This window comes from Streptococcus sanguinis (genome assembly GCF_050220005.1).
GTDB classification, from domain to species: Bacteria; Bacillota; Bacilli; order Lactobacillales; family Streptococcaceae; genus Streptococcus; species Streptococcus sanguinis_Z.
In genome coordinates this window covers 863,060-978,402 of sequence record NZ_CP071413.1, presented here as the reverse complement: position 1 = coordinate 978,402, position 115,343 = coordinate 863,060, and the positions used below count along the sequence as shown (strand labels likewise).

Genomic DNA, 115,343 nt, shown 5'->3' with positions numbered 1-115,343 from the left:
AGGAATGCCATATCGCTGACAGAGTTCTAAACCTTCTCGCCAAGCGCAAATCATCTTTCGAATTGCTTTTTTATCTTTCAAGAGTGCATCAAAAGTCCCCGCTTCTGCAACTGCACCTGCCATTACCGCCTCCTGAAGGCAGTGAACCTTCATCCAAGAAGCCAAGTTAGGCATAGCATCAATGCCTATCCCACTAGCTATGAAAATAGGAGACAACTCTGATGTATAAGAATCATCATCAAGTAACGTAGCTTCTTTGAAAATGATAGCTTGGATCCAACCATCACTCTTTCGCCCTCCTCCAACAGAAGAAGGAAAAGCTAACGACACCTGCTTTCTGTTCAAATAAGAAGGAATCTTGGAGTTGATATTCCAGTTATTCTGTAAAATAAGTAAATGAGCTTTTTCCTTTATAGCCGCTAAATGATTCAATGCCTGCTCTAGTTGCAAACTATTTACCGTTAAGAGAATCAGGTCATAGTCTTGATCAATACTCGTCACCAATGGCGGCTGGAAATGATGTTCTTTATAGACCTGTTCGTCTTTCCTTAAATCTTTAATAGAAAGTGTGAAGCCTTGCTCTAAAGTCGACAGCTTATGTTCTCTAACTAAGACAGTAACTTGATGCTGATTAGACAGTAACCAAGCGTATGTCAAACCAATTGTGCCAGCACCATAAACCAAAATGTTCATATTAGGCCTCTCCCACTATTTTACAGAACGCTTTTTCGTTTCCTTCAATAGCAGTTTAACTTCAAAGACCGTACCTTTTGGTTTGTTGTCCTTGACATAAATAGAGCCCTTGAAAGCATCGACAATCTGCTTGGCCAGAGAAAGCCCCAGACCAAAGCCACCTTTCTGACGAGTCCGAGCCTTGTCCACCCGATAAAAGCGATCAAAAATCTTCTTCTTATCTTCATCGCTGATACCAGGGCCATTGTCCGCCACTCGGAAAATAAGGTAACGATCTGTCGAAGTAGCCATGACACTGATTACACCATCATCATCTGTATACTTGATAGCATTATCAAATAGAATAGTCATCAGTTGTTTGAGAAAAATTTGATCGGTCACAATAGGGTGCTTGATCATATTTTCTGAATGAAAGGCTTTTTTATTCTCCCTTGCGATAATACAGTAATTAGCAAAGGTCGTATCAAAAAATTCTGGTTCAACTTCACCATATTGTGGCTTGATGCCATCATCGCGGCGGGCCAGGTTGAGCAGATTGGTCGTCAGCAAGCGCATATTCCGTACTTCATCCAAGCTAGAAGCAATATTTTCACTGCTCTGCATAATTGTAGCTTCAGGCTTACGAAAGAGCGTCTCTAAGCGGCTCTGCAATACTGCCAGAGGAGTCCGTAGCTCGTGACTGGCATTTTCCACGAAAGCCTTCTGCTTCTGGATACTTTCCAGCAGAGGCTTGACACTCATCCGAGCCAGATAAATACTGGCAATCAGAGAAATTCCCCAAAAGCTGACCATGACCATGGCAATCAACTGCTCATGCTTGCTGCTGGTCTGCTCCAGCTGGCTGATGCTAGTCATGACCACAGCATACTTGATATCAGGATACTCATTTTTAGGATCAATATCAAAGAGATAAGCCCGATAGCTTTCTGTCTGGCCAAAGCTATTACCAATCACGATTTCCTTGATTTGATTCAGATAGGACTTGTTAAATTCCAGCGAGTTAAAGTCCAGAAAACCATCGCTCTTACTGGTGGAAATATTTTTATAATCATCATCCAAAAGCAGGGCAAAAGTATTAGAGCTGACATTTGGCGTAGTTAGATTGTTAGGCTTAGGCTCTTCATCTGAATCACCATCTGGCTCTTTACTGCTTTTAGGACTTTTAGAATTGACCTTATTGCTTGGATCAGACTGCTGGCCTGTCGTCCGATAGGCCAAATCAGCTACTGAACTAGGATCATTACTCAGGTTTTTCAGATTTTCATCAACTGACGTATAAAGGCTGGAGCGCATAACCTGAATAATAATCAAGGTCATGGCTGAGAAGATTAATGTAAACAACCCAAAATAGCGAATGAAATAAGAGAAATCATCCGCATAAAAGGTCTTCTTGATTTTATTCAGCATCTTTTAAAATGTAGCCGACACTACGAAGAGTATGTAGGTTTTTCGCAAATGCCGTTCCTTTCAGTTTTTTACGAATCTTTGAAACGTACACTTCAACAACGGAAACAGTGGTATCACTGTCAAAGCCCCACAGACGGTCAAAAATTTGGGTCTTAGGCAAGATTACATTTTGATTTTGCAGGAAATAAACCAAGAGGTCGAACTCTTTACCAAGCAACTCAACGTCTTTACCGGCTTTCAATGTTGAATTTGTGGATAGATTGACTGTCACATCACCATAAGAAAGAGTATTCTCGTTGAATTTACCAGCGCGTTTCAAGAGCGCCTGGATCCGCATTTTCAGTTCTTCCAAATAGAAAGGTTTTGTCAGATAGTCATCAGCCCCGAGCTCAAAGCCATGTCCTTTGTCATCCAAGCTTTCCTTAGCCGTCATGATGAGAACAGGGGTTGTGACTCCTTTTGCTCGGAGATCTTTCAGCACTTGGAAACCATCCTTTTCAGGCAGCATGAGATCCAGCAAGATGAGGTCATAAACACCACTCTCTGCTTCATATAGACCTTCTTCGCCATCAAAAACCTGCATTACATCTGCAAAATCATCCAAAAAATCAAAAACTGAGTTTGACAGTCCAAGGTCATCTTCTACCAATAGAATTTTAATCATCTTTCTTTCCTCCAATAAAACTTACCAAGATTATGTCTTTTGGTTTTTGTTTTATTTGCTATTCTTATTATATCATGACTTGGGTCAAAATCAGTATGTTTTTTCTACGACTGCGACGTTTTATTTTCTTTTGTCGACTTATTATTGTTCTTGTCCGATTGTTCGTTTGTGTTCGTTGAAGACTTTTTCTTGTTTTTCTTCCCGTTGTCATTTTGCTGAGCAGAAGAATTCTTGCTCTTGTCATTGTCAGACTGCTGGCCGTCTTGAGGCGGCATTCCTTGTTCTTGACCGTTCTGTCCTGGTCCACCATCCTGCGGCGGCATTCCATTACCTGGTCCACCATTTTGACCATTCTGACCTGGTTGTGGTAGCATTCCATTTCCTGCATTCTGCCCCTGCTCCGGTGCTCCAGGCATAGTAGCTGTCTGTTGAATAGCTGATTGCTGATTGTTTGTACCGTGAATAGCTGTCGCAAGGCCATAGCCACCCATAAGTCCGACTGCTAGAGCACCACCCGTCGCAACTGTCAGCCACCATTTGGTGCTTTTTTCTACAACCATCATTTTTTCCATATCCATTTAATACGATTCCTTCTTTCTTTTGTAAATTTTTCAATCTGTTTCTATCAAACAAGAAGCTAATGCAGCTTACAAGTCATCCCATACACATCCTTTCACTTGAATAGCATTATCATATAGATTTTTACTTAAACAGGACTGAATTTTTTCTTAAAAAAGGCTGAAAGATAGGGAAAATGGATTATGCAAAGTGCTTTTTCAATATACGGCTATATTTATCTAATAAAAGAAAATCAGCTAATCTTGAAGACAGAAGATTGAGTTTAGCAAACAAAGATGCCCCTCGCCCCATTAGGATGACTCTTCGATGAGACTTAATACCTTTTAGCAAAGCTAGGCAAACTTCGTCTGTAGTTGAAATCTTAATTCCCATTTCTTTCCAAACAGGATGGTAAGGCTTTTCTGAGGGTGTGTCCGCAGCATTGGGACAAAAATAGGTTAAATACACCTTTTTCTGCTCCTGCTTTAATTCGCGATTCATTGATTCAATAAAAGAAAAAATCCCTGCGCGACTAGCCACATCTACGCTATAGTAAGGGAAAGCGAGCCGCCCATCTGCAAAACCGCCAGAATGCACAATTGTAGCACCTTTTTCATTTGCTAATAAGGGCAGAAAAATCTTGCTAATCAGAATGGCGCCAGATAAATTGATCAATAGTGTCTGCTCTATGTCCTCAAGGGAATGCGCTGACAAAGACTTTCTTACATCAAAACCAGTTGCATTGATAACAATATCTATACATTCCGACCACTCTTGTATCTCTGATACTACATTTTTTAGAGACTCTTCACTTGTAATATCCACTGAGCTTATTGGAATAAAAGACGAAAATTCTTGCACAAACATCGTTAACTTCTCTATATCTCTTCCTAAGAGAAATAACCTAGCACCTGCTTGATGAAAAGCTCGTGTATAGACTCTTCCCAAACTACCACTTGCACCAATAATCACAACCTTTTTATTTTTAAAATAATTATCAAACATATAATTCTCCATTCTCTAGTAAGTCTTTTGTGATAAATTCAATAAAACAAGTCCGACAATAACTAGACTTATCCCTAAAAGGCTTACAGCTGTTACTTTTTCGTGCCAAAGCAGAATAGATAATATCGTTGTCCCTACTAGACCTATTCCAGACCAAATGGCGTAAGCTAGATTTAACTGAACGCCTTTTAAAGATAGAGATAAAAAGAAAAAGCACAAGCCATAAAATATCAAAGCAAGGCAACCGAAAAATAACTTCGAAAAACCTTGAGATAGTTTTAAAAGACTTGTTGCGGCAATTTCAAATAGAATTGCGAGAGATAAATAAAAATAGTAAAACATTGTTTTCCTCCTAATATTCTAAATAACTAAAAAGTTAGCAGGAAAATCAATAGAACTATTCGAGAGATGAAACAAAGCAAGTCCAAAGTGTACAGGCATGTGTCAAAATCATTGATTTTATGCTCGAATCTTTGGAGATAGATAAAGCTTTTCGACCGCATAACTCATCTAATGAAATCTGGTAAAAATCGGCTAGACGAATAAGACTTGCACTATCTAGAATCGTCTTATCATTTTCCCAGTTCGAGATGGTCTGCCGAGTCGTTCCTAATGATTCTGCAATCTGAGCTTGGCTATAGCCTCTTTGCTCCCGTATAAACTTCAATTGTTTTCCTAACATTATCTTTTCCTCCTCATCATACTTATTTTTTAGTTGTTTGGCTAGATGAAATTCTTTAACATTAGTGATTATTGTAGGTAAAAATTCTTTGACATGGCTATTATAACACGATTTACGTTCATCTTAAAATACTTGCCTATCTAAAACACTTGATACATCTATCAAACATTTGCCCCAAAAATCCGCAGCAAAAAAGACTGAGACAATTTTGTCCCAGTCTAAATTTATCATGTTCAAAAGCTCTGGATGCAGGAGCTGTTTATCTTTTTATGACTTTTTCTTAGAAAGACGGAAGCCGGCTGAAGCTAGCAAGGCCGCAAAACCAAGATAAGTGAGAAGTGCACTCGAACTGCTTCCAGTTTTAGGCAATTGACCTTGTGTGGTTTGGTAGCTGACTGATAGCTGCAAGTTGCTTGGTTGCTTGCTTTCAGATCTTGGATGCTGCCAAGTCTGGTTTGACAGAGGCTCAAATTTCTGTGCTGTTTGAATAGTAATTTCTGCAGGAGGTGTTGAAACACTAACCTGATTGGACTCTATCCGGTATTGATTATTAATCAGCAAGCTGAAATGATTGGTATAAGTTCTGCCTGGATACAAGAGTCGACCGACTGCTGCTGGAGCTAGGGTCTCGGTCGCAGAATTCAAGTAAGCATTGTAGCGTTCAAGCAGACCTGGTGCAGCAACAAAAGTCAAGACTCTGGTGCTTGGGTCATAAGAAACCTCGTAACCAGGACTTTTCGCTCTGGTTGCTTCTAGATCCAATTCAAAACCTTCTGGCAGGCGATCTTCCAATACGAAAGAATGAATTGGCAGGCGATAAGCAGGCAAAGCATCCGTTACCAGATTAAGGACAGCAAAACTTCCCTGGCTAACCTCTTGTTGATGAATATTCTTCTTGGACTCATTCTCCACCTCTTCTCTGACTTTTAACTGGATAAAGAGCTGGTTAAAGTGATAAGTTTGAGTCGGCGCTTGCGGACGGCTTGGCAAAGCTTGATAGCTAGGCTCAGCCGGCTTTTGAGGAAGCTCCTTATAGTTTGGTTTGTCAGGCTCCTCTATCAGAGGCAGGTCACTTTCTCTGACAGGTGCCTGAGGCTCAGGCTGAAGAACTGGTTCTTGTGGGAGCTGGAGTTCCTGTAGATAGCGTGGCTCCTGAGGCAGGTCCTCTAAAGCAATTTCTTCTTCATAAGCAGGCGATTTCGGACCTTCTCCCGTGCTTGCTTCAGGATCTTTTTGAGGTTTTCCTGGTTCTTTCAAATAAGATGGTCGTTGTGGTTCCTGTGGCAGTGGTTTTTCAACCGATTCTTGCGGAAGGCTCAGCAAGGGCTGCTCCTTCTCATAGGTTGGCTCTTCAACTGCAGTCGGCTCTGTCAATAGAGAAGGGGAGCTAGGTTCTTCTGGCACTTCCTGATAAACTGGCTTTTGAGGTTGAAGCGGCTCAGGCAGATAAGTTGGCTCTTGTGGCAGAAGTTCCAAATCTCTTTCCGGTAAAACTACTGGCTCCTCAGGCCGATTGGGAAGGGGAAGAGGTTGAGTTTCTGTCGGCTGTTTAGGAACTTCTTGATAGGTCGGCTGATCTGGCTCTTCTGGCAAAGGTTGATAGACTGGCTGACTCGGAAGAGGCTGCAAGGCCTTGACTTCCTCATAAGCCGGTTCCTTAGGTTGAGCAACTTCTGTCGGAGCAACAGGCTTCATTGGAACACCTTTGGCTTTAATATCAGAGTTAAATACAAACCAAGCAGAACCCCGATTTCGCGAACCGATATCAAAAGAAATGACATCTCCCTGTGCCTTACCGACGATAGCGCCATACCAGTTATAGGGACTGTTCGGCGAGTCCCATTTGTTATACTCAAAGCGAGAGCCTTCCCGCTCAAAGTTAATTGAAATATCAGCGTGAACACTAGTATCTGGGTGAACATTAATGGCAGAGCCTGTAATAGGAATATATTCACCATTAAAATTCTTAATGTACTCAATTGCAACTTTGTTCGTATTTAAAGATGAGAAGCTGACAAGCGAGCCTGTCATATCAAGCCTTTCTCCAGCCTCATCGAAAAACTCCGCTTGGACATTGACCCGAGAATGGCCATAAAAATCCAAGGTCCAGACAGTCAAGGTCGGATCCTTAACTAAGAAAACTGGAAGCTTATCCTGACTCTTCGTTGATTCTTTCAGAGTATAAGTGTAGACAACTTTAGCGATTTTCTTTCCTTGAATACTGGAATTTTTGATATTGGTATAAGTAGCTACCAGAGGCACATCTTTTTGTAAAATGACTTTAGTCTGATGCTCTTTCCCTTTTAAAACACTGGTCAAAGCAGTTATTCCTTGTTGATCCATTCCCCAAGAACGAACCTCATCACTCAGCTCATCATTGGTATAGGTTCTAATAGACGGGTCAAGTGTCAAGACAGCCTGGGGCTCAGATTTGAACACAAATGGCTGGCTTTCAACCTTACTGAGATAGCCTTCTTCATTTTTCTTAGCCTCAGCTTCCTGCATCTCTCTCTCATAAGTCACAAGAGCTGCATCATACTTAGTTTTGGCAGTATCATAGGCAGCTTTTGCCTTCTTATATTCTTCTAAGAGCTTATCATAGTCAGCTTTCAGGCGGGCATTTTTTTCCTTAATGCTTGCATTTTCCTGCTCAATCACTGCGTTCTGCGCTGAAATAGAAGCAAGGTTTGCCCCATAGTCTTCTTTTAGTCTTTGATTTTCTGCTTCAATCCTTGCAAGATTTGCTTGGTAGGTCGCTAAGTCCGCCTGATAAGCAGCTAGTTTATTCTTGTTTTCTGTCTCAATCCGAGCAATCGCCTCCTGATAGGCAAGCAAGGCTTTCTCATATGCTTCTCGACTTTTCTGATTGCTTTCGGTGATTCGAGCCACATCCTGCTCATATTGAGCTAATTGATTTTTATAAAGCTCTTGTTTTTCCTGATTTTGCTGACGAATCTGGGCGTTTTCAGCTTGAATGGCAGCATTACGGGCTGTTACTTCTGCTTTTTCTGTCTCATAGGCAGTTTGCCGCTTCTTATTTTCAGCTTGGACACGCTCAAGTTCAGATTGATAGGTAGTCAAAGCTGCTTGATGATCTCTCGCTTTGGCATCATTGACCGCCTCGATTTCAGAGCGATTCTTTTGATAAGCAGCTAATTTGCTCTCATAGTCTTTCTCTGCTGCTTGATTTTTTTGACGAATCTCAGCCAATCGCTCTTGATAAGCAGCTAAATCAGCCTGATACTGCTCCTTTAAGGCCGCATTTTTCTTCTGAACAGCTAGATTTTGGGCCTCAATCTCTTTGTTCTGCTCCTGAATTTTGGCTAACGCTGTCTCATAAGATTGTTTTGCAGCTTGATTGTCTCTTTGAATGCGTTCTACTTCCTGCTGGTAAGCCGTCAATTCTGACTGATATTGCTGCTCTAGCTCAGCATTTTCTTTCTGAACCCTAGCAAACTCTTTCTCATAGTCAGCCATGGCTGCTTGATAAACAGCTTCTTTTTCTGCCTTAACCTGAGCCAATCTGGAAACCTCAGTTTCATACCGTTTGACTGCTTCCTGATAGGCCTTGTCAGCAGCCTGATTTCGTTCTGCCATGGCTGCATTTTCAGCTTGGGTAGCTTTGTTATGAGCTGAGACCTGAGCAAGCTTTGCTTCATAGCGACGCTTTGCTTCTGCATTCTTCTCCCGAGTAGCTTTCAACTCTGTAGCATAGCTCTCTATAGCAGTTTGGTAGGCTGTTTTCGCTTGAGCATTTTCCTGTAAAATCCGTGAACGCTCCTCTTGATAGGCGGCTAAAGCTGCTTGATAGGCGGCTTCTTTCTCTTGATTGATTTTTACTATACGGTTCAATTCTGCTTGATAAGCAGCCCGTTTCTGTTCATAGTCTGCATGAAGTTGAGTATTTTCAGCCTGAATGCGACTGGACTCTTGTTCATAGGAAGCCAGAGCCTTGTCATATTGGTCTTTCAAGGCTTGATTGGCAGACTCTTTCTGACTGAGTTCTTTCTCATAAGTCTTCAGTTGCTCTTGATAAGCTGCTGTGTTTTGGCGTATTTCCTTGACTTGAGTCGCATAATCCGCTAGGGCTGTCTCCCGTTTACTAGCAGCTTCTTCTGGATTTCTAGCTGTTCCTAAATCAACAGTCGGCTCCTGCTTTAGCTGAACTCCCGCTTTCTCGGCCTCTGCCACAGCTTGGTCCAAGTCCGCATGGGAAACCTCCAAGGGAAGCTTGTCTTGATTAACTGGATCTGACTGAGCAGGCGCAACAGTTGGCTGGGACGCTTCGGTTGTCGAAAGAGTAGCTTCAGAAAGGGCAGACTGTTCTGTTGCTGAAGATACCTTCTCCTCTGCTTGAACTGATCCGGCTGCTACCATCAAAGCCGCCCCCAAAACAGCTCCGCACAAGCCCTTAGAAAGGCAGCTCTTGCGGAAGCCATAGACTATTTTCTTTTCCATAATAAACTCCATTTCTCCTTTAAACAGTTTCCTGTTTATTTCACATACTATTCTATTTTATCAAAGCAAAGGCATATTAGCAATGTTTAAATACTCAAAATGATAAAGAAAAAGCCTGAGATAAGATAATATCTCAGACTTTCTAGTCATTTTAATCAAATCTATCAGATTGCAGTTCGAATTGCTTTTTCCACTGCTTCTTTCTCGCGATTCACCAGTTCAACACGAGCAGCGATTTCCTTGATTCCCATGCTGATGTTTCGGCTAATCGCCATATCGTCCAACTGAGGCTCAAAGAAGGCTTTGTACTCTGCCAATCTCTCTTCTGTCTTGAAGACCACTGCCGGGCTAATGACAAAGCTATCAAAGCTCATATCACCACCTAACGCTGCCTTGATCCAATCCCAATTCTCACGCGCCCAAGTCCATACTGCTTCTTGAGTAAAATCCCGGCTGAGGAAACGAGCATACCAAGCTGACAAATCCTGCGGTTTCACAGTAAATTTATCCTTCCAAGTCGCTAACAGTTCATCCAAGGTTTCCTTGTTCTTCGTATAAGAAAGGGCTGTAGAAAGGGCATTTTTGAAGCTTCCATCATTTGAAGCGACATAGAGTTCCAGATAAAGCTTAGTCACCTCCTTGCTTTCATGATGCTTGATTTGGTTGATCAATACCTGCAGGCGAATAGCAGCAGGGAGCTTTTCCAAATTATCACGATAGCGGTCAAAAATCTGACTAGCTTGAGCTTTAGCCGTTTCATCGTCAGCCTTAATCATATTGCCCACAATCAGCTGACGAACCATCTCATCCTCATCACTTTCGCCTTCCTGTTTTTCAAAACCAAGACGGTCGAAATTGCTTTGACTGAGAACTTTCAGCAAGGCTTTGTAATCTTCTTCTGTCTGACTGCCTTCATCCACAAAACAATTCAACCCTTCCAGTACTTGGGAAACAGCTGAAACTACCATATAAGAAGTTTCGTTCGCCAGCTTGCTGATAACTGGCAGCAGGTCCGCATAAGAAATCTTACCTGACTCTGCCAGAAGTCGGCGCTCCTGCACGATTTGCAGTTTACTGATATTGTCCAAAGAGCTGAGATTATTCAGAAGAGCATCCAGCAACTCACCCTGATAATCTGTAATATAGTGAGCAGTGTTTTCTGTATTGAGACGCAGGGCTCCTTCATTTTGCGCTGCTAAGGCTACATAATTAGGAATTTCCAGTCTTTCTGTCGTCAGAGTATCAGGAAGTCCTTGCCAGTTACTGTTAAGAGGCACTGGCCATAGACGACCTTTGTCTTCGTGCTCTCCAATGAAGAACTGCTTCTGGGTCAAAATCAAGCAGTCATTTTCGACCTTAGCAGTGACAACTGGATACCCCGGCTGCTCCAGCCAAGCATCCATAAAGGCTGCTACATCACGGCCAGAAGCTTGAGAAAGAGCGTCCCAAAGATCACGACCGATAGTATTGCCATATTGGTGCTTCTCAAAGTAGGCGCCTAGCCCCTTACGAAAAGCATCATCTCCCAGCCAACGACGCAGCATGTGCATGAGACGGCTACCCTTAGCATAAACAATCGCTCCATCAAAAAGAGTATTGATTTCATCTGGGTGCTTGACCTCTACATGGACCGACTGAACGCCATCAGTCGCGTCACGCTTGAGGGCATAAGGAGCTCCACTGGTCTGGAAATCTTCAAAAATCTTCCAGCTAGGCTCAATTGCATCAACTGAAACATACTCCATCATATTGGCAAAGCTTTCATTGAGCCAGAGGTCGTCCCACCACTTCATGGTCACTAGATTTCCAAACCATTGGTGGGCTAGTTCGTGCGCAACAACCAAAGCAACTGTCTGACGGCTCAGAGCTGTTGAATTTTCATCCACCAGCAGATAGATTTCCCGATAGGTTACCAAGCCCCAGTTTTCCATAGCCCCAGCAGAAAAGTCTGGCAGGGCCACATGGAGTGACTGAGGAATAGGGTACTTGACTCCGTAGTATTCTTCGTAAAATTCAATACAGCGAACCGCAATGTCCAAAGCAAACTCTAGATTGCTGGCTGGGTGGGCCTTGGTCGCATAGACTCCTACCAAGGTTCCATTCTTGGTTTTAGCAGTAATTCCTTGCATATCACCTGCAGCAAAAGCCAAGAGATAGGAAGACATACGTGGAGTCGTTTCAAACTTCCAAACGCCAGTCGCTTTGCGGTTTTCAACATCAATTTCTGGCATATTAGACAGAGCCAACTCACCCTCTGCTTGGTCAAATTTCAAAGCTAAATCAAAAGTTGCCTTAGCCTCTGGCTCATCTACACTCGGAAAGGCTTCGCGGGCAAAATGGCTCTCAAACTGCGTAGAAATAATCTCTTTTTTCACACCATCTACCGTGTAGTAAGATGGGTAAATCCCCGTCATATTGTCCGTAATTTGACCAGTATAAGTTATTGTCACAACTACAGGACCAGCTGCTTCCAGCTCAATATAAAGAGCTTCATTGTCCTTATCCAGAGCGAAAGGACGAGCTTGGCCAGCCACCTCTACAGCTTCAACTGTCAAATCTTTTTGATGTAGGGAAATCTTACTCGTCTTAGCTTCTCCAGTAATGGTCACCTTGCCTGAAAAAGACTTGTCGGCACGATTCAGATCCAAAAAGAGATCATAGTGCTCAGGAACAAAAGTTTCAATAAAATGTTTAACTGCTTGCATCAGCTTCTCCTCATCTAGCGAACAAAATGGCAAGATTACTCTGCTGCCCTTGTCCGTTTATAATCTGTTATTATTGTATCATATTTAAAAGATTTCGTTGCAGAATAAATGCAAACAAAAAGACAGGGGAATAACCTGTCCGTTTGGTTTATGATAATAGAAGAAAGGTTCCCATTCAAATAGCTAGGAAAACTATCACATTCCCCAGTTAGTGCCACATCATCCTTCCTCTTTACTTAGCTTAACATTGTAAATGATTTCAGCTTCTGGGGTTACTTTTCCATCCTTAACAACATCCTTTAACTGACCATCTTCTACTAATAATTCAATATTCAAATCAGTTCCCTTAGCCCTTGTAAGCTTTGCTTCGTCTGGCAAATGTTTTTCATTTGAAACATCAATCTCATTACCGTGTGAGTCCATTAATTCTATAACATCATTTCCTGCACCATCAAAATCAAGAAATATATGAGTAACTAAACCATAGCTATTAGGTGTGTAGTTCTCTATTGTTGTTCCTAATGTTGCTTTATTCCCATATTTATCATAAATCGTCGGACGTACATAGGCATTTAGCATAGAACCACCATTATCCCCTTCAATATAAATCGGAGAAAATTCAATCTTCTCAATACCTTTATAGTGTTCTTTGAAATAGGTTCCATATTGCTCTTCTAAGAGTCGAAAACCTCGCTGATAGAGCTTGGTTGTTTTGGGACCTAAGTTAGGTTTGATTACTTTGTTGTATATATAGATTCCGCCTGAAATTACAATGAATAGAATTGTTAAAACAATAATAAACTTCTTTTTCACTAATATACCTTCGTTATAACGCGTTTTTATAGTTCTTTTCTAATAAAATAGTATAATACCTTGGTATTGTCATATAAAATATTTTTCATTATTTTCGGCAAACTTCTATCCTCAACTACCTAAGAAAATAGTTGTCTTTGTCGCTTAGTTCACGCCACATCATCCTTCCTCTTTACTTAGCTTAACATTGTAAATGATTTCAGCTTCTGGGCTTCCTTTTTCATCCTTAACAACATCTTTTAGTTGACCGTCTTCTACTAACATTTGAATATTTATATCTATACTTTTTGCATCTCTTAGTTTTGCTTCTTTAGGTAGTTTCTTTGCATTCGAAACATCAATTCTCTCGTCATCTGAATCAAATAATTCAATTACCTCGTTACCATCCCAGTCAAAATCAACGATTAAGTCAGTAACAATACCAAAACTATTTGGGACATATTTTTTTATTTGTGTACCCAAAGTAGCTTGATTCCCATATTTATCATAAGTTGTCGGACGTACATAGGCGTTCAACATAGAAGAATCCTCATCTCCAGTCACATAAATTGGAGAAAATTCAATTTTTTCAATACCTGAATATTTTTCCTTAATATAAGTGCCAATTTGATCTTCTAAGAGTCGAAAACCTCGCTGATAGAGCTTAGTTGTTTTGGGACCTAAGTTAGGTTTGGTTACTTTGTTGTATATATAGATTCCGCCTGATACCAAAACAAGAATAAGAGCAAGTGTCGTAAAAATTTTTTTCTTCATCATTTTCTCCTAAATTATTCATTATGAAAATACATTACATTTTTTATATTCTTATAGTGTAACATAGTCGGACTCAAGTTCCAATGAAAAACAGGATACTTCAGTATAGTCATGATTATACAAAAAAGACACGACACAAATCGTATCTTTTATCATCACAACTCAATAATTTTACCTGTTTCAAAGTAAACAACCCATTCACAGATATTCTTGGCATAGTCGCCGATTCGTTCCAAGTAAGAGATAACTTGGAAATAATCACGGCCAGTCACAATCAGCTCTGGATTTTGTTTGATTTCCTCAGTAGCAAGATCGCGAATATCATCAAAGTATTGATTGATTTTCTCATCTAGAGCTGCTACTGCATAGGCTTGGTCTACATTTCCATTGAGGTAGACATTCAGTGTTTCTTCGACGAAATTCTTAACATCGCGCCCCATCTTGCTGATGGCATCTTCTACAGACTCGATGCGGACTTCTCCCTTCATCCGAACAGTAGCTTTGGCGATAGATACAGCGTGGTCGCCCATCCGTTCCAAATCACTGCTGGCTTTCAGCACGGTGATAACGGTTCGCAAATCCTGAGACACAGGTTGCTGCAGGGCGATGATTTCCAGAGATTTTTTCTCCAGTTTCACCTCGTATTCATTGACTTCAGCGTCGTCTTCAATGACCTGACGAGCCAGTTCACGGTCATGCGTGACAAAGGCACGAACCGTCCGGTTAATCTGCGATAGGACTTCGTTTCCCATCGCGTAGAATTGATTATGAAGTTTTTCTAAATCTTCTTCAAATTGTACTCTAAGCATAAAATTCCTTTCTCTTATCCGAATTTACCAGTAATGTAATCTTCGGTCTCTTTATGGGCTGGATTGAGGAACATCTTCTTGGTTTCATTAAATTCAATCAAGTCTCCACCAAGGAAGAAGCCTGTTTTTTCAGAAATCCGAGACGCCTGCTGCATGGAGCGAGTGACCAAAAGCATGGTATATTTGTCTTTTAGACTGTAGAGGGTTTCCTCGATTTTCCCAGCTGAGATTGGATCCAAGGCTGATGTCGGCTCGTCCAAGAGAATGATCTTAGGACTAGTAGCTAGCACGCGTGCCACACAAACCCGTTGCTGCTGACCACCGGAAAGACCGATAGCGGAATCATGCAGACGGTCCTTGACCTCGTCCCAGATAGAAGCACCAATAAGGGAGCGCTCTACTGCTTCGTCTAAAACTGCCTTGTCCTTAACACCATTAATCCGAAGTCCATAGACTACATTTTCATAAATAGTCATAGGGAAAGGATTGGGCTGCTGGAAGACCATTCCGATCTCCTTGCGAAGCTCTACCGTATCTGTCCTCGGACCATAGATATTGTGACTGTTATAAATGACCGTTCCTGTAGTTGTTACTTCTGGATTCAGGTCGCCCATTCGGTTGATGGCCTTAAGCAAGGTTGACTTACCTGAGCCTGACGGTCCAATCAAAGCCGTAATCTCATTTGGCATGAAATCAAGTGAAACACTATTAAGGGCTTTCTTTTTATTATAATAAACCGACAAGTCCTTGACTTGCAAAATAGGTTCTGTCATACGTTTTTCCTTCATTTTATTTTACATTCAACCAAAGACTAAGCTTGTTGAATCGTGATGAATACGGATAGCTGCTTAACCAAAGTGGCCTGAAACATAGTCATTAGTGGACTGAAGTTTGGCATTTTGGAAAATATTAGCCGTCTTATCGTACTCAATCAAGTCGCCCAGATAGAAGAATCCAGTGTAGTCACTAGCACGGGCAGCCTGCTGCATATTGTGGGTCACAATGATAATGGTATAGTTATTCTTAAGTTCGAACATGGTTTCTTCCAGCTGCATTGTCGCAATCGGATCCAAGGCTGACGCTGGCTCATCCATGAGCAGAATGTTTGGTTTGACTGAGATAGCACGGGCAATACAGAGCCGCTGCTGCTGACCCCCAGAGAGAGTCAGGGCAGACTTGTGCAAGTCATCTTTGACCTGATCCCAAAGAGCTGCTTGCTTAAGCGAGGTCTCCACAATCTCATCCAAAACCTTTCTATCTCTGACACCAGCCCGTTCATGAGCAAAGGTAATATTTCGATAGATGGACTTGGCAAAAGGATTTGGCCGTTGGAAAACCATGCCAATATGCTTACGCATTTCATAAACATTGATTTCAGAGCGGTTGACATCAATCCCCTCATAGAGGATCTCTCCAGTCACATTGGCAATATCAATGGTATCGTTCATGCGGTTGAGGCTGCGAAGATAGGTTGATTTACCAGAGCCTGACGGGCCAATCAAAGCAGTGATTTTATTTTTTTCAAACTGCATATCAATACCCTTGATGGATTCCTTTTTACCGTAGTAAACATGCAAATCCTTGGTCGACAGGGCTACCTTTTCTTCAGGAAAAGTAATGATATGTTTTTCATTCCAATTATATTCTGTCATTTCTTCTCCTTTAAGCAGAGGTTAATTTCTTATGCAGATAGCTGCCCAGTTTGCGGGCTCCCAGATTGAAAATCAAAATGAAGATCAGGAGAACTGCTGCTGAACCAGCAGAAACAGCTGTGCCATCAGGAATAGTTCCTTCACTGTTGACCTTCCAGATATGGACAGCCAAGGTTTCAGCCTGACGGAAGATAGAGATAGGACTAGTGACGCTGAAAATATTCCAGTTGGACCAGTCAAGAGCCGGAGCTGACTGACCTGCTGTATAAATCAAGGCCGCCGCTTCACCAAAGATACGACCAGAAGCCAGTACAATACCTGTCACAATACTAGGCAAAGCTTCTGGAATGACCACATGCAGGACCGTTTCCCAGCGAGAAATTCCCAGGGCCAAACCAGCTTCACGCTGGGTATGATGGACATGACGCAGGCTGTCTTCGACGTTCCGCGTCATCTGAGGCAGATTAAAGACAGTCAGGGCCAAGGCACCAGAAATGATTGAGAAACCATACTCAAACTGAACAACAAAAATCAAATAACCAAAGAGCCCAACTACTACCGAAGGCAAGGAAGACAGAATTTCAATACAGGTACGGACAAAGTTGGTCACTGGTCCTTTCTTAGCATACTCTGAAAGGTAAACCCCAGCCCCCATAGAAAGAGGAACAGAGATAATCAGAGTAATCACCAGCAGGAAGAAGGAATTATATAGCTGAATCCCAATACCACCGCCAGCTTGGTAAGAAGAGGATTTCCCTGTCAAGAAAGACCAGGAAACATGCGGCAAGCCTCTAACTAATATATAGAGGATAAGAGAGGCAAGGATGGCAACAATGATACTCGCTATTGTATAGAGAACACCAGTCGCCAATTTATCTAATTTCTTAGCGTGCATAGTTTTTCTTACCTCTTTCTTTTGTAATTAGTTTAATCACACTGTTAAAGGCTAAGCTCATCATCAAGAGCACCAGAGCCAGAGACCAGAGAACGTTATTATCCACTGTTCCCATAACGGTATTTCCGATTCCCATAGTCAGGACAGAGGTCAGTGTAGCTGCTGGTGTTGTCAGAGAAGTTGGAATCACCGCAGAGTTACCCACGACCATCTGGATAGCTAGAGCTTCACCAAAGGCACGCGCCATTCCAAAGACCACAGCTGTAAAAATACCTGAGCGAGCAGCCTTGAGTGTTACCCGCCAAATGGTCTGCCAGCGCGTAGCGCCCATAGCCAGACTAGCTTCACGGTAGTGACGTGGCACAGCACGCAGACTGTCCGTCGTCATAAAGGTTACTGTTGGCAAAATCATGACAAAGAGCACAAAAATACCAGACAAAATCCCAAAACCCGTACCGCCAAAGACTGTACGGACAAAAGGTACTACGATTTGCAGACCGATAAATCCATAAACAACAGACGGAATACCAACTAAAAGCTCAATCGCAGGTTGCAGTATCTTTGCTCCTTTTGGAGAAACCTCTGTCATAAAGACAGCTGCACCAATCGCAAAGGGAGTTGCTATCAGGGCTGACAGAATGGTAACGATAAAAGATCCTAAAATCATTGGCAGGGCACCGAATTCCTTACCAGAAGGATTCCAGACGCCACCAAAAAGAAAATCAAAAACATTAACGCCGTTGACAAAGAAAGTAGATAGACCTTTCTGAGCAACGAAGATTAGAATCATGGCCACAATCACCACAATCAGTGACAGACAGGCAAAAGTCAGATAGCGGCCAAACTTCTCCAAGCGAGAATTTTTAGAAGGCGATAACAACTTTTTGGTTAATTCCTCATTTTTCATTTTGAATCTCCTTCTATTGCTGTGACATTCCCATCAGCGTCCTTGCTGACTTTCATATCGTTGATTGAGATATAGCCCATGCTGGTAACAACGCCTTTTTGAACATCATCTGACAGCATGTATTCAAGAAACTCAGCTGCAAGACCAGTCGGCTTGCCCAGTGTATACATATGCTCATAAGACCAGAGCGACCAGTTATTGGTAGCAACATTTTCTGCTGTTGGTTCATAGTTATTGAGTTTCAAGGTTTTTACAGACTCGTCAACATAGGCAAAGGCCAGGTAAGAAATCGCACCAGGAGTTTGTGAAACGATATTTTTTACCATACCGTTGGAATCCTGCTCTTGACTCTGCACAGCTGATTTCCCATCCATGATGACACTGTCAAAGGTTGCACGGGACCCAGAGCTAGCCGCACGATTGATAATTGAAATCTCCAAGTCTTTACCGCCCAGCTCTTTCCAGTTGGTGATTTCACCAGTGAAAATTTTCTGCAGCTGCTCGGACGTTAGATTATCCACATCAACTTCTTTATTGACAATCACAGCAATACCGGCCACAGCGACCTTATGGTCCACCAAGTCAGACGCTTTGATCCCTTCCTTTTCTTCAGCGAAAACATCCGAGTTCCCGATTTCAACAGCTCCTGACTGCACTTGAGATAGACCTGTACCAGATCCCCCCCCTTGTACATTGACTGTTTTACCGATGTTGTTAGAGCCAAAGTCATCAGCTGCCGCTTCAACTAAAGGCTGCAAAGCAGTTGACCCTACTGCTGTCATAGATTCACCACGGTCAATCCATGATGAACAAGCTGATAAGGTGAGTCCTAAGCCCAGAGCTGTCAGCGCTAAAGCAAATTTTTTCAATTTGTTCAAAAGATTTCTCCTTTAATAAAATCAAGAGGATGGGAAGTATCTTTAGTATTTCTTACTTAGCAGAAAGAAGCTTTTTTCAATACATTCACATCTTCAACTATATCATATAATACCAGCTTTTCCTAATATTTTATCTAAATCTCAGGCCTTTTGGAAAATAATTTTTCAGGGTTTTTCCAGTGACTTTTGCAAAGCCCAGGCCGTTCCCGCCAAGGACTAGTTGGTACCAGCCGTTTGGCTGCGCTTCTGCCAGTTCAATCGTCTCGCCAGCCGCATATTTCTTGAAGTCCTGATTACTGATTTCAACTCGATTCAGAACTTCGCTGGGCTTCATAGCCAAGCCTAGGGCAAAGCTAGGCTCAAAGCGATTCTTCTTAAACGTTCCTAGATGCAAACCGTTACGGGCAATCTTTAGCTTGGACAGGTCTGGCAGGCCAGGAGGCAACAAATAAAGATTGTCCCCAAAGGTCTGCAGCTCTCCAGTCAAAACTATTTTTAAATGCTTGCTCTCAAAGTCCTGCCATAGCTTTCTTTGCTCGCTCGACAAACGATTCTTACCTGATTTAATCTTCTTGCTACAATTCTCACCAGTAAAGCGAAAGTGAGCTGCAAACTGACCTTCACCTTTGAAGCGATGCGGATACATCCGAGCTGTCTCAGGAAAGCCAATCCCTTCAGTCATCCCGTTTATCTTAGGAATATCAATCAGTTCAAGTGGAAATTCTTCCAGTAACCAAGCAACGACGTCTTCGTTTTCTTCAGGAGCCCAAGTACAGGTCGAATAAACCAGACGACCGTCCTTGGCAAGCATGCTCATAGCAGCTGTTAAAATCTCCCGCTGGAGCTGGGCGCACTGGGTTGGATAATCCAGAGTCCAATACTGGGTAGCATCCGGCTGCTTACGAAACATGCCCTCGCCTGAGCAAGGTGCATCTAAAACAATCAAATCGAAATAACCTTCAAAGACCTGAGCCAACCGCTCAGCTGATTCATTGGTAACAAGCACATTTCTAGCACCATAGCGCTCAATGTTCTCCACTAAGATTTTAGAGCGTTTACTGTTGATTTCATTGGAGACCAGCAGGCCCGTATTATCTAAAAAAGATAAAAGATGAGTTGACTTGCCACCTGGTGCAGCAGCTAGATCCAGGACCTTCATTCTCTTAGATGGCGCTGCTATCTGAGCCACCATCTGAGCTGCTGGCTCCTGCGAATAAACCAGACCAGTCACATGCTCAGCAGACTTGCCAGACACCTTGCCATAAAAGCCCCAGTCTGTCTGAGGAATGGCATCTGAGAAATTCTGCTGGCCTTCTTTCAGAGGATTGCTGCGAAAGGCCGAAATCGACTCCTCGTCAAAAGTCGCAAAAAAGTCCGCCGCTTCTGCGCCTAAAATCTGCTCATATTTTTCTTTAAAACCTTTAGGAAAGTCCATCTACTGCTTCCCCTTTTTTAAATAAGGCTTCAGAGCCGATAGTTTGCACTTAGGCGCCATCATGACAGGCTGCCGAGTCTGGAAATTTAGCCGACTGCCATCCAAGGTCTGGACGATAAAGCCTAGTTTCTTCGCCATAATCGAAGCCGCCGCATAATCCCAAGGCCAGTTGTAGGAGAAATAAGCTAGGAGACCGCCAGACAGCACCTTGCTAAAGCTAATCCCAGCACTGCCATAAACACGAACCCCTAAACACTCTCGAGCCAAGTCTGCCAACCCCCAATCATTGGCTTGCAGCATACCGGCATTGGAAGCCATGAGAAAATCTTGAAAAGGCCGGTCCTCAAAAGCAGGAAGTTTCCAGTCGTTACAATAGACATCAAAGTCTCCGCCACCATGATAGAGCAGGTCTCTGGTCACATCATAGATCAGCCCAAAACAACCAATACCCTCTTCAAAATAGGCAATCATAACGGCAAAATCAGCCTTCTGAGTGATAAAGTTGGTAGTCCCGTCGATTGGATCAATCACCCAGACATTGCCATCAGCAATATTATGTCGGAGTCCATTTTCCTCCGCTAAAATAGCATCTTGTGGATAGCGGGCTAGAATCTTAGCCACCAAATCATCCTGAACCTTCCGGTCCATCTGGGTGACCAAGTCAGTGGCACTGGTCTTTTGACTCACATCCAAATCATCATAGAGATGTTCCCTCAAAAAAGCACCAGCTTGGTAGATGATTTCTTTAGCAAAATGAAATTTATTTTCCAAGAGAAATGCTTCCTTTACCTTTACTTTTTGCCTCTTGAACAGCACGATAAAGCGAATAACCGCTGACGTTTTCGAACTCTCGTCCGATTCGCTTCTCTTGACCCTTGCTCGGAACAACTTGCTTGAAAGCCGCATAGGACTTCAAGAGCTTTTCCGCTCGGACTTTCTGTTCATAAGCTGCTTCTACATCATTAAAAAAAGAGAGCACCGAAGCAAGCTCTTCAGTGCTCCACGATAAATCTAGTGGGTAACTATAATTTTTGTTCATCTTTACTGAATATCTGCCCGCATGGTCGCAGATCTTAACTCTTCCTTACGATAACTACGAGGCAGGAAAGCACGAATTTCATCCTCGTTAAAGCCGATTTGCATCCGTTTGCCGTCTAAAATAATTGGGCGTCGCAAAAGACTGGGATTTTCCTCAATCAACTGAATCAAGGTTGAAATGGACAAATCCTCCACATCCAAATCTAATTTCTGAAAAATTTTTGAGCGAGTTGAAATAATGTCGTCTGTACCGTTCTCTGTCAGAGAAAGAATATGTTGCAATTCGGGAGCTGACAGAGGGCTCGTCATGATATTATGTTCCTGAAAGGGCACTTCATGATTTAGCAGCCAAGCACGTGCCTTACGGCAAGAAGTACAACTCGGCGATAAAAATAATGTAATCATGCGTTTCTCTTCTAATTCTGTATAATAACTACCTCTATTATACTAAATTTTATTTGGCTTGACTATATTTTTTTGAAAATTACTGCCGAATGTCATGAAAATATAAATTTTTCAACTATTTCGATAACGAGTCCAACTTCTAGCGATCCGTTCATCACTCTGCAGCTGAGCAATCAAGCTGTCAATACCATCAAACTTAACCATCTCGCGAATCTTATCCAGCCAGTAAATCCGAATGGTATCGCCATAGATATCCTGAGAAAAATCAAAGATATTGACCTCAAAACGGAGTTCATCACCGTCAAAAGTTACATTTTTCCCAACACTAGCCATACCACGATAGCGCTGACCATTGTGCTCAACATCCGCGACATAAACGCCATCTCCTGGAAGCAGGACTCGATCCAAGGGAGCTAGATTGGCTGTTGGATAACCAATCGTCCGTCCTCTGGCATTTCCATGAACCACAATACCGCGAGTAGACAGAGGATAGCCCAGCAGCTCTTGGGTTTTCAGCATATCACCGACAGCAATCGTCTCCCGAATCCGTGTGGAAGAAATCTTCCGATTATCCAGATTAACCGAAGGAACGATAACAATCTTACCGTTAAAATAATCTCTCAGCTCATGTGACTCTTTGCGGTCTGAGCCAAAATGATAGTCAAAGCCAGCTACCACGGCTTTGGCACGCAGACGAGATACATACTTCTCAAAAAAGTCCCGAGCTGTATTGCCCGCAAAATGGCTAGTAAAATCAATCAGGTAAAGATAGTCAACACCTAAACTTTCCAGCTGCGCCATCCGGTCTTCAGGACTAGCCAGATGCAGCATGAGTTCAGGCTGATAGCGGACAAAGGCCAGCTTAGGAGACTCTGGGAAGGTTAGTACTGCAATCTTGAGACCTTGCTCCGTTGCAATCTCTCTCGCTTTCTCAAAGAGTGCCTGATGCCCCTTATGCAGTCCATCGAAATAGCCTAGAACAAGGACCGTATCTTCTGTATGATCAATCCCTTTTTCATCTATAATTCTCTTGGTTATCATCATTCCTCTATTTTACTACGCATTTGCTATTTTTACAATATCCGTTCCGTGCTAAACTGCAAAATATTCAAAAAGATTTGACTGCTCTAGTCAGCGCGTTTGTCAAAATCGAAAAAAAGCAAAACAAAAGGACAGCAGTTGTGCAGTTGCTGTCCTTTTGTGAGGTTTAATGAAATTATTATAACATGCAAGCGCACATTTCATATTACAAAAGAGTAACAATCTTTTGACAATTCTACTGCGGATATTAAAGGAAGACCTTGCGGGGCTTGTAGGCTGCTTCCCGCTTTTCCAAAATGGCTACTAACTTCTCCTTATAAAAGCCAGCTAGCTCCGCTTCTTCTGACATCAAGCTGATAAAACGGCCGTTCCTCACATCCTCAACCTGCTCGTCTGAGAGCTCAACTTTCAGTAGATCTCCGATTCCTAACTCGAGTGGTTGGAGGAAGGAAAAATCATCTACTGCTACTCGCTCTGCTATTTCATCCAGAGTCAAGGCATCATCTAAACTCATACCTGCTGAGGAAGTCCGTGTCAGCTGGGACATGTGACTGGCAAAGCCAAGCTTAGCTCCCAAATCAACAGACAGGGTTCGGACATAGGTCCCCTTGCTGCACTTGACTCGAAAACGAAAGCGGGCTTGCTCATCTTCATAGGAAATCGGACTGGTGCGTTCAAAGCTATAAATAGTCACCTGCCGCTCTGGCCTCTCCACTTCTTGACCCGCTCTTGCATACTCATAAAGCTTGCGCCCATTGACCTTGACTGCAGAGTACATGGGCGGAATCTGGCGAATCTCACCAGTCATGGACTCCATCGCTTCATCAATGAGAGCTTCTTCTAAAAGCTCTGTCACCGGTGTCCGCTCTAGGAGGTCTCCACTGGCATCCTCTGTCGTTGTTGAGCAGCCCAGGGTAATCTCCCCTTCATAGACCTTGCCTTCCTCCTGCATAAACTCGACCAAACGTGTCGACTTGCCCACAGCAATCGGAAGCACCCCGACCACATCTGGATCCAAGGTTCCCCCATGACCGATTTTCTTGGTTTTTAAAATTTTGCGCAGCTTAAATACCGCATCGTGCGAGGTCATGCCCGCTTCTTTTCTTAGGTTGATAATTCCGTTCATTAATTAACTTTCTAAAAATATTAAAACTCTCTTTTGGAAATCCTTGTCTGCTCTTGCATCATATTCTTGACAGGTCTGAGTCTGAATTAACAGTCACTTTTTGTTCTTGATTTTCTCCAAAAATTTCATCAGTTTATATGGATGTTAATGATTGACTTCAAAAACTTAACGAAACCGTCACACTTCTATCCGACTTTCAAAAATCTGATAAAGCTGTTCAAGGCGGTAGTCCTCAGTAGTCACCATTTCTTCCTCCGATAGGAGAACATTTTCCAATATTGGAAAAAAACCTTGAGCAAGTTCCCGACTGTTCAGCCAATCTGTCATCTGCTGGTTAAAGGCAGGATTGTCCGAAAAAATATAGTCAAAGTGGGCATAATCCTTGGTGTAATAGTAGTAAATCTCCTCCAGAGCAAGTAGTGCCTTGATGGGATCAGCTTCCTCCAGCCAAAGACTCCTATCTAGCAGATGGCTGGTTTCAAGGCCAGCCAGATCAAACATAACCAGATAGACCGCCACACCATCAGCTTGACTGGGGCTAAAGTTAATTGTATCAAGGATAAACTGACGTGAGAAGCGCCGCATAAAATCTAACTCCTGTGGCTTCCAACTGTCACTTTCAAAGTGACACAGATCCAGATTAAGAGAATCATCGACTCTGATTTCAATGTAGTGAGCAATCATCTCTAAAATCCGAGGAAGAAAATGCCTGATTTGGTAGTCGTCATCACTCTTATTAACCACCGCGTTGAGGTATTCATAGATTAACACCTCACTCAGTTCCCTGACAGGAATGGTTTGCAAAGCTCTGAGATTCTCCTCGGAGATGCAGACGGGGCAGGTACAAAGGGTCAGAGGAAAGTGTAAATCGCAATTAAACAGGGTGTAGGCCTCTTCTAAAAGGGCTTGCATAGCAGGGCTGAGGTCGGGCTCCTTCGGTATTTCTGGTCTAGTCTTAGCTTTTTTCTTTCCCATGCTCATCCTCCTCTACATTAGCTAAGCTAGTCTTGCGAAAGCCTTGGTTTTGGTAAAAAGCATGCGCAGCCAACCTTTCATCAGTAACGACGTTGTTTAAGGCTAAAGCTTTGGCGCCGTCTTGACTAGCTATCTTCTTGGCCTTGTCCATCAGAGCTGTCGCAATTCCTTGCCGCCTGGCATTTCGACTGACTGCCAGAGCTAAATTTCGATAGTAGAAACCTGTAGCCTCGAAAAAGTAAAGTTTAGCATAGCCGATAAAGCCAAGAATCTGAGATTCTTTCTCAGCAACTAAAAAACCGTAAGCTGGATTAACAAGAATATCCCTGAGTCTGCTTTGCAATTCATCTTTTTCTGCTGAATAGCCCAATACTTTATACAGGGGTGGCAGAACTTCTGCGTCTTCTTTCTCATATTCTTGAACAGTCAATTGAGCTATCATTTTTCTATTTTTCTTTCAAAATACTGTTTATAAATAGCTACTGCTATCTGACGTCTTTTCTTAATAACTAAGTCAGTCACCTCTTCATCGTCCATAAATCCAATCACTGAAAAAACTAACAAACCTAGTCCAAGATAAGGTAAATTTTTAACAGATAAGGGCATCCCTTGAAAAAAGACTAAATAGCAAAGTAGTAAAAAATAAACTACATTAGCTAACAGTACTTGTTTGCCACGTTCAATCCAAATTTCTTTACGTAATTCCGAAGAAGCAGCCTGCCATTGCTGATAAAAAGTTTCCTTCCCTTCTTGTGGCAGTCTTTCTATAATTCGATCAATCTCAGCAAATTTGGTTGATTGTATCCAACGGGTTGTTAAGTCCATTTTTCTCATTCCTTCAAAGCTTCAAACTTAGCTTTCATGGTAGGATTTTTGCGTGTCAGTTTTTTGACAGAGACATCGTCCAGTTTGTTATTAGCCAAGCGCAGCTGGTTTTCAGAGGTTGTCAGGAACTTCTTGATTTCTTCCATCCGGCGGATGGCCTTATCAATCTCTTCGATGGCCTTGCCAAAGTTGGTCGAAGCAGACTGATAGTTCTTGGCGAAAGCTACTTTAAAGGCATCCAAATCTTCCTCAAAATGCGTAATATCAATATTCTGCTCCCGCACCAAGGCCAGTTCCTGCTTATACTGGAGTGAGTTAAGCGCAGCATTGCGCAAAAGGGTAATCATAGGCAAGAAGAACTGAGGGCGGATAACATACATCTTCTCATAGGCATAGGACACATCGACAATACCTGAATTGTAGAGTTCGCTATCAGCTTCAAGAAGTGTCACCAGAATAGCATACTCACAGCCTTTCTCCCGCCGATCCTTATCCAACTCTTTGAAGAAATGCTCGTTTTTCTTCTTGGTCGCAGTCTCATCACCTTCATTTTTCATCTCAAACATGATGGAGAGGATTTCTACACCATTTTCATCCACCTCACGGTAAATGTAGTCACCCTTGCTGCCGGTTCTGGCATCATTGTCCTTGCCAAACTCCGCTCGTGGGAACATCCCCATACGGTTCTTGTTAAACTCGTACTCGCAGTGCTGTTCCAAACTCTCACCAATCATCTTAGTGGACTGCTTGGCTTTAAAATCCTTGTAGAACTCTATTGTCTCATCTTTCTGCCGCAGCTCTACCTCATAGCGCTCTTTAAGCGAGGTCTGAGCCAGCGCTGCTTCCTTTTCTTGCAAAACTAGCTGATTCTTAACCTCGTCTCGCTCTTTTTCCAGCGCAGATAAGGTCTTTTGCAGTTGATTTTCATGCTCCAAGCGCAGAGTAGTCAACTGACTTTCCAATTGCTGAACTTCTTTTTCCTTCTCCTGCAATTGAAGACTAGCTGCTTGCTCTGCCTCTTTCTTAGCCAACTCCTGCTGGGTCTCAAACTGAGCAATTTGACTTTGAAGATTGTTAATTTCCTGCTCTTTCTGCGATAGCAGAGCTTGTTGGGCATTCTGGGATTTTTGATCTGCTAAAGCCAGTTCCTGCTCAATCCGAGCATGAATTTCCTTGTCAAACTCTGCAGTCCGAACCTGCGACAAAAGCTCACTGTACTGGCTCTCATTAACAGTAAAAACCTCACCGCAGTTGGGGCATTTGATTTCGTTCATGGGTTACCTCTTAATCTAAAATTAAAATCTTTATTCCTTTTCTTTTCCAAGTTGATAGATTATATCGCTATCATTTATTATTTGTAACTCTCTTTTTCATCATTCTCCCAAATTCACTAATCTACTTCTCACGACTATCAACTATTATACCATTCCTGCCAATAAATGAAAAACAGCAAGCCAATGGCTTGCTCGATTTTCACGGAATTAAAATGCTATGTCCATGATCCTCTGGGAGGTAATAAGATATGTCCCCTGCGCTGCTTCCTAGTCTACTCTTACTAAAAATGGAATATAGCTTTGAATCATTCTCAGAATCAATGACAAAACGTCCATTGTCAAAACTTATAGATGCAGACGCTGAAGAATCTTGGAAGATAGATTGTTCACTCTGAGAACGAACCACTCCTTTTATGGTTGCAACTTCTTCAGGATATTTTTCAAAGGATATATCGAAACTAAGTTCTCTTGAAGAAGATGGAAAATAGGACTGATGTTCACTCAGACGAATACTTTGAATCTTTCCCAATGATTGTTCGAGTTCTGGAAGTTCCCTATATAGTTCTGACTGAATCGCTGATTTGAAATTTTCCTGATGTACTTGCAGCCATTCATTAAAGAAACGGGTCGCCCTTTCTTTTTGAACTCGATACACGATATTCTCTCCTGAGTCAGCAAGAGCATTCAAAAAATTATACAAGGCTTCCTTTGCCTCATCCTGCTCTCGCTTCCAATCCCAAGAAGAGTCTTCCGATATTTCAATCTCGCCCATATACCAGGTACTCATATCCTGACTTTTGTCTTTATAAGGGTTAGGATGGATAAAAGTAAAGGGTGCAATGCCAGCATCTGGAAAAGATAATTCAGCTCTTAATGATTGTTCTTTATTATCATTGACATAGGCTGAAAAATAGATATGATAATTCCCACTCACGTCACCGCCATTGTCATACTCTCCGCTAGCAGAACCTGGCAAAAGTGTCACAGATTTTATGTGTTTCTTTTCGAAATCCAAGTTTTCAATTATCTCTTTTTTAATAGAATCTTGATGTTCAAGAATAAACTTACCATCGTTACTATATTGAGGCTTAGTCAAAAATGGTAGATTTATAATAAGAATCGGAAGGGCAATAACAATGAAAAGAATAAAAATCCACTTTTTCGATTTAAACATAGGTCCCCCTCTTATTTTGATTAGCAAAGATAGTTTTATTATACCATTCTTTTCTCAGATGAAAAACAGCAAGCCAAGTGACTTGCTGTTTCAGGTTATCACTCCCCCATCTCAATCCGCCAGCTGGCGGCTGTTTTTCTTTCTTGGATAAATTTACTGTAAATGCCTTGTTTAGCTAGTAAGTCTTGGTGTTTGCCTTGTTCGGCAATGCGGCCTTGATCCAGCACCAAAATCTGATCTGCATGCTCAACTGTCTTGAGTCGGTGGGCAATCATGATAATGGTCTTATCGCTAGTCAGAGCCTGAATAGCCTGCATGAGAGCTTCTTCGTTTTCTGGATCAACATTGGCTGTTGCTTCATCCAGAATGATAATAGGCGCATCCTTGATAATAGCCCGTGCAATGGAAATACGCTGGCGCTCACCTCCAGAAAGACTGGCACCTCCTTCACCGATCTTGGTATCATAGCCATCAGGCAGTGAGAGGATAAAGTCATGACAGGCAGCTTTCTTGGCAGCTTCTATCACTTCTTCCTGACTGGCCTCCGGCTTGCCAAAACGAATGTTATTGGCAATGGTATCCTCAAAGAGATAGACGCTTTGGAAGACAAAGCTGAAATTACGAATCAGACTGTCATAGCTGTAATCCCTGACATCATGCCCGTCCAAACTGATACTTCCTTGGTCCACATCCCAGAAGCGGGCGATGAGGTTGCAGAGAGTTGTTTTGCCAGAGCCAGAAGGTCCGACCAGAGCAGTTGTTGTTTTTTCGGGAATGGTGAGGGAAACCCGGTCAATAATTTTCTTATTTCCATAAGAGAAGCTAACGTCTCTCAGCTCAATCCGGCTGCTTTTTGGTTCAATATCCTGACCACTGATGTCCATCGGCTGGATAGCTAAGACTTGATTGACCATATCAACCGACAGATCAACAATGCGCAGGAGAGAAGAGAAAGAGCCAACGCCGTCTAGATTTTCATAAATCATAAAACCACTGACAATCATCATAATGGTTACCAGCAGCTCCATACTGCCATTGAGATAAAAGTAGATAGAGAAAAGCCCCATAAAGAGACCGGTCAGCTTGGTCACCATGCCCTGGAGGGCAATGTAAGGTGAGGTCACAAGTGTCATTTTGGTATCTAGCTGACTCTTGCCTTCAATAGCCTTGGACAGCTTCTTGGCAGAACGGTTGACCAGATTGTAGTTCTTAACTTCAGCAATCCCTTGGCTGTACTCCAAAACAACGGCTACTAGGTCCATATCCGCCTGATACTTGTCATCAGAAATCTTGCCAACTTGCCAACGCATGAGGGTATTGGGCAGGAGAAAGAGGACGAGACCCACCAAGAGAACCAGACCAACCCGCCAATCATAGAGAAAAACCAAAATAGTGATGAGACCAGTCGTCAGAAATCCCTGAACTGTCATCATAACCACTCGCGTAGCTACATCAGACAACCCTTCCAGCGTATTGGTCGTAACACTGGTAATCTTGCCCAAGCTATTTTGATTAAAGTAACCCATAGGCAGATAGCGCATGTGCTCAGCAATTTCAATCCGCTTCTGAGCACAGGTATGATAGCCCGCTTCCGTCTGAAGCATGGTGATTTTCAGGGTAATCCAGACGTTTAGCACAGTGGATACCAGCATGATGCCCAGAGCCAGCCAGAAGGTCTGCATAGAGAGATTCTTCTCAATCAGTCCCATAACGACTAGGCCGATTGCTGGAATACGCAGAGCGATGATAAAGGACTTGATGATGCCCAGATAAATGGATTGATAAAATTTCCTACGGTCCTCTGGCGTACAGAAATCAAAGAATTTCTTCAGTATATTAAGCATGAGTCAGCCCTCCTTCCATCTCATCACTATCCCTAGTAGCTATATGGGCTTGCCACATGGAAGCATAAAGCGGACTTGCTGTCAGCAACTCTTCATGCCGGCCTCTAGCTTCAATCCGACCGTCATTGACCAAGACTATCTGGTCTGCACTCATAATCGTAGACAGCCTGTGGGCAATGACAATCAAGGTCCGTCCCTCAATCAGACGAGCTAGACTGGACTGAATCCGCGCTTCATTTTCCGGATCTGTATAAGCAGTCGCTTCATCCAAGATAAGAATCGGCGCATCCTTAAGCATGGCACGGGCGATGGCAATCCGCTGGCGCTCACCACCAGATAGATGCCCGCCGCCAGATCCGACCTGCGTCTCAAAGCCGTTTTCTAAGTTCATGATAAAGTCATAACAGCCACAGCGACGGGCAATTTCGATGACCTCTTCATCAGAAGCTGCTGGATTTCCCATCCGGATATTTTCCATAATAGTCTCATCAAAGAGATAGTTATCCTGGGTCACGCAAGCAATCTGCTGACTGTAATAGTCTAGCGGAAGCTGACAAATGTCCAAGCCACCATAGGTAATCTGACCAGAAGTGACATCCCAGAAAGAAGCTAGAAGCTTGGCAATTGTAGATTTACCCGAGCCTGATGGCCCAACTAAAGCGTTGATACTGCCAGCCTTAATATCTAGCGAAATACAGTGCAGTACTTCCTCTTCATCTGTATAGCCAAAGCTGACATCCGTCATGACCAGATCCCTTCCTTTTGGAAGTTCTCGCAGCTCCTGAGGCCTTTTCAAATCAGGCCTTTCCAAAATATCAATGACTTGGCCAAAAATAGTCCCGATTTTCCGTAAATCGTCCATGTAACTAGCCACTAAAATCAGAGGAGTCAGAAGACTGAGCGAAAGAATAATCATCAGAATAAAATTGCCAGCAGTCAAACTACCTTGCAGATAAAAATAACAGCCAGCCGGCAGCAGAAAAAGCAAGCCTGATGGCAGAAAAGCAGTCACAATGCCCATCTCCAGATTGAATTTGCGCATCCACTCAATAAAGCAGTCTGCTCCTTCTCTAGCAGCCGTGACAAACTTATCGTAAGAAAATTTTTCCTTGCCAAAAACCTTGATAACCTCAATCCCATTGATGTATTCCACCGCTGTATCATTGAGCTTTTTGGTCTTGAGCAGAGTATTTTGATAGTCTGCTTCGCTATTGGCAACCATCCGCATATAGGCCAGCGCCACGATGGGAATAGTCAGGAGAGACAGCAAGGTTAGCCGCCAATCAATAACCAGCATAGCAATGAGAACAATAATCGGACCAAAAATCCCAGCGGTAAACTCTGGAATCAGGTGAGCCAAGGTCGTTTCGGTCGCATCTACCCGCTCAACGATAATGTTTTTATAACTCCCTGATGACTGACTAAGCACTGTGCCTAGAGGCAGCCTAGCTAGCTTGTCTGTCAGGCGACGCCGCATTTCCGCTAGAATCTTAAAAGTAGCCGTATGCGACAGCATGGTGGAAATACCGTGAAATCCCCAGTAGCCAATCCAGGCCAGACCTGCCCACGCTGACTGCTGCAGGTAAAAATCCCAGTTTTTATTGCCAGCCAAGAGCTGATTAATCATTCCACCAATAAAGAAATAAGGCAGAAATCCTGAAATCACAGAGGCAAAGGCAAAGATCAGACTGAGCACAAAATATATCTCAAAATATATCTTATGAAGGGAAACAAAGTCCCAGATCCAAGCAAGGACAGATTTTTTCTTCATAGAATTTCCTTCTTTCTATCAAAAACCTAGCAAACCTCCCCAGTCAAACAAGTCCATGATGGAATGGCAAAATTCCAGCGCCTGCTCTTGGGGCCAGTCTTGAGCCAAGGGCTCAAATACAGCAGTGTAATAAGCTGTCATGCACGATCGCAGAAACTCGTGTTTGACCAAATGATTGATCTTACCCTCTTTGTATGCCAGCTCCAAATAGCGATAAGTCTCATCTGCAGCCAAATGAGGCAGACGCATCCTGAAGTCCGCTTGCGAAGAACCATGAGATTTAAAGAGCAAGAGCTGCATAATATCCTTATGCTCATAGAGAATCCGCATCAGGGACTGGAGATCCTCTAAGCGATGGGCCCACATGTCAGACAGGTGTCCCTCTTCTAGGAAAGCATAGTCACGTCGCTTCTGCTCTTGTCCATACTGGTCTAAGGCTGTCAGAGTAGGCTCAAGCAGGGCAGCAAAGAGACTGTTCTTACCCTCATAGCGCTTATAAAGAGCCCCAGTCGTCAAGCCAGCAGCGCGACAAATTCTCCGCAGTGAAGCATCCTGATAGCCATAAGCCAAAAACTCACTCCTCGCGCTTTCCAAGATTTTTTCGTTTAACTCATCTGTTTCTTTTTTCATGCTTTCAATTTGATAACACTGTTATCACCTTTCTTCCTTTATTATAAATTCTGATAATTTAACTGTCAAGGAAAAACAAAAGAGACCGAGAAATATTTTCATCGGTCTAGTTCTATTCCTTTTTTTCTTGTAAACATGACAAAAGGAGCTTATTAACAAACTCCTATAGAATTTTACTTTTTATTGGGTGCATAAATCATGCCAGTACAGTCGAAATCTTCCTGTCGGCGAAAGCCGAGCTCTCGATAAAAAGCTAGATTTTTATCTGACTGCTCCGTTGCCAACTGGATTTGGTAAACATCCTTAAAACTTTCCAACGTCTGCTGAAGAAGGCTCCGACCAATCCCCTGACGCTGGTAGAGTGGATACACCAGCAAATCCTGAATAAAGACAATGGTAAGCCCATCTCCGACCACTCGGATCAAACCAACCAACTTGTCTTCGTCATAGGCCGCCATCACAAACAAGGACTGATGGAAGGCCTGCTCTAACTGCTGAGGACGATTAGTGTAATTGCTCCAACCAACCGAAGCGTAGAGGTCTAGCACTGCCGCAAAATCTAGCTGAGGATTTATTTTATAATGAATCATGGCTATCTCCTTGTTTTTTCTCTGTTTGATTGCCTAAAGCTTCTAACGCTTTATCGAACTTGAGTCAGCACTCCGTCTTGCATCTCATAAACCTTGTCAACCTCGTCCAGCAAGCGGGTATCATGAGTAATCATGACCACGCTCTTATGGAATTTTTGGGTCACCTCTTTGAGCAGATGGACCACTCGCTTGGCCCGCTCTGTATCCAGACTAGCTGTCGGCTCATCAGCCAAGATAATATCAGGGCTGTTGTAAAGCGCTCTGGCGATAGCAGCTCGCTGCCTTTCCCCGCCAGACAATTCTTTCGGATACTGCTTGAGAGTTCCTTTAAGATCTAGCAGCTCAATCAGACTGTCTAGATCTGTTCTCTCCTTTTTAGATAAGCGGTCAATCAGCTGGAACTGGTCTTCGATTTTCAAAAAAGGAATGAGATTGGAAGCCTGCAAAATAAAGCCGAAATCATTGAAACGCAGGGCTGCCCGTTCCTTTTCCTTGAGCTGGGAGGTATCTTTCCCATGCAGGAGAATCTGTCCTTTTGAGGGAGTTTGCAAATGCCCCAGCAAGGTCAGAAAGGTTGTTTTACCCGAGCCTGACGGCCCAATAATAGCTACAAACTGCCCCGCTTCCAGTTGGAAATCAGTTGGTTTCAGGGCTTGAACCAGCGTATGCCCCTGACCATATTCTTTTGTAACCCCTTTTAGTTCTATGATTGACATTTACTCACCTCCAATCGCTGTGATAGGGTCAATTTTCAGAACCCGGTGAATGGACAAGAGCCCGCCAGCCAGTGACATGAAAACAATGAGGATAATTAAACCAGCATAAGCTCGCCAGTCACTGTAAAAAGGCATAGAAGCCGGCAAGACTAGCTGGGTTCCCAAGAGAGCCAAGACAGCTAAGCTGATTCCCAAAGTAGACAGGATGAAAATCTGCCAAAAAATAGAAGCAATAATCTTCCCACTGGCAATTCCTTGGGCGCGCATAATACCGTAAAGATGCGTCTTTTGGATGGTAATAATATACATGAAAATTCCCAATACCAAAAATGTAATCAGAACCATGGCCCCAATCATAAAGGAAAAAGTCAGTACCTGAGGCTGATAGCCAGGGATATTTTCTATAAAATCATTCATAGAGAGTTGACTAAGTCCAGCTTCTTCAATCTTCTGACCATCCTTGACCACAAGTGCACTGATATTCTTAACCTGACTAGAGCCGTACTTTAATTCCCTGAAATCATCTAGATCCATAAAAATTACAGGTTGCGTAAAGAAGCTATTATCCTCTGTGAAACCAACAACCTGATAGAGGCGCTCACTTCCATTAAGCTGAAGCTGGTCGCCTAGTTTCACACCTTTTTGCTGCAAACGCTTATCCGCAATAACTTCATAAGCATTCTCAGCAGGACGTCCCTCAATAATGTCAGGCGCTAGAAAACTATCCCAAGAGAGACCAAAAACCTGAGCATTGAGTTTATCAGTCCCATCTTCATAATTGGCCACTGCTGATGTTTGTCCCAAAGCAGCGATTGAGTCCCCTTGAAGCAGACGACTGTACTCCTCTTCCTTGAGAGTCGAAGCTATTAGATTCTTATTGGCGTACTCTGACAAGACGATCGACTCAGCCTGCCATTGGTCCAAAGCCAAGCGATTGAGCCTAGCCAAACCGACGGAAAGGCTAGATAAAAAGAAAACCATATAGGTAATGAGAAAGACCACAGCAACCACTAAACGATAGCGTCCGCGACTGTAGACAATCTCTTTAAAAGCTAAAAACAAAGCTGTCCTCCTTTGAGATATTCTAGTCCATTATATCATAAAGAAGCAAACTGGATAAACTATCCTGTCAATCTCCCTCCATATGCTCTCTGACAAAGCCTGCCAGACCAACAGCAGTCACCCTAGCATGAAAATCACTCATTTGCTGAGCCTTATAGCGAGGATGAGCGAGCCAGTAAGTCAGGGTTCCCATAAAGGACGCGGCTTGATGATTCAGGAGCAAATCCGCTTCTACCTTATCTAAATGGGGATCAGCCAAGGAAATACTCTGCGAGAAAATCTCCCTCAAAGCTTCCTGCAATCGCAGTAAACTAGTTGGACTGCCATTTGGCCCCAAAAGAATGGCTAAGTCTTCCAAGTAAGGCTCAAAAAAATGAAAAAGATTTTGTTTCTCATGGATAAAGTCTTTCACTTTAAAATTCTTTTCTAACTTGAACAAGCAGGCAGATTCTAGAGCCTCTTGATAATAGGACTTCAAATCATCTAGCAAGCGGTCTTCTATCTTCTCCAGCAGATCATATTTATCCAAATAATGCCGATAAAAGGTACTACGATTCACCTCTGCCAAGTCAATCAGCTGACGAATACTGATAGTCTCAAAAGTCTGCTCTTTCATCAGCTGCAGCAAGCTATCCTCTATCTGCTTTTCTGTCTTTTTTCTTTTTTTCTCATACATGCTATTCACCTCAAAATGCAACAGTCTACCTAAAATTGATGCTTGCCTACCATCCAGCTCCCACTATATAATAAATATAAGCAGAAGACAAGAACAAGAGGATTAAAAAATGAAGATTATGATCAATCAAAAGGAAGTCGGTCAAGAAAGAATTGAGCAATGGCGGAAGAAGAGAATCCATAAAGCAGCTAAGATACTTAATCTACAGCTACCTAATACTGACAACACGGAGATTTTAGACCAAGCCCTACTGGAAGCAAAAATGAAGCTGACATACGAAGAGCTAATCCAGCAAATCGGAACCAAACTCAAATGGAGCCAATATTTGATGAAATGGGCGGCCAAATGGTCCAAGAAACCACGAAAAAGAGCTGTTGTAACGATTTTTGCAAGTGGACTGACTGCCGCTTCTTTCAGTATAATGCTAGAAAAGTTGATATTAGAAAAGACAAATGTTCATAAACGAGTCAATCTTGGTGCCTGTCCAGACCATTATGCCTTGCAGCCGTACGGGGACAAACTTGAAGTCATTGAGACTGCAGGAAATAGCCCGCTACCGACACAGTTTTTTCTTGACCTTGGTGGTGAAGCTGAGATAGAGGAGCCTCGTGATGCGTCTTATCCCTTCCAATCTGTCGGTGCCGCCAGTCTAGCGAATGGCTGCAATATCGGTGGTATTCGCCATCAGTTTCGCGACATAGAAAAAGGCTTGGAAGCCCGATTCTGCGTTGAATTCCCTAGCCTTTGTCCAGACAGCCTTATCAAAGAACACCAGCTCCACCTGTCTGCCGAATGGTCAAGATGGATAACTTGGTGCAAAGAGAATAAAGAATGAATTTCCTTTCCTAAAAAATACCTACCAAGCCATGCAAAAACAGCCTACTGCCATCTTAAAGAGACCGCAGCAAGGCTGTTTTCTTCTTTACCTAATCAAAGACAATCATGGACTTAATAGTCTTGCGTTCATCCATATCTTTATAAGCTTGATCGATATCTTCCAGTTTGTAGCTTGAAGTAAAGACCTTGCCCGGATTAATATAGCCGTCAAGAACTGCCTTGAGCAAGATTTGCTTGTCGTAAGTCGTGACAGAGGCTGCTCCGCCTGCCACTGTAATATTTTGAGCAAAGGTAGAACCAAGTGCTCGGTTATTATAGTGTGGCACACCGACAAAGCCTAAGCGGCCGCCGTTGTGAAGAACTCCCAGAGCTTGATCAACAGCTGCTTCTGTTCCAACACATTCCAGAGCTGCATCTGCACCACCACCAAGGATTTCACGGACCTTGGCAATTCCGTCTTCGCCACGTTCTGCAACAACAGCTGTCGCACCGGATTCCAAGGCCATCTTTTGTCGATCTTCGTGACGGCTCATAAGAACGATTTGGGAAGCACCACGCATTTTAGCAGCGATAACAGCGCATTGTCCCACAGCCCCATCACCAATCACGACCACTTTATCACCAAGCTTGACGTCTGCCACTCGCGCAGCATGGTAGCCAGTTGGCATGACATCAGCCAGTGTCAAGAATGATTTGAGCATTCCTTCTGTATAATCAGAAGGCTGACCCGGAATTTTGATAAGTGCCCAGTTAGCAAATTCGAAGCGCATATATTCAGCTTGCACCCCATTTGACCAGTTATTCCCAATATGAGAATCACAAGTGCCATCAAATCCTGCCCGACAGGCATCACATTGCCCGCATCCATGAGTAAATGGAGTAATAACAAAATCGCCAGGTTTAACAGTCGTTACTGCATCCCCAATTTCTTCGACAATTCCAATCGCTTCATGCCCACTATTTTGATGGCCTGCTTCAATATCTGGACTGCGGTAGCGCCATAAGTCAGATCCACAGACACAGGTCCGAACAATCCGAATAATGGCATCATCTTCCTCAATAATTTGCGGACGATCAATGTCAGCGAGCCCAACTTGGCCCGCTTTTGTATAAACTGCCAATTTCATCGTTTCTTCTCCTTTGATATCTTTATTGCAACTATTATACAACTTAAAGCACCCTTCAAGTCAAATATTTGACATCATTTAAGATAAAATTTTTATAAAAAAAGGAAACTCCATTCTCAGAGTTTCCTAGTTTGATTCCCTCACTGCTCATCCTGTTGTCCTGAGCAGAATGAGAAGCGCTTTACTGCTTGGTAAAGGTCAGAGTGTCTGGATCATCATCCAATTCGTCCACAATCAGCTGATTGCCATTTTGGCGATAGCTTTTAGCATCATCACCAACTATCAGTCTTTGGTTAGAGGCATCTACTTGTACCTGCTTGATTTCCTTACTGCCATCAACCTCGGTCTCAGTCCAAGTACCAGTCGTACCATTGATTTCTAGGACGTGCTGGTCACCATCATGGTCGGTTGCTTGATAGCGCCCGTCTAGATTAGTAGCCTGCCCTGCATTTGATGATGACGAAGGCTGATTAGAGGAAGATGCAGCTGATGACTGCGAAGTCTGATTTTGCGCAGATTGTGATGTCTGGTCTTGCGTATTCTGTGATGAACTAGTATTCCCTCCTTGGTTGGTATTGCCTGAGCAAGCAGCCAATAGGACTGCTGCTGTCAGAGATAGAATTCCGATAAAGGCTTTTTTTGTAATAGTCATATCGCTTTCTCCTTTTTCTACATTTGTAGTTTATACTTATATTCTACACTTGTCTGTTTCATTTGTCAAGAAAAAGCAGTTTTTATTAAAAGGAAAATACATCTAAAGGAAATGAGTCACTCTGATTGACATTTGCAATTCAGACGCTACTTGTTCTCTTAGTCTTTTCGAACTCTCTTGACAAAATAGTTCCCTGTCGTATAATGATTCTTAAAAAGATAAAAGGAGAAGATCATGCCAATCAGAAAAGCCCAAGTCAGCGATATTCCTGAACTCCAAGAACTCCTTCAGCAAATCTTGCTTGTCCACCATCAGGCTCGTCCGGACATTTTCAAGGCCAAGGGCAGCAAGTTTAGCAATGAAGAATTAGAGAAGATTCTGGGTCAAGAATCCACCCCTATTTTTGTCTTTGAAAATGAAGCTGGAGGAATCCTCGGTCACCTCTTTTGCTCCATCAAGGAACCTGTCAGTCCTATACTCAATCCCATCAAAACACTTTTTATTGAGGACTTATGTGTGGATGAGAAAGCCAGAAGGCAAAAGGTCGGCGAGCAGCTTTATCGCTTTGCAGAAGACTATGCTCGGAAAATCGACTGCTATAATCTGACTCTCAATGTTTGGAACGACAATGTCGGAGCCCTGCGTTTCTATGAGCGATTAGGGCTTCAGCCTCAGGAAACAGTGATAGAGAAGATTCTTTGATCTTGAAAGACAAATTTCAGGAAGCGCTAGCAATAGTTTTCGGCTATACTCTACCAGTATAATTAACTATTTTATTTGTCGAGAAATTTTCGATACAATAGACCATAATCCCTAATGAAAGTGAGAAATCTTATGACAAAATCAAAATTTCAACTGGTTGGATCACTTCTGCGCCCAGAAAATCTCCGCCAATATAAGACAGAAATTGAGCACCGCGATGATATTCAATATCCCTTCTACGACAGCTTTCCAGGCTACCATGAGACGGAGACAGCTGACATCAAGGAGATTATCGCTGAGCAAAAGGCTAAGGGTATTGACATCCTGACGGATGGAGAATACTCCAAGTCTATGTGGCATCTGGACTTTGTCTGGGGCCTTAAGGGAATTGAGCGCTACATTGCTGACCACGGCTATACCTTCAAGGACCACGACGGCGGGCAATACGAGACCCGTAAAGATATTGGTATCCGCATCACAGCACCACTCTCTGGAAAAAATCATCACTTTATCGAGATTTATAAGCTAGTCAAGGATGAGGCTGCTGGTGAAGATACCAAGCTGACTGTCTGGGGGCCTGCCCATGCTTATACTGAGTTAGCTGTCTTTGACCGCTTGGCGGGACCAGGACAAGTTTATGAGACCAATGAAGATTTGAAAAAAGGCTTGATTCAGGCCTACAAGGAATTTTTGGACGACTATAAGGCTGCTGGCGGACAGATTATCCAGTTTGACGACTGTCTCTGGGAGCTTTTTGACGAGTCCAATCCTGCCAGCTTCTTTGCGGAGGGCAATGCTAGTCTAGCTGACTTAGCAGACGAGTTTGTCGCCATCAACAATGAAGTCGTAGACTACGCTCATGAGCTAGGACTGACTGTCTGGACCCACAACTGCCGTGGTAACTACGAAAGCCGCTCTGCTGCCGAGGGTACCTACGAAGCTATCGCGGAAAAATTCCTGCGCGACCAACACTATGACCGCTACTTCCTAGAGTGGGACAGCGATGTAGCTGGTGATGTATCAGCCCTAGCAGCTTTGAAGGACAAGGATGCGGAAGTTGTTTTAGGACTGCTTTCCAGTAAGACGACAGGCTTGGATGACGAAAAACGCGTCCTAGACCTGCTTGAGAAAGCAGCAACCGTTCTACCCAAAGAGCGACTCCTGCTCTCCCACCAATGCGGCTTCGCCTCTTGTGACTCTGGAAACGAACTCACCATTGAGCAACAATGGGCCAAAATCAAACAAGGCCAAGAAATCGCCCAAAAATTCTGGGGATAATAAGCAAAAAAAGCGGTGTGACCGCTTTTTTCTATGTTTTTAAAATCAATTTTGGGCTGAATTAGATTTCTTTGATGAACTCCAGTTTCATCTGCATCTGTTCAACATATTAAATCTTGGAGTATCAGGAAAGTTCAATTCGCTTGAGCCAATTTTCAACCAAGGCCGTAAAGAGAGCCTCTTGATCTATCTGTGCATTGTGGCCAGCAAGATCCATTACAGCATGAGTTGCCCTTGGATAATAGTGAGACAGTTGCGCTAACTGCTGGAAGCCCACGACTTGGTCCTGCTTTCCTGCTATAAAAAGGCTGGGCTCGTCATAACCCTTTTCCTGTATCTCTTGATCCACTTCAAACGAAAAAGAATAGTTTTCTTGCAGCTTTTGGACAAAGGGAACATTCATCATCTGAAGCCCTGCTAGGATTTCTTTTTCAAACCTTTGATAAGTTTCTTTAGTCTGTAAAATCGCCAAATCAACGAAATCTTCGTTTTTGCCTGCTATATCAAACCCAACCTCTCTAATTACCAGAGTATCTTTAGGCAAAATTCTTTCTTTCGGATTGGGTACAACTACTGGACAAATAAGCAGCAAACCATCAATCTCCGACCTTTTCTTAGCCAAAATTCCTCGAGCGAGATAGCCACCATAAGACTCTCCAGCTAAGAGAAAGCTGTGTCCGCCGATTGCAGTCTCTATAAAGTTCAAGAGCATCTCTAAAATCGCATCCGCACTTGCAAAAGCAGGATTGGCATCAGACCTGCCCATGCCAGGCAAATCTAAATAAATTCTTTTATAGCCAGCATGTTTCTCAAAAATAGGTTCTAAACATCCTTCCATCAGTTCAGATGAACAACCCAAACCATGAATTGCCAAGACTGGCTTTCCTTGACCAATCACTTTATAATATAATTTATTTCCCTGATAAGTAAAAAACATTTTTTCTCCAATCATACCTTAAAGACACGTTTTGCTCGAGGTGGAGCCTTTATCGAAACCAGTCAAAATAATATTGTTTATGAGCCTAACAAATTATTCTTATCATCTACACCCCTCAAAGCTACTAGACGAGCAGGCTTATTCTTTCCCCTTGATTTCAGAGCTTCATTCTTCATCACCAAATAACAAAGTGGATTTCTGCAGATAAGGATTGGGATACTTGACTAGCAGGTCCCTTACAGCTCTTACCAAGTCTTTCTGCTCAGCCTGACCAGATTGGTAACGAAGCAAAAGATGCATAAAATCTTCTTTTTCAGTTGTACTGGCTTTTTTCTTAAAATAGCCCCAAACATGCTGAAAAGCATTGCTGACCTGACCACGGTTTTCAGGCAGGGTTACCGCCTGATCAATCAAGTCTTGAACATGAGCTGCTTCCACAGAGTCACTTTTCAGATACTGACGGATTTCCAGATAGATCTTACTAGAATGACTGAGAACCAGATATTTATTTCTAGCCCAAAGAGTCTGACATTGGGAGATTTGGTTTGAATTTTCCATAATTACTTTTCCTACTGATTTTCAATTTCGAATACTCCTCGTTTCGTCTACATCATTGCTCGCATCCCAGTGATAAGTTTGCCAAGATAGAAAGCAAATCAACTATGATTGGAATAAGATTTCGAAGAGTATGAATCAAAATCCCCAATCACATGACTGGGGAATAGTTCATTAACGTACCTCTGCTCCGAGTTTTTCGGTCAGGGATTTTTCGATTTTTTCCATGTATTTAGACACTTCCTCGTCAGTCAGGCTGGCTTCTGGATTTTGGAAAGTCAGGCTGTAGGCCATGGATTTGAGGCCGACACCCAGCTTGTCCCCAGAGAAGATATCAAAGAGCTTAATATCTGTCAAGCGCTTAACACCAGCAGCTTGGATTGCATCAAGGACCTCTTGGTGAGTGATTTCTGCCTTGAGCAAAAGGGCCACATCACGGCTGACAGCTGGGAATTTAGTGATTTCTGTAAATGGCTGGGCTGGCTGAAGCTGATCTTCAATAGCAGACAAGTTGAGTTCAGCCACATAAGTTTCAGGAATATCGTAAGCCTTGGCTGTCGCAGGATGGACTTGACCGACAAAGCCGACAGGCTGGCCATTGATAGAGATTAAAGCAGTCCGACCAGGATGCAAACTCTTAATCTGGCTGCTAGCCGCGTATTCAGCTGTCAAGCCCAACTTAGCAAAGAGTGCTTCCACTACACCCTTAGCATAGAAGAAATCAACTGCTACTGGCTTAGTCTGGAAGTCTTTTTCATTAACCAGACCTGTCAAAGCAAAGGCAAAGCTATTGATTTCGTTTGGCAGATCTTCCTTAGGATTGCCAGTCTGCTCAAAGATTTTTCCAATCTCATAGAGGGCTAGATTCTTATTTTTACGAGCTACATTGTAGGCTAGGGAGTCCAAAATGCCAGAAACCATGTTCTGACGAAGAACAGAGCGCTCCACTGTCATCGGCCACATGAGCTCAGTCAAGTTGCTAGGATTGAGAGTGAACTCAATCGCCTTTTCTGGGGTCGTCAAAGCGTAGGTGATGATTTCTGTCAGTCCAGCTCCCTCTGCTAAGGTCCGTACTCGACGGCGCAGTTGCTGCGTTGCAGTCAATTCACCAGCAGTCCCGTCATCTTTTGGCAGACTAGCTGGCAATTTGTCATAGCCGTAAATGCGAGCAATTTCTTCATAGAGGTCTGCTTCGATTGAAATATCCCAGCGGCGGCGAGGGACACTGACAGTGAACTGTTCAGCACTTCCTGAAAGGCCAAAGCCAAGTCTGCGGAAGACATCCACAATATCAGTATAAAGTAAGTCTGTTCCCAAAACTCGGTTGACATCCGCTAGACTGGATACCACTTCTATATCACTAGTGTCTATGCTGCCAGCGGATACAATCCCAGCCTGAACAGTCGCTCCTGCCAAGTCCGCAATCATGCTTGCTGCCGCATCCAAAGCTTCATTAACAGTTGCTACATTGATGCCTTTTTCAAAGCGGGAAGATGATTCCGAGCGCAGGTTAAGGCGACCGCTGGTCTTGCGGATTGATTTTCCATCAAAGACAGCTGCTTCCAAGACGACACGACTAGATTTCTCAGAGATTTCTGTTGCTTGCCCCCCCATAACACCTGCAAGGGCTACTGGTTTGTCCGCGACAGTGATAACTAAATCGCTGACTTCCAGATCCCGCTCTTCGCCATCCAGTGTCACCAGTTTTTCACCAGCACGCGCTTCCCGCACGACAATCTGGTCGCCCTCAAACGTATCCAGATCAAAGGCATGCATGGGCTGACCAAAGTAGAGCAGGATGTAGTTGGTCACGTCCACTACATTGTTAATCGGACGGATTCCTTCGTTCATGAGGAGATTTTGCAGCCACTGAGGACTTGGGGCAATGGTGACATTTTCCAAGATACGAGCCGCGTAGTAAGGGGCTTTCTCTGTCTCAAGGGCTACTGAAAGACTGTCAGCTGCCTGCTTTTCATTTTCCACCAGCGGAAAATCTTTAAAATGTACTGACTTGTCATAGATGGCAGCCACTTCATGAGCCACCCCACGCATAGACAGAGCATCTGCCCGATTTGGTGTGATGGAAAGCTCGACAATCTCATCGTCCAAGTCCAGATAAGAGAAGACTTCCTCACCTGGCACTGCTTCTTCAGGCAGGATTTGAATTCCATCCGCAAATTCCTTTGGCACGACAGAATCAGAAATCCCCAGCTCACCGAGAGAGCAGATCATGCCCAGTGACTCCAAGCCACGGATTTTTCCTTTTTTAATCTTATAATTGTCGGCAATGCGAGCACCTGGCAAGGCCACCATAACCTTGATGCCTGCACGAACATTTGGAGCACCACAGACAATCTGACGGTTCTCCTCTTCTCCGACATTGACTTGACAAACATGCAGGTGGGTATCAGGAACATCCTCACACGATACCACCTCACCAACGACAATTTTAGACAGGCCCGCAGCTGGTGATGTCACACCTTCCACTTCAATTCCTGTCGTTGACATTTTCTCAGCCAGCTCAGCGCTAGCCACATCAATGTCTACTAACTCTTTTAACCACTTATAACTTACTAGCATATTTAAGATACCAAGGGCGTCAAAAACGACTGAAAAATAGGAGATTTGTTCAAGCATTCGATGAATGCTCGCAAATCTATCTTTTTTCCGAGTTTTTAGCCCGGGTTCAATTCCTTTCTCTATTCTATCGCTGAGGAACTTGACCAACCAAATCTTCTAAATTTAACTCTTTTAGGTCGTATCATTTCCTCTCTTTAAATTTTCTTTTTTATTTCAATTTCTTGCGCAGCAGCCAGTCTGTGTCCACCGTCTCACCAGTGATATAGTCGTGCTGGCTGAACTTTTCAAAGCCGTATTTAGAGTAAAATTCCTGAGCTCTAAAATTCTTTTCCCAAACGCCCAGCCAGACCCAGTCAAAGCCTCGTTTCTCGGCTTCTTCTAAGGCAAATTCAAACATTTCCTTGCCCAAGCCTTGACCATGGTAGGCTTTCAAGACATAGATTCGCTGAACCTCAAAGGCTTGTGGTAGTTCTTGCTCCGTTTGAGCATGTCCCCAGTTAAACTTGAGAAAACCAGCAATTTTACCGTCTTTGACAACAAAATAAGTCTCTGACTCAGAGTCTGCCAGTTCCTTTTCGATGGTCGCAAGCGACAGCTCATTGTCAAAATAATGAGCCATATCAGCCTCCTTGATAAATGGACCAAAGGTTTCTTGATAGGTTGCGACTTCCAACTCCCGCAGGAGGCTCGCTTCTTCTTTTTTGACTCTGACTAGCATACTGCACTCCTTTCTCAGAAAAGCTGCATCTATGAATACAGGTTTCTACTTAAACTGCTGAGAAAAACGAATATCTCCTTGGTAGAAGCCACGAATGTCGTTGATACCGTAGCGAAGCATAGCTACCCGCTCTTGACCAAGACCAAAGGCAAATCCAGAGTATTTCTCTGCATCAATACCGCTCATTTCCAACACGCGCGGATGCACCATACCAGCTCCCATAATCTCAATCCAGCCTGTCTTCTTGCAGACATTACAGCCTGCACCACCACACTTAAAGCAGGAAACATCCACTTCAACAGACGGCTCTGTAAATGGGAAATAAGACGGACGCAGTCGGATACTGCGGTCCTCGCCAAACATCTTCTGGACAATCAGCTGCAGCGTTCCTTGCAAATTTGCCATGGAAATATTTTCTCCAACCACCAAGCCTTCAATTTGATGGAACTGGTGGGAGTGAGTCGCATCATCAGTATCCCGACGGAAGACACGTCCTGGTGAGATCATCTTGAGTGGCCCTTTAGAAAAGTCATGAGCGTCCATAGCTCGCGCCTGCACCGGACTGGTGTGGGTTCTGAGCAGGATCTCCTCTGTAATGTAGAAAGTGTCCTGCATATCCCGTGCAGGGTGGTCCTTAGGCAGATTCATCCGCTCAAAGTTGTAATAGTCCTTCTCCACTTCAAAGCCGTCTACGACCTGATAGCCCATCCCGATGAAAATATCTTCGATTTCCTCACTAGTCTGGCTAAGAATATGACGGTTCCCTACTGGAATTCGACGGCCTGGTAGAGTCACATCCAAGGATTCCTCAGCCAGTTTCAGAGCTACTAATTGCTCTTCCATCTCTTGAGCAGTCTTTTCAAAGGCTGCTGTCAGAATATCACGCGCTTCATTGACGTGCTTCCCGATAATCGGCCGCATTTCAGCTGAAATATCCTTCATCCCTTTCAGGACTTCAGTCAGCGAACCCTTTTTACCCAAGACAGCTACACGCAAATCTTGCAGTTCCTTTTGATTCTCAGCCTTGAGCTGCTTGAGAGAAGCCAGAGTCTCTTCGCGCAGGCTTTTTAGTTGTTCTTCAATCGTTTTCGTCATTTTCCCTCCAAAATAAAAAGCGCGCCAATTTCCATAAGCGGAGCGTTGACACGCGGTACCATCCGTTTTTTATCTGGCAAGCCAGACCTTACTTATCAATCCTAGAGCAAGTGAATTCGCCTAGCTTTCATCTAGAGAGCTTTCAGTCGATGGCTCCCCTCCCTGTTAAACTTCCCCTAGGTTACTGGTCTTGCAGATTGCTATTCAGTTGTATTTCATTCTAACAGATTTCTAAACATTTCGCAAGCTCAGTTAAAGAATTTACAAGAAGAGACTATCAAGAAAAAGAAGCCTGTCAAGCAACAGACTTCTTTCTTTTTATTTGATAACCTGGCCAGCTTCTTTCAGAACATCTTCTGGTACAGTAATGCCAAGTTCTTTGGCATTTTTTGTATTAATGACAGATTTACCTGTATCGAAAATATCTACTGCAGTGTCAGCAGGTTTGGCACCTTTAAGAACTTTAGCTGCCATTTTACCAGTCGCAACACCTAGGTCATACTGGTCTACAACGACAGAGGCAAGACCTCCTTCTTCAACCATGGCCGTCGCACTTGGATAAATTGGTTTCTTAGCTTCTTTATTGCTGGACACAACTGTCGCAAAAGCTGACGCAATGGTATTGTCAATTGGAATCCAGATAGCGTCAACCTTGCCAGTCATGACATTCATGGTTGAAGCAATTTCATTGGTCGAAGGAACAGAGTATTCCTCTACCTTGTAGCCTGCCTCTTCAGCCAATTTTTTGAACTCTTCCACTTGAGTTTTAGAGTTATCTTCGCTGCTAGAGTATAGCGCACCGATAGTTTTGACATCTGGAGTCAATTTTTTAATCAGCTCTAGCTGTTGCTTAGCTGGATTGCGGTCAGAGACACCAGTGATATTGCCACCTGGCTTGTCCAGATTTTTCACTAGGTTTGCTCCGACCGGCTCTGTGATAGCTCCCATGACGATAGGCTTGTCCTTAGTAGCTGCTGCCAGTCCTTGTGCAGACGGAGTCGCAATCCCAATCAGCACATCATTGTCATTGGAGACCAGCTGCTTGCTCATAGTAGAAACCTTACTCTGATCGCCCTCAGCATTCATAAAGTCAATCTTAATCTTGTCGCCTTTATAGCCTTCCTCAGCCAGACCATCCTGGATCCCTTTGTAAATCAAATCCAGCGAAGGGTGGCTAACATACTGTAGCACGCCAACCTTGACTGTTTGACTGTCGTCACCAGTCTTAGGGGCGTTGGTCTTTCCGCTCAAGCTAGAATAGACAATCCCACCGATTGCCAAAACGGCCAGAAGGCCTAAGATAGTGATTAATCGTTTGTTTTTCATGTTCTTTCTCCATTTCTATGTTTTATATTTTTTCTGTTTAATCCCTAGGGACGCCATCGTTTAAACATAGGCAATTCTCCTTGTTTTTTTATAATAAGCAACAAAAAACCTCACACAGGTATTCTGTGTGAGGGCGAAAATCGCGGTGCCACCTCAATTATGGAAAATAGCTAATATTCCCCATGTCTCTATCTTGTCATCAAACAAGCTGCACTGTAAGGTGTGCCCACCGAATTCTTATTGTTTCAAATTCATTTTATCAATTAGCCCAATTTCATAAAGATTTGCTGCTCATTTCCACCAACCACAAGCTCGCTAAAAACAAATTCATCTACTACTTTTCTAATTTCCTATATTTTAAGTTTTTCCTGAAAGGATGTCAAGACCTTTTTGAAAATTTTTATAAAATGTTCAGATTTGACTACTCAAGCAAAATTCCAATTTTTAGCATGGAAATAAGATATTATCTTCAATGCAAAAGCCAAACCGATTAGAAAACTAAAAACGAAGAGACTATTTATGATAAAATCTTGAAAAAAATATTCCTTATTCGAAGCAAACAGTCCTAATAGTTTTCCCACTGACTGCTGATTGATTGGAAAAAGATAAAGTAGTTTTTGAGCAAGTCCTTCTCGAAAAATCTGAGCTAAAAAATAAGGCAACAAATAAAGACTAATAGAAAATGACAAGACAGACAAAGGAGAGTTCAGCAGAGAGGACATCAATAATGTTACTCCCGCTGTAAAAAGAAGCCCTGTAAATTGTAAGCACAAAAACCAAAAGTAAACTTGTAGATGATTCCACTCCAATGGAAAACTGAATAACCTCAAATCTAAGTTAGTCTGAATACTAGAACTCCATCCACTAGTATCATACATACTAGAAAATACAAAATAAGTGACCATTTGGAAAACTATAAATAGTACAATAGTCAAGAGAAAAGCCACTCCAATCTTGGCTTTTATTAGTCTATCGCGTCCATATTTAGTTGTCAGCAATACTTGATTCATATTTTTTGCCTTATCGTCTGAAAAAATCAGAGAACAAACTAAAATGACTAGAAAAGAAACTAAAATGGAAACATTTCCCTGAACTTTATATAAATCAAGCCAAGGAGCATAATTACCAATTTTTAGAGGTTTACCAAACTCTTTAAAACCAAGGTCTTTAATGCTGCGTACTTCTATGTCTTCAATCGTCAGCATTTTTCCTTTTTTCACACGCTCCATCTGTTTTTCATAAAGATGACGAGCATCTTTGACGAATACGTTGCTTATCTGTTCTGTAAAGAGATAAAATGGGTGAAAAAGCCAAGGTTCTCCTTTTTCTTTCCAACTTCCATCATCAGAAAGTTCTCTCTCTTGAAATTTTTTGAGATCGTCTGCTATAATCCCTCGAATTTTATCATCTGTAAACTCCCCTCTATAACTCTGTTCAATATCTTTGGAATAGCCATGTGCAACATTATCTCTCGCTGCAAATTGATACTGAGAATAATGATAGCCTATGAAAAAAATACCAGCAAGTAGAAATAAACTTGCAACTAAACTTCCCAAAATCGTTTTGTTCTTTAAAATTTTTTGAAATTCAAATCTAGTAAGTGTCTTCATCCTGCATCTCCTCTCTAAAATAATAGAGATACAAATCTTCTAAAGTTGGGCTAACCAAGGAAGCCTTCGAGATTGGAGCTTGTTCAGAAACAATTCTCATCACGATATGTTGACCATCCTGGCGGCGATTGCTCACAAGAAAGGTCTCTTCTAATTTATTAGCCTTACATTCTGTTACTTCACATTCCCAAACCTTGTCAGATATTTCAGAAACTAATTGATTAACCGTTCCTCTATCTCGTAAACGCCCATTTTTTAAAATCAAAATTTCGTCAGCGATACTTTCGACATCTGATACAATATGGGTCGATAAAAGAATGATTTTTTCCTTTGATAAACTACTTAATAACTTTCGGAATTTAACCCGTTCTTTAGGATCTAGTCCAACTGTTGGCTCATCTAACACAAGGACTTGAGGATCGTTTAAGAGAGCTTGTGCAATTCCTAATCTCTGCTTCATTCCACCAGAAAGTTTTCTAATTTTTTTATTTTTGATAGCAGATAAGCCAACCAACTCTAATAATTCATCGCTTGTTGTAGAAGCATTTTTTCGACTCAACCCTTTTAAAGAGGCAATATAGAGTAGAAAATTTCTAGCAGTAAAGTCTCGATAATATCGAAAATCCTGAGGTAAAAAACCTAAAATATCTCTAAAATTTTCTGCTTGATTAACTATATTCTTTCCGTTAAAGAAAACAGCTCCCTGAGTAGGCTTCATGAGACCACAAATAATCCGAAAAAGCGTCGTCTTTCCTGAGCCATTCGAACCTAAAAGTCCGTAAAGTCCTGGTTTTAATGAAATGGAAACATAATCTAATACCAACTTGTTTCCATATTCTTTTTTAATGTTTTTAAGAGTGAGTTCCATTCCACATTCCTCCTGCTGTCAATTTTTTTAATTGTTTAAAGAACAAAAGTGCGAGAATCAAAAGAGACATTAAATAAGTTAGGAACCAATATATAACAGCCATACGATAAGGATTGAATAGATTCAAAGCTACAAATAGAATTGAAAGAGCCATACCCAAAACGAACCATGCACTACGATGATTGCCAGAATTTCTCCAACGAGAGAGAGAATAAAACAAAACAATACAAACAATATTATAGGGGACTAACAAATACAGTAACATACTAAAAAAAGAAAATCTGAAGAGTAAGTTTGTTAATATAGAAAAACTCAGAACAATCAGAAAATCAATGAAGCCAAAAATAAAGAGTTTCACTAATACATGCTGGCGTAAATCGTACTTGAAAGTTTGCTCTAATTCCCACATTCCAGATGTAAAACTTTTAAATAATTCTTCCATAAAGAAAAGTAGAGAGATTATTAGCAATCCTGTCAAATTTTTTATTAGAGTATAAACGAGACCGAGCGGATTGTTTAATATAACTAATAAACTGATTCCTAATACTGCGAACTGAATCAACCAAGTTTTTAAACTAATAAACCGAATAGTAAAAAGAGCGAATTCCAGATAAGAAATCCTCTTTTTCTGACTTTTCAGATGAGCAACACCGAGTAAAAGAATCTCTTTTTTTCTAGATTCATCAACTTCTAATTGATAATTTTTTAAACGTTCAATAACTTTTTTCGTCATAAGTAAATGCCTCTTTATCTAAGAACTTTGATAGTTTTACAAGCCCTTGATGAATTCGGGACTGTGCAGTTGGAACACCTACACCTGTAATCTTTGCTATATCCTTAACCTTTAAATCATGGTAATATCTCAAAATAATAGCCTCTCTTTGCGGATTTGACAACTGATTTAAGGCGTGTTGAATTACCTTATTTTCTTCGTTAACTACTAAATTTCTCATACCATCACTTTCGTGAGAAGATAAAACACTTTCGTTGAATTCAACTTTTTCTATTTCTTTCTTTTTATAATAGTTATTGCAATGATGAACAGCAATTGTGAAGAGATAATTGTAAAATTTCCCTGTAAAACGATAGTTTTTGATATTTTCTATCACTTTAAGAAAAATATCTTGCGTCAAATCTGCTGCTAACTGGACATTACCATAACATCTGCGTACACAGTAAAAATAGATAGAGTGATAATACTTCTCAATCACCCTTTCCCACGCATTTTGGTCTCCATTTTTTATCTTTTGAATTAAAATATAATCTTCAAACATTCTAGCTCCATCTATATTTAAATTCCTTCTCACTACTATATTAACAATTTTTATATAAAAATCATTTAATTTATTTAAAAATTTTTTTCAAAAAATTTAGAAGCTTTTGGCTTGGTTTTTTGTTATAATCTTCTTTAGCAACTTTCAAGGAGAAAAACATGTCTTTCGACGGATTTTTTTTACACCACATGACAGAGGAGCTGCGCCGCGAACTGCTGGGCGGCCGCATCCAGAAAATTAATCAGCCCTTTGAACAGGAGCTGGTTTTACAGATTCGCAGCAACCGCCAAAGCCACAAGCTGCTCCTATCAGCCCACTCGGTATTTGGGCGCGTCCAGCTGACAGATACCACGTTTGAAAATCCAGCTGTTCCCAATACCTTTATCATGGTGATGCGCAAATACCTGCAGGGCGCTGTTATTGAAGCAATCCAGCAAGTCGAGAATGACAGGATTTTGGAAATCAGCGTCTCCAATAAGAACGAAATCGGTGACAGCGTGGCTGTGACTCTGGTCATCGAAATCATGGGCAAGCACAGCAACATCATTCTCTTGGACAAGGCTAGCGGTAAGATTATTGAAGCCATCAAACATGTCGGATTTTCTCAAAATAGCTATCGAACGATCCTGCCGGGCTCAACCTATGTTGCACCACCTCAGACTGGCAGTCTCAATCCTTTCACTGTGGGTGATGAAAAGCTCTTTGAAATCTTACATACTGAAGACTTAGAGCCCAAACGCTTGCAGCAAATTTTTCAGGGATTGGGGCGGGATACAGCTACTGAACTCAGTGGCCGTCTGGCAGCTGACAAGCTCAAAACTTTCCGAGCATTTTTTTCTAGTCCGACTCAGCCTAGCCTGACCGAAAAATCCTTCTCTGCTCTGCTATTTTCCGACAGTAAGACCCAAATGTCCACGCTATCCGAGCTTTTGGACACTTTCTATAAGGACAAGGCTGAGCGAGATCGAGTCAACCAGCAGGCTAGCGAACTGATTCGTCGAGTAGAAAATGAGTTGGAAAAGAACCGAAAAAAACTGGTCAAGCAAGAGGAAGAACTTCTAGCAACGGAGAATGCAGAGGAATTCCGTCAAAAAGGGGAGCTCTTAACTACCTTTCTCCATCAGGTACCTAACGATCAGGACCAGGTTGAGTTGGATAATTACTATACAGGTGAGAAGATTATTATCTCGCTTGATAAGGCCCTAACCCCCAACCAAAATGCCCAGCGCTATTTCAAACGTTACCAGAAGCTCAAGGAAGCCGTCAAACATCTGACCAGCTTGATTGAGGAGACTCGGGCTACGATTCTCTACCTAGAGAGCGTGGAAACTGCCCTTGCTCAGGCCAGCCTGACTGAAATTGCAGAAATTCGGGAGGAACTAATCCAGACTGGCTTTATCCGCCGACGCCAAAGAGAGAAAATCCAGAAAAGACAGAAACCGGAGAAATATTTGGCAACAGATGGCCAAACTATTATCCTAGTTGGACGAAATAATCTACAAAATGACGAGCTGACGTTTAAGATGGCCAAGAAGGACGAGCTTTGGTTTCACGCCAAGGATATTCCAGGTAGTCATGTGGTGATTACTGGCAACCTCCAACCTAGCGATGAAGTCAAGACAGACGCTGCCGAGTTAGCAGCCTATTTTTCCAAAGCCAGACTCTCCAATCTGGTCCAAGTAGATATGATTGAGACTAGAAAGCTCAACAAACCAACCGGTGGAAAGCCAGGATTTGTCACCTATACGGGCCAGAAAACCTTGCGCGTCACACCAGATGAAGAGAAAATTAAAAGCATGAAGATATAAAGTTACCCTCTTTAACTATCAAACTGACTTAGGAGCAGGACGGTCATTAGCTAGCTGAAGCTTTCTATTCTTTCTATTAATTCCAACAATTTTTTGTTAAAAAAAAACAGGTAGAACATAAGTTCTACCTATTTTTGAGCTTTTCCGAAATTCTTCTAGTTTATTAACGGAATTTCTTCAAGCCTATGTTAGTCTTCAGACTTTTTCTTTCTATTCTCTAAGCCAAGCAGTCCCAAACCTGATACTCCCGCAAGCAAGCTTGCTGCTAAGTATGAGGTTTCTTCTGTACCAGTCTTAGGAAGGGATTTTGCACCCGCACTCTTAGAAAGTGATGGCGGTGCAGGTGTAATCGTCCGCTCTGGCTGAACAGGATTTTCTGTCACAGTTGGAACGTAAACCGCTGAAATAGTTTGACCATTGCGGTCTTTGCGAATCACTGTCACACCATCAGCTTGACCGACAAAGCCCGTTTCTGGTACAAAGGTTACAGTGCCATCTGGCGCAATCGTGTAGGTACCTTGGCCTGGAACAACCTTTTCAGTACTTCCATCCTCGAAAGTTGGCGGAACAGTTGGATCTACGTCGCCTTCAAAGATTGGTTTACCAGTCTGCGGCTGGCCTTTGAGACCCGTGCTGCCGGTATCTTCTGTGGCAGTACTTCCCAAAACAGTTGGGGTATAGGTAGCCGTCACGGCATTGCCATAAATATCTGAACGCTTCACGACGACTCCGCGAGCAGTTCCGACAAAGTCTGCCTCCGGTACGAAAGTCACTGCCCCCAGCATATTGAAACGATAAGTTCCTTCTCCTGGGACAACCATTTCGGTGCTGCCATCCGCAAAGGTCGGTGCTACTGCCTGGTCAATCGCCCCTTCAAAGGTTGGCGTGCCCGTTTGAGCTTGGCCCTTGCGGCCGCTGGACACACTGTCCTGACTGGTTGATGGTGCAACCACGGTCGGAACATAGCGAGCCGTCACTGAGGTGCCATTCTTATCGCGACGGACAAGAGTTACACCAGTACCCTGACCAAGGAAATCAGAATCTGGAGTGAAAGTGACTGTTCCATCTGGTGCGATAGTATAAGTTCCCTGACCCGGAATATTCTTTTCCTTGCTACCGTCGTTGAAGGTTGGCGCAATTGTTTCATCAATTGGCACCAATGGATCACCTGCTTCGAAGACAGGTGTGCCGGTTTGAACATGTCCCTTGATATTTGTAGAGGAAGCATCTTTACCAGTTGGAGTTACCTTAACAAACTCTGGACTGTAAGTTGCAGTGACTGGAGTACCATTCTTGTCCACTCTCTTAACGGTAACTGAATCTGGTTTACCTACAAATTGCTTGTCTGGAGTGAAGGTCACTGAGCCATCTGGGGCAATCGTGTAAGTTCCTTGACCTGGAATCACTTTTTCCTTGTTGCCGTCTGCGAAGCTTGCCCCTACGGTTTCATCAATTGGAACTAGTGGGTCACCACCCGCAAAAATTGGGGTGCCAGTTTGTGGAACACCTTGAGGACCTGTGCTCGTTGCACTAGTACCAGTTGGAGTTACTTCTTTCACTACTGCTTGATATTTGACGGTTACTGGAGTTCCATTCGCATCAGTCCGAGTCAATTCGAGTTCCGGTGTTTCTCCCTTGAATTGTTTGTCTGGAGTGAAAGTAACCTTGCCGTCTGCATCCACTTCGAACTTTCCAACATTCGGCACTTCTTTGACAGAAGAACCATTATCAAACAGTGGAGTCGAATCCGTTGGGAATGGAACAGAATCATGGCCTGGAGTGAAGGAGACCTTGCCTTCTTGAACTTGGCCTTGCAAGCCTTTTGTCTTAGTGCCAGTACCAGTCGGAGTTACCTTAGTATACTCTGGACTGTATGTCGCTATCACTGGTGTACCGTTCTTATCCACTCGCTTCACAGTGATTGGATCTGGTTTACCCACAAATTGCTTGTCTGGCGTGAAAGTCACTGCACCATCTGGAGCAATCGTGTAGGTTCCTTGACCTGGAATGGTCTTCTTCTTGCTTCCATCTTCAAAGGTCGGCTCAACGGTTTCATCAATTGGAACTAATGGATCACCACCTTGGAAAGTTGGTGTACCAGTTTGTGGAACACCTTGAGGACCAGTGCTAGTCGCATTGGTGCCAGTTGGAATCACTTCTTTCACTACTGCTTGATATTTGACGGTGATAGGAGTACCGTTGGCATCCACACGAGTTAATTCGAGTTCCGGTGTTTCACCCTTGAATTGTTTGTCTGGAGTAAAGGTCACCTTACCATCTGCATCCACTTCGAACTTACCAACATTTGGTACTTCTTTGACAGAAGAACCATTGTCAAATAACGGAGTCGAACCAGCAGGGAATGGAACTGAATCGTGACCAGGGGTGAAGGTCACTTTACCTTCTTGAACTTGGCCTTGCAAGCCTTCTGTCTTAGTGCCAGTACCAGTTGGAGTTACTTTCGTAAATTCTGGGCTGTAGGTAGCTGTTACTGGAGTGCCGTTTTTATCGACTCGTTTTACAGTCACTGAATCTGGCTTGCCTACAAACTGCTTCTCTGGCGTGAAAGTCACCGCGCCATCTGGAGCAATCGTGTAGGTTCCTTGACCTGGAATCTTTTTCTCCTTGCTTCCATCTTCAAAGGTCGGCTCAACGGTTTCATCAATTGGAACTAATGGATCACCACCTTGGAAAGTTGGTGTACCAGTTTGTGGAACACCTTGAGGTCCTGTGCTTGTTGCATTGGTGCTAGTAGGAATCACTTCTTTCACTACCGCTTGGTACTTAACTGTAATAGGGGTGCCATTGGCATCAGTGCGTGTCAATTCAAGCTCTGGTGTTTCACCCTTGAATTGTTTGTCTGGAGTAAAGGTCACCTTACCATCTGCATCCACTTCGAATTTACCGACATTTGGAACTTCTTTCACTGTTGAATTGTTATCAAACAGCGGAGTTGAACCAGCTGGGAATGGAACAGAGTCATGGCCTGGAGTGAAGGCGACCTTGCCTTCTTGAACTTGGCCTTGCAAGCCTTCTGTCTTAGTGCCAGTACCAGTCGGAGTTACCTTAGTATACTCTGGACTGTATGTCGCTATCACTGGTGTACCGTTCTTATCCACTCGCTTCACAGTGATTGGATCTGGTTTACCCACAAATTGCTTGTCTGGCGTGAAAGTCACTGCACCATCTGGAGCAATCGTGTAGGTTCCTTGACCTGGAATCTTTTTCTCCTTACTTCCATCTTCGAAAGTTGGCTCTACTGTTTCATCAATTGGAACTAGTGTATCGCCACCTGTGAAGGTTGGGGTGCCAGTTTGAGGGACACCTTGAGGACCTGTGCTAGTCGCATTGGTGCTGGTTGGTATCACCTTGGTAACGGTCGGTGTATAAGTCGCAGTTATTTCTGTACCGTTAGCATCGACTCGTTTAACCGTAACAGGTGTCGCCTTGCCAGTAAATTGCTTAACTGGTTGGAAGGTAATAGAACCATCTGAATTAATGGTATAAGTTCCTTGATTAGCCACTACCAAAGTGTCAGTCCCATTTTCAAAGGTCATTGGCTTGGTCATATCGATTGGAACAGCTTGGTCACCTGGACTGAAAGTTGGCTTGCCACTTTGCGGTTGACCTTGGATACCAGTTGATTCAGCATTGGTACTAGTAGGCGTTACCCGTGTTACCGTTGGCGTATAGGTGGCAGTAACTTCCGTGCCGTTCTTATCTACACGTTTAACAGTAACTGAAGCTGGGGTCCCCACATACTGTTTGTCTGGGGTAAAGGTGATAGTACCATCTGAGTTGATGGTATATTCTCCTACTCCTTGAACTGTCTTCTTAGGTTGACCATCTTCAAAGGTCATTGGAGAATCCATATCAATCGGAACAAGTGGATCACCACCTTGGAAGCTTGGACTACCTGTTTGCGGAACCCCCTGAGGACCTGTGCTAGTCGCGTCAGTTCCTCTTGGAACCACTTCTTTCACAACTGCTTGGTACTTGACGGTTACTGGGGTGCCATTGGCATCAGTGCGAGTCAATTCAAGTTCTGGTGTTTCCCCCTTAAACTGCTTGAGTGGGGTAAAGGTAACCTTACCATCAGAGTCCACTTCAAACTTACCGACATTCTGTACTTCTTTCACCGTTGAATGGTTATCAAACAATGGAGTCGAACCAACAGGGAATGGAACAGAGTCGTGCCCTGGTGTGAAGGTCACTTTACCTTCTTGAACTTGACCTTGCAGGCCTTCTGTCTTGTTTCCAACACCAATTGGCTTTACAGCTGTCACTGTTGCTTGATATTTTGCCTTAGCAAGAGTGCCATTGACATCTGCACGACTGACTTCAATTTCAGGTGTTTTACCTACAAATGTCTTAACCGGTGTAAAGGTAATATTACCATCAATATCCACTTCAAACTTACCAACATTTTCAATTTCTTTCACATTGGTACCAGTGTCAAAAACTGGGGTACTGTCTGCTGAAAAGCCTACTTCTGGTCTTCCAGCTTCAAAAGTAATCTTACCATTCTGAACCAATCCTTGTGGACCTTCAGTCTGATCGCCAGTTGCGTTTGGAATAACTTCTTCAACAGTAGGAGTGTAAGTGGCCGTTACTTCTGTTCCGTTTGTGTCAACTCGTTTAACCTTGACTGGGGTCGCCTTGCCAGTAAATTTCTTCTCTGGCTTAAAAGTAATGGAACCATCTGAATTAATAGTATAAGTTCCTTGATCAGCTACTACCAATGTGTCGGTACCATTTTCAAAGGTCATGGCTTTGCTCATGTCAATTGGGATTTGTTGGTCACCTGGACTGAAAGTTGGCTTGCCGCTTTGTGGTTGACCTTGCAGGCCTGTTGACTCAGCATTGGTGCTGGTTGGTGTGACACGCGTCACGGTTGGTGTGTAAGTAGCCGTTACTTCTGTTCCATTTGTGTCTACGCGTTTAACTGTTACTGGAGATGGGGTCCCCACATATTGCTTGTCTGGCGTGAAAGTAATCGTACCATCTGACTCAATGACATAAGTCCCGACCTTGTCTACCTTCTTGGTTGTTTGATTATCTTCAAAGGTCATTGGTTGGGCCATATCAATCGGCACAGCTTTGTCGCCTGGGGTGAAGATCGGCTTGCCACTTTGTTGTTGTCCTTGCAAGCCGCTTGAAACGGCATTGGTACTTCTTGGCGTCACTTCCGTCACGGTTGGCGTATAGGTTGCTCTTATTTCGGTGCCATTTTCGTCAACTCGTTTGACCGTCACCGAGGCTGGGGTTCCAACATATTTCTTATCTGGAGTAAAGGTAATAGATCCATCTGAATTGATGGTGTATTCCCCTACGCCCGCAACAATCTTCTTAGGTTGACCATCGTCAAAGGTCATTTGCTTGGTCATATCGATTGGGACCGCTGGATCGCCCTCCTTGAAGACTGGCGTTCCTGTTTGTGGAACACCTTGAGGACCTGATGAAGTAGCAGATGTGCTGGTTGGTGTGACCTTGGTCACGTTCGGTGTATAGGTTGCAGTCACTTCTGTGCCGTTGGCATCGACACGTTTGACTGTAACCGGTGTTGCCTTGCCAGTAAATTGCTTAAGTGGCTTGAAGGTAATGGTATCATCTGAATTGATAGTATAAGTTCCTTCATTAGCTACTTCCAAGGTGTTCGTCCCATTTTCAAAAGTCATGGCTTTGCTCATGTCAATTGGGATTTGTTGGTCACCTGGGGTGAAGGTCGGCTTACCACTTTGTGCTTGACCTTGGAGGCCAGTTGATTCAACATTGGTGCTTCTTGGTGTTACTTGGGTCACATTAGGTTGGTAGCGTGCTCGGTGTGCTTTACCATCGGCATCACTGACTTGAACTACCACTGGGTCTGGCGTACCATAAAAAGTTTTGATAGGTTTGAAGGTCACTTGGCCGGTATTTGGATCCAATTCATAGGTCCCGACTTGCTGGCCATTGGACATGGCTGGCACCGTGTTGCCTGCTACTGTCTGACCGTTAGCATCCACAAAGCTGGCAGGATGAGTAGCGTCTGGCATGACAGGGGTCGTATTCGCATCATCATCGTTAAAGACTAGCGTTTTATTTTGGTCCAGTCCCTGAAGACCACTTGATTCGTAGTTTGGAATCTTACGAACTGTCGGCACATAACGGCCGTCCATACTAGTCAATTGATCATTTTTATTAGGGTCAGAAGCATCCGTCGAAGTCCAACCAGTTGATGTACCATTGCTGTCAGTCCAGCGAATATTAACTCCGTCAGCAGTTCCAGAAAATTCCGCATTTGGTGTGAAGACTACTTGAACATCATTGCCATTGACGGTCAAGCGATAGGTCCCTTCTGGACGAATATAGTTGCCATCAACAGGCGTCAGAGCATTGCCTTGTTTATCCAGAACCTGAGGCGCTTGGGTACTCATAACTGCATTGACACTGTCATCTGAACGATCCGTTCCTTTAGGTGTGAAGTGAAGGACAGCAGTTTGAGTCTCACCTGTAAAGCCGTCCGTAGTCTGCTTTTCACCTTTAGGAGGATAAATGCGGTGTAAGAGCATATCTTCTACTTCACCGCTAAAGGCAATACCGGTTGGTTGCTCAATATCACCTTTATTAGTCGCAATACGGAAACGCATACCCAATTTGTCCACTTGACCGCCAGTAATATTTGGGTTGGCATTGAAGGTCAAGGTATAGTCACCAGCAGCTGTAATCTCTTGTAGGTTGCTACCTTCGCTTTCATTGAAGACTCCATCATTGTTGAAGTCTATCCATGCCTTGACATAGGATTTAGCATTACCATTTGGGTTAGCTTTGATTTTAATCGTATAAGTTCCATTTTTTGCTTTGTCTAAATCAAGCAAATCATTAGAAGCGCTTAATTGATCGTCCGCTAGTAATTGGCTGGCCCCCTCGTCCTTATGCTCCTTTTTATCATCCAGAACCCAATTATTAGCTGTATCAACATCAATATCAGCTGGCGTTGTTCCCAAATAAGGTTGCTTAATAGGAGCATCAGTCACCGAATCACGGCCTGAAATGGTATGGAAGGCTTCGCCATAAGTCGCTGGTGCATCACTGCCATCTACCACTAAGAATCCCATCATCATAGCCTGTTGCCCAGATGATGCTACATAGAAACCTACTTCAGATGCCCCACGCGTCATCACCACAGGAACCGTCCGTTCGTTAGAGCGGTTTGGCCCAAAGACCTGAGTCCCCAAGCCACCTGTCACTGTATCCGGACTGAGGTACTTATACCAGTCTACGCTTGTATCTCTTAAAATTAAGAGACCTCTTCTCTTTACATTTTCATCATCCAACATTTGCTTGGTAATAACGGTATAGGCTTCTTTGGCAGTACTCTTATTCTTCCATTCACCGAGATATTCCCATCCTTCTCCGTTAGTAGTGAAGATAGCAAATTCACCTGGGTTGGCATCTTCACCATCGGCCATAACCACCGTAGGGGCTACGCGCTTGCCTAGATAGGTAGCTTCAATTTGGAATTTTACTCCCCAGTTGGTTGAGTTCTCTGGGTAAACCAGCTGGGTCTTTCGTCCTTGCGTATTAAAACCTTGATCACGGATAGAAGTCCATTGGTTCTGGATTGCCCCCGTCACTGTAGGAGGGGTTTGACCATACTTTGCTGCAGACTTTAAGTATCCATTCTGAGCATTTGGGTCATAAGTATTTTCTGTCGGTGTTCCTTCAACCCGTTTTTTATAAGTTTCAGTCGAGTTAAAAGGTTTAAGCTCAGTGACCGTCAGGGTTACTTCATAGCCAGGAGAAATTTCCTTCTTGAAGGTCGTTCCTACTTGGAGTCCGCCTCGTGAATCCAATCCTTTCCAACTTGAAGTATCTGAAAAATCAAGCCAAGTAATCTGTTTGGCTAATTGGGTACTATCTTTCTTGACAGATTCCTCCAAGCTTGGTTTAGGTACACGTGGCGTTGAGGTAGCATCATCTGCCCCAGCCGGTCCAGTACCTATCGGAACTCCTGTTGTTACGCTGTTCTGTTGTCCAGTAGGTGTAGCATCCCGTCTCACACGACGAGAGCGATTAGGCTGAGCTAGCTCTGCGGTTGCTTCTGACTTTTCAGCCACGACAGCCGCGTTGGATGTTTCTGGGTGAACAGTGATTGGCTGAGTATTTTCAACCGGTTTAGTTGCTGTAGGTTCAGTAGATTCTTCAACTTTCTCAGGTTCTGAGCTTCTTGGACTAGGATTATCATCTGGTCGAGGGGTCTCACTAGCAAAAGCGAGTGCTGAACTTTCTTTTGCTTGTAAATGTTCAGAAGCCACAGTTTCAGCAGAATTCACTGATGATTCGGCTATTCCTGTTTGCGAAACTTCGTTTGGGGCACCAGAATCACTAGCTTCGTCAGCACTAACTTGTGCCGCTGCTCCCAAAAGAAGCAGGGTTGACAAGAGCACAGAACAAACACCGACGTTTAGTTTTCGAATCGAAAACTTACGCAGGTGAGGATTAAATAAATCTTTTCCCATAATAATCTCCTAAATAATCATCTAGTTACAATAGTTTTATTATACAACATTCCATTTTAGTTAGCTATATATATAACTATAATTATATAAAAAATTTTTAAAAAAATTGACACAAAGCATTTTATAGTCTATTTTTGAAAACAAAAGAAAAAATAGACCATAGAAAAATCCTTATAAATTAAATAAATCTGGGAACATTTCAGATTCTACTTTAATGTTTGGTATTTTAAAAATGCTATTATGAAGTTTTTTAAGATTTATTCCCTTGGATATAAAGAAAAAAGATTCACTAATGAATCTTCCCTCTTTTAATTTAGGAGTTAAAACCTAAGTTCCTACCTCTTAGTCTTCAGACTTTTTCTTTCTCTTCTCTAAGCCAATCAGACCCAAACCTGATACTCCCGCAAGTAAGCTTGCTGCCAAGTAGGAGGTTTCTTCTGTACCAGTCTTAGGAAGGGATTTTGCATCCTCACTCTTGGAAAGAGAAGGTTGTGCAGGCGTAATCGTCCGCTCTGGCTGAACAGGATCTTCTGTCACAGTCGGAACATAGATTGCTGAAATCGTCTGACCATTGCGGTCTTTGCGAATCACTGTCACGCCATCAGCTTGACCGACAAAGCCAGTTTCCGGTACAAAGGTCACAGTACCATCTGGCGCAATCGTGTAAGTACCTTGACCTGGAACAACCTTTTCGGTACTGCCATCCTCGAAAGTTGGCGGAACAGTTGGATCTACGTCGCCTTCAAAGATTGGTTTACCAGTCTGCGGCTGGCCTTTGAGACCCGTGCTGCCGGTATCTTCTGTGGCAGTACTTCCCAAAACAGTTGGGGTATAGGTAGCCGTCACGGCATTGCCATAAATATCTGAACGCTTCACGACGACTCCGCGAGCAGTTCCGACAAAGTCTGCCTCCGGTACGAAAGTCACTGCCCCCAGCATATTGAAACGATAAGTTCCTTCTCCTGGGACAACCATTTCGGTGCTGCCATCCGCAAAGGTCGGTGCTACTGCCTGGTCAATCGCCCCTTCAAAGGTTGGCGTGCCCGTTTGAGCTTGGCCCTTGCGGCCGCTGGACACACTGTCCTGACTGGTTGATGGTGCAACCACGGTCGGAACATAGCGAGCCGTCACTGAGGTGCCATTCTTATCGCGACGGACAAGAGTCACACCAGTACCCTGACCAAGGAAATCTGCTTCTGGAGTGAAAGTAACTGTACCGTCTGGTGTGATGGTATAAGTTCCCTCACCTGGAATAGTCTTTTCCTTGCTACCGTCGTCGAAGGTTGGCGCAATTGTTTCATCAATTGGCACCAATGGATCACCTGCTTCGAAGACAGGTGTGCCGGTTTGAACATGTCCCTTGATATTTGTAGAGGAAGCATCTTTACCAGTTGGAGTTACCTTGGCAAACTCTGGACTGTAGGTAGCTGTTACTGGAGTGCCATTTTTATCGACACGTTTTACAGTCACTGAATCTGGTTTGCCTACAAACTGCTTGTCTGGTGTGAAAGTCACTGCTCCATCTGGAGTGATGGTGTATGTTCCCTGGCCTGGAATGGTCTTTTCCTTGCTTCCGTCGTTGAAGCTTGGCTCTACTGTCTCATCAATTGGAACCAGTGGATCACCACCTTGGAAAGTTGGTGTACCTGTTTGCGGAACACCCTGCGGACCGGTGCTAGTCGCTGTGGTGCCGGTTGGAGTTACCTTAGTAAACTCTGGGCTATATGTTGCAGTTACTGGCGTACCATTTTTATCCACACGTTTTACAGTGACTGGATCTGGCTTCCCTACAAATTGCTTGTCTGGGGTGAAGGTCACTGCCCCATCTGGAGCAATGGTGTAAGTTCCCTGACCTGGAATGGTCTTTTCTTTACTTCCATCTGCGAAGGTAGGCTCTACTGAGTCATCAATTGGAACCAGTGGATCACCACCCGCAAAGGTTGGAGTACCAGTTTGTGGAACACCTTGAGGGCCAGTGCTAGTTGCATTGGTACCTGTAGGAACCACTTTCGTAAACTCTGGACTGTAAGTCGCAGTCACTGGTGTACCGTTCTTATCAACACGTTTCACAGTGATTGGATCTGGTTTACCTACAAACTGCTTGTCTGGGGTGAAGGTCACTACGCCATCTGGAGTAATGGTGTAAGTTCCTTGACCTGGAATGGTCTTCTTCTTGCTTCCATCTTCGAAGCTTGGCTCAACTGTCTCATCGATTGGAACCAATGGATCGCCACCTTGGAAAGTTGGAGTGCCTGTTTGCGGAACACCCTGAGGACCGGTGCTGGTCGCTGTGGTGCCGGTCGGAGTTACCTTAGTATACTCTGGACTGTATGTCGCTATCACTGGTGTACCGTTCTTATCCACTCGCTTCACAGTGATTGGATCTGGTTTACCCACAAATTGCTTGTCTGGCGTGAAAGTCACTGCACCATCTGGAGCAATCGTGTAGGTTCCTTGACCTGGAATGGTCTTCTTCTTGCTTCCATCTTCAAAGGTCGGCTCAACGGTTTCATCAATTGGAACTAATGGATCACCACCTTGGAAAGTTGGTGTACCAGTTTGTGGAACACCTTGAGGTCCTGTGCTTGTTGCATTGGTGCTGGTTGGCGTTGCCTTAGTAACAGTTGGCGTGTAAGTTGCGGTAACTTCCGTGCCATTTTTATCAACACGTTTTAATGTAACCGGTGTTGGTGTGCCAACATACTGTTTCTCAGGTGTAAAGGTGATAGAACCATCTGAGTTAATACTGTATACTCCTACTCCTTGAACAGTCTTCTTAGGCTGACCATCTTCGAAGGTCATTGGAGAATCCATATCAATTGGAACAGCTGAGTCACCGCCCGCGAAGGTTGGGGTACCGGTTTGTGGAACGCCCTGAGGACCTGTACTAGTCGCATCGGTGCTAGTTGGGATTACTTGAGTCACTGTAGGCTGGTAAACTGCTTCTGCTGTAGATCCGTTCTTATCCCTTACACGAAGACGCGCAGGAGTTGGCGTCCCATGGAAATCAGGTGCAGGTTGGAAGCTAATATCTCCATTAGCTTGAACAGTGTAAGTTCCTTGTAGCTTGCCACTTGCATCATGGACAGGCAGACTATTAGCTTGTTGAATTTGCCCATTAACTACAAATTGTGGTCCCTCTGGCGCTAAAGGCACCGTCGCATTCTGTCCATTAATACTTGCTTGACCTGGAGTAAAGTTTAGGTGACTCGTTTGAAGTTTCCCTTGGAGGCCAGTAGTCTGTGTATCTTGACCTGTTGGAGTTGCGGCCTTAACTTCAGCTTGATAAGTAGCGGTTACTTCTGTCCCGTTCATATCAACACGTTTAACAGATTCAGCACTTGGACGGCCAGTGTAGCTAGGAACTGGTTGGAAGGTTACGCGACCTGCGTTATCAACCATATAAGTTCCGACATTCGGAACAACCTTAGTTGTTTGACCATTATCAAAAGTTGGAGCAACTGCCTCATTAATTGGCACACGATTATCACCTGGCGTAAAGATCAAATTACCAGATTGTTCAGCACCTTGAATACCTTCAGAGCTTGCTCCTTGTGCCGTTGGAACAAGACGCGTTACTGTTGGTTGATAGGTTGCACGGTGCTCTGTCCCGTCGGTATCATGCAATTGTAAGTTAACTCGGTCAACAGTCCCCACAAATGACTTATTCGGAGTGAAAGTCACACGCCCAGTAGCTGGATCTAACTCAAAGGTTCCCACTTCTTGGCCTTGCGAGGTTGCTTTCACGCTTGTTCCAGCAATGCGATTGCCATCAGCATCCAAGAAAAAGACAGGATTCGTTGCAGATGGTTGAGCAGGTGTCTTAGCAGGATTGCCATCATTAAAGATAATATCTTGCACTTGTTGTAAGCCTTGAGCATCTGTTGAACGATGCTCGTTAAAGTTGAGTACAGTAGGGATATAGCGGGCATCCATATTATTCAACTTATCGTTGATAACAGGCTCTCCATTATTCTTCGCAATCCAATCTGTACTTGCACCATTAGTATCAACACGGCGGATATTAATTCCTTGAGTAGTACCGATAAAACCAGTGCTAGGTTCAAATATCACATCCACATTTGCACCCTTGGCTGTTACTTTATATCGTCCCTCAGCAGTATTGTACCAACCGTCGCCATCTGCTGCTAATGTATTGCCAGCATTGTCCAAAACAAGAGGTGCTACAGTTGTATCAATAGCCGCTTTCTTGCTTTCATCATTTTGATCAATACCTTGAGGTGTAAACTGAAGAGTAGCTTTCTGAGGCTGGCCGATTATTCCCGAACTTTCCTTCTTTTCTCCCTTTGGTGGATAGGTCAAGATGACTTCTAAATCCTCTACTTCCCCACTAAAGGCTGTTCCCGTAGGTTTTTCAATATCTCCCTTATTCAGGGCAATACGGACCCGCATTCCCAACTTGCTAACTTCAGGATTGGTCATCGCTGGATTATTCTTGAAATTAACAGTATAGTCACCAGCCGTTGTTACTTCAGTAAATTCGCTGGCCTCATTTTCATCAAAAACGCCATTTTGATTGAAATCAATCCAAGCACGGACATAGGCCTTGCTATTGCCATTAGCAGATGCTTGCAGGCGAACTGAGTAGTCACCATTTTGAAGACGATTAACTCGGAAGAGGTTATTTATCTTACCAGTCAAATCAGAAGGCAAGAGCTGATCAACCCCTTCGTCTGCGTGATCAGTATCGTCATCATGTCTCCAGTCATTACCCGAAGTAGTATCAATATCAGCTTCAACTCGACCCAAGAATGGCTGAGGAGTTCTTGCACCTGTATTGGCATCATAACCAGAAATAGCATGAACAGCATTTCCATAAGAAGCTGGTGCATCTCCCTCATCTACTACCATAAAACCAATCATAGCAGCTTGCTGACCAGAAGAAGCAATATAAATCCCAACTTCTGAAGCGCCACGTGTCATCACAATCGGAACTGTGTGATCTTTAGAAGTATTAGGACCAAAGACCTGAGAGCCCAAGCCTCCTGTTTTTTGATCTGGATTAGTAAAAGCAGTCCAGTCGATTACAGGTATAGTCGCATTATCTCCTATATATTGACCATATCTGTTAGGGTTCATCGGTGCATAAGTTTCGGTAATTTCCCGACCGTCTGGCAGGACACGTTTCCATTCTGCCAAGTGTTCCCATCCTTGGCCATTGGTCGTGAAGATAGCATACTCCCCTGGGTTGGCTTCTTCTCCATCTGCCATGATAACTGTTGCTTTTACAGGTTTCCCAAGGTAAGTCGCTTCTACCTTGAATTTTATACCGTAGCTAGCACCATTTTTAGGGACTTGTAATTGAGTCTTTCGGCCATTGGTGTTAATCCCTTGGTCTCGGACAGATGTCCATTGATTCTGCTCCGCTCCTATAATTTTCGGTCTAGCCGAATCTCCCTCAGCTTCCTGCTTTTTATAGTCTTCATTTACATATCTGAACCAAGTGTTTTTCGCATTCGGATCATAGCTACTTTCATACGCAGTACCCTTGACGCGGTCACGATAAATCTCTGTTGAGTGGAAGGGTTTTAATTCCGTCACTGTCAGTTTGATACGATAGCCAGGTGAAATTTCTTTTTCATAGACAGTACCAACTTTAAAGGAATCGTCCGTATCTAAGTTGCTGATAGCACTTTTATCCCCAAGATCCAGCCAGTTAATCTGCTTCATCAAGTCTGTCGGGTTCTTTTTTTCAGAATCAGCCAAAGTAGGCTTCTCAATGGTGTTGTTAGGGTCACCATCTCGCAGACCAGTAGGTGCTGCATCCCGTCTTACCCGACGAGAGCGACTAGGCTGAGCAGGCTCTGTAGTTCCTGCCGGTTGAGCAGGAGCTGGTTGGGCATTATCTTCAGTCTTAACTTCTGCAGGAACAACAGCTGGTGCAGAGGTAGTTTCTGCCGCCGGCTGCTCACTTGTTGGCTTATCAACTGAATCAGGCCTTGCAGTCGCTACCGCAGACGCATCTTCTGCTTGAGCCACGAAAGTAGCAGGTCTGCTTTCCTCAGCTGGTGAATTTAGCGGCTCTGCAGTACTTACTGAGGAATCAGCTATGCCTGCTTGAGAAACCTCGCTTTGAGTCCCAGAAGAAACAGTCTCATCAGCGCTAACCTGCGTTGCCGCACCCAAAAGAAGCAGGGTTGATAAGAGCACAGAACAAACACCGACGTTTAGTTTTCGAATCGAAAACTTACGCAGGTGAGGATTAAATAAATCTTTTCCCATAATAATCTCCTAAATAATCATTTAAATTGCAGCTTTTATTATACACTATTCTATTTTAGTTATCCATATATATAACTATAATTGTAAGAAACTAACATTATAATTAGACACTTTGTTAAAAATGGTCTATTTTTAACAAAAATAGGAAAGATCCATAAACGAATCTTTCCTATTTTGATTTAGCGGTTAGAAGCTAAGTTCTCACCTCTTAGTCTTCAGACTTTTTCTTTCTCTTCTCTAAGCCAATCAGTCCTAAACCTGATACTCCTGCAAGTAAGCTTGCTGCCAAGTATGAGGTTTCTTCTGCACCAGTCTTAGGAAGGGATTTTGCACCCTCACTCTTGGAAAGAGACGGTGGTGCAGGCGTAATCGTCCGCTCTGGCTGAACAGGATTTTCTGTCACAGTTGGAACGTAAACCGCTGAAATCGTCTGACCATTACGATCTTTGCGAATCACTGTCACACCGTCAGCTTGACCGACAAAGCCAGTTTCCGGTACAAAGGTCACTGTGCCATCTGGCGCAATCGTGTAAGTTCCTTGGCCTGGAACAACCTTTTCAGTACTGCCATCCTCGAAAGTTGGAGGAACAGTTGGATCCACGTCGCCTTCAAAGATTGGTTTGCCAGTCTGCGGCTGTCCTTTTAGACCTGTGCTGCTGGTATCTTCTGTAGCAGTACTTCCCAAAACAGTTGGGGTATAGGTTGCCGTCACGGCATTGCCATAAATATCTGAACGCTTCACGACAACTCCACGAGCAGTTCCGACAAAGTCGGCTTCTGGCACAAAGGTCACTGCCCCCAACATATTGAACCGATAAGTTCCCTCACCTGGGACAACCATCTCTGTGCTGCCATCCGCAAAGGTCGGTGCTACTGCCTGGTCAATCGCCCCTTCAAAGGTTGGCGTGCCCGTTTGAGCTTGGCCCTTGCGACCACTAGATACACTATCCTTGCTAGTTGATGGTTCAACTACGGTAGGAACATAACGAGCTGTCACTGAGCTGCCATTCTTATCACGACGGACAAGAGTCACACCGGTTCCCTTACCAAGGAAATCAGCTTCTGGAGTGAAGGTGACTGTCCCGTCTGGTGCGATGGTGTATGTTCCCTGACCTGGAATAGTCTTTTCCTTGCTTCCATCTTCAAAGGTTGGCTCAACTGACTCATCAATTGGAACCAATGGATCACCTGCTTCGAAGACAGGTTTCCCAGTCTGAACATGACCTTTGATATTCGTAGAGGAAGCATCTTTACCAGTTGGGACTACTGCTTTCACTATCGCTTGATATTTGACAATAACAGGAGTTCCGTTAGCGTCTAAACGAATTAATCCCTGTTCTGATGTTTCACCCTTGAATTGTTTTATCGGAGTGAAGGTCACCTTGTTATCTGCATCCACTTCGAACTTACCAACATTTGGCACTTCTTTAATATTCTTTCCGTTACCAAAGAGTGGAGTCGAACCAGCTGGGAATGGAACTAATTTATGTCCTGGCGTGAAAGTCACTTGACCTTTTTGAATCTGACCTTGCAGCCCTTCTGTTTTAGTGCCAGTACCTATCGGAGTTACCTTGGTGAACTCTGGACTGTAGGTCGATGTCACTGGAGTGCCATTCTTATCGACACGTTTTACAGTGATTGGATCTGGACTACCTACAAACTGCTTCTCTGGGGTGAAGGTTACTGTACCATCTGGTGCAATGGTGTATGCTCCTTGACCTGGAATGGTCTTCTTCTTGCTTCCATCTGCAAAGGTTGGCTCAACAGTCTCATCAATCGGAACCAGTGGATCACCACCTGCGAAGGTTGGTGTGCCAGTTTGAGGAAGGCCTTGTGGACCAGTGCTAGTTGCGGTAGTTCCTATTGGAGTCACTTTCTCAACAGTTGGTGTGTACTTAGCTGTCACTGGGGTACCATTCTTATCTATACGTTTAACAACAACCGAGTCTGGTGTCCCAACAAATTGCTTGTCCGGTGTGAAAGTGACAGATCCATCTGGCGTTACTTCGAAGATTCCGACATTTGGAACTTCCTTGCGTTTGCTTCCATCATCGAAAGTAGCTGGAGTATCATTATCCAGTGGTACATTCGGGTCGCCACCAACAAAGTTTGGTTTACCCGTTTGCGGAAGACCTTGTGGACCAGTGCTCGTCACGGTGGTGCCTGTTGGAGTTACCTCTTTCACTACCGCTTGGTACTTAACTGTAACAGGGGTACCATTGACATCAGTGCGAGTCAATTCAAGTTCTGGTGTTTCACCCTTGAATTGTTTGTCTGGAGTAAAGGTCACCTTGCCATCTGCATCCACTTCAAATTTACCAACATTCGGCACTTCTTTGACAGAAGAACCATTATCAAACAGTGGAGTCGAATCCGTTGGGAATGGAACAGAGTCATGGCCAGGTGTGAAGGTGACTTGTCCTTCTTGCACTTGACCTTGCAAACCTTCTGACTTAGTGCCAGTACCAGTTGGAGTTACCTTGGTGAACTCTGGACTGTAGGTCGCTGTCACTGGTGTGCCGTTCTTGTCCACTCGCTTAACTGTGATTGGGTCCGGCTTACCTACAAACTGCTTGTCCGGCGTGAAGGTCACTAAGCCATCTGGAGTAATGGTGTAAGTTCCCTGACCTAGAATGGTCTTTTCCTTGCTACCATCGTCGAAGCTTGGCTCAACTGTTTCGTCAATCGGAACCAATGGATCACCACCTGCAAAGGTTGGAGTACCCGTTTGAGGAAGGCCTTGTGGGCCAGTGCTCGTTGCGGTAGTTCCTATTGGGGTCACTTTCTCAACAGTAGGCGTGTACTTAGCCGTCACTGGGGTACCATTCTTATCTACTCGCTTAACAACAACTGGGTCTGGTGTCCCAACAAATTGCTTGTCAGGTGTGAAAGTGACAGATCCATCTGGTGCTACTTCAAAGGTACCGACATTTGGAACTTCCTTGCGTTTGCTTCCATCATCGAAAGTCGCTGGAGTATCATTATCCAGTGGTACATTCGGGTCGCCACCAACAAAGTTTGGTTTACCCGTTTGTGGACGGCCTTGTGGGCCAGTGCTGGTTGAGGTGGTGCCTGTTGGAGTTACCTCTCTCACTACTGCTTGGTACTTGACAGTTGCTGGTGTTCCATTAGCATCAGTCCGAGTCAATTCGAGTTCAGGTGTTTCACCCTTGAATTGTTTGTCTGGAGTGAAAGTTACCTTGCCATCTGCATCCACTTCGAACTTACCAACATTCGGCACTTCTTTAACTGCAGAACCATTATCGAATAATGGAGTTGAACCAGCTGGGAATGGAACTGAATCATGACCAGGGGTGAAGGTCACTTTGCCTTCTTGGACTTGGCCTTGCAGACCTTCTGTCTTGGTGCCAGTACCTGTCGGAGTAACAGCAGTCACAATCGCTTGATAGTTAGCCTTGGCTACTGTTCCATTGACATCTGTACGGCTGAGTTCGACTTCTGAAGTTTTGCCTACAAAGGTTTTGACTGGAGTAAAGGTGACATTACCCTCTCCGTCCACTTCGAACTTACCGACTTTGTCAATTTCTTTCACATTGGTGCCGGTGTCAAAGACTGGGGTACTGTTATCTGGGAAACCAACTTGAGGACTTCCTGGTTCAAAAGTAACTTTTCCTTTTTGAACTTGGCCTTGAAGCCCCTCTGTCTGATCACCTTTCGCCGTCGGAGTGACTTTTTCAACAGTTGGTGTGTACTTAGCCGTCACTGGTGTACCATTCTTATCTACCCGCTTAACAACAACTGGGTCTGGTGTCCCAACAAATTGCTTGTCAGGTGTGAAAGTGACAGATCCATCTGGTGTTACTTCGAAGATTCCGACATTTGGAACTTCCTTGCGTTTGCTTCCATCATCGAAAGTCGCTGGAGTATCATTATCCAGTGGTACATTCGGGTCGCCACCAACAAAGTTTGGTTTACCTGTTTGAGGGCGGCCTTGTGGGCCAGTGCTGGTTGAGGTGGTGCCTGTTGGAGTTACCTCTTTCACTACCGCTTGGTACTTAACTGTAACAGGGGTGCCGTTGGCATCTACACGAGTCAATTCAAGTTCTGGCGTTTCACCCTTGAATTGCTTGTCTGGAGTGAAAGTCACCTTGCCATCCGCATCCACTTCGAACTTACCAACATTTGGCACTTCTTTAACTGCGGTACCATTATCGAATAATGGAGTTGAACCTGCCGGGAATGGAACTGAATCATGGCCTGGAGTGAAGCTAACATGACCTTCTTGAACCTGACCTTGCAAGCCTTCTGTCTTAGTACCGGTGCCTGTTGGAGTTACCTTGGTAAACTCTGGACTGTAGGTCGCTGTCATTGGAGTACCATTCTTATCCATCCGCTTAACGGTGACTGGATCTGGTTTACCTACAAATTGCTTGTCTGGCGTGAAGGTCACTGCGCCATCCGGAGTGATGGTATAAGTTCCTTGACCTGGAATATTCTTTTCCTTGCTGCCATCTCCGAAGGTTGGCTCTACTGTGTCATCGATTGGAACAAGTGGGTCGCCGCCTGCGAAGGTCGGTATGCCAGTTTGAGGAAGGCCTTGTGGACCTGTGCTGGTTGCATTGGTACCTGTTGGAGTTACTTTAGTAAACTCTGGACTGTAAGTTGCCGTCACTGGAGTGCCGTTCTTGTCCACTCGCTTCACTGTGATTGGGTCCGGTGTGCCTACAAACTGCTTGTCTGGCGTGAAAGTCACTACGCCATCTGGAGTGATGGTGTAAGTTCCCTGACCTGGAATCTTCTTCTCCTTACTTCCATCTGCAAAGGTTGGCTCAACTGTTTCATCAATCGGAACTAGTGGGTCAGCAGCTTTGAAGATTGGAGTTCCTGTTTGAGGGATACCTTGTGGGCCAGTGCTCGTAACGGTGGTGCCTGTCGGAGTTACTTCTTTCACTACCGCTTGGTATTTAACTGTTACTGGAGTGCCGTTGGCGTCCACACGAATAATTCCTAATTCTGGTGTTTCACCCTTGAACTGTTTGTCTGGAGTGAAGGTCACAATGCCATCTGCATCTACTTCGAACTTACCGATATTTGGTATTTCTTTAATATTTTTTCCGTTACCAAATAGCGGAGTCGAGCCTGCTGGGAATGGAACTAATTCATGGCCTGGCGTGAAGGTGACATGACCTTTTTGAACCTGACCTTGTAATCCTTCTGTCTTATCACCAGTACCTGTCGGAGTAACAGCTGTCACAGTTGCTTGGTAGTTGGCTTTTGCTGCTGTACCGTTGATATCTGTACGGCTGAGTTCAACTTCTGGTGTCTTACCGACAAACGTTTTGACTGGTGTGAAAGTAACATTCCCCTCTGTATCAACCTCGAACTTACCGACTTTGGCAATTTCTTTTACAGTAGAACCATTATCAAAGACCGGTGTGCTGTCGGTTGGGAAGCCTACTTGCGGACTTCCTGCTTCAAAAGTAACCTTGCCTTTTTGAACTTGGCCTTGAAGCCCCTCCGTCTGAGCACCTGTCGCTCTTGGAGTCACTTTCTCAACAGTTGGCGTATACTTGGCTGTCACAGGAGTGCCATTTTTGTCCACTCGCTTAACAATAACCGGATCTGGTGTGCCAACAAATTGCTTATCTGGGGTAAAGGTGACAGAACCGTCTGGTGCCACTTCAAAGATACCGACATTTGGAACAACCTTGCGCTTGCTTCCGTCATCGAAAGTAGCCGGAGTATCATTATCCAGTGGAACTCCCGGAGTGCCGCTCACGAAGTTTGGCTTGCCTGTTTGTGGACGGCCTTGCTCACCAGTGCTGGTGATATTTGTTCCCGTTGGAACCACTTCTTTCACTACAGCTTGGTATTTAACGGTGACAGGAGTACCATTCACATCTGCTCGAACCAATGTCAGCTCAGGAGTGGTTCCCTTAAACTGCTTGTCTGGCGTGAAAGTAACCTTGCCATTGGCATCCACTTCAAATTTACCAACGGTTGGAACCTCTTTAACAGTCAAACCATTGTCAAAGAGCGGAGTTGTTTCAGCCGGGAATGGTACAGAGGCATGACCAGGTGTGAAGGTAACATGACCTTCTTGAACCTGACCCTGCAATCCTTCAGTCTTATCACCAGTACCAGTCGGAGTGACTTTAGTAAACTCAGGACTGTAAGTCGCAGTGACTGGTGTACCATTCTTATCAACACGTTTCACTGTCACTGAATCTGGCTTTCCTACAAACTGCTTCTCTGGTGTGAAGGTAACTGTGCCATCTGGTGCAATGGTGTAAGTTCCCTGACCTGGAATAGCCTTTTCCTTGCTATCATCTTCAAAGGTTGGCTCGACTGCTTCATCAATTGGAACCAGTGGATCACCACCTTGGAAAGTTGGGATACCTGTTTGCGGGATACCCTGAGGACCGGTGCTAGTCACATTAGTTCCTGTTGGAGTTACTGATGTAACTGTCGCGATATAAGTAACTTTCGCTGCAATACCATTTGCATCTTTGCGAGTAATACTAATTTCTGGCGTTTCACCTACAAAGCGCTTGTCTGGCGTGAAGGTGACATTGCCCTCTCCATCTACTTCAAACTTACCGACTTTAGCAATTTCTTTGACATTCGTACCTGTATCAAAGACTGGCGTGCTGTTGGCTGGGAATCCTACTTTTGGATCGCCAGCTTTAAAAGTTACACGGCCCTTTTGAACTTGGCCTTGCGGACCTTCTGTCTGATCTCCAGTTCCCGTCGGAGTCACAGCGGTCACAGTCGCCCGATATTTGGCCTTGACTACTGTGCCATTGACATCTGCGCGGCTGAGTTCAACTTCTGGTGTCTTACCGACAAACGTTTTGACTGGAGTAAAGGTGACATTACCCTCTCCATCCACTTCGAACTTACCGACTTTGGCAATTTCTTTCACATTCGTGCCAGTGTCAAAGACTGGAGTTCTGTTCTCTGGAAAACCAACTTGCGAACTTCCTGGTTCAAAAGTAACTTTTCCTTTCTGAACTTGACCTTGTGGGCCTTTTGTCTGAGCACCTGTTGCTCTTGGGGTTACTTTCTCAACAGTAGGCGTGTACTTAGCTGTCACAGGAGTGCCATTTTTGTCCACTCGCTTAACAAGAACTGGATCTGGTGTCCCAACATATTGCTTGTCTGGTGTGAAAGTGACAGATCCATCTGGTGCCACTTCAAAGATTCCGACATTTGGAACGACTTTGCGCTTACTTCCATCATCGAAAGTCGCTGGAGTATCATTATCCATTGGTACATCTGGGTTGCCACTTACAAAGTTTGGCTTACCTGTCTGTGGACGGCCTTGTTTACCAGTGCTAGTGATGTTTGTTCCAGTTGGAGTAACAGCAGTGACTGTTGCCTTGTAGATAGCTATAGCTGTGCTGCCATTCGTATCTGTACGAGTAATCCTGATGTCCGGCGTAAGGCCTTTAAATTGTTTCTCTGGAGTAAAGGTTACATTTCCATCCTCATCCACTTCAAACTTACCAACAGTAGGCACTTCTTTAACAGTCGAACCATTGTCGAAGAGCGGAGTGGAGCCAGCCGGAAAGGCCACAGTTTGTTTTTGACCATTGACTTGCGCAGAACCTTCTGTGAAGCTGACTTTTCCTCGCTGAACTTGACCTTGTACACCACTGGTTTCAGCATTCGTCGCACTTGGTGCTGCTGCTTTTACATCAGCCTGATAGTTAGCTGTTACTTCTGTTCCATTGACATCTACTCGCTTGATAATCTCTGCCGCTGGCCGTCCAGTATAAGTCGGTAGTGGAGTGAAGGTAACTAAGCCTTGATTATCCACCTGATAGGTACCAACACCAGCAACTGTTTTAGTCTGGCTGCCATTATCAAAGGTTGGCAACTTCTTGCTATCAATAGGCACACGATTATTGCCTGGATTGAAGGTCAATTGCCCTGTCTGAACTGCACCTTGAATGCCCTCGCTGCTGGCCCCTTGAGCAGTCGGTCTAACAGGAGTCACCTTTGGCTGATAAATAGCTTGATGCGGAATACCTTTGCCATCAATCATTTGAACAGACACAGGGTCTACAGTACCAACAAAGTTTTTGTTTGGTTTGAAAGTAATCTTACCTGTTGCAGGTTGGACTTCAAAACGACCGACTTCCCGACCATTTGATAAAGCTGGAACTCTAGTATCATCTGTAGTCGTTCCATCCGCTTTCACAAATTTTACTGGATTTGCTGACGTCGGACTTGCCGGAGTTTTGCGAGCATCACCATCATTAAAGATAGGCGTCTTTTCTTGCGTTAATCCTTGAGCATCCGTTGTTTCATACTTAGGAACATTGAGCACGGTTGGCACATAGCGTCCATCCATCGTATTCAGCTGATCATTGATGACTGGTTCAGCCTGATTCTTGGCAATCCAATCTGTACTTGCGCCGTTAGTATCAAAACGACGGATGTTAATTCCCTGGGCTGTGCCGATAAAGCCAGCTTTAGGCTCATATACCACATCTACATCAGCACCGTTTGCAGTTACTTTATAACGGCCTTCAGCAGTGTTATACCAGCCTTCTGCATCAGCTGTCAGGGCATTTCCTCTCGTATCTAATACAATCGGAGCTTTGGTAGTATCAATTGCTACTTTCTTATTTTCAGTATTTTGAGCAATTCCCTGCGGAGTGAAATGAAGAGTGGCTGTCTGTCTCTGATCACGGATCCCAGTACTTTCCTTCTTCTCACCTTTTGGTGGGTAGGTCAGTTCAACTTCTAGATCTTCCACCTCACCACTAAATGCAGTTCCGGTAGGCTTTTCAATATCTCCCTTGTTCAAGGCGATACGAACACGCATTCCCAGCTTGCTAAGTTCAGGATTAGTCATAGCTGGATTCTTCTTAAAGTTGACAGTATAATCTCCCGCAGTTGTTACTTCGGTAAATTCACTGGCTTCGTCTTCATCGAAGACACCATTATTATTGAAGTCAATCCAGGCGCGGACATAAGCTTTTTCGTATCCATTAGCTGAAGCATGGATGCGGAGAGAATAATCTCCGTCATGCAGACGGTTGACTGGAAAAAGACCATTGGTTTTCCCGACTAAATCATCAGACAAGAGCTGATTAACACCTTCATCGGCCAACTCTGTATCATCATCATGTTTCCAGTTATTGCCAGATGAGGTATCAATATCAGCCTCAACACGGCCCAAGTAAGGCTGTGGTGTGTGAGCGCCTGTTTCAGCATTGTATTTTGAAATAGCGTGGATTGCTTTTCCATAAGAATCCGGAGCATCGCCTTCGTCCACTGCCATGAAACCAATCATCGCAGCCTGCTGACCAGAAGAAGCTATATAAATACCAACCTCAGATGCACCACGTGTCATTACAAGCGGAATTGTATTATTTTTAGAAACATTAGGTCCAAATACTTGGCTTCCCAGTCCGCCAGTCTTTTGGTCAGGACTGACATAGGCCTGCCAATGAACCCCAGTACCGTCATCTCCAATAAATTGACCTTCTGTAGTAGGCTTCATTGGCTTATAGGTTTCTGTAATCTCAGTAGTCACACCATTTGCGTCTGTAACTGTACGCTTCCACTCGGCCAAATGTTCCCAACCATTACCATTGGTTGTAAAGATAGCATACTCGCCAGGGTTTGCCTCTTCTCCATCAGCCATGACAACGGTTGCTTTAACAGGCTTCCCACGATATCTAGCTTCAACTTTGAACTTCACACCGTAGTTGGCTTCATCTTTAGGAACCTGCAGTTGGGTCTTACGGCCTTTAGTATCAATTCCTTCTGACTTAATAGCAGACCATTGATTTTGAGCAGCACCAGTAATTTTAGGGCGGTAATCATCACCATACCAATACTGATAAGCATAATTATTGCTATTGGTATATTGAAGCCAAGTATTTTTTGCATTGGGATCATAACTGCTTTCGTACTCAGTCCCCTTTACTCGATCACGATAGATCTCTGTCGCATAGAAAGGTTTCAATTCCGTCACAGTCAGTTTGACCACATAGCCCGGCGAAATTTCCTTCTCATATACTGTTCCAACTTTAAAGGAGCCATCTTTATCTAGATTTCTCAGTGATTTAGTATCACCAAAATCTAGCCAGTTCACTTGCTTCATCAACTCATCAGAGCGTTTTCTTACTGATTCTTCCAGTGTTGGTTTAGAAACTGTAGGATTAGGTGTTGCATCTTGTATAGCAGAGCTAGCTTGACCAGCAGGACTTGTAGTACGGAATGATGTTCCTGTCTCCATTGGCTGGCCGTTACGATCAGACCTTGGCATAGCCGCAGAACTTGGTTTTGGCGTATATTGCACTGAATAAGAGCGCGTCCGACTAGCTTCAGCTGGTCTGGCTTCATTAGAGGTCTCAGCTGTTTGATTAGCTTCTTGTGCCTTTTCAGGTGTCGCTTGCTCTGGGGCAGCAGCTGGACTTACCAGCTGATTTTGATCAGCACTTGCTTCTGAGTTAGCTGTTTCAGGAACAGCAGATGTTGCTGTATTCTCAAGAGCAGGCTGACTGACTGGCTGACTCATAGCAGAGTCCGTCGGTTTTTCTGGCAGTGAGATATTATCATCTACAGATCCGCTGGCAGTTTCATCTGCATTGACCGTAGCCGCAGTACCTAAAAGGAAAACGGTAGATAATAATACCGAGCAAACTCCGACATTTAATTTTCGAATTGAAAACTTATTTAAATGGGGGTTAAATAATTCTTTTCCCATAGAATCTCCTATATTAATATTTAATAGCAATTGGTATTATACAACATTTATATATAGTTAGCCATGGATATGACTGTAGTTGAGGGGCATAGTGTCCAAAAATAGACACATAAAAAAAAGACTCCATTTTTATAGTAAAAAAAGAAGACTCGCAAACGAATCTTCTCACTTTTAACCTTCTGATAAAACCTTATCTAATTTTTCCTGCAGGGCTGCTAATTCCCAACCTTCGATTTCTTTTAGCTTATGATTAGTCACTGCCAGCCCCTCATATTCGAGTCCGCAGTTCTGGCAAAAGCGGCTCATCACGTAGTCCAGCATTTCAATTTCTTTGCTGGGTTGAGAACCTTGCAAGAGGAAAAACACCTTTTTGCCCTTGAGTACTTCCTGCGGCTCATGCACATCAGCTACTCGGTCCAACAAAGTTTTTAGCAGACCTGAAAAAGACCACCAATAAATAGGGCTGGTAAAGACCAGCACATCAGACTGACTCAGCTGCTCATAGACTTGAAAGAACTGGTCGTTTTCTGCTGACTGGCCATATTGCTCAATGTGGTAGTCCACTAATTGAAGTGCCTCATAATCTCTATTCCGCAGAAAAAAATGCCCCAACTTAAAACTATTACCATTCCTATTCGGGCTGGCGTTTACCAAATAAATCATAGCTTCTCTTCTCCTTTATTTTTTCCAATTATATCAAAAAAGAGGGAAGCAAACAATGCTCACCTCTACTATTTATTCCGACTTTTCAATATCTTCTTTCATCTCATCCATGTTAAACTTAGCAAAGAGATACTTGCGATCTTGTACTGGGAAACGCTGATCCAGCTGGTCTACAGCACCCAACTCGACGACACCTTCCTTGATAACAAAATCCATAACATGTCCGCCAAAAGTCAGATCATCCGATACAAAATGCAGATGATAGCCTGCCAGACTGACCCCGTGGAAAATCTCAGGCGTCCAGATACCAACGATGGTGCCCGTGACATTTTCCTTACGATACTCAGGCTGATTAACCGCTACTTCTGCAAACTTCCGCTCCGTCGTAGACTTGGGAATCATCCGAACATGCATATGAGCAAAATCACCGTGAATCTTGATAGAGCGGAAAAGATTTTCGCCATCATAGTAAGACTCAATTCGCTTTTCTAGCTCCTTGTCATCCATCTCAAAGCGCTGACGGAAAATGACCTCCGCCTGATGGGGAACAACTGCCGCGTAAGGTACTGTCATATCCGGTGACACCTCAACCACTTCTGGCACTTCTCCAGAGCCCTTTGCCTGATAAGCCTTACCATTGAGAACAATAAGCTCACCATCAATAGAGTCCAGTGTTCCCAAGCCCAAATCTCCATACTGCAGCAGCTCCCCAACAGTCATACTGCCATCGTAAAGACCAGCCATCAAAGCTCCCAAAGTATTATATTGAAATAATTTGATTGGTTCTGCCATTCTTTTTCCTTAATCTTTCTCTTCTTATAAATATTATTGCCCATCCAGCTAAGTTTTTTCATCTTTATTACAGTGGCTTACTGAATTTCTACGCCAATCATTATACCATAAATCGCGGGAAATGGCTGAGCGAGTGCTTCTTCAGCTGTTATAAGCTTTCATAAAGCTCCTGCATACTCCCATCATCAGGTACCAATCTCAGGTAAGAAGCCGCAGCCCTTTTAGCTTCTTCAAATCTGCCTAATTCTCGCAAAAGATAGATATACTGCTCTAGAAACTCTGGATTATCATGCAATTCACGAGCCAGTTGATCATAGAGTTCCTCTGCTTTTTCCAGATTTTCCAAGGCCTGATAAGCACGCGCCAGATTCCAGCGGGTCAAGGCATTATCGACTTCTTGCTCAGCAAATTCTAAAATATCCTCATAACGCTCCTGCTCCAAGTAAAGAGTAGTCAGTCGCAAGGCAATCTCTTCCAAATCATCCGCATCTTCCTGAGCCTGCAAAAGATAATTTTCAGCCGCTTTCTCATCATGAAGTTCATAAGAAAGCTGTGAGGCTAAAAGCAAGAGCCGAGTCTCAAAAGGATTCTTAGCCAAGCCCTGCTGGGCAAGGGTCAGGGCTTCAGCCGTCCGATGATCCGCATGAAGAGATAGGGCATAGCCATATTCGTAGCCTTCAAAATCCGGTGACAGAGTATCCAATTGCTTGAAATAAAGATTGGCCTTTTGGTATTCTTCTTGGTCCGCTAAAATAGTCGCCAGCTCATAAACCGCAGCATCGTCATACTCCAGCTCAACTGCTTTCTCCAAAAACTCAATGGCAGCTGCAAATTTTCCAAGACTGGCATAGCATACCCCAATCCGCTGATAGGTTGAGACGCCTGTCTGTTCAAAGATTGTACGATTGTCTAGCTGAGCGTATTCCTTAATCGCCTGTGAAAAATCCCCCAGCTCCAAATCAATCTCAGCCAGACCAAAGGTTACCAAAGGCTCATCAGTCAGCTCTGCTGCCTGAGCCAGTTTCTCACGAGCTACATCGGGCAGCCCCTCTAGCTGATAGAGGTCAGCCTTAGCCAAGAGAGCAGCAACATACCAGTCACTGTCTGGCTGAATCTCCTCCAGATAGGCAAATGCCTGCTCCAACTCTCCATCATCACTGGCAATAGCTGCCAAGCTGATATAAGAAGCCGGATAGTCAGGAGCCAACTTTTCAAAAATACGCTTGGCCTGAGGGAAAAAGCCGATACTCTCTAAGTAATCGGCCAAATCCAATAATTCTTCTTCGCTGTCTGTAGTCAGGGCTTGCTCGAAATAGCGATCAGCCAGAGCTAGGTCCTGCTCCTGTAAAGCTGCCAACATTTGCTCACTCTTGCTCACTGATTTCTCCTTCTTGTTCAAAATCGGCTTCGTAGAGGCCACTTACTTTCTGATACCACTTAAAGATGGCTGCAATGGCTACTTTTGCTGAAGCATAGGCGGGAATTCCCAGGAAAACGCCCCAAATGCCAAACATGGTACCAGAAGTTAATAATACGAATAAAATCGTAATCGGATGAATACTGAGCTGACTGCCCAAGACCAAAGGAGAAACAAAACGCCCCTCGATTGTCTGCTCAACGATAAAAACGACAATGACTTTAGCCAGCATCACTGGACCGCCAGCAATCAAACCGATAGCCAGAGCCGGAAGCATGGCCAAAAAGCTGCCCAGATAAGGTACTAGATTGAGAACGCCCGCAATTACTCCAAGAGTGACACCATAGCGCAGACCAATAATCTTGAAGAAAACGATAAACATCAGAGCTACAATGATAGCAACTGTCACCTGACCGCGCACATAGTTGGCCAGCTGGCTGTTGATATCCGTCATCACTTGACCAAAGGATTCGCGGAATTTAGTTGGCAGAAACTGGGTCACATAGCCTTTCAGATTTTTCCCGTCTCTCAGCAGATAAAAAAGGATAAACGGCATGATGATAATAGCCACGATAATCTGCGAAGTTGTACTGATTAAGTTCCCCGCCCAGTTAACTGCTCGCGATGAAAAATTGCTGGCCCAATCAGTAATCTGGCTAGACAGATTACTAGTGTATTCCTCAATCTGCGGCTTGAAATCTGCCGAAATATACTTAGTCACGACATCGTCGATAAACTTGTCAGCCTGTTTCAGATAAGCTGGAACATTTCTGACAAAAGCCATGACCTGATGCTGCAAGCTAGGAATAGCAACAGCCAAGCCCCAGATAATCAAAAAAGCAATTAAAACAAAGACAATGGTAATAGCAACCAGTCGATTAATCTTATGCTTTTCCATCCAGTCGACGATTGGATTTAACAGATAATAAAGCAGGCCAGCTAAAATAACCGGCAGCATAATCACTCCCAAAAATTCAATGACTGGACTAAAAATAAAACTGATTTTACTAAGTATAAAAATATTCAGCCCCATCAAAAGGGTCACTAGAAATACTGTAATGGCCTTGTTATCTAAAAACCATTTAAAAAACCAGGATAGGCTAAAATCTTTTTCTTTGTGCTCCATATTCTCCTCCTTTAACTTGTCATTTCATTGTAACATTTTTCGGAGAAAAATTCTCTGCTCAGCTATAGGGAAAAGCAAAAAAAGAGAGGAGACAGAAGACTTGTATTTTTCGCAAAATACAGCTTCTGACTTCTCTCTTCGGTTCCTGCACAGCCAGCTAGAATACGAGGCTATTTCTCGACTACTGGCAGAGAAATGCTAAAGCGCATCTTCAGCCCATCAACGGCTTCAAACTGGTAACGCAGACCATGCTTGTCCAAAATCTGCTGAACGATAAAGAGTCCCAGACCTGTTCCGCCATCCTTGCGATTGCGACTGTAGTCTGGCCGGTAGAAAGGCTGAAAAATCTGCTGAATTTGGTCTTTGTTTAAGACTCGTTCTGCTTCATTTTCGATGACTAGCTTACGCTCTTCCAGCCTAAGTAGAATCTGTCCACCTTCTACTGTATAATGAAAGGCATTGTCCAGAAGATTCTTGATAGCCTTGAGCAGATAGGTGCGGTTCCCCTTGACCTTCGCTTCTGCCAGCTCAACCTGAAAATGGTAATGTCTGACATCTGCTAAAACTCGATAGGTGCTCAGATTTTCCTCCAAGACCTGCTTGAGTGAAAAGACTTCCTGTTCAGTTTCAGTCTTCATCTCCAGTTTAGAAATGGCTAAGATAGACTGGACTAACTCCGACTGCTCCTCTAGAATTTCTCGGCACTTCTGCAAGTACTTGTCTCGATCCTTGAACTCTCCTACACCATAAATCATACCATCGACCATCCCCATCATGCTGGTAATGGGCGTCTTGAGCTCATGTGATGTCATCCGCAAAAACTCTGCCTTTTCCCGTTCGCTTTCTGCTACCTTTTCATTTTCTAGGCGCAGAGCCTCAATACTGGTCAGTAGATTAGCATAGAGATGATTAATGTCTTGAGCCAGTTCGGCAATCTCATCACGCCCCTTGACCTGACAGGTCACATCTGGAGCCAGACTCGTCATTTGACGGGTGCTTTTAGAGATGGCTTTAATCCGCTGACTGGAAGTCCGGCTGTAGAGATAGGCTGCCAGACCACCCAAACTCAGAGATACAAGCAAGACAAATGGATAGAGATTGAGCAAAATCCGACTAGCATCAGAAACAGGCTGTAAGGAATATTCACCTCTCAGGACAACTTCTTTACCATCTGAAGTTCGAAAGCTTTCTGATAAACTCTTGCTCTCATAGTCGCTGTTGGCAATCGTCGGCACGATAGTCAGCTGCAAAGAGCTTTCATCGCCAGCTTCGAGTGAAGGATAGAGAATCGTATTGTCTTTGGCCAGCAAGGTAAACCAAATCAGATTGCTCTTTTTACTATAATCACTCAAGAGCTCGCCGATTTCCTGACTGGACTTTCCCTTTACCTGCTTGGAAACTTGGTCAAATTCTCTCTTAGCTTCTCCACTCTTAACCTGCTGATAATACACCGGCATGGCAAAGTAAAGACTGGCTAGAACGATAGTCACCACCACGAAAATGATGGACGAGGTCAAGAGAAAGTTCTTTTTGACAATTTTCACTTGTCTTCTCCTCCAAGCTGATAGCCCATACCCGTAATGGTTTTCAGCGGCACACCAGGAATCTTTTTGCGGATATTCTTGATATGATTATCCAGTACCCGACTATCCAGTTCGCTGTAGCCCCAAATGGTATTCATCAGCTGATCTCTGGTTACCAAGTGCCCCTTCCTCTTAGCCAGAGTCTGCAAGATTTCATATTCTTTCTTAGTCAGAGGCATTTTCTCACCCTGCCAGTAAACCGTGCAGTCATCAATAGAAACTGTCAGGTCACCAACAGCAATCTCTGAAGCAACAGTATTTCTGCGCAGAATATTCTCAATCCGTTTGACCAAGATTAGCGGTGAAAAAGGCTTGGTTACATAATCACTGATGAGGTGATTAAAGCTGACCAGCTGGGTATACTCGTCATCAAGTGCTGTCAAGATCATGACCGGAATCTGAGAAGTCTTGCGGATTTCCTTCAGTACTTCCAGACCGCTCTTGGTCGGCAGCATCATATCTAAAATGACCAGATCAAAGGGCTCTTCTTCAAAAGCCTGTAAGGCCTCGCCTCCGTCAAATACTGGCCTCACCTCATACTGACTTTCCTTTAAAAACTCGCAAATAACTTGATTAATCGTCGTATCATCTTCCACCACTAGAATCTTGTGCATACTTAGATTTTTCTCCTTTACCTATTCAAATCGCAGGGCTTCGATCGGATCCAGCTTGGATGCTTTCACAGCTGGCAGGAGCCCAAATACTACTCCTATTATACAACAAAAGAGCAAACTTACAAAGACAGAAAAGAGGGATAGAATATACGGATAGGCTAGAGACTGGGTGATGGCAAAGCCCGAGGCGATACCAGCCACCACGCCAATAATTCCTCCCATCAGAGTCAGGATAACTGCCTCAATCAGGAACTGCTTGAGAATGATCTTCCGCCGAGCTCCCAGAGCCTTTTTAATCCCGATTTCACGAGTCCGTTCTGTTACTGACACTAGCATGATATTCATAACACCGATACCTCCGACTAGAAGGGAGATGCTGGCAATACCTGCTAGCAAGACGAAGTTAGATTTGTTGAGATTATCCAGCTGCCGTTCAAATTCCTGCAGGTTGAGCACACCAAACATATAGTCTGACGGTGGCATTTGCTGATTGAGATAATCACTGACCTTCTTGGCCACCTTCTTCAAATCATCAGCCTTGTGGGTTTGGACAGTCACTTCTGGACTGACATTAATGGTATCAAAAATCCGATGCCACTGCTGCAGGGGAATATAGGCCACCTTTTCCGCACCAGCTGTTAAGCCACTCTGCTCAGTCGACTCAAACACGCCAATAACCTTAAAGGGATTTCCCAAGACTTCCACATACTTGCCGATACCATCACCCTTTGGAAAAAGACTGTCATAAAGTGACTTTTCCAGATAGGTCACTTGCTCTTGATTTTTAAAAGCTTCTGAGTCAAATCCTTCACCTTCCAGCAGACGTTGCTGCTTGATGTCAGCAGCTGTCTGCGAAACAGCCTGAATCTTCCCAGATGACTTTTGGCTCAGATAGTAAATCTTCTCATCTGTACCATAGGTCAGCATAGCATTCTTGACTCCAGAGATTTCCTTAATCTTACTCAACACATCCTCTCCCATAAAGGGAATATAAGAAGGCTTCTGAGCTTGAGATTTCTCTGGAATGGTCGGATCGATGGCGCTTTTCTTGTCATAGACGACCTTGATTGTGTTATTATTCCCGCCAATGAGCTGACGCTTGGTATTTTCCGTATTTCCCTCAATGATGGAAAAGATAGCGATAATAGCGCCTATCCCGATGATAATCCCCAACATGGTCAGCATAGAGCGCATTTTATGCGACAAGATTGAATTCAGAGCTACAAAAATATCTTCCATACAGCTTCCTTTCTATCCTATCGCTTTGCTCTCTATATTACCGTCCCGCAGGATAACCGTCTGCTTGCAGAGTTGGGCTACTTCCGGCTCATGGGTAATGATGACAATGGTCTTGCCCTCATCATTAAACTGCTTGAAAAGATCCATAATCTGCACACTGGTCTTGGTATCCAGAGCCCCCGTTGGTTCGTCACCAAGGATGAAACTGGGATTGGTTACCAAGGCTCGCGCAATGGCTACCCGTTGCTTCTGACCACCGGACAGCTCCATAGGTTTGAAATCACTTCTTTCTTCCAGCCCGACCAACCGCAGCATTTCCAGAGCCCGCTCCCGTCTCTCTTTTTTAGGTATTTTCATGTAAGTCAGAGGCAGTTCCACATTTTGACAGGCCGTCAGCTTGGGCATAAGGTTAAAATTTTGAAAAACAAAGCCAATCTTCTGATTGCGCAGATCGGACAGCTGATTGTCAGACAGCTCAGACACATCGGTCCCTTCAATATGATAAGTCCCTGAACTTGCCTTATCCAGACAGCCGATAATGTTCATCAGAGTGGACTTGCCAGATCCAGACGGTCCCATGATAGCCAGAAAATCCCCCTCTTTCACATGCAGATCAATTCCTTTTAAAATTGGAAATTCCTGACTGCCCTGCTGATAAGATTTGTGGATATCCTTAAGCTTTAACATGCTGTCCTACCTCCATCCCTTCTTCCATACCTGCTCTCGGTGTTGAAATGGTATCCTGCATAGTCAGACCTTCTGTAATCTCTACCAAACGGTCAGAAACTTTCTTGGTCTTAACTTCCTGCAATTTCAGAGTCTTGCCTTCTACCTTCCAGACATAGGTCTTGCCATTTTTATTGAAAGTATAAGCCTTATTGACAATTACCTTTCCTGCCTCGGGAGCATTCTCCACGATGTTGACATAGGAATGGGAACCCACCAACGGCATTTCACCACCTTGATCCAGCTCTACGGTATAAGGATACTTACCTTGGTTGGGATTTTCCTGTTGCTTATTCCCACCATTATTATTGGAAGTATTTTCTGCTGTCAGACTACCGACCTGAGTTACCGTACCACTCCAGCGTTTCTTAGGATCCTTGCGATCCACCACTTCCACTTTCTGGCCGACACTCAGCTTTTCACGGTCAAATTCACTGACAGTACCTTTGACCAGAGTTTTGGACTTGTCCATAATCTCAATAAAGTTTTCTTCTTCTTTCTTGGCCTTGGACTGATTAGGCAAATCTTCATTCATAGAGGTAATTGTTCCTGCTGTATCGGCAGTCACAGTATCATACTTCATCCGGTCTGATTCAGTCTGAGCTGTCACCTGAGCCTTTTCAGCCTCAATCTGAGCTGTCGTCACTTCACTATCCGCAGTCTTAGCATCGCTCAGTGCCTGAGCCAGCTCGTCTTCAGCTGACTTTATCTGCTCCAGCAATGACTCATCCTGACTGGAATTGTATTTGTCCTTGAGTGAGTTTAAGCTGGCCAACTTGCGATTATAGGTTTCCCATTTAATCGCAGCGCTGTTTTGAGCCGCTGTAATGCCATTAGCCTTGGACTGGGCATCATATTGAGCCGACTGGGCTGTCAATTGCTGCTCTGTCGCATAGGAAAAGAGCGGCTGTCCTTGTGTAACGGTATCACCATTTTTGACAAATACTTCCTTAACTTCCCCTTTAGAAGGATCAATCTTGACCTTACTGCTATTGTTGGCAACTACTTCCCCAGATAAAACCAGGCTTGTTTTTTTGCTGTTATTGACAGCTTCTTGGACTGTCAGCGAATCAATCGTCTTATCTGCCATTTTCATGGCCTGTTGTTGATTGATCTGTCTAAAATACAGATAGCCTCCCAGCCCAGCACAAGCGAGAATGACCGTGCTGCCCAATAGAATGGTCTTACGATTCATTTTTTTTCTTCGAAACATATTGCCTCCAACCTACATGTTTTAATCTTTATTCAGCTTCTGAGCTAGATCCTGATCCACCTTCTGGGATTTCCTCACCATCTGCTGGGATTTGGATAACATTTCCATCAGGCATTGTGTATTCTGTCACTTCCTTGCCATCGACTGTCTTGGTCTTCTTATCAACAGCATCCTTCTGGAAGTCCACTTGTTTCCCATCCTTAATTTCTGAATTATCTGCTTCTTTATTTCCGCATGCGGCTAAAAAGAATCCTGACATTCCGATAAGGGCAACGAGCATAGCAATTTTTTTAACGTTCATTTGATTTCTCCTTTGTTTAGCAAGCAGGAAGTTTGTTGCTTCCTGACAGTAATTGTTTTTTTGAACAATTCTATTCTAACAAAGCCATCTATCCCCTTCCTACCCGCTATCTGTTTTTTATCTGTTTTTTCAAAAACAATACTATTCTTTTGAAAATCAGGCAAATCCTCTGCTCTAAGCCCTATCTTCTGCTTTTATGATATAATAGTAGCAAGCAATCTAAATATATACGAGGTAATGTCATGACACAAACAGTTTACTTTGGAACCTATACTCGCAGAGATTCCAAGGGAATTTACAAAGCAGATTTTAATTCTAACAAAGGAACTTTAGAAAACTTAACCTTGCTTGCTGAAGAGCCCAGTCCTACCTACCTAGCCTTTGATAAGGCTGGACACCTCTATTCTGTTGGCGCAAAGGACGGACAGGGAGGTATTGCAGCCTTTGACCAGACAGGTCAGCTCCTCAACCATGTCGTTGAAGAGGGGGCTCCGCTCTGCTATGTAGCAGTCGACGAAGAGCGTGACTTGGTTTACGGTGCCAATTATCATAAGGGGCAAGTCTTGGTCTACAGACGCCTGGCTGATGGCAGACTAGAACTGGCTGACTCAGCTACTCATCAAGGCCAAGGACCACACGCCAACCAAGCATCTGCCCACGTCCACTACGCTGACCTTACACCAGATCAATACCTGATCACTTGCGACTTGGGAACTGATGAAGCCACCACCTATAATGTTGCTGAAGATGGAAAGATTACCCCTCTGGATACCTACAAGTGTGCCGCTGGAGCTGGTGCCCGCCATATCGTTTTCCACCATCATTATAAAATCGCCTATTTAATTTGTGAGCTTAATTCTACTATTGAAGTCCTGATTTACGATGGAGTCGGCCATTTTGAACACCTGCAAACTGTCTCCACCTTGCCAGAGGACTTTGAAGGAGCCAATGGAACGGCCGCTATCCGCCTGTCTGCTGACGGCAAGTTCCTCTACGGTTCCAACCGTGGCCATGACTCTCTTGCCGTTTACAAAATCTTAGCTGACGGCAGCTTGGAGTTAATCCAGATTGCACCTACCAATGGCCAAAATCCACGGGATTTCAACATCACACCGGATCAGAACCATATCATTGCTGTCCATCAAGACTCTGACAATGCAACCATCTTCAAACGCGATGCGGAAAGTGGAAAATTAACAGAAATCTCCCATGATTTCTATATTCCCGAAGCTGTTTGTGTGACCTTTAAATAAGCAGAATTCTTGTCTTTCTATTAGAAATTTGATTAAATAGTATAAAAAATTACTAAGGAGCAACCACCATGAATCCAGTAGATTTATTTAACCAAGTAAAAGAAATGATTGAAAAGAAAGACTTTGATGGCGCCAAAAAGTTTATCGAAGAAAACAAAGACAAACTCGGTGAATACCTTGATCAAGCTAAAAAATTAGTAGCTGGAAATGAAATGGCCAGCGGTGCTATTGATAAAGTTAAAGGTTTGTTCGACAACTAAGAAAACAAAAACGCTTGAAAAATCAAGCGTTTTTTGTGTATCATTTTTTATACAATCAATGGTAAGAAAATTTGTGCTAAGCCTAGAAAAGCTAGATAACCTAACACATCTGTTGCCGTGGTAATGAAAATGGTTGAAGCTAGAGCCGGATCCTGATGCAGTGTCTTGATAATCAGTGGTACAAAGTAACCAAAAAGAGCACCACATGCTAGATTTATCATCATAGCCAATACCACAATCACAGACAGATAGAAATTTTGATAGAAGACAAACATGACAATCGCTGCAATCAAGCCAGTAAAGAAACCATTAACCAAAGCTAGCACGATTTCTTTGAATACTAAATTCCGATCTTCTTTCAGATCCAGTTTCCCCAAGGCAATTCCCTGGATAACCAAAGCAAGTGTCTGAGAGGCAGAATTTCCTCCCATTCCCGTAATAATAGGACTAATCGCTGCTAATGCTACAACTTTTGAAATCGTATCATCAAAAAGTGCTACTGTCGCAGAAGCTAGAAAGGCTGTTACTAGGTTAATCATCAACCAAGGCAAGCGTTTCTTGAGTGATTCTTTGAAAGGTCCTCCAATTTCTTCACTTTCTTGGACACCACCCATCCGCAAGATATCTTCTTGATACTCTTCTTGCAAAACATCGACGATATCGTCAATAGTGATGATTCCTAACAATACCTGCCGATGATTGACGACCGGTACGACAGATAAATTATATTTGGCAGAAAGCTGTGCCACCTCCTCTTGGTCAACCTCTGGTGTTACACTCACTATCTGAGTATTCATAAATTCACTGAGTTTCATCTCCGCATCATGAATAAACAAATCACGAATATCAATCCAGCCAACTAACGAATGATGCACATTTCTAATAAATAAGGTATCAATAACTTCTGTATTGGGCGAAATCTCCCTCAATTTATTGAGAGTTGCTGAGACGGTCAGGTTTTCATTTAAGGTGATGAATTCTGTCGTCATCAGACCACCAGCTGTCTGAGGATCGTAAGCCAACATAGCTTTCAAATTCTCTTGACTGGTATTTTTCATCATACTTAAGTATTGCTTACGCAAGTCCACACTCAAGTAACCCAAAATATCTACTACATCATCATCTGGCATAAGATGAAAAAGAGTGCTGGTACGTTTGAAAGAAATCGATTGGATAATCTGTCGTTGCAACTCCGGCTCGGCTTCTTTTAAAATCTCTACCAATTGATCATCACTAGCCATTTCCGTAAAGGTTTTGAGGAGATTCCCTTCCTCATCCTCCAAGGCCTCCAAAGAAAGAGCAATATCAATGGGATAGTAATCGTCAAATATCTGATTGAAAACTTCACTATCCTGTGATAGTAAGACCTGATTTAATAATTCTTCCATTGTACTCCTCCTTCCACTTTGCTAGTATACCATAAAAGACTGATTTAGATACAAGAAAGCTATAAAATCTTCAATAAATCACTCACTTTTTCAAGCATATAGTCACAAGGAAACGCTGGATTCTCTTGATTATATTTTCCGAAATAAAAATGTCATCTTGTCCTCAAATTTTTCAAGGGAAAGAGCATGACCAGCCCCACACAGTTCTTCTAGGCAATTTTCTAGGAAAAGATGATAAATCTCCCTCTTATCAATTAGGGTTAATCCTAAATCAAAAATATCCATTGTTATATCTTTACACATCAAAAAAGCTAGGACTAAGTCCTAGCTCCTCTTAAAGGTTGTTAGATTATTTTTTCAAGTTATAGAAAGCTTGAAGACCTTTGTATTGAGCAACTTCACCAAGTTGATCTTCGATACGAAGCAATTGGTTGTATTTAGCAATACGGTCTGTACGTGAAAGTGAACCAGTCTTGATTTGACCTGCGTTAGTTGCAACCGCGATGTCAGCGATTGTTGAATCTTCAGTTTCACCTGAACGGTGTGATACAACTGCAGTGTAACCAGCTTCTTTAGCCATTTCAATCGCTTCAAAAGTTTCAGTAAGAGTACCGATTTGGTTAACTTTGATAAGGATTGAGTTAGCAGCACCTTCTTTGATACCACGTGCAAGGTAGTCTGTGTTTGTTACGAAGAAGTCGTCACCAACAAGTTGTACTTTCTTACCAAGACGTTCAGTAAGAGCTTTCCAACCATCCCAGTCATTTTCATCCATACCATCTTCGATAGTGATGATTGGATATTTGTTAACCAACTCTTCAAGGTAGTCGATTTGTTCTGCAGATGTACGAACAGCAGCGCCTTCACCTTCAAATTTAGTGTAGTCGTATACTTTACGTTCTTTATCGTAGAATTCTGATGATGCACAGTCAAACCCGATAAATACATCTTTACCTGGAACATAGCCAGCAGCTTCAATAGCAGCGATGATAGTTTCTACACCATCTTCAGTTCCTTCAAAGCGAGGAGCGAATCCACCTTCATCACCAACGGCAGTTTCCAAACCACGAGATTTAAGGATTTTCTTAAGAGCGTGGAAGATTTCAGCACCGTAACGAAGAGCTTCTTTGAATGTTGGAGCACCAACTGGCAAAATCATGAACTCTTGGAATGCAATTGGAGCATCTGAGTGAGATCCACCGTTGATGATGTTCATCATTGGAGTTGGAAGAACTTTAGTGTTGAATCCGCCAAGGTAGCTGTAAAGAGGGATTTCAAGGTAGTCAGCAGCAGCACGAGCTACAGCGATAGACACACCAAGGATTGCGTTCGCACCCAATTTACCTTTGTTAGGAGTACCGTCCAAAGCGATCATTGCACGGTCGATAGCTTGTTGGTCACGAACATCGTAACCGATAATAGCTTCAGCGATAACGTTGTTTACATTATCAACTGCTTTTTGTGTACCAAGACCACCGTAACGAGATTTGTCGCCATCACGAAGTTCAACTGCTTCGTGCTCACCTGTAGAAGCTCCTGAAGGAACCATACCACGTCCGAAAGCACCTGATTCAGTATAAACTTCTACTTCAAGTGTTGGGTTACCGCGTGAGTCTAGGACTTCGCGAGCGTAAACATCAGTAATAATTGACATTTCTTACTCTCCTTATTATTTAAAATTATTTACTAGTCTATGATACCTCAAAAACGCTTTTTTTTCAAGGAAAAATAGAGAATCTAAGCAAATTTGAGAAATTTTGCACAAGAAAACGATTCCAAATTTACTATATAAAAGCTTTTCCAGCGAATCAGAACAAATATTCAACCTTTTAGAATTTCTCCTTTTATGGTACAATTTTATTATGACTGATATTAATAAAGTAATCATGGAAAAAGCTCAGGGCGGAGTCAAGCTCAATCCTGATGAACAGCGTAAATTTTTAGGGACTTTTGAGGAGCGAGTGCTGGCCTCCTGCTCTATTGAGCAAGCCAACGGCTCTCTCATCCATAGTCATTTCAAGGAAATGCTCAGCAGCATCATGAAAAACTGCCAACCAGTAATTGTCAAAATTTCCCCAGAAGTCGAGTCTAGCAATCAAATCTTTTATCTAAAAACCTCTAAGGAACTAGGCTGCGAAGCGACTATCGTCTCAAGTGATTACCAGGCTTCTCCTTTTGGCCTGATTGTCCATAGCGACCATCTGGTCCAAGTAGGTGACAAGGACATGAGCCAACAGTTTGCTAGTCTCCTTCAGCCAGCAGAAAAACCAGTAAAAGAAAAGCGCTCCCTATGGAAAAAATGGTTTGGATAAAATGACAAATTTAGAAAAACTTTTTGCCTTTTTTGAAGCTGAAAACCAGCGTGATTGGCAAACCTATCAGACCTTTCTTTCTGATCATGTTAGCTGGGAATTAGAAGGTGACACAATCGAAATTATCAAAGGTAAAGCTGACTACCTGACTAAAATTCAAAAAGTCTACCATAACAACCCCGTCCAGTTTCGTTGCACTTATTATCAGCTTAGTCCCGACCAGAATCGGATTGTGACCATTTTAGAAAATGACTTTGGTGACCTGTCTTGTGACATCTTCTTCTTTGAAAAGGGCATGATTGTCAAAAAAATTGAATATCTACTAAAAAAAGCGGACTAACCGCTTTTTTTCATTTTTAGTACATTGCCAATATTTCTGGCTGTGCGAATCAAATTTTGCTCCGCCTGCTCTAGCATCCTATCTAAACTATCTGCTCGCGCAATAATCGGAAAAGCTGCCTGGATATTCTCAACTGGGAAATCCGGTAAATCATCAGCCAGACTGCCGCAAATCGCCAGTACAGGAATGCCTTCAGGTGTTCGTCTTGCGACCCCGACTGGTGCCTTGCCCGCCAAAGACTGACGGTCCATCCGCCCCTCGCCCACTACGACAAAGTCCGCTTTTTTGACTCTTTCATCAAAATCCAGTAAATCTAGACAGGTTTCGATGCCCGAAACGATTTTTCCTCCAGCAAAAGCAACCAGTCCTGCTGCCATTCCGCCTCCGGCTCCAGCGCCACCCATATCAATCACCTGAGGATTGACCAACTGATAGAAATCAGCCATGGCTTGGTCTACTTGAGAAAATAGTAGGGGAGATAGACCTTTCTGACCTCCGAAAACAGTTGTCGCACCGCGCGCTCCACAAAGAGGATTGTCTACATCCGTCAAAATCTCAATCTTAACTTCTTTCAAGAAATCAGGAACCTGCTCAGCAGATATTCGGGCGACCTTTTCCAAAGATGAGCCAATGGGGCGCAATCTATGATTGTCCGCATCGAAAAATTCATAGCCCAGGCCCGCTGCTAGTCCAATCCCACCGTCGTTGCTAGCCGAACCTCCAACACCAACTAAAATTTTTCTAACACCGTCTTCAGCCAGATGCAAAATTAATTCCCCTAATCCTTTGGTTTCTATGGCCAAGGGATTTCGTTTTTCCTCCGGAATAGAGGCAAGTCCTACCAAGTCAGCCATTTCAAAAAGCGCTTGCTGACCATTTCTGGCGTAGGGCATTTTTACTGGCTGGCCAAAGGGTCCGGTTACAGTTTGGTAAAATTCAGCCCAGCCCAAAGCTGCTGTCAGCGCAGCCATTGTCCCCTCGCCGCCGTCACCAACCGGCAGCAAGTCAAAGCTGGCATCTGGCAAGGCCTGAGAAAATCCTGTCTGCAGAGCTTGAGCAACCTGAGCAGCTGACAAACTTTCCTTGAATGAATCCGGTGCAATTAGAATATGCATGCCTCTCTCCTATACTTTTCTATTGTCTAAAAGATCAATGACCCGATAGAGATTACATTCTTGAATCTGATAAGGAGCCTGCTCTCGCACAATTGGCTTGGCCATAAAGGCAATTCCTATTCCTGCTGCCTGAATCATAGGCAGATCATTGGCGCCGTCTCCCATAGCAATCGTTTGATTTAATTCCAACATATTTTCAGCTGCCCATGCTTTTAACATGGCAAGCTTGGTATCCTTAGTGACAATCTCTCCTAAGACTCGGCCTGTCAAAAGACCCTGTTGAATTTCCAAACGATTTGCCTTGACATAGTCAATTCCAAGCTGCTCAGCCAGTCTGTCCACCGTCTCATGAAAACCACCTGACACCAAGCCTACTTTATAACCACGTTTATGCAGCTCCTTGACCAAGTCCTCGGCTCCTGGTGTGAAGTGGATCCTTTCAGCAATTCGAGCAAAAATATCCTCTGGCAGACCTTTTAAAAGGGCGACCCGCTCACGTAAGGCAGCTTCAAAGTCCAACTCTCCTCGCATGGCACGCTCGGTAATAGCCGCAACCTGAGCTCCTACACCCGCTTCCTCTCCTAGCAGGTCAATCCCCTCTTCCATGATTAAGGTGCTGTCTACATCCATGACTAACAAGCCTTTGACTGTTTTCATTGTCTGACCTCATTCTTTCTATTTTTTTGTATTATACAGGAAATTCTATTTCAAAACAAGCTGGGAAAAATTGAAGTCTCAGAATCCTTGTTACTGACTGTTCTCTAGCGTTCTCTTTGTAAAAGAAAAAAGTTCCCGAAGGAACTTCTTTTAAAAGCGAATATTCTCGCGTGTTTTTTCGTAGGAAGTCACAAAGCGCTCTGTCACGCCTGGCTCGACAAGATCCAAAGCTTTTGAAATGATTTCCAAGGATTGAGCGTAGTCGTAGTCATGTTCAAAGACATACAAGGACTTGTTGAAAGCTGCTTGTACATTATCATCAAAGGAACGATAGCGGTTTGAATACTGCAGCAGCTGCTCAGTCAAGGTAGCATCTTGGACGATACGATAGGTTTCTTCTTCCAATTGCTCCATATCATTTCCTAGAATTTCCAGCCAACGGTTAACTGATTCGATATTGACTCGTGTAGCTTCCAATTCCTTTACCAACTCTTCAATATTATTGCTGGTTGAGAAGAAAATTTCTAAGAAAGAGTCTGGAATACCTGGCAAATTGCGTTTTTCCATATATCTCTTAATGGTATGCAATTTGTTCGCATAGATATTGACCTTCTGGCGAGCATTGGCATCATCTTTCTCAATCTCTGCCAGTGCTTCACCAAGAGAAATCTGCTCATCTTCGATTTCTTTCAAACGCTCTTGGATAGCTTCCAACTCTTCCTGAACCACAGAATAAGCTTGCTTGGTTTCAGAAGAATCTTCTACTGCGCTAAGAACCACATCTTCCTGGGCAGAAAGTTCAGCTTGCAACTCCTTGACATGAGAAGTCTCTGTATCAGAGAGAAGGAAAGTTTGAGACAAACGTTCTATCTCTTTTTGGAGTTGCTGGTTGTTTTCCTTTGTATGAGCCAGATAGCTAGGCAAGTTTTTAATCAGCTTCTCCACTACTTTGTGGGCTTCAATTTCCCGCGTAAAAATTTCATAGAGAGCGTTAATCTCTTCTTGCGCTTGCTCATTTTCATACTCAGCATTATCCAGCTCTAGGGCTGAAATGTTGGCTTCGTTGCGTTTGAGGCTTGCATGTAGCTGCTGGAAACGAGACTCTATATCTGTTTCGATAAAGTGATAACCAGATTCCAAGAGCTTACGATGACCAGATTCTAAGTCTTCCAACTGATCTGGCAGTTTCACAGTCAACTCTTCAACAATGGCAGGAACTTTCTCAACAATATGTGTCAGAGCAAGGATATGATCCTCTGCCTTATCCAAGATTTCAGCTGCTTCAACCGGGTCACCTGAAGAATTAAGGGTCACAAACTGAGAAAACTCTGACTGGATATTTTCCAGCTGTTTCTCAATCTCAGCTAGGGCTTGCCCATACGAGTCTGCATTCTCCGCCACCTGGGTTTGCAGTTTTTCAAACAAATCCAAGGCATGGAGCACACGACCACTGTTCTTAGACTCTTGCTCTTTAAGATCTTCCAAGGCTGCACGAATCATCTTGATATCTTCTTCAATCAAATCAATCTGACTCTCAATATTGCCGATGGCATGCTTGGCTTTTATGAAACGGAAAGAATTATTGTAACCTTCTGCTTCAAATAGATTATTTTCGATATCAGCAAATGAATTTAAGGACAAGTCCACCCATTTTTGATTCCATTCACGGAAGGCTACCTGGCTCTGCCCAATCAAATGCATATTTTTTACTTCTTCAACTTCATCATTCACAGGGAGATTATAGAGTGCTTCTTTTCTCTCCTCCAAATTTTGAAGTAAAGCTTCATTTCTCTTTCTCATCAGAACTGCAGTACCATAGCCGACAACCAAAAGCAGAGCTACCACAGCAACGAGAATAACTAGTCCAATAGACATATAGAACTCCTTCACATTGTTACTATAAAGCAAACATAATGATTATATCATATTTTTGCCCATAATGGTTGATTTTTCTGATTTTTTTAGACGTCGAGCGTACTGTATACAGCATTTTCTTCGATAAATTCACGACGGGGTTCAACGCGATCCCCCATCAGCATGTCAAAAATCTTGTCAGCTTCCGCTGCATCATCCACTGAAACCCGTGCCATCAAGCGATGTTCAGGATTCATAGTCGTCTCCCACAGCTGATGGTCATCCATTTCTCCGAGCCCCTTGTAGCGTTGAATGGTTGGCTTAGAGCGGCCTTCACTGTAGCGAGCCAAAGCAGCTTGAAGCTCTTCTTCCTGATTAGCACCTGGCTGGATATATTCTTTGACTTCACTTCCAACCTTGACGCCATAGATTGGCGGCTGAGCGATATAGACAAATCCAGCTTCCAGAACTGGCTTCATATAGCGGTAAATCAAAGTCAAGAGCAGGGTCCGAATATGAGCTCCGTCTACATCGGCATCGGTCATGATGACTAATTTTTGGTAGCGGGCCTTGCTGACATCAAAGTCAGCACCGAAGCCAGTTCCCATAGCAGTAAAGAGACTGCGGATTTCTTCATTGGCCAATATTTTGTCCATGCTGGCTTTTTCAACGTTGAGAATCTTACCACGAATTGGCAGAATGGCCTGAAATTCACGGTTACGACCGGACTTAGCTGAACCACCCGCTGAATCCCCCTCCACGATGAAAAGTTCAGTTTCCTGTGGGTCGTTGGACGAACAGTCAGCCAATTTACCTGGCAGATTGGAGATTTCCAAACCAGACTTCTTGCGGGTTACTTCCCGAGCTCGCTTGGCAGCAATTCTGGCCTTAGAAGCCAAAATTCCTTTTTCAACAATTTTTCGAGCTACCGCAGGATTTTCCAAAAGGAAATCTGAGAAAGCTTCACTAAAGAGGCGATTGGTAATCTTGACCACTTCGCTATTGCCCAGCTTGGTCTTGGTCTGACCTTCAAACTGAGGGTTAGGGTGCTTGACAGAGATGACCGCTGTCAGTCCCTCACGAACATCTTCTCCAGTCAGATTGTCCTCGTTTTCTTTGAGAAGCTTATTTTTCTTGGCATAGTCATTGATAACCCGTGTCAGGGCTGTCCGGAAGCCTTGCTCATGCGTTCCACCCTCGTGGGTGTGGATGTTATTAGCAAAGCTCATAACTGTTTCATGGTAGCCAGTCGTATACTGCATAGCTACTTCAACCGTAATGTCATCCATTTCACCATCGGTATAAATCGGTGTTTCAAAGATTACATCCTTGTTTTCATTGATGTATTGGACATAGCTGGCAATCCCACCTTCATAGTGGTAATCCTTGACCTGCTCCATTCCATCTCGCTTATCAGTGATGGAAATTCGGAGACCACGATTGAGGAAGGCCAGTTCTTGTACCCGCTTATTGAGCTTTTCAAAGTCAAATTCTACTGTTTCAGTGAAAATCTCTGGATCCGGTGTGAAATGAACTGTGGTACCTGTACGGTCTGTCTCGCCAATGATTTCTAAATCAGCGACTACATGACCACGACGATATTCTTGGTAATGAATCTGACCGTTCTTATAAACACGGACATCCAGCTGAGTGGATAGGGCATTTACAACGGAAGAACCCACACCGTGCAGACCTCCCGATACCTTGTATCCGCCACCGCCGAATTTTCCTCCGGCATGGAGGACGGTAAAGACGGTTTCCACGGCTGGGCGGCCAGTTTTCTCCTGAATATCAACAGGAATTCCCCGACCGTTATCTACTACCGTGATGGAATTGTCTTTTTCGATAAAGACTTGAATGTGACTGGCAAAACCAGCCAGCGCCTCATCAATTGAGTTATCAACAATTTCCCATACTAAATGGTGAAGACCTTCCTTGGAGGTCGAACCGATATACATCCCCGGACGCATACGAACGGCTTCTAAGCCTTCTAAGACCTGAATCTGACTGGCATCATATTCCTGGGCCTGTATATCTTGCTGCTTTTCTTCTGTCATAGTGTTCCTTTTCTAATCAATATCTATAAATTCTTCAAGATGCTGCATATTATCAAAGAGATAGGTATCAAAGCCAGCTGCCTGCCCTGCTTCAATATCCAGTGGACGGTCACCAATGACCAAGCCAGAGGAAATCTGATACTTGTCTTTTAGATAGAGCATGGAGTCTGGTGAGGGTTTCCTTGGAAAGCCACTCGTTGCTGTCACCACTTCTGTAAATGCTGATGCAATGGCAGTTTTCTCCAAGATTTCCAGCACTTGGTTGTCCCGGTGGGAGACCAGAAAGTTCCGACCACCCTTGTCCACGATCCGCCTAAGCAAGTCTGCCGCTCCGTCAAATAAGACAGGGTGAGTCAACTCTTCTGCTTCATTGGCCTTATAAAACTTCAAAAAGTCTTTTTCTTGGGGAGCAAACTGCTGGACTGCATAGTCCGTAGACACCTTGAGGGCCTTATAAACTTCGTCATGACCAGCTTGCAAACCGTATTCTTTCAAAGTCTGAACAAAAGCTGCAGTCGAAGTTTCATAATTATCCAAGAGTGTTCCACCTAAATCCCAGATGTAATCTTGATAATTCATACCTTTCATTATACCATAATTTTCATGAAAAAGGGGCTAATATTTGCCTGAATCCAGCACTTTTCCGACTTTTTCAGCCCTTTTTCTAAACAAAATATCTCAAAGAAGCCAAAATTTAAAAATGGATGCTGGTTTCGTCCTTTTCAACAGCTCTAAACCCGTTCCATATAGAGGACGGCAAAGAGTCATAAGGGTTCAAAAAAGCTGGGAAACATTATGAATCCCAGCCTATTTTTAATTTCCAAATACATCTGTATAAAGCATAGCATCAGCCAACTGGTCAGCGTCTCCGCCCAGCTGACGAACCAGCTCATAGGCAAAAGCCAAGGCAGTTGATGGACCACGGCTAGTAATCAGCTTCCCATCAACAAGAACTGTTTCTTTACGGTAAGTTCCATTTTTAATATTGTCTTGCGCACCATCATAGCAAGTGAAATACTTACCAGTCAAGATACCTGCGCGGTCAAGAGCAATGGGAGCGGCACAAATGGCCGCGATGAATTTGTCCCCCTGCTGAAAGTCCTGTAAAAGCTGCATCAGTCGGTCATCATCGCGAAGATTAGCTGATCCCGGCATCCCCCCTGGCAAGATGACCATATCGTAGTCATCCAGTCTGCCCTTCCAGACCTGATCCGCCTGAACAGTGATGGCGTGAGAGCCAGTCACTGATTCATCAAAACCAATCATATCACAGACAAGACCTGCACGGCGCAAGACATCCACAACCGTCAGGGCCTCGATTTCTTCAAAGCCGGGAGCTAAGAGTAAAGCTGCTTTTTTCATGAAAATATCCTTTCTGAGATGAGCCAGTCACAAAATAGCATCTGATTTGTGAGTCAAAAACTTGCTTTATTTTTATTTTAATTTCTTCAGTACGACTTTTTTACGGACAGCTGGAATTCGCTCCTTCTTTTCATCCGTCAGGCTGTTCTGATAGGAGACGGACAGTAGGAGACCAACACCGATAAGATTACTGATGATGGAAGAGCCACCCTGTGAGATAAAGGGCAGCGGAATCCCTGTCAGAGGTAGAATTCCTGTCACTGCTCCAATATTTTCAAAGATATGGAAGAGCAGCATCATGATAAAGCCAGTCGAGATGTAAGTATAAAACTGGTTATTGGATTTAATCGTAATCTTGAGCATGCGGTAAATCAGCAGTAAATAGAGCATGATAACCAAGGTTGAACCTAAGAAACCAAAATCTTCTGCAATGACGGTGAAAATCATATCGCTTTCCCGAACAGGAACTAAGAGATTAGAGACATTAAAGCCTTGACCAGTCAGACCACCGCTTCCGACAGCGATTTGTCCCTGTGCTTGCTGGAAGGTGGTCGTCTGAGCGTAGTCAAAGGGATGAAGCCAAGCCAAAATCCGATTGATTTGGTAGGTTGGCATGCCTAGATTATGCAGAAAGGCACGGCCCCCATCGGAAATAAAGATAAAGAGAAATCCTCCCAATAGAAGGACTCCCGTCAGAAAGACCGGCAGGATAATCTTCCAAGAAACACCTGACAGTAGAACGATGCCGCCGTATATAGCAAAAAAAACCAGAGCTGTTCCCAAATCACTCTGAAGGGTTAACAGAACCAGAACAGGCACTGTGTAGAGCCCAAGCTTCAGAATCAGAAAAAAGTCTAAAGCCAAGGTTCGCTCATCCTGCTTGTGCTGCTGGAGAAAATGAACCACCAACCGCGACAGCATGAGAATATATGAAATCTTCATAAACTCCGAGGGCTGAAAGAGGGTCACACCACGAATAGCAATCCAGTTTTTGGCACCAGTGGAGGCTACCAGCGATTCACTGTAAAAAATCAGAGGCAAGACCATAAGGCCAAGACCAAAAACATAGAGATAAGGCGTAATTTTCCAGAGAAACTTGGTGTTAAAAAACATGAGGATAAAGCTGAGTAGGAAGCCCACCGCAATCCAGGCAATCTGCTGACCAACCATGGGCCAGGCATTGTCAGGATAATCATGACTAACAGCAATGTAAATAGCCACAACACCGATTGAGAGCAGCATCAAAACGGGCAAAATTAAACTATAATCAATCCGAGACTCAAACGTCCGTCTTTGATAGGGCATAGTCCCTCCTTTTTAGAAAAAATACTGGATAATCAAGCTAGAAACAGCGACGCAAAACCAAGCGAAGGCACCAGTCAGCAAAGGCGCTGCTCCTGCTTGCTTAAACTGCTTAAAGGAAACCTTCGCGCCAATAGCTGCCAAGGCCATAGCCATCAGCCACTGAGAAATGAATTTTGTATAGGGGATGACAGCAGCCGGCAGAAACCCAAGACTGCTGATAAGTGAAGCTAGGACAAACCAAGCTATAAACCAAGGAAAAATTTGTTTCAAGTTTGTCTTTTGTGCTGACTGCTTAGACTTGATATAGCGATAAGCTGCGAAGATTAAGCAAGCCGGTACAATCATCAGGGCCCGACTAAGCTTGACAATGGTCGCCAAGTCTCCAGCTGACGGGCTAAATGTATAACCTGCCGCCACTACTGACGAAGTATCATTGATGGCTGTTCCAGCCCAAGTCCCGAAAAATGCATCCGACATCTGCAGCAAATGCCCTAAAAAAGGGAAAATGAATACTGCTAAAATATTGAAAAAGAAAATAGTGGAGATAGACAGAGCGATTTCCTCTTCATCAGCTTCCAAGATTGGTGAAGCAGCCGCTATGGCAGAGCCACCGCAGATGGCTGTTCCAAAACCAATTAAAATAGTCAAGACACGATTCATCTTAAAGAAACGGCCAGCCAGATAGGCCGCCAGAAAGGCTATCAGAATCGTAATAAGACTGATACGAAGAGAAGAAATCCCTGTCTCAGAAACCTGACCAATGGACATGGAAAATCCCAAAAAGATGATGGAATACTGCAGCAATTTCTTCCCTGAATAGCTGAGTCCTTCCTGAAAAATAGCCGGCAGCTTCATGCAGTTGTTCAAAACAATCCCAAAGACAATAGCCAAAACACTAGAGCCTATCAAGGGAAGCAAGCTGCCTAAAAAAATAGAAACAGCCGCTATGCCAAAGGATAACAGAATTCCTGGTAAATATTTTTTCACGAACACCCCTTCTTTCCTACGCCTCTCATTATAACAAATTTTGTCCCAAAAATCTGAATGGAACTAAAAAATCAGCCGATAAAACTCAGCTGATTTCAGATAATTTCAGTCAAAAAAGTCTTGTAATTCCTGCATAATGGCTTCCTCCAGCAGAATATCCAAAGAAGCCAATTGTGATAGATGATGCTGAATCTGCTTGCCATAGCGTTTGCTAGAAATGCGATTGTCCAAAAGAATGACAGCTGATTTCTGATGCTCATTGCGTCGGGTCCGGCCAATAGCCTGCTTAAGCCGTAAGATGGCAAGAGGCAGTTGATAATCATAAAAGGCATTCTTACCTTCCGCTTTCAGGCGGCTGTTGATCTTCTGCACGAAGAAATCCTTTGGATTGTCAAATGGAATCCGAGTGATCAGCTGAATAATCTGATCTTGCTCAGCAAAATCCGCCCCCTCCCAGAAGCTGCCAGATCCTAAAAGAATTCCTGCCTCTCCTCTATCAAAACGCCGCTTGATATTGCCGGCATCGCCATTTTTATATTGGGCCAAATGCGGCAGAGCCAGCAAGTCCGAAACAGCCAAAAGCAAGTCTTTAGAAGTGAAGAGGACGACGATAGGCAGACCAAGTTCTGCCACTTCCTGCAGGCAAGCAACAATCTCTCGAGCAAAATCATTAGTTGACAAATCCACTACTGCTGGAAAACTCTCATCTAAAAAGAGCTTCTGCAGTGGCTTCTTCTTGCTTTTCAGCTTGTAAAAGTGATAACTTTCAAAGCCTAGCAACTGCGCCAAATTGACCTTAGAGCTGATTTCCAGAGTGGACGAAACCAAGATAACCTTAGCTCTTTCAGTTAAAAAATCTGTGAAATGCAGCAATTCTGAACGGCCAGCATGCAGAGTCATCAAGCGATGGTCTGCCAAAACTTCATCAACCAACCAATAATACTGGTATTTGCCACTGAACAAGTGCTGTAGCTCAGGAAGTGCACTTGTCTTTAACTCGGACACATCCTGAAGCAGTCGGGCAATCTTTTCCGGACTTAGCTCAGATGCTTTCTTGCGATGCTTCTCTGCGGCATCAGCCAGCTCAAACTGGATGCTTTGCAAAAGTCGTTGCTGCAGAAGTTCCCCTTCTTCCTGAAGGAGATGATTTATCTGCTGCAGCGTTTTAGTTAGATTTATACTGGCTTGAGAGAAACTTTCCAAGGCAAAAAACATCTTCTGAGCTTCATCAACTACCAGAATACGATTGTCCAGCAAAGACTGGCCATCCTCTAAACGCGTCAGCAGGTAAGCATGATTAGTAATCACGACTCGACTAGTAGCTGACTTGACTTGTCCCAACCGCCAAAAATCTTCCTCATAAAAAAGAGAATGTTTGCTTAGCTTGCCATCATGACGGATTTCATTGAAGTAGCTTGAGAAGCGATGAGCTTGCCCGATTTCATTCAAATCACCTGTTTTAGTTTCTGTCAGCCAAACAAAGAGTTGCAGCTTGCAGCGATTAACCAGACGGTTGTCATATTCCCTGTCCAGTGTCTGATAGAAATGGTCCAGCTTGAGATAATTCTCCGGACTCTTGAGACTGTGAAAGGAAATACCAAAGACTTCCTCCAACAATCGTCCTTCCTTTTGCAACAGCTGGTCCTGCAGGATCTTAGTCGGAACCGTCACTAGTACTTTTTCTTGACCTCTAGATAGAATAGGCAGCAAGTAGCCAAAGGTCTTACCTAAGCCTGTCTGCGCCTCTAAAAAACTAGGCTCCTGCTGGTCCAGAGCTTCCTCCATAAAACGAGCAAATTTGAGCTGTTCAGACCGCTCTTCTAAGCCCAGCAAGTATAGATTGGTGAGGAAATCTTGTGACAGTTTCTTTTCCGAAGTCAGCTTTTGGGGAAGTCGCAGGAAAATACCATGGCAGGATTGCAGTTCCTTATCTTGCTGATCTAGCATCGTCTGATAAACTTCCTCGATAGCCAAGCGTGATTCATAGATAATGCTATCTGCCAAAGTTAACATTTTCTCAACCAAGGCCTTGGGCAGGCTCTTGATTTTGTCTTGTATTTTTAAAAATAGCTGAGCCGTTGCTTGAGCATCTGCCAGAGCAGTATGGGCGTTTTCCAAAGAAATATCCAGCAAATTGCAAAGATTGCCCAAAGAATATTTATCAAAGGTCGGGTAAAAGACCTGAGCCAACTCTACCGTGTCCACACGCGGTGTCAGCAAGTCAAACCCTTCCCAGAAAAGGGCCTCCGCTAGTAGATTGGCATCAAACTTGACATTATGAGCGACAAAAATCGCATCCTGAATCAACTCATATACCTCAGCTGCTACCTGAGAAAACTCCGGTGCTCGGCCAAGCCGCTCATCATCCAAACCTGTCAGCTCTTTGATATGCTCATCCAGTTCCTCATGAGGATTGACATCTGTTTCATAAGTCTTGGTAATGATTCCATTCTCAATCAGAACAATGCCAATCTGGATAATCTTTGCACTACTGCCCGTTCCTGTAGCCTCCAAGTCCACAACGGCATACTTATAATCATTTTGTGTCATACTGCTATGATTATATCATAAAAGCCATTCTGAGACATCTGAAAATTTTCAGCCCTAGTCTATGAAGCAATTCTGTGCAAAAAATTCTCTTTTCTGTTACACTCAATAGCAGAATACATTTTCCGAGGAAATCAAATGAAGATTCATAAAATTATCAACCTTGTTGCATTTGAAAACACCTATATATTAGAGAACAATCATGGCCTCCTAGTCGTCGATCCTGGCAGTGACTGGAAAAAGATTGAACGCAAGCTGGAAGAACTCACCAAGCCTGTGATTGCTATTCTCTTGACCCATACCCATTATGACCACATTATGAGTTTAGAAAAGGTCCGGGAGCACTATGCTGCCCCACCTGTCTATGTGGCTGAGAGTGAAAGCAGCTGGCTCTACACACCGACAGATAACCTATCTGGTCTGGCGCGCCATGCTGATCTGGATGATATTATCTGTCGACCAGCAGAAGAGTTTTTCTCCTACGAAACAGACTATGATATTGGAGGCTTTCACTTCTATGTGCTTGCAACACCTGGCCACTCCATCGGAGGTGTCTCTCTAGTCTTTCCTAATGACTGCCTTGTTTTGACGGGCGATGCCCTCTTTCGAGAAAGCATCGGACGAACGGATCTGCCGACAGGAAACATGGAGCAATTGCTGACATCCATTCGCGAGAAACTTCTGGTATTACCTAAAGACTATGCTGTTTATCCTGGTCATGGTCATGATACCACTATTTCACATGAAAAAATCTTTAACCCATTTTTAGCTCAGTAGCCATTTAAGCAATTACCTATAACAAAAACAGAGTTTGAAATTCTTCAAACTCTGTTTTTTATGATTTGTTAAATCTTCAAGAAGCGTCTCATAGAGATGATAGATCCCAATGATCCGATAAGAATTCCCAACACAAAGAGTGCTGCTATCATAATCGGACTAAAGAGTTTTGGATCAATCATAGAAAGTCCTTGACCTACTAAGCTCTTATTCATAGTCTGGTAGGCTATACCATATGTCAAATACACTACAAGTGACGGAACTGTTGCTCCTAGCAAGCCAATCCATGCTCCTTCAAACAGGAATGGTCCGCGGATATAGCTATTCTTAGCACCAACCAAGCGCATGATTTGAATCTCGCGACTTCGGGAAATAATGGTAATCCGGATAGTATTGGAAATGAGAAGGATAGCAATGAAAATCAGAAGCGCTGTCCCAATCAATCCCCATGTTTGGATGAAATTAGAAAACGCAAAGAGATTTTTGGTATTGGTACCACCATTTTGAACCTCTGAAACACCATCAATCTTACGAGCATCTTTTGTAACAGATTCTACATATTTAGGTGCCTTGGTCTCAACAATATAAGCATCGTAAAGAGGATTATTTTCTTCATCAAAAACATCCCACTCACTACCCATGGTCTCTGTTAGCTTATTATACTGCTCTTGCTTGCTAGAAAAAGTAACCTTCTCTACATTTTTCATAGAAGTTAGAGCATCATAGACCTTGTGGTAGTCCTCATTCTGAACTGTTTGGCCTTCTTTTACAATCGTTTCGCTATTGTCGGCAACATCCTTACGCATATAGACCATGACGCGGACATTATTGGAAATATCATTTGCCAGCTTGGCTGTATTTAAAATTACTGAAGCAAAGACAGCCACTAAACTCAAGGTAATCATAACCGAGCTGACAGCCGCTACAGTCATCCAACCATTCCGCGTAAGACTCTTAAGCGACTCAATCAAATGACGAAAAAATCTTCTAATCATCGTATCCGTATTCTCCTTCCGCTTCATCACGTACCACACGGCCATTTTCAATAGCAATAACGCGGTGACGCAGAGTATTTACAATCTGGCTGTTGTGGGTTGCCATCAGGACAGTTGTTCCCTGAAGGTTAATCCGCTCCAGCAGGTTCATAATCTCCCAAGAATTATCTGGGTCCAAGTTTCCTGTCGGCTCATCCGCAATCAGGACTTTAGGGTTGTTGGCAATCGCACGCGCAATGGCAATCCGCTGCTGCTCACCACCGGAAAGCTCATTAGGGAATGAGCGAACCTTGTGCTTAAGACCAACTAGGTCCAGCACTTCCATAACTCGCTTTTTAATATTGCGGCGGCGTTCACCGATAACTTCCATGGCGTAGGCAATATTCTCATACACTGTCTTTTTAGGAAGAAGTTTGTAGTCTTGGAAGACGACCCCGACCTGACGGCGCAGCATTGGAACATCGCGCTTCTTAATCTTGGCTAAGTCAAAATCAGCTACTTTCAGACTTCCCTTATCCAGCTTTATCTCCCTGTAAAGCAAACGAATAAAGGTTGACTTTCCTGCTCCTGAAGGGCCAACAATATAGGCAAACTCCCCAGGTTCTACATTAATAGACACACTACGCAGGGCAGTGGTCCCGTTGCCATACTTCTTGACAACATCTTTCATTTCAATTATTGACATCTATTGAAATTTCCTTTCAATCTAATTCTAATCTCTTACATTTCCTAGTTCAAACGCCATTTCAAATAAGCGTCGATGAAACCATCCAAATCACCATCCATCACCTTGTCCACCTGTGCTACTTCGTAACTGGTCCGATGGTCTTTGACCATGGTATAAGGCGTAAAGACATAGGAGCGGATTTGGCTGCCCCAGGAAATCTCCTTCTTATCTCCCTTGAGTGAATCGACTTCGGCTGCTTGTTTCTCTTGCTCTAGCTGATAAAGCTTAGCTTGTAGCATCTTCATCGCCCGATCACGGTTTCCATACTGGGTCCGGTCAACGGTAGACTGCACCACAATTCCTGTAGGAATATGCGTCAGCCGCACACCAGTAGAAACTTTATTGACGTTCTGCCCGCCGGCTCCTCCCGAGCGGAAAGTGTCCATCTTAATATCGTCATCGCGAATTTCCACCTCAATGGTGTCATCCAACTCTGGCATGACCTCTACTGAGGTAAAGGAAGTATGGCGACGTTTAGCTGAGTCAAATGGCGAAATCCGAACCAAACGGTGGACTCCCATTTCTGACTTAAGCAGACCATAAGCGTGCGGCCCTTCAAATGAAAGAGTCACTGACTTAATTCCCGCTTCATCACCAGCTTGATAGTCCAAGACCTCAACTTTGAAGCCCTTGGCATTGCCAAAGCGCGTATACATACGCAGCAGCATATCTCCCCAATCCTGGGCCTCTGTACCACCAGAACCTGGGTGGATTTCAAGGATAGCATTGTTATTGTCGTAAGGCTCAGATAGGAGTAGGGTCATTTCATAGCTGGTCATCATTTTCTCGAGTTCTGCCAGCTTTTCTTCCAACTCTCCCTGAACCGACTCATCTTCAGCCATAAAATCAAGCAAGATTTCCGATTCATCAAAAAGCTCCGTCATCTGATGGAAATTTTCATAGGTTTGCTTGAGTTCATTCAGCTCTTGAGATGTCTTCTGGGCTGCAATGTTGTCATCCCAAAAGTCGGGTTCTGTCATCTTATTTTCTAAAATGGCAATTTCTTCTTCCAGACCTTCTAAGTCAAAGAGACCCCCTGAAAGAATCTAATTTTTCACGATTTGCGTCAATCTTTTGACGAATTTCTGAAATGTCCATAAATACCTCTTTTCAAATACCTCTTTTCACATATCGTTTAATTATAACATAAATTAAACAGTTTGCCTAATCTCACATTCAGCAGCTTACATTTTATCGGATTTTCCCTAGCTAGGCAAGACAAGCGACTCCTTGTCACCTAATTGTTAGAAAAGTAATATAATGACATGGGGTTGGAAGAATTATTTCAAGCCTTCCTAGACTTCATTCATGGATAAACGAAATACAAAATTACAATAATTTATGAGGTGTTCAGATAAAAGGGAGACTCTCCATAGGTGCTTAAGCATTTTCAAGTTTTGAAAAATATGCTAGACTAAAACCATGACAAGAATCGGATTTATGAGCGACCTCCATCTGGACTCCAACCAGTTTGGAGATTTTGAGCAGCAAACTCTTCGCCATCTTTTAAAAGAGGAAGGGATTGACCACCTACACATTGCAGGAGATTTGTCCAACGATCTGGCCAAAATCAGTTTGCCCTTTCTTGAAACTTTGAAGCAAGAGATTCCCCTTTCTTTTAATCTGGGAAATCACGATATGCTAGGACTTTCTGAGCGAGAAATTTCAAACTATGATTTTCAGGTTCAACAGTTCAGCCATACCAAGCTCGTCAGCTTTTCTGGCTGGTACGATTACAGCTTTGCTCCAGAAAAAAGCAAGGAAGAGCATCTGAGAACAAAGACCAATTTCTGGTTTGACCGCAGATTGGCGCGTCAACTCGACGATCCTAGTATTACGGCTCAGACGCTGCAAGAGTTAGAAAAATTGCTGGCGACTTTAGATGGTCCCATTATTGTTGCTCTGCATTTTGTCCCCCATCAAGACTTTCTATACGACCATCCCTATTTCCAGCGCTTCAACGCCTTCCTAGGAAGCCAAGCTTTTCATCGGCTCTTTGTCAAATACAGGGTGAAAGAGGTTGTTTTCGGCCATCTTCATCACCGCCACCAAAGCCGTGTTATCGAAGGTGTCCGCTACCATATGCGTCCTCTGGGCTATATCCGCGAATGGGAACTGACTCGAAACTTTTTTAATGACTTTCCTCAGTATAAAATTCCCCAGATGTACCGCCTGCACAAGCGTTATAACGCTGTTAAAGATTTAGTCGAATTTCGAGACTATAAGAAAAAACACCTGGCAGCGGAACTGCGAGATGCTTTAACGGTGATTGAAGTTCAGTAATGGAAATGTTGAATAGCAGTTCTCAGCTCATCTGAGAGCTGCTTTTTGCTGTCCAACTGCACATAGACTTCTAATAAGCAGGAGCGAAAATTGGAAAAAGCAATGAAATCTTGGTTGTTTTCCAATGGAAAACTCTGTGATTGAAGCCACAATCTAAATTCATGCTGCGACAGTTTTTTCTTTAAGACAGCTTGATAGAGCACCTGGGCTAAGCGCCAATCCTCATCATTTCCGAAACGGACTGGAACTCTTTTAAAAACTTGATGAATGACCTCTAAAACCTCTGGCATCCTACTGGAGGGAAAGTCCGGATGACAAGCCACTTCTGTCAATAAGTCTGCTCCATGAGCGAAGGCATGAACCCAACCGTATTTCCTAGAGTAACCTCTTGTGTCTCTTTCTACTGACAAGTAAATTAGCCCCTTATCTAGTAAATATTTTCTTCCTTGCATAGATAAAGCCTGATAATACGAAGAGTTTAGATTACCATCGCAGTTTAAGAGATTAGCATAAAGTAAAGCCGTGAAGGAACGTGTTAAGGTAGCTTGACCATTTTTATCACTCTCGTAAAAAAGTCCTTGTCTTTTGACTGCTTCTTGAGCCAAGAAACGAAACTGTTCAGCTGAAAACAGTTCAGCCTGAAGTCCCCTTGCTAAGGACGAAAAGACTAACTCATCACGGATTTTCGCTTCTGGATGACTAATATGATCCAGTAACCATAAGATTTCTTCCTCATAATATAAAGGAGAAGCTTCTTCCAACTTCTTTCGTAAGTTTTGATACATATTTTCACCGTCCTTTCGGGTTGATTTCTTTGAATTTGATTATACCGCCTTGTACGCAAAAAGCCATCCGTAGATGACTTTTTACTGTTAAATAGCGTTCTTGTCCATACCTAATTTACGTTGGATGAACTTAACAATTTCAACAATAACAATCATGGCAAAGCTACCAATCAAAACAACAGTCCATTGTGATAAGTTCAGCTTGGTCACATGGAAAATCTTTTCCAGTGGATCAATTACAATAGTTGAAATCAATAGGATGAAAGAAACCAGGATAGACCAGTTAAAAGTCTTAGACTTGAATGGACCAACTGTAAAGATAGATTGATAAACAGATTTTACATTGTAAGCATGGAAGAGCTGGATAAGGCCAAGCGTTGCAAAGGCCATTGTCAAAGCGTCCGCATGGATAGCAGTTTGATTACCAAGATGAACTGGATTCGAAATAGCATAGCCATAGACTGACAGGACTAGCATAGCTTGTAGAATACCTTGATAAATAATTGAATTCATGACTCCACCTGAGAAGAAACTTGACTTACGACCACGAGGTTTATGATTCATAGCACCAGGCTCAGCAGGTTCAACCCCCAGAGCAATAGCTGGGAAGGTATCTGTTACTAGGTTAATCCAAAGTAGGTGAACTGGCTGCAACACATCCCAACCAAATAACGTTGCAAAAAATATCGTTAATACTTCTGCTATATTAGCTGAAAGTAGGTATTGAATAGTCTTTTGAATATTAGAAAATATTTTCCTTCCCTCTTCAACAGCTACGATTATTGTCGCAAAATTGTCATCCGCTAAAATGATATCTGAAGCACCCTTAGATACTTCTGTACCTGTAATGCCCATACCGATACCGATATCGGCTGTCTTCAAAGCTGGTGCGTCATTGACACCATCACCTGTCATGGCTACAACCTTACCTTGGTTTTGCCACGCTTTGACAATCCGAACCTTATGCTCAGGCGAAACTCGGGCATAGACAGAGTATTGGCCAACAACCTTTTCGAATTCCGCATCAGAAAGCTCATTGAGCTCTGCACCAGTCAGGACATGGTCTTCAGTATCTCCTTCTTCGATGATACCCAAACGCTTAGCGATAGCTTCAGCTGTATCTTGATGGTCACCGGTAATCATAATCGGACGAATACCAGCTTCCTTGGCTACGCGAACAGCTTCTGCTGCTTCTGCACGTTCTGGGTCAATCATACCGATTAAACCAGTAAAGATTAAATCATTTTCCAGATTTTCAGATGTCAAGTCAGTCGGAACTGCATCAATTATCTTGTAGGCACCAGCCAGCACGCGCAGAGCTTGGTGAGCCATCTCTGAGTTGTTAGACTTAATCAGCTGTGAAGTAGCATCATCAATCGCTGCAACATCTCCATCCTTATCACGGGCAACACAGCGTTTCAAGAGTTGATCTGGTGCTCCCTTGACTGCCACAAGGAATTTCCCATCTGGCAATGGATGGACAGTAGACATGAGCTTACGGTCTGAATCAAAGGGCAGCTCAGCTACACGAGGATATTTCTCTAAAAAGGCCTTCACATCGTAGCCCTTGTCCAAAGCATACTGGATAAAGGCTGTTTCCGTTGGGTCACCAATCAGCTTCCCTTCCTGGTCGATCTTAGTATCATTGGCTAAGACAACTGAACGTAAGAGAGGCAGCTCCAAGCCAAGTTCAATATCTTGTCCAGCTTCATTCAGGACCCCGTCATAAAAGACTTTTTCGACCGTCATCTTATTCATGGTCAGGGTACCAGTCTTATCTGAAGCGATAATCTCAGTTGATCCCAAAGTCTCAACAGCCGGAAGCTTACGGACAATCGAATTCCGCTTAGCCAGAACCTGAGTTCCCAAAGCCAGCACGATGGTAACGATAGCAGGTAGACCTTCAGGGATAGCCGCAACTGCCAAGGCTACAGAAGTCATCAGCTCATCCAGTGGATTTTTACCTTGAATGAAGACACCGACTACAAAAGTCACCGCTGCAATCACCAAGATAGCATAGGTCAGAACCTTAGACAGACTATTAAGATTTTGCTTGAGCGGTGTGTCCGTTTCATCCGCATCCTGCAACATACCTGCGATGTGGCCGACTTCCGTATACATCCCTGTATTGACAACCAATCCAACCCCACGACCATAGGTCACATTTGAGTTTTGGAAGGCCATATTCACACGGTCGCCAATACCAGCATCTGCAGCTACCTCAACAGTCAAATCTTTCTCAACCGGCACAGACTCACCTGTCAGAGCCGCTTCTTCGATTTTCAGTGAATTAGCTTCCAAAAGCCGCATATCCGCTGGGACAACATCGCCGGCTTCCAGTCTAACGATATCACCAGGCACCAACTCCTTAGAATCTACTTCTGTGACATGGCCATCGCGCAGGACACGCGCAGCTGGGCTGGACATGGATTTGAGAGCCGCAATCGCTTCTTCAGCCTTGCCTTCCTGATAGACACCAAAGATGGCATTAATGATTACGACAGCTAAGATGATTAAAGCATCTGCAATATCTTCACCACCTGATGTGACAACAGACAAGACAGCCGCTACCAACAAGATGATAATCATCAAATCCTTGAACTGCTCCAAAAACTTCATTAAGAGAGATTTTTTCTCCCCTTCATCCAGTTCATTACGGCCATAATCAGCTAAACGCTTGGCTGCTTCTTGACTGGACAAACCTTGCTCTGAAGCGTCCAAAGTTTTGAAAATTTCCTCAGGACTCTGGGTGTAAAAAGCTTGGCGCTTTTGTTCTTTTGACAATGTATTCCTCCTCTTGGCCTCTTTTATTTCTGAAATTTTCTGACCACTAGGACTCATCATCTCAAGTCGCACCAGCCATATCCAAAAGTCAGAAACAAAAAAGAGACCTGTTTATTAACAAGTCTCGCTATTTCATACAAGGCCGGAAATTTCTTTCGTATTGACGACCTTGTAACGGTTATTCCGTTAGCTACTCCCTTGAGTAAAAACTATTATACCAAATTTTCAAGCTTTTGCAAGGGGAAACATTATGATTTTCAAGAGTTTTCTCGTAAAATAGCAGCTAACCCCAGCTAATCTCCATTTCATAGCTAGCAAAAATCTGCTCTCTGTCAACAGTTTTCAGCTGATAATGAAGTTGCAGAACCTGCTGAGTAAAATCAACCTTATAGAAAGAAGTATCGGTCACAAACTGCTGCAAGCCCACAGGTGTATGGATACCAACCAACGCCTGCCCTTGACTGATGAAGCGCATGATGGACTTAGGCTCAGAAAAACGCGTCATAACCAGCTCTTTATCGTGAAACTTCAGAACTACTTTCTCTCCTTCTTCATTTTTGTATAGCAGATAATGAAAGTCTCCTTTTTGCGTCCAGTCCGTATCGTAGACCTGATCGATTAGCTCGGTATGCCCGTCCAGCTGGATGTGATTTTTTATTCTGATTTGCATCTTCATCTCGTTTCTCTTTTTCTTTCCCTATTTTATCAAAAAAAGGATAAAATTGCTCTTCTTTCAGTTGCAGCTTTGATTTTTTTCCTACTATGATTTGTGGTATAATGGTAACATGATTGAAAAAGTATTTCGGGACCCAGTTCATAATTATGTTCATGTGGACCATCAGGTTATCTATGATTTAATCAATACTAAAGAATTTCAACGGCTGCGCCGCATCAAACAGCTGGGTACTTCCGGCTATACTTTCCACGGCGGGGAGCACAGCCGTTTTTCGCATTGTCTGGGAGCTTATGAGATTGCTCGGCGCATCACCAAGATTTTCAACGAAAAATACCAAGCCAACTGGGACAGCCATGAAAGCCTACTGACCATGACAGCCGCTCTCCTGCATGACTTGGGACACGGAGCTTATTCACACACTTTCGAGCGCCTTTTTGATACTAATCACGAGGACATTACGCGGCAAATCATCACCAGCCCTGAAACAGAGATTCATCAGGTCCTGGTGCAGGTTTCGCCAGATTTCCCAGAAAAGGTGGCTAGTGTCATCAACCATACCTATCCCAATAAGCAGGTGGTCCAGCTGATTTCCAGCCAGATTGATGTGGATCGGATGGATTATCTCTTACGCGATTCCTTCTTTACTGGCGCTTCCTATGGACAATTTGACTTAACCAGAATTTTACGAGTGATTTGTCCTGTAGAAAACGGCATCGCCTTCAAGCGCAATGGCATGCATGCGGTAGAAGATTACGTTGTCAGCCGCTACCAGATGTACATGCAGGTTTATTTCCACCCGGCCAGCCGAGCTATGGAGGTCTTACTGCAAAATCTGCTCAAGCGGGCCAAGTTTCTCTATCCGGATCAGAAAGATTATTTTGCGCTGTCATCGCCCAATCTCATTCCATTCTTTGAAAACAGAGTGACCCTGCAGGATTATCTT

At 43.6% G+C, this 115,343-nt stretch carries 89 protein-coding genes and 1 other annotated feature (2 of these 90 running past the window's edge); of the genes, 11 read left to right on the top strand and 78 right to left on the bottom strand.

Going from position 1 to position 115,343, the window contains the following annotated elements:
* From J1C86_RS04745 to J1C86_RS04575, 35 genes are all read right to left on the bottom strand, one after another.
* Positions 1–693: the 5' portion of a ketopantoate reductase family protein gene (locus J1C86_RS04745; RefSeq protein ID WP_125406893.1), read on the bottom strand. The gene continues 246 nt to the left of window position 1, outside the view; only the first 693 of its 939 coding nucleotides appear in the window; its start codon is at positions 691–693; its stop codon lies off the left edge, out of view.
* Between the two features lie 15 nt (positions 694–708).
* A complete protein-coding gene (locus J1C86_RS04740) occupies positions 709–2,100 on the bottom strand; it encodes a sensor histidine kinase (protein ID WP_002904314.1) in 1,392 nt (463 codons plus the stop codon).
* Positions 2,090–2,764, bottom strand: a complete 675-nt coding sequence (locus tag J1C86_RS04735) for a response regulator transcription factor (RefSeq protein ID WP_427150825.1) — start codon at positions 2,762–2,764, stop codon at positions 2,090–2,092. The genes J1C86_RS04740 and J1C86_RS04735 overlap by 11 nt, the downstream gene beginning before the upstream one ends.
* Positions 2,765–2,868: 104 nt before the next feature.
* Positions 2,869–3,342 (bottom strand): hypothetical protein, encoded by a 474-nt coding sequence (locus tag J1C86_RS04730; RefSeq protein ID WP_125406896.1) that lies wholly within the window; start codon positions 3,340–3,342, stop codon positions 2,869–2,871.
* A 181-nt stretch (positions 3,343–3,523) separates the two neighbouring features.
* Positions 3,524–4,339: an SDR family NAD(P)-dependent oxidoreductase gene (locus J1C86_RS04725; RefSeq protein WP_125406899.1), complete on the bottom strand. Its 816-nt coding sequence runs from the start codon at positions 4,337–4,339 to the stop codon at positions 3,524–3,526.
* A 3-nt stretch (positions 4,340–4,342) separates the two neighbouring features.
* Positions 4,343–4,669 carry a DMT family transporter gene (locus J1C86_RS04720; protein WP_125406902.1) on the bottom strand — a complete coding sequence of 109 codons (327 nt, stop codon included), beginning with the start codon at positions 4,667–4,669 and terminating at the stop codon, positions 4,343–4,345.
* 55 nt (positions 4,670–4,724) lie between these two features.
* Positions 4,725–5,009, bottom strand: coding sequence for a helix-turn-helix domain-containing protein (locus J1C86_RS04715; protein WP_125406905.1), 285 nt, complete (start codon positions 5,007–5,009; stop codon positions 4,725–4,727).
* Between the two features lie 267 nt (positions 5,010–5,276).
* The gene (locus tag J1C86_RS04710; RefSeq protein ID WP_185755770.1) at positions 5,277–9,479 is read right to left on the bottom strand and encodes a GbpC/Spa domain-containing protein; all 4,203 of its coding nucleotides are present in this window, start codon (positions 9,477–9,479) and stop codon (positions 5,277–5,279) included.
* A gap of 152 nt (positions 9,480–9,631) precedes the next feature.
* Positions 9,632–12,172 carry a M1 family metallopeptidase gene (locus J1C86_RS04705; RefSeq protein WP_125409022.1) on the bottom strand — a complete coding sequence of 847 codons (2,541 nt, stop codon included), beginning with the start codon at positions 12,170–12,172 and terminating at the stop codon, positions 9,632–9,634.
* Between the two features lie 219 nt (positions 12,173–12,391).
* The gene (locus J1C86_RS04700; protein WP_185755775.1) at positions 12,392–13,015 is read right to left on the bottom strand and encodes a hypothetical protein; all 624 of its coding nucleotides are present in this window, start codon (positions 13,013–13,015) and stop codon (positions 12,392–12,394) included.
* Between the two features lie 129 nt (positions 13,016–13,144).
* Entirely contained in the window at positions 13,145–13,741 is a 597-nt protein-coding gene (locus J1C86_RS04695) for a hypothetical protein (RefSeq protein WP_185755771.1), read from the bottom strand.
* Between the two features lie 152 nt (positions 13,742–13,893).
* On the bottom strand, positions 13,894–14,547 hold the full coding sequence (gene phoU / locus J1C86_RS04690) for a phosphate signaling complex protein PhoU (protein ID WP_002897761.1): 654 nt from the start codon (positions 14,545–14,547) through the stop codon (positions 13,894–13,896).
* A 14-nt stretch (positions 14,548–14,561) separates the two neighbouring features.
* Entirely contained in the window at positions 14,562–15,320 is a 759-nt protein-coding gene (gene pstB / locus J1C86_RS04685; protein WP_009660526.1) for a phosphate ABC transporter ATP-binding protein PstB, read from the bottom strand.
* 75 nt (positions 15,321–15,395) lie between these two features.
* Complete coding sequence (pstB, locus tag J1C86_RS04680; protein ID WP_125406916.1) at positions 15,396–16,199, bottom strand: phosphate ABC transporter ATP-binding protein PstB; 804 nt, start codon at positions 16,197–16,199, stop codon at positions 15,396–15,398.
* Between the two features lie 10 nt (positions 16,200–16,209).
* Positions 16,210–17,094, bottom strand: coding sequence for a phosphate ABC transporter permease PstA (gene pstA, locus J1C86_RS04675; RefSeq protein WP_002895770.1), 885 nt, complete (start codon positions 17,092–17,094; stop codon positions 16,210–16,212).
* Positions 17,084–18,001 carry a phosphate ABC transporter permease subunit PstC gene (gene pstC, locus J1C86_RS04670; protein WP_002895771.1) on the bottom strand — a complete coding sequence of 306 codons (918 nt, stop codon included), beginning with the start codon at positions 17,999–18,001 and terminating at the stop codon, positions 17,084–17,086. Before pstC ends, pstA begins: the two co-directional genes overlap by 11 nt.
* The gene (locus J1C86_RS04665; protein ID WP_002900576.1) at positions 17,998–18,879 is read right to left on the bottom strand and encodes a phosphate ABC transporter substrate-binding protein PstS family protein; all 882 of its coding nucleotides are present in this window, start codon (positions 18,877–18,879) and stop codon (positions 17,998–18,000) included. The genes pstC and J1C86_RS04665 overlap by 4 nt, the downstream gene beginning before the upstream one ends.
* A 130-nt stretch (positions 18,880–19,009) precedes the next feature.
* Positions 19,010–20,314 carry an RsmF rRNA methyltransferase first C-terminal domain-containing protein gene (locus J1C86_RS04660; protein ID WP_125406919.1) on the bottom strand — a complete coding sequence of 435 codons (1,305 nt, stop codon included), beginning with the start codon at positions 20,312–20,314 and terminating at the stop codon, positions 19,010–19,012.
* Positions 20,315–21,085, bottom strand: a complete 771-nt coding sequence (locus J1C86_RS04655; RefSeq protein WP_185755772.1) for an inositol monophosphatase family protein — start codon at positions 21,083–21,085, stop codon at positions 20,315–20,317.
* Entirely contained in the window at positions 21,075–21,353 is a 279-nt protein-coding gene (locus J1C86_RS04650; protein WP_125406926.1) for a UPF0223 family protein, read from the bottom strand. The genes J1C86_RS04655 and J1C86_RS04650 overlap by 11 nt, the downstream gene beginning before the upstream one ends.
* A 2-nt stretch (positions 21,354–21,355) precedes the next feature.
* Entirely contained in the window at positions 21,356–21,757 is a 402-nt protein-coding gene (locus tag J1C86_RS04645) for a Spx/MgsR family RNA polymerase-binding regulatory protein (protein WP_002906786.1), read from the bottom strand.
* A 111-nt stretch (positions 21,758–21,868) separates the two neighbouring features.
* On the bottom strand, positions 21,869–22,798 hold the full coding sequence (locus J1C86_RS04640) for a bifunctional riboflavin kinase/FAD synthetase (protein ID WP_312022608.1): 930 nt from the start codon (positions 22,796–22,798) through the stop codon (positions 21,869–21,871).
* A 247-nt stretch (positions 22,799–23,045) separates the two neighbouring features.
* On the bottom strand, positions 23,046–23,924 hold the full coding sequence (gene truB, locus J1C86_RS04635; protein ID WP_125406931.1) for a tRNA pseudouridine(55) synthase TruB: 879 nt from the start codon (positions 23,922–23,924) through the stop codon (positions 23,046–23,048).
* 177 nt (positions 23,925–24,101) lie between these two features.
* Entirely contained in the window at positions 24,102–24,899 is a 798-nt protein-coding gene (locus J1C86_RS04630) for a hypothetical protein (protein WP_125409170.1), read from the bottom strand.
* Complete coding sequence (locus tag J1C86_RS04625; protein WP_125406937.1) at positions 24,880–25,341, bottom strand: GNAT family N-acetyltransferase; 462 nt, start codon at positions 25,339–25,341, stop codon at positions 24,880–24,882. Before J1C86_RS04625 ends, J1C86_RS04630 begins: the two co-directional genes overlap by 20 nt.
* Positions 25,338–25,724 carry a hypothetical protein gene (locus J1C86_RS04620; RefSeq protein ID WP_125406940.1) on the bottom strand — a complete coding sequence of 129 codons (387 nt, stop codon included), beginning with the start codon at positions 25,722–25,724 and terminating at the stop codon, positions 25,338–25,340. The genes J1C86_RS04625 and J1C86_RS04620 overlap by 4 nt, the downstream gene beginning before the upstream one ends.
* Before the next feature lie 5 nt (positions 25,725–25,729).
* Entirely contained in the window at positions 25,730–26,998 is a 1,269-nt protein-coding gene (locus J1C86_RS04615) for a DUF2130 domain-containing protein (RefSeq protein WP_125406942.1), read from the bottom strand.
* 199 nt (positions 26,999–27,197) lie between these two features.
* Positions 27,198–28,172, bottom strand: a complete 975-nt coding sequence (locus tag J1C86_RS04610; protein WP_125406945.1) for a hypothetical protein — start codon at positions 28,170–28,172, stop codon at positions 27,198–27,200.
* A gap of 98 nt (positions 28,173–28,270) precedes the next feature.
* Positions 28,271–30,016 carry an ABC transporter ATP-binding protein gene (locus tag J1C86_RS04605; protein WP_125406947.1) on the bottom strand — a complete coding sequence of 582 codons (1,746 nt, stop codon included), beginning with the start codon at positions 30,014–30,016 and terminating at the stop codon, positions 28,271–28,273.
* Positions 30,009–31,787 (bottom strand): ABC transporter ATP-binding protein, encoded by a 1,779-nt coding sequence (locus tag J1C86_RS04600; protein WP_125406950.1) that lies wholly within the window; start codon positions 31,785–31,787, stop codon positions 30,009–30,011. The genes J1C86_RS04605 and J1C86_RS04600 overlap by 8 nt, the downstream gene beginning before the upstream one ends.
* A gap of 18 nt (positions 31,788–31,805) precedes the next feature.
* Positions 31,806–32,417, bottom strand: coding sequence for a TetR/AcrR family transcriptional regulator (locus J1C86_RS04595; RefSeq protein ID WP_125406953.1), 612 nt, complete (start codon positions 32,415–32,417; stop codon positions 31,806–31,808).
* 173 nt (positions 32,418–32,590) lie between these two features.
* On the bottom strand, positions 32,591–33,007 hold the full coding sequence (locus J1C86_RS04590) for a GNAT family N-acetyltransferase (protein WP_125406956.1): 417 nt from the start codon (positions 33,005–33,007) through the stop codon (positions 32,591–32,593).
* A 50-nt stretch (positions 33,008–33,057) separates the two neighbouring features.
* Positions 33,058–33,723, bottom strand: coding sequence for an ABC transporter ATP-binding protein (locus tag J1C86_RS04585; RefSeq protein WP_002909993.1), 666 nt, complete (start codon positions 33,721–33,723; stop codon positions 33,058–33,060).
* Complete coding sequence (locus J1C86_RS04580) at positions 33,724–34,785, bottom strand: ABC transporter permease (protein ID WP_185755773.1); 1,062 nt, start codon at positions 34,783–34,785, stop codon at positions 33,724–33,726.
* 67 nt (positions 34,786–34,852) lie between these two features.
* The gene (locus tag J1C86_RS04575) at positions 34,853–35,461 is read right to left on the bottom strand and encodes a TetR/AcrR family transcriptional regulator (protein WP_125406959.1); all 609 of its coding nucleotides are present in this window, start codon (positions 35,459–35,461) and stop codon (positions 34,853–34,855) included.
* Between the two features lie 109 nt (positions 35,462–35,570).
* Between J1C86_RS04575 and J1C86_RS04570 the strand changes: the two genes are divergently transcribed.
* Entirely contained in the window at positions 35,571–36,296 is a 726-nt protein-coding gene (locus J1C86_RS04570) for a hypothetical protein (RefSeq protein ID WP_125409172.1), read from the top strand.
* A 91-nt stretch (positions 36,297–36,387) separates the two neighbouring features.
* On the opposite strand, the gene J1C86_RS04565 is transcribed toward J1C86_RS04570, so the two are convergent.
* Together J1C86_RS04565 and J1C86_RS04560 are read right to left on the bottom strand one after the other, a co-directional pair.
* Complete coding sequence (locus tag J1C86_RS04565; protein WP_049553065.1) at positions 36,388–37,425, bottom strand: zinc-binding dehydrogenase; 1,038 nt, start codon at positions 37,423–37,425, stop codon at positions 36,388–36,390.
* A gap of 181 nt (positions 37,426–37,606) precedes the next feature.
* Entirely contained in the window at positions 37,607–38,077 is a 471-nt protein-coding gene (locus tag J1C86_RS04560) for an SP_0198 family lipoprotein (protein WP_002915455.1), read from the bottom strand.
* Between the two features lie 234 nt (positions 38,078–38,311).
* Between J1C86_RS04560 and J1C86_RS04555 the strand changes: the two genes are divergently transcribed.
* Together J1C86_RS04555 and J1C86_RS04550 are read left to right on the top strand one after the other, a co-directional pair.
* Positions 38,312–38,779 carry a GNAT family N-acetyltransferase gene (locus J1C86_RS04555; protein WP_002915456.1) on the top strand — a complete coding sequence of 156 codons (468 nt, stop codon included), beginning with the start codon at positions 38,312–38,314 and terminating at the stop codon, positions 38,777–38,779.
* 132 nt (positions 38,780–38,911) lie between these two features.
* On the top strand, positions 38,912–40,057 hold the full coding sequence (locus J1C86_RS04550) for a cobalamin-independent methionine synthase II family protein (RefSeq protein WP_185755774.1): 1,146 nt from the start codon (positions 38,912–38,914) through the stop codon (positions 40,055–40,057).
* 124 nt (positions 40,058–40,181) lie between these two features.
* Here the strand turns inward: J1C86_RS04550 and J1C86_RS04545 are convergent, their stop codons facing one another.
* The 10 genes from J1C86_RS04545 to J1C86_RS04500 form a co-directional block, all read right to left on the bottom strand.
* Entirely contained in the window at positions 40,182–41,009 is an 828-nt protein-coding gene (locus J1C86_RS04545; RefSeq protein ID WP_125406966.1) for an alpha/beta fold hydrolase, read from the bottom strand.
* A 150-nt stretch (positions 41,010–41,159) separates the two neighbouring features.
* Positions 41,160–41,552 carry a YbgA family protein gene (locus tag J1C86_RS04540; RefSeq protein WP_125406969.1) on the bottom strand — a complete coding sequence of 131 codons (393 nt, stop codon included), beginning with the start codon at positions 41,550–41,552 and terminating at the stop codon, positions 41,160–41,162.
* Between the two features lie 171 nt (positions 41,553–41,723).
* Positions 41,724–44,129 (bottom strand): phenylalanine--tRNA ligase subunit beta, encoded by a 2,406-nt coding sequence (gene pheT / locus J1C86_RS04535; RefSeq protein WP_125406994.1) that lies wholly within the window; start codon positions 44,127–44,129, stop codon positions 41,724–41,726.
* 208 nt (positions 44,130–44,337) lie between these two features.
* Complete coding sequence (locus J1C86_RS04530; RefSeq protein ID WP_125406972.1) at positions 44,338–44,847, bottom strand: GNAT family N-acetyltransferase; 510 nt, start codon at positions 44,845–44,847, stop codon at positions 44,338–44,340.
* A 45-nt stretch (positions 44,848–44,892) separates the two neighbouring features.
* Positions 44,893–45,942, bottom strand: a complete 1,050-nt coding sequence (gene pheS, locus J1C86_RS04525; protein ID WP_125352767.1) for a phenylalanine--tRNA ligase subunit alpha — start codon at positions 45,940–45,942, stop codon at positions 44,893–44,895.
* Between the two features lie 318 nt (positions 45,943–46,260).
* On the bottom strand, positions 46,261–47,268 hold the full coding sequence (gene trpX, locus J1C86_RS04520) for a tryptophan ABC transporter substrate-binding protein (protein ID WP_125409174.1): 1,008 nt from the start codon (positions 47,266–47,268) through the stop codon (positions 46,261–46,263).
* A gap of 126 nt (positions 47,269–47,394) precedes the next feature.
* Positions 47,395–47,629: a binding site (T-box leader), on the bottom strand.
* Between the two features lie 64 nt (positions 47,630–47,693).
* Entirely contained in the window at positions 47,694–48,878 is a 1,185-nt protein-coding gene (locus J1C86_RS04515; protein WP_125406978.1) for an ABC transporter permease subunit, read from the bottom strand.
* The gene (locus tag J1C86_RS04510; RefSeq protein WP_125348493.1) at positions 48,862–49,746 is read right to left on the bottom strand and encodes an ABC transporter ATP-binding protein; all 885 of its coding nucleotides are present in this window, start codon (positions 49,744–49,746) and stop codon (positions 48,862–48,864) included. Before J1C86_RS04510 ends, J1C86_RS04515 begins: the two co-directional genes overlap by 17 nt.
* Complete coding sequence (locus J1C86_RS04505) at positions 49,730–50,479, bottom strand: beta-carotene 15,15'-monooxygenase (protein ID WP_125348494.1); 750 nt, start codon at positions 50,477–50,479, stop codon at positions 49,730–49,732. The genes J1C86_RS04510 and J1C86_RS04505 overlap by 17 nt, the downstream gene beginning before the upstream one ends.
* Positions 50,460–51,020 (bottom strand): RNA polymerase sigma factor, encoded by a 561-nt coding sequence (locus J1C86_RS04500; RefSeq protein ID WP_002904268.1) that lies wholly within the window; start codon positions 51,018–51,020, stop codon positions 50,460–50,462. Before J1C86_RS04500 ends, J1C86_RS04505 begins: the two co-directional genes overlap by 20 nt.
* Positions 51,021–51,178: 158 nt before the next feature.
* Here J1C86_RS04500 and fbpA point away from each other — a divergent pair, with 158 nt between their 5' ends.
* A complete protein-coding gene (gene fbpA / locus J1C86_RS04495; RefSeq protein ID WP_125348495.1) occupies positions 51,179–52,828 on the top strand; it encodes an Rqc2 family fibronectin-binding protein FbpA in 1,650 nt (549 codons plus the stop codon).
* A 188-nt stretch (positions 52,829–53,016) separates the two neighbouring features.
* Here the strand turns inward: fbpA and J1C86_RS04490 are convergent, their stop codons facing one another.
* The 14 genes from J1C86_RS04490 to J1C86_RS04425 form a co-directional block, all read right to left on the bottom strand.
* Positions 53,017–61,329 (bottom strand): CshA/CshB family fibrillar adhesin-related protein, encoded by an 8,313-nt coding sequence (locus tag J1C86_RS04490; RefSeq protein WP_427150824.1) that lies wholly within the window; start codon positions 61,327–61,329, stop codon positions 53,017–53,019.
* 342 nt (positions 61,330–61,671) lie between these two features.
* Positions 61,672–67,572: a CshA/CshB family fibrillar adhesin-related protein gene (locus J1C86_RS04485; RefSeq protein WP_427150823.1), complete on the bottom strand. Its 5,901-nt coding sequence runs from the start codon at positions 67,570–67,572 to the stop codon at positions 61,672–61,674.
* 208 nt (positions 67,573–67,780) lie between these two features.
* On the bottom strand, positions 67,781–78,262 hold the full coding sequence (locus J1C86_RS04480; protein ID WP_125409368.1) for a CshA/CshB family fibrillar adhesin-related protein: 10,482 nt from the start codon (positions 78,260–78,262) through the stop codon (positions 67,781–67,783).
* A gap of 171 nt (positions 78,263–78,433) precedes the next feature.
* Positions 78,434–78,925, bottom strand: a complete 492-nt coding sequence (locus J1C86_RS04475; RefSeq protein WP_049552979.1) for a flavodoxin family protein — start codon at positions 78,923–78,925, stop codon at positions 78,434–78,436.
* Between the two features lie 72 nt (positions 78,926–78,997).
* Positions 78,998–79,717: an acetolactate decarboxylase gene (budA, locus tag J1C86_RS04470; protein WP_125408119.1), complete on the bottom strand. Its 720-nt coding sequence runs from the start codon at positions 79,715–79,717 to the stop codon at positions 78,998–79,000.
* Between the two features lie 148 nt (positions 79,718–79,865).
* Positions 79,866–81,095, bottom strand: coding sequence for a tetratricopeptide repeat protein (locus tag J1C86_RS04465; RefSeq protein WP_125408117.1), 1,230 nt, complete (start codon positions 81,093–81,095; stop codon positions 79,866–79,868).
* Positions 81,082–82,260, bottom strand: coding sequence for an AI-2E family transporter (locus tag J1C86_RS04460; protein WP_002895838.1), 1,179 nt, complete (start codon positions 82,258–82,260; stop codon positions 81,082–81,084). Before J1C86_RS04460 ends, J1C86_RS04465 begins: the two co-directional genes overlap by 14 nt.
* 170 nt (positions 82,261–82,430) lie before the next feature.
* Entirely contained in the window at positions 82,431–83,804 is a 1,374-nt protein-coding gene (locus J1C86_RS04455; protein WP_125408113.1) for a sensor histidine kinase, read from the bottom strand.
* Positions 83,801–84,457 carry a response regulator transcription factor gene (locus J1C86_RS04450; RefSeq protein WP_002900619.1) on the bottom strand — a complete coding sequence of 219 codons (657 nt, stop codon included), beginning with the start codon at positions 84,455–84,457 and terminating at the stop codon, positions 83,801–83,803. The genes J1C86_RS04455 and J1C86_RS04450 overlap by 4 nt, the downstream gene beginning before the upstream one ends.
* Positions 84,458–84,478: 21 nt before the next feature.
* Entirely contained in the window at positions 84,479–85,633 is a 1,155-nt protein-coding gene (locus J1C86_RS04445; RefSeq protein WP_373276231.1) for an ABC transporter permease, read from the bottom strand.
* 75 nt (positions 85,634–85,708) lie between these two features.
* The gene (locus J1C86_RS04440; RefSeq protein WP_002895848.1) at positions 85,709–86,383 is read right to left on the bottom strand and encodes an ABC transporter ATP-binding protein; all 675 of its coding nucleotides are present in this window, start codon (positions 86,381–86,383) and stop codon (positions 85,709–85,711) included.
* Positions 86,370–87,635 carry an efflux RND transporter periplasmic adaptor subunit gene (locus J1C86_RS04435; RefSeq protein ID WP_125408111.1) on the bottom strand — a complete coding sequence of 422 codons (1,266 nt, stop codon included), beginning with the start codon at positions 87,633–87,635 and terminating at the stop codon, positions 86,370–86,372. Before J1C86_RS04435 ends, J1C86_RS04440 begins: the two co-directional genes overlap by 14 nt.
* 28 nt (positions 87,636–87,663) lie before the next feature.
* The gene (locus J1C86_RS04430; RefSeq protein WP_002897808.1) at positions 87,664–87,936 is read right to left on the bottom strand and encodes a hypothetical protein; all 273 of its coding nucleotides are present in this window, start codon (positions 87,934–87,936) and stop codon (positions 87,664–87,666) included.
* Positions 87,933–88,100: a preprotein translocase gene (locus J1C86_RS04425; RefSeq protein WP_101771224.1), complete on the bottom strand. Its 168-nt coding sequence runs from the start codon at positions 88,098–88,100 to the stop codon at positions 87,933–87,935. Before J1C86_RS04425 ends, J1C86_RS04430 begins: the two co-directional genes overlap by 4 nt.
* Before the next feature lie 78 nt (positions 88,101–88,178).
* Between J1C86_RS04425 and J1C86_RS04420 the strand changes: the two genes are divergently transcribed.
* Positions 88,179–89,189 (top strand): lactonase family protein, encoded by a 1,011-nt coding sequence (locus tag J1C86_RS04420; protein ID WP_125408109.1) that lies wholly within the window; start codon positions 88,179–88,181, stop codon positions 89,187–89,189.
* Positions 89,190–89,257: 68 nt separating this feature from the next.
* Positions 89,258–89,449 (top strand): hypothetical protein, encoded by a 192-nt coding sequence (locus J1C86_RS04415; RefSeq protein WP_002910045.1) that lies wholly within the window; start codon positions 89,258–89,260, stop codon positions 89,447–89,449.
* Positions 89,450–89,496: 47 nt separating this feature from the next.
* Here J1C86_RS04415 and mgtE read toward each other — a convergent pair whose 3' ends face one another.
* Positions 89,497–90,837 (bottom strand): magnesium transporter, encoded by a 1,341-nt coding sequence (gene mgtE / locus J1C86_RS04410; RefSeq protein ID WP_125408107.1) that lies wholly within the window; start codon positions 90,835–90,837, stop codon positions 89,497–89,499.
* A gap of 349 nt (positions 90,838–91,186) precedes the next feature.
* Entirely contained in the window at positions 91,187–92,491 is a 1,305-nt protein-coding gene (eno, locus tag J1C86_RS04405) for a surface-displayed alpha-enolase (protein WP_002906836.1), read from the bottom strand.
* A gap of 208 nt (positions 92,492–92,699) precedes the next feature.
* On the opposite strand from eno, the gene J1C86_RS04400 reads away from it, so the two are divergent.
* Together J1C86_RS04400 and J1C86_RS04395 are read left to right on the top strand one after the other, a co-directional pair.
* The gene (locus J1C86_RS04400) at positions 92,700–93,149 is read left to right on the top strand and encodes a DUF1694 domain-containing protein (protein WP_125408105.1); all 450 of its coding nucleotides are present in this window, start codon (positions 92,700–92,702) and stop codon (positions 93,147–93,149) included.
* 1 nt (position 93,150) lies between these two features.
* Positions 93,151–93,489, top strand: coding sequence for a nuclear transport factor 2 family protein (locus J1C86_RS04395; RefSeq protein ID WP_125408103.1), 339 nt, complete (start codon positions 93,151–93,153; stop codon positions 93,487–93,489).
* On the opposite strand, the gene J1C86_RS04390 is transcribed toward J1C86_RS04395, so the two are convergent.
* From J1C86_RS04390 to J1C86_RS04350, 9 genes are all read right to left on the bottom strand, one after another.
* On the bottom strand, positions 93,486–94,604 hold the full coding sequence (locus J1C86_RS04390) for a glycerate kinase (RefSeq protein ID WP_125408101.1): 1,119 nt from the start codon (positions 94,602–94,604) through the stop codon (positions 93,486–93,488). The two genes, J1C86_RS04395 and J1C86_RS04390, sit on opposite strands and share 4 nt — an antisense overlap.
* 9 nt (positions 94,605–94,613) lie before the next feature.
* On the bottom strand, positions 94,614–95,261 hold the full coding sequence (gene serB / locus J1C86_RS04385) for a phosphoserine phosphatase SerB (RefSeq protein ID WP_125408099.1): 648 nt from the start codon (positions 95,259–95,261) through the stop codon (positions 94,614–94,616).
* 150 nt (positions 95,262–95,411) lie between these two features.
* On the bottom strand, positions 95,412–97,136 hold the full coding sequence (ezrA, locus tag J1C86_RS04380; RefSeq protein WP_002897820.1) for a septation ring formation regulator EzrA: 1,725 nt from the start codon (positions 97,134–97,136) through the stop codon (positions 95,412–95,414).
* An 86-nt stretch (positions 97,137–97,222) separates the two neighbouring features.
* The gene (gyrB, locus tag J1C86_RS04375; protein ID WP_002895870.1) at positions 97,223–99,172 is read right to left on the bottom strand and encodes a DNA topoisomerase (ATP-hydrolyzing) subunit B; all 1,950 of its coding nucleotides are present in this window, start codon (positions 99,170–99,172) and stop codon (positions 97,223–97,225) included.
* A 12-nt stretch (positions 99,173–99,184) separates the two neighbouring features.
* Positions 99,185–99,751 (bottom strand): HAD-IA family hydrolase, encoded by a 567-nt coding sequence (locus J1C86_RS04370; protein WP_312022615.1) that lies wholly within the window; start codon positions 99,749–99,751, stop codon positions 99,185–99,187.
* Positions 99,752–99,985: 234 nt separating this feature from the next.
* The gene (locus tag J1C86_RS04365) at positions 99,986–100,534 is read right to left on the bottom strand and encodes a DJ-1 family glyoxalase III (RefSeq protein WP_125408095.1); all 549 of its coding nucleotides are present in this window, start codon (positions 100,532–100,534) and stop codon (positions 99,986–99,988) included.
* Positions 100,535–100,606: 72 nt separating this feature from the next.
* Positions 100,607–101,839 carry an FtsW/RodA/SpoVE family cell cycle protein gene (locus J1C86_RS04360; protein WP_125408093.1) on the bottom strand — a complete coding sequence of 411 codons (1,233 nt, stop codon included), beginning with the start codon at positions 101,837–101,839 and terminating at the stop codon, positions 100,607–100,609.
* Positions 101,840–101,851: 12 nt separating this feature from the next.
* The gene (locus J1C86_RS04355; protein ID WP_125409205.1) at positions 101,852–102,832 is read right to left on the bottom strand and encodes a YeiH family protein; all 981 of its coding nucleotides are present in this window, start codon (positions 102,830–102,832) and stop codon (positions 101,852–101,854) included.
* Positions 102,833–102,931: 99 nt separating this feature from the next.
* On the bottom strand, positions 102,932–105,376 hold the full coding sequence (locus J1C86_RS04350; protein WP_125409203.1) for a bifunctional DnaQ family exonuclease/ATP-dependent helicase: 2,445 nt from the start codon (positions 105,374–105,376) through the stop codon (positions 102,932–102,934).
* A gap of 135 nt (positions 105,377–105,511) precedes the next feature.
* Between J1C86_RS04350 and J1C86_RS04345 the strand changes: the two genes are divergently transcribed.
* A complete protein-coding gene (locus J1C86_RS04345; protein WP_125377525.1) occupies positions 105,512–106,150 on the top strand; it encodes an MBL fold metallo-hydrolase in 639 nt (212 codons plus the stop codon).
* Between the two features lie 68 nt (positions 106,151–106,218).
* Here the strand turns inward: J1C86_RS04345 and ftsX are convergent, their stop codons facing one another.
* The 3 genes from ftsX to prfB form a co-directional block, all read right to left on the bottom strand.
* The gene (gene ftsX, locus J1C86_RS04340) at positions 106,219–107,145 is read right to left on the bottom strand and encodes a permease-like cell division protein FtsX (RefSeq protein ID WP_125377527.1); all 927 of its coding nucleotides are present in this window, start codon (positions 107,143–107,145) and stop codon (positions 106,219–106,221) included.
* Positions 107,138–107,830: a cell division ATP-binding protein FtsE gene (gene ftsE, locus J1C86_RS04335; RefSeq protein WP_002895890.1), complete on the bottom strand. Its 693-nt coding sequence runs from the start codon at positions 107,828–107,830 to the stop codon at positions 107,138–107,140. The genes ftsX and ftsE overlap by 8 nt, the downstream gene beginning before the upstream one ends.
* Before the next feature lie 44 nt (positions 107,831–107,874).
* Positions 107,875–108,970, bottom strand: a protein-coding gene (prfB, locus tag J1C86_RS04330; RefSeq protein ID WP_125409201.1) for a peptide chain release factor 2 whose coding sequence is annotated in 2 segments (ribosomal slippage) — positions 107,875–108,897 and positions 108,899–108,970 — 1,095 coding nt in all. Because the reading frame shifts where the segments join, the coding sequence is not laid out codon by codon here.
* 324 nt (positions 108,971–109,294) lie between these two features.
* Here prfB and J1C86_RS04325 point away from each other — a divergent pair.
* Positions 109,295–110,155, top strand: coding sequence for a metallophosphoesterase (locus J1C86_RS04325; RefSeq protein WP_125409199.1), 861 nt, complete (start codon positions 109,295–109,297; stop codon positions 110,153–110,155).
* Here the strand turns inward: J1C86_RS04325 and J1C86_RS04320 are convergent.
* From J1C86_RS04320 to J1C86_RS04310, 3 genes are all read right to left on the bottom strand, one after another.
* Complete coding sequence (locus J1C86_RS04320) at positions 110,149–110,940, bottom strand: DUF2785 domain-containing protein (RefSeq protein ID WP_125409197.1); 792 nt, start codon at positions 110,938–110,940, stop codon at positions 110,149–110,151. The genes J1C86_RS04325 and J1C86_RS04320 overlap by 7 nt on opposite strands.
* A gap of 87 nt (positions 110,941–111,027) precedes the next feature.
* The gene (locus J1C86_RS04315) at positions 111,028–113,724 is read right to left on the bottom strand and encodes a cation-translocating P-type ATPase (protein WP_185755810.1); all 2,697 of its coding nucleotides are present in this window, start codon (positions 113,722–113,724) and stop codon (positions 111,028–111,030) included.
* 283 nt (positions 113,725–114,007) lie between these two features.
* Positions 114,008–114,394, bottom strand: coding sequence for a DUF1934 domain-containing protein (locus J1C86_RS04310; RefSeq protein ID WP_032913111.1), 387 nt, complete (start codon positions 114,392–114,394; stop codon positions 114,008–114,010).
* A gap of 115 nt (positions 114,395–114,509) precedes the next feature.
* Here J1C86_RS04310 and J1C86_RS04305 point away from each other — a divergent pair, with 115 nt between their 5' ends.
* On the top strand, positions 114,510–115,343 hold the 5' portion of the coding sequence (locus J1C86_RS04305; protein WP_125408079.1) for an HD domain-containing protein. Its footprint extends 468 nt past the window's final position; the window shows 834 of its 1,302 coding nt (coding positions 1–834); the start codon lies at positions 114,510–114,512; the stop codon falls past the right edge of the window.

Excerpts from the sequence above, each read along its gene's own strand:
- J1C86_RS04740 (WP_002904314.1), bottom strand. The coding sequence starts at position 2,100 with ATGCTGAATAAAATCAAGAAGACCTTTTATGCGGATGATTTCTCTTAT.
- J1C86_RS04735 (WP_427150825.1), bottom strand. The coding sequence starts at position 2,764 with ATGATTAAAATTCTATTGGTAGAAGATGACCTTGGACTGTCAAACTCA.
- J1C86_RS04730 (WP_125406896.1), bottom strand. The coding sequence starts at position 3,342 with ATGGATATGGAAAAAATGATGGTTGTAGAAAAAAGCACCAAATGGTGG.
- J1C86_RS04725 (WP_125406899.1), bottom strand. The coding sequence starts at position 4,339 with ATGGAGAATTATATGTTTGATAATTATTTTAAAAATAAAAAGGTTGTG.
- J1C86_RS04720 (WP_125406902.1), bottom strand. The coding sequence starts at position 4,669 with ATGTTTTACTATTTTTATTTATCTCTCGCAATTCTATTTGAAATTGCC.
- J1C86_RS04715 (WP_125406905.1), bottom strand. The coding sequence starts at position 5,009 with ATGTTAGGAAAACAATTGAAGTTTATACGGGAGCAAAGAGGCTATAGC.
- J1C86_RS04710 (WP_185755770.1), bottom strand. The coding sequence starts at position 9,479 with ATGGAGTTTATTATGGAAAAGAAAATAGTCTATGGCTTCCGCAAGAGC.
- J1C86_RS04705 (WP_125409022.1), bottom strand. The coding sequence starts at position 12,172 with ATGCAAGCAGTTAAACATTTTATTGAAACTTTTGTTCCTGAGCACTAT.
- J1C86_RS04695 (WP_185755771.1), bottom strand. The coding sequence starts at position 13,741 with ATGATGAAGAAAAAAATTTTTACGACACTTGCTCTTATTCTTGTTTTG.
- phoU (WP_002897761.1), bottom strand. The coding sequence starts at position 14,547 with ATGCTTAGAGTACAATTTGAAGAAGATTTAGAAAAACTTCATAATCAA.
- pstB (WP_009660526.1), bottom strand. The coding sequence starts at position 15,320 with ATGACAGAACCTATTTTGCAAGTCAAGGACTTGTCGGTTTATTATAAT.
- pstB (WP_125406916.1), bottom strand. The coding sequence starts at position 16,199 with ATGACAGAATATAATTGGAATGAAAAACATATCATTACTTTTCCTGAA.
- pstA (WP_002895770.1), bottom strand. The coding sequence starts at position 17,094 with ATGCACGCTAAGAAATTAGATAAATTGGCGACTGGTGTTCTCTATACA.
- pstC (WP_002895771.1), bottom strand. The coding sequence starts at position 18,001 with ATGAAAAATGAGGAATTAACCAAAAAGTTGTTATCGCCTTCTAAAAAT.
- J1C86_RS04660 (WP_125406919.1), bottom strand. The coding sequence starts at position 20,314 with ATGGACTTTCCTAAAGGTTTTAAAGAAAAATATGAGCAGATTTTAGGC.
- J1C86_RS04650 (WP_125406926.1), bottom strand. The coding sequence starts at position 21,353 with ATGAACAAAAATTATAGTTACCCACTAGATTTATCGTGGAGCACTGAA.
- J1C86_RS04645 (WP_002906786.1), bottom strand. The coding sequence starts at position 21,757 with ATGATTACATTATTTTTATCGCCGAGTTGTACTTCTTGCCGTAAGGCA.
- J1C86_RS04640 (WP_312022608.1), bottom strand. The coding sequence starts at position 22,798 with ATGATAACCAAGAGAATTATAGATGAAAAAGGGATTGATCATACAGAA.
- truB (WP_125406931.1), bottom strand. The coding sequence starts at position 23,924 with ATGAACGGAATTATCAACCTAAGAAAAGAAGCGGGCATGACCTCGCAC.
- J1C86_RS04630 (WP_125409170.1), bottom strand. The coding sequence starts at position 24,899 with ATGGGAAAGAAAAAAGCTAAGACTAGACCAGAAATACCGAAGGAGCCC.
- J1C86_RS04625 (WP_125406937.1), bottom strand. The coding sequence starts at position 25,341 with ATGATAGCTCAATTGACTGTTCAAGAATATGAGAAAGAAGACGCAGAA.
- J1C86_RS04620 (WP_125406940.1), bottom strand. The coding sequence starts at position 25,724 with ATGGACTTAACAACCCGTTGGATACAATCAACCAAATTTGCTGAGATT.
- J1C86_RS04615 (WP_125406942.1), bottom strand. The coding sequence starts at position 26,998 with ATGAACGAAATCAAATGCCCCAACTGCGGTGAGGTTTTTACTGTTAAT.
- J1C86_RS04610 (WP_125406945.1), bottom strand. The coding sequence starts at position 28,172 with ATGTTTAAATCGAAAAAGTGGATTTTTATTCTTTTCATTGTTATTGCC.
- J1C86_RS04605 (WP_125406947.1), bottom strand. The coding sequence starts at position 30,016 with ATGCTTAATATACTGAAGAAATTCTTTGATTTCTGTACGCCAGAGGAC.
- J1C86_RS04600 (WP_125406950.1), bottom strand. The coding sequence starts at position 31,787 with ATGAAGAAAAAATCTGTCCTTGCTTGGATCTGGGACTTTGTTTCCCTT.
- J1C86_RS04595 (WP_125406953.1), bottom strand. The coding sequence starts at position 32,417 with ATGAAAAAAGAAACAGATGAGTTAAACGAAAAAATCTTGGAAAGCGCG.
- J1C86_RS04590 (WP_125406956.1), bottom strand. The coding sequence starts at position 33,007 with ATGATTCATTATAAAATAAATCCTCAGCTAGATTTTGCGGCAGTGCTA.
- J1C86_RS04585 (WP_002909993.1), bottom strand. The coding sequence starts at position 33,723 with ATGTCAATCATAGAACTAAAAGGGGTTACAAAAGAATATGGTCAGGGG.
- J1C86_RS04575 (WP_125406959.1), bottom strand. The coding sequence starts at position 35,461 with ATGTATGAGAAAAAAAGAAAAAAGACAGAAAAGCAGATAGAGGATAGC.
- J1C86_RS04570 (WP_125409172.1), top strand. The coding sequence starts at position 35,571 with ATGAAGATTATGATCAATCAAAAGGAAGTCGGTCAAGAAAGAATTGAG.
- J1C86_RS04565 (WP_049553065.1), bottom strand. The coding sequence starts at position 37,425 with ATGAAATTGGCAGTTTATACAAAAGCGGGCCAAGTTGGGCTCGCTGAC.
- J1C86_RS04560 (WP_002915455.1), bottom strand. The coding sequence starts at position 38,077 with ATGACTATTACAAAAAAAGCCTTTATCGGAATTCTATCTCTGACAGCA.
- J1C86_RS04555 (WP_002915456.1), top strand. The coding sequence starts at position 38,312 with ATGCCAATCAGAAAAGCCCAAGTCAGCGATATTCCTGAACTCCAAGAA.
- J1C86_RS04550 (WP_185755774.1), top strand. The coding sequence starts at position 38,912 with ATGACAAAATCAAAATTTCAACTGGTTGGATCACTTCTGCGCCCAGAA.
- J1C86_RS04545 (WP_125406966.1), bottom strand. The coding sequence starts at position 41,009 with ATGATTGGAGAAAAAATGTTTTTTACTTATCAGGGAAATAAATTATAT.
- J1C86_RS04540 (WP_125406969.1), bottom strand. The coding sequence starts at position 41,552 with ATGGAAAATTCAAACCAAATCTCCCAATGTCAGACTCTTTGGGCTAGA.
- pheT (WP_125406994.1), bottom strand. The coding sequence starts at position 44,129 with ATGCTAGTAAGTTATAAGTGGTTAAAAGAGTTAGTAGACATTGATGTG.
- J1C86_RS04530 (WP_125406972.1), bottom strand. The coding sequence starts at position 44,847 with ATGCTAGTCAGAGTCAAAAAAGAAGAAGCGAGCCTCCTGCGGGAGTTG.
- pheS (WP_125352767.1), bottom strand. The coding sequence starts at position 45,942 with ATGACGAAAACGATTGAAGAACAACTAAAAAGCCTGCGCGAAGAGACT.
- trpX (WP_125409174.1), bottom strand. The coding sequence starts at position 47,268 with ATGAAAAACAAACGATTAATCACTATCTTAGGCCTTCTGGCCGTTTTG.
- J1C86_RS04515 (WP_125406978.1), bottom strand. The coding sequence starts at position 48,878 with ATGAAGACACTTACTAGATTTGAATTTCAAAAAATTTTAAAGAACAAA.
- J1C86_RS04510 (WP_125348493.1), bottom strand. The coding sequence starts at position 49,746 with ATGGAACTCACTCTTAAAAACATTAAAAAAGAATATGGAAACAAGTTG.
- J1C86_RS04505 (WP_125348494.1), bottom strand. The coding sequence starts at position 50,479 with ATGACGAAAAAAGTTATTGAACGTTTAAAAAATTATCAATTAGAAGTT.
- J1C86_RS04500 (WP_002904268.1), bottom strand. The coding sequence starts at position 51,020 with ATGTTTGAAGATTATATTTTAATTCAAAAGATAAAAAATGGAGACCAA.
- fbpA (WP_125348495.1), top strand. The coding sequence starts at position 51,179 with ATGTCTTTCGACGGATTTTTTTTACACCACATGACAGAGGAGCTGCGC.
- J1C86_RS04490 (WP_427150824.1), bottom strand. The coding sequence starts at position 61,329 with ATGGGAAAAGATTTATTTAATCCTCACCTGCGTAAGTTTTCGATTCGA.
- J1C86_RS04485 (WP_427150823.1), bottom strand. The coding sequence starts at position 67,572 with ATGGGAAAAGATTTATTTAATCCTCACCTGCGTAAGTTTTCGATTCGA.
- J1C86_RS04480 (WP_125409368.1), bottom strand. The coding sequence starts at position 78,262 with ATGGGAAAAGAATTATTTAACCCCCATTTAAATAAGTTTTCAATTCGA.
- J1C86_RS04475 (WP_049552979.1), bottom strand. The coding sequence starts at position 78,925 with ATGATTTATTTGGTAAACGCCAGCCCGAATAGGAATGGTAATAGTTTT.
- budA (WP_125408119.1), bottom strand. The coding sequence starts at position 79,717 with ATGGCAGAACCAATCAAATTATTTCAATATAATACTTTGGGAGCTTTG.
- J1C86_RS04460 (WP_002895838.1), bottom strand. The coding sequence starts at position 82,260 with ATGGAGCACAAAGAAAAAGATTTTAGCCTATCCTGGTTTTTTAAATGG.
- J1C86_RS04450 (WP_002900619.1), bottom strand. The coding sequence starts at position 84,457 with ATGCACAAGATTCTAGTGGTGGAAGATGATACGACGATTAATCAAGTT.
- J1C86_RS04445 (WP_373276231.1), bottom strand. The coding sequence starts at position 85,633 with ATGTTGGGGATTATCATCGGGATAGGCGCTATTATCGCTATCTTTTCC.
- J1C86_RS04440 (WP_002895848.1), bottom strand. The coding sequence starts at position 86,383 with ATGTTAAAGCTTAAGGATATCCACAAATCTTATCAGCAGGGCAGTCAG.
- J1C86_RS04435 (WP_125408111.1), bottom strand. The coding sequence starts at position 87,635 with ATGTTTCGAAGAAAAAAAATGAATCGTAAGACCATTCTATTGGGCAGC.
- J1C86_RS04430 (WP_002897808.1), bottom strand. The coding sequence starts at position 87,936 with ATGAACGTTAAAAAAATTGCTATGCTCGTTGCCCTTATCGGAATGTCA.
- J1C86_RS04420 (WP_125408109.1), top strand. The coding sequence starts at position 88,179 with ATGACACAAACAGTTTACTTTGGAACCTATACTCGCAGAGATTCCAAG.
- J1C86_RS04415 (WP_002910045.1), top strand. The coding sequence starts at position 89,258 with ATGAATCCAGTAGATTTATTTAACCAAGTAAAAGAAATGATTGAAAAG.
- mgtE (WP_125408107.1), bottom strand. The coding sequence starts at position 90,837 with ATGGAAGAATTATTAAATCAGGTCTTACTATCACAGGATAGTGAAGTT.
- eno (WP_002906836.1), bottom strand. The coding sequence starts at position 92,491 with ATGTCAATTATTACTGATGTTTACGCTCGCGAAGTCCTAGACTCACGC.
- J1C86_RS04400 (WP_125408105.1), top strand. The coding sequence starts at position 92,700 with ATGACTGATATTAATAAAGTAATCATGGAAAAAGCTCAGGGCGGAGTC.
- J1C86_RS04395 (WP_125408103.1), top strand. The coding sequence starts at position 93,151 with ATGACAAATTTAGAAAAACTTTTTGCCTTTTTTGAAGCTGAAAACCAG.
- J1C86_RS04390 (WP_125408101.1), bottom strand. The coding sequence starts at position 94,604 with ATGCATATTCTAATTGCACCGGATTCATTCAAGGAAAGTTTGTCAGCT.
- serB (WP_125408099.1), bottom strand. The coding sequence starts at position 95,261 with ATGAAAACAGTCAAAGGCTTGTTAGTCATGGATGTAGACAGCACCTTA.
- ezrA (WP_002897820.1), bottom strand. The coding sequence starts at position 97,136 with ATGTCTATTGGACTAGTTATTCTCGTTGCTGTGGTAGCTCTGCTTTTG.
- gyrB (WP_002895870.1), bottom strand. The coding sequence starts at position 99,172 with ATGACAGAAGAAAAGCAGCAAGATATACAGGCCCAGGAATATGATGCC.
- J1C86_RS04370 (WP_312022615.1), bottom strand. The coding sequence starts at position 99,751 with ATGAATTATCAAGATTACATCTGGGATTTAGGTGGAACACTCTTGGAT.
- J1C86_RS04365 (WP_125408095.1), bottom strand. The coding sequence starts at position 100,534 with ATGAAAAAAGCAGCTTTACTCTTAGCTCCCGGCTTTGAAGAAATCGAG.
- J1C86_RS04360 (WP_125408093.1), bottom strand. The coding sequence starts at position 101,839 with ATGCCCTATCAAAGACGGACGTTTGAGTCTCGGATTGATTATAGTTTA.
- J1C86_RS04350 (WP_125409203.1), bottom strand. The coding sequence starts at position 105,376 with ATGACACAAAATGATTATAAGTATGCCGTTGTGGACTTGGAGGCTACA.
- J1C86_RS04345 (WP_125377525.1), top strand. The coding sequence starts at position 105,512 with ATGAAGATTCATAAAATTATCAACCTTGTTGCATTTGAAAACACCTAT.
- ftsX (WP_125377527.1), bottom strand. The coding sequence starts at position 107,145 with ATGATTAGAAGATTTTTTCGTCATTTGATTGAGTCGCTTAAGAGTCTT.
- ftsE (WP_002895890.1), bottom strand. The coding sequence starts at position 107,830 with ATGTCAATAATTGAAATGAAAGATGTTGTCAAGAAGTATGGCAACGGG.
- J1C86_RS04325 (WP_125409199.1), top strand. The coding sequence starts at position 109,295 with ATGACAAGAATCGGATTTATGAGCGACCTCCATCTGGACTCCAACCAG.
- J1C86_RS04320 (WP_125409197.1), bottom strand. The coding sequence starts at position 110,940 with ATGTATCAAAACTTACGAAAGAAGTTGGAAGAAGCTTCTCCTTTATAT.
- J1C86_RS04310 (WP_032913111.1), bottom strand. The coding sequence starts at position 114,394 with ATGCAAATCAGAATAAAAAATCACATCCAGCTGGACGGGCATACCGAG.